General features: G+C 66.6%; 107 protein-coding genes and 1 tRNA gene (1 of these 108 running past the window's edge). 71 read left to right on the forward strand and 37 right to left on the reverse strand.

Annotated features, from left to right (window positions below; translation table 11 throughout):
- Together AC57B8_RS09510 and AC57B8_RS09515 are read right to left on the reverse strand one after the other, a co-directional pair.
- On the reverse strand, positions 1-226 hold a 226-nt coding region (locus tag AC57B8_RS09510; protein ID WP_496479491.1), incomplete at its 3' end, for a hypothetical protein.
- 25 nt (positions 227-251) lie between these two features.
- Entirely contained in the window at positions 252-1,079 is an 828-nt protein-coding gene (locus tag AC57B8_RS09515; protein ID WP_496479492.1) for a hypothetical protein, read from the reverse strand.
- Positions 1,080-1,239: 160 nt separating this feature from the next.
- On the opposite strand from AC57B8_RS09515, the gene AC57B8_RS09520 reads away from it, so the two are divergent.
- The 6 genes from AC57B8_RS09520 to AC57B8_RS09545 all read left to right on the forward strand — a co-directional run bounded on the left by AC57B8_RS09520 (position 1,240) and on the right by AC57B8_RS09545 (position 9,732).
- Positions 1,240-2,082 (forward strand): M15 family metallopeptidase, encoded by an 843-nt coding sequence (locus AC57B8_RS09520; protein ID WP_370681903.1) that lies wholly within the window; start codon positions 1,240-1,242, stop codon positions 2,080-2,082.
- Between the two features lie 60 nt (positions 2,083-2,142).
- Positions 2,143-2,436 (forward strand): PAAR domain-containing protein, encoded by a 294-nt coding sequence (locus tag AC57B8_RS09525; RefSeq protein WP_489061284.1) that lies wholly within the window; start codon positions 2,143-2,145, stop codon positions 2,434-2,436.
- Positions 2,437-2,538: 102 nt separating this feature from the next.
- The gene (locus AC57B8_RS09530; RefSeq protein ID WP_496479493.1) at positions 2,539-4,011 is read left to right on the forward strand and encodes a hypothetical protein; all 1,473 of its coding nucleotides are present in this window, start codon (positions 2,539-2,541) and stop codon (positions 4,009-4,011) included.
- Positions 4,012-4,035: 24 nt separating this feature from the next.
- Complete coding sequence (gene tssM, locus AC57B8_RS09535) at positions 4,036-7,902, forward strand: type VI secretion system membrane subunit TssM (RefSeq protein ID WP_496479494.1); 3,867 nt, start codon at positions 4,036-4,038, stop codon at positions 7,900-7,902.
- The gene (tagF, locus tag AC57B8_RS09540; RefSeq protein WP_095950376.1) at positions 7,899-8,882 is read left to right on the forward strand and encodes a type VI secretion system-associated protein TagF; all 984 of its coding nucleotides are present in this window, start codon (positions 7,899-7,901) and stop codon (positions 8,880-8,882) included. The genes tssM and tagF overlap by 4 nt, the downstream gene beginning before the upstream one ends.
- A gap of 7 nt (positions 8,883-8,889) precedes the next feature.
- Positions 8,890-9,732: an OmpA family protein gene (locus AC57B8_RS09545; RefSeq protein ID WP_496479495.1), complete on the forward strand. Its 843-nt coding sequence runs from the start codon at positions 8,890-8,892 to the stop codon at positions 9,730-9,732.
- Positions 9,733-9,788: 56 nt separating this feature from the next.
- On the opposite strand, the gene tssA is transcribed toward AC57B8_RS09545, so the two are convergent.
- The 4 genes from tssA to tssJ form a co-directional block, all read right to left on the reverse strand.
- Positions 9,789-10,949: a type VI secretion system protein TssA gene (gene tssA, locus AC57B8_RS09550; RefSeq protein ID WP_496479496.1), complete on the reverse strand. Its 1,161-nt coding sequence runs from the start codon at positions 10,947-10,949 to the stop codon at positions 9,789-9,791.
- On the reverse strand, positions 10,946-11,743 hold the full coding sequence (icmH, locus tag AC57B8_RS09555) for a type IVB secretion system protein IcmH/DotU (protein WP_496479497.1): 798 nt from the start codon (positions 11,741-11,743) through the stop codon (positions 10,946-10,948). The genes tssA and icmH overlap by 4 nt, the downstream gene beginning before the upstream one ends.
- Positions 11,744-11,759: 16 nt before the next feature.
- Complete coding sequence (tssK, locus tag AC57B8_RS09560; protein WP_496479498.1) at positions 11,760-13,106, reverse strand: type VI secretion system baseplate subunit TssK; 1,347 nt, start codon at positions 13,104-13,106, stop codon at positions 11,760-11,762.
- A 79-nt stretch (positions 13,107-13,185) separates the two neighbouring features.
- Positions 13,186-13,806, reverse strand: a complete 621-nt coding sequence (gene tssJ / locus AC57B8_RS09565; protein WP_062481131.1) for a type VI secretion system lipoprotein TssJ — start codon at positions 13,804-13,806, stop codon at positions 13,186-13,188.
- 217 nt (positions 13,807-14,023) lie between these two features.
- On the opposite strand from tssJ, the gene AC57B8_RS09570 reads away from it, so the two are divergent.
- From AC57B8_RS09570 to ubiA, 21 genes are all read left to right on the forward strand, one after another.
- Complete coding sequence (locus tag AC57B8_RS09570; RefSeq protein WP_496479499.1) at positions 14,024-14,692, forward strand: tetratricopeptide repeat protein; 669 nt, start codon at positions 14,024-14,026, stop codon at positions 14,690-14,692.
- A 120-nt stretch (positions 14,693-14,812) separates the two neighbouring features.
- On the forward strand, positions 14,813-15,328 hold the full coding sequence (tssB, locus tag AC57B8_RS09575; RefSeq protein WP_070062960.1) for a type VI secretion system contractile sheath small subunit: 516 nt from the start codon (positions 14,813-14,815) through the stop codon (positions 15,326-15,328).
- A 2-nt stretch (positions 15,329-15,330) separates the two neighbouring features.
- The gene (gene tssC / locus AC57B8_RS09580) at positions 15,331-16,821 is read left to right on the forward strand and encodes a type VI secretion system contractile sheath large subunit (protein ID WP_496479500.1); all 1,491 of its coding nucleotides are present in this window, start codon (positions 15,331-15,333) and stop codon (positions 16,819-16,821) included.
- An 84-nt stretch (positions 16,822-16,905) separates the two neighbouring features.
- On the forward strand, positions 16,906-17,418 hold the full coding sequence (locus tag AC57B8_RS09585; protein ID WP_062474768.1) for an Hcp family type VI secretion system effector: 513 nt from the start codon (positions 16,906-16,908) through the stop codon (positions 17,416-17,418).
- Positions 17,419-17,527: 109 nt separating this feature from the next.
- On the forward strand, positions 17,528-18,019 hold the full coding sequence (gene tssE, locus AC57B8_RS09590) for a type VI secretion system baseplate subunit TssE (RefSeq protein ID WP_062474770.1): 492 nt from the start codon (positions 17,528-17,530) through the stop codon (positions 18,017-18,019).
- A gap of 26 nt (positions 18,020-18,045) precedes the next feature.
- Positions 18,046-19,896, forward strand: coding sequence for a type VI secretion system baseplate subunit TssF (gene tssF, locus AC57B8_RS09595; protein WP_070062961.1), 1,851 nt, complete (start codon positions 18,046-18,048; stop codon positions 19,894-19,896).
- Positions 19,860-20,981 carry a type VI secretion system baseplate subunit TssG gene (gene tssG, locus AC57B8_RS09600; protein ID WP_159279609.1) on the forward strand — a complete coding sequence of 374 codons (1,122 nt, stop codon included), beginning with the start codon at positions 19,860-19,862 and terminating at the stop codon, positions 20,979-20,981. The genes tssF and tssG overlap by 37 nt, the downstream gene beginning before the upstream one ends.
- 41 nt (positions 20,982-21,022) lie before the next feature.
- A complete protein-coding gene (gene tssH / locus AC57B8_RS09605) occupies positions 21,023-23,746 on the forward strand; it encodes a type VI secretion system ATPase TssH (protein ID WP_496479501.1) in 2,724 nt (907 codons plus the stop codon).
- 38 nt (positions 23,747-23,784) lie between these two features.
- Complete coding sequence (locus AC57B8_RS09610; protein ID WP_496479502.1) at positions 23,785-26,610, forward strand: type VI secretion system Vgr family protein; 2,826 nt, start codon at positions 23,785-23,787, stop codon at positions 26,608-26,610.
- 11 nt (positions 26,611-26,621) lie between these two features.
- Complete coding sequence (locus AC57B8_RS09615; protein WP_496479503.1) at positions 26,622-27,566, forward strand: DUF4123 domain-containing protein; 945 nt, start codon at positions 26,622-26,624, stop codon at positions 27,564-27,566.
- Positions 27,567-27,570: 4 nt separating this feature from the next.
- On the forward strand, positions 27,571-30,879 hold the full coding sequence (locus AC57B8_RS09620; protein WP_496479504.1) for a T6SS effector BTH_I2691 family protein: 3,309 nt from the start codon (positions 27,571-27,573) through the stop codon (positions 30,877-30,879).
- A gap of 6 nt (positions 30,880-30,885) precedes the next feature.
- Positions 30,886-31,803 (forward strand): DUF6708 domain-containing protein, encoded by a 918-nt coding sequence (locus tag AC57B8_RS09625; protein WP_496479505.1) that lies wholly within the window; start codon positions 30,886-30,888, stop codon positions 31,801-31,803.
- A gap of 186 nt (positions 31,804-31,989) precedes the next feature.
- Positions 31,990-32,430: a hypothetical protein gene (locus AC57B8_RS09630; RefSeq protein WP_496479506.1), complete on the forward strand. Its 441-nt coding sequence runs from the start codon at positions 31,990-31,992 to the stop codon at positions 32,428-32,430.
- Positions 32,431-32,583: 153 nt separating this feature from the next.
- Positions 32,584-35,457: a type VI secretion system Vgr family protein gene (locus AC57B8_RS09635; protein ID WP_496479507.1), complete on the forward strand. Its 2,874-nt coding sequence runs from the start codon at positions 32,584-32,586 to the stop codon at positions 35,455-35,457.
- Positions 35,454-37,031, forward strand: coding sequence for a hypothetical protein (locus AC57B8_RS09640; protein WP_496479508.1), 1,578 nt, complete (start codon positions 35,454-35,456; stop codon positions 37,029-37,031). Before AC57B8_RS09635 ends, AC57B8_RS09640 begins: the two co-directional genes overlap by 4 nt.
- Before the next feature lie 3 nt (positions 37,032-37,034).
- The gene (locus tag AC57B8_RS09645; RefSeq protein WP_496479509.1) at positions 37,035-38,039 is read left to right on the forward strand and encodes a PoNe immunity protein domain-containing protein; all 1,005 of its coding nucleotides are present in this window, start codon (positions 37,035-37,037) and stop codon (positions 38,037-38,039) included.
- Positions 38,040-38,075: 36 nt separating this feature from the next.
- Positions 38,076-38,948, forward strand: a complete 873-nt coding sequence (locus AC57B8_RS09650) for a PoNe immunity protein domain-containing protein (RefSeq protein ID WP_496479510.1) — start codon at positions 38,076-38,078, stop codon at positions 38,946-38,948.
- Positions 38,949-38,970: 22 nt separating this feature from the next.
- Positions 38,971-39,714: a hypothetical protein gene (locus tag AC57B8_RS09655; protein ID WP_496479511.1), complete on the forward strand. Its 744-nt coding sequence runs from the start codon at positions 38,971-38,973 to the stop codon at positions 39,712-39,714.
- Between the two features lie 73 nt (positions 39,715-39,787).
- Positions 39,788-40,753, forward strand: coding sequence for a LysR substrate-binding domain-containing protein (locus tag AC57B8_RS09660; protein ID WP_062474802.1), 966 nt, complete (start codon positions 39,788-39,790; stop codon positions 40,751-40,753).
- 136 nt (positions 40,754-40,889) lie between these two features.
- Complete coding sequence (locus tag AC57B8_RS09665; protein WP_139700624.1) at positions 40,890-41,474, forward strand: Dps family protein; 585 nt, start codon at positions 40,890-40,892, stop codon at positions 41,472-41,474.
- An 88-nt stretch (positions 41,475-41,562) separates the two neighbouring features.
- Complete coding sequence (gene ubiA / locus AC57B8_RS09670) at positions 41,563-42,426, forward strand: 4-hydroxybenzoate octaprenyltransferase (protein WP_496479512.1); 864 nt, start codon at positions 41,563-41,565, stop codon at positions 42,424-42,426.
- A 14-nt stretch (positions 42,427-42,440) separates the two neighbouring features.
- Here the strand turns inward: ubiA and proC are convergent, their stop codons facing one another.
- Entirely contained in the window at positions 42,441-43,298 is an 858-nt protein-coding gene (proC, locus tag AC57B8_RS09675) for a pyrroline-5-carboxylate reductase (RefSeq protein ID WP_496479513.1), read from the reverse strand.
- On the reverse strand, positions 43,295-44,431 hold the full coding sequence (locus AC57B8_RS09680; RefSeq protein WP_496479856.1) for an esterase-like activity of phytase family protein: 1,137 nt from the start codon (positions 44,429-44,431) through the stop codon (positions 43,295-43,297). The genes proC and AC57B8_RS09680 overlap by 4 nt, the downstream gene beginning before the upstream one ends.
- A 257-nt stretch (positions 44,432-44,688) precedes the next feature.
- On the opposite strand from AC57B8_RS09680, the gene rplN reads away from it, so the two are divergent.
- The 18 genes from rplN (at position 44,689) to AC57B8_RS09770 (ending at position 53,621) form a co-directional block, all read left to right on the forward strand.
- Positions 44,689-45,057, forward strand: coding sequence for a 50S ribosomal protein L14 (gene rplN, locus AC57B8_RS09685; RefSeq protein WP_009124801.1), 369 nt, complete (start codon positions 44,689-44,691; stop codon positions 45,055-45,057).
- Between the two features lie 12 nt (positions 45,058-45,069).
- Positions 45,070-45,402, forward strand: coding sequence for a 50S ribosomal protein L24 (rplX, locus tag AC57B8_RS09690; protein ID WP_062474813.1), 333 nt, complete (start codon positions 45,070-45,072; stop codon positions 45,400-45,402).
- Positions 45,403-45,413: 11 nt separating this feature from the next.
- Entirely contained in the window at positions 45,414-45,953 is a 540-nt protein-coding gene (gene rplE, locus AC57B8_RS09695) for a 50S ribosomal protein L5 (RefSeq protein ID WP_056576993.1), read from the forward strand.
- 8 nt (positions 45,954-45,961) lie between these two features.
- On the forward strand, positions 45,962-46,267 hold the full coding sequence (gene rpsN / locus AC57B8_RS09700; protein ID WP_056576989.1) for a 30S ribosomal protein S14: 306 nt from the start codon (positions 45,962-45,964) through the stop codon (positions 46,265-46,267).
- A gap of 20 nt (positions 46,268-46,287) precedes the next feature.
- A complete protein-coding gene (rpsH, locus tag AC57B8_RS09705; RefSeq protein ID WP_062474816.1) occupies positions 46,288-46,683 on the forward strand; it encodes a 30S ribosomal protein S8 in 396 nt (131 codons plus the stop codon).
- Positions 46,684-46,707: 24 nt separating this feature from the next.
- Positions 46,708-47,241 (forward strand): 50S ribosomal protein L6, encoded by a 534-nt coding sequence (rplF, locus tag AC57B8_RS09710; protein ID WP_062474819.1) that lies wholly within the window; start codon positions 46,708-46,710, stop codon positions 47,239-47,241.
- Positions 47,242-47,255: 14 nt separating this feature from the next.
- Positions 47,256-47,621: a 50S ribosomal protein L18 gene (rplR, locus tag AC57B8_RS09715; RefSeq protein ID WP_056577252.1), complete on the forward strand. Its 366-nt coding sequence runs from the start codon at positions 47,256-47,258 to the stop codon at positions 47,619-47,621.
- 18 nt (positions 47,622-47,639) lie between these two features.
- Positions 47,640-48,158, forward strand: a complete 519-nt coding sequence (rpsE, locus tag AC57B8_RS09720) for a 30S ribosomal protein S5 (protein WP_056576983.1) — start codon at positions 47,640-47,642, stop codon at positions 48,156-48,158.
- A 35-nt stretch (positions 48,159-48,193) separates the two neighbouring features.
- Entirely contained in the window at positions 48,194-48,376 is a 183-nt protein-coding gene (gene rpmD, locus AC57B8_RS09725) for a 50S ribosomal protein L30 (RefSeq protein ID WP_019653974.1), read from the forward strand.
- 11 nt (positions 48,377-48,387) lie between these two features.
- Complete coding sequence (rplO, locus tag AC57B8_RS09730; protein WP_056576982.1) at positions 48,388-48,819, forward strand: 50S ribosomal protein L15; 432 nt, start codon at positions 48,388-48,390, stop codon at positions 48,817-48,819.
- A 27-nt stretch (positions 48,820-48,846) separates the two neighbouring features.
- Positions 48,847-50,160 carry a preprotein translocase subunit SecY gene (secY, locus tag AC57B8_RS09735; RefSeq protein WP_056576979.1) on the forward strand — a complete coding sequence of 438 codons (1,314 nt, stop codon included), beginning with the start codon at positions 48,847-48,849 and terminating at the stop codon, positions 50,158-50,160.
- A 66-nt stretch (positions 50,161-50,226) separates the two neighbouring features.
- Complete coding sequence (gene rpmJ / locus AC57B8_RS09740; RefSeq protein WP_013544106.1) at positions 50,227-50,340, forward strand: 50S ribosomal protein L36; 114 nt, start codon at positions 50,227-50,229, stop codon at positions 50,338-50,340.
- Positions 50,341-50,363: 23 nt separating this feature from the next.
- Positions 50,364-50,729: a 30S ribosomal protein S13 gene (gene rpsM, locus AC57B8_RS09745; RefSeq protein WP_013544105.1), complete on the forward strand. Its 366-nt coding sequence runs from the start codon at positions 50,364-50,366 to the stop codon at positions 50,727-50,729.
- Positions 50,730-50,741: 12 nt separating this feature from the next.
- Positions 50,742-51,146 (forward strand): 30S ribosomal protein S11, encoded by a 405-nt coding sequence (rpsK, locus tag AC57B8_RS09750; protein ID WP_009124825.1) that lies wholly within the window; start codon positions 50,742-50,744, stop codon positions 51,144-51,146.
- A 130-nt stretch (positions 51,147-51,276) separates the two neighbouring features.
- Positions 51,277-51,900 (forward strand): 30S ribosomal protein S4, encoded by a 624-nt coding sequence (rpsD, locus tag AC57B8_RS09755; protein WP_056576976.1) that lies wholly within the window; start codon positions 51,277-51,279, stop codon positions 51,898-51,900.
- A gap of 142 nt (positions 51,901-52,042) precedes the next feature.
- Positions 52,043-53,032, forward strand: coding sequence for a DNA-directed RNA polymerase subunit alpha (locus tag AC57B8_RS09760; protein ID WP_056576973.1), 990 nt, complete (start codon positions 52,043-52,045; stop codon positions 53,030-53,032).
- Positions 53,033-53,127: 95 nt separating this feature from the next.
- Entirely contained in the window at positions 53,128-53,526 is a 399-nt protein-coding gene (gene rplQ / locus AC57B8_RS09765; protein WP_056576970.1) for a 50S ribosomal protein L17, read from the forward strand.
- 18 nt (positions 53,527-53,544) lie between these two features.
- A tRNA-Met gene (locus tag AC57B8_RS09770) sits at positions 53,545-53,621 on the forward strand.
- A gap of 205 nt (positions 53,622-53,826) precedes the next feature.
- Here AC57B8_RS09770 and AC57B8_RS09775 read toward each other — a convergent pair.
- Genes AC57B8_RS09775 through AC57B8_RS09800 form a run of 6 tightly spaced genes read right to left on the reverse strand, consistent with a single transcriptional unit; the run spans position 53,827 to position 60,770 of the window.
- Positions 53,827-54,225: a RidA family protein gene (locus tag AC57B8_RS09775; RefSeq protein WP_056576966.1), complete on the reverse strand. Its 399-nt coding sequence runs from the start codon at positions 54,223-54,225 to the stop codon at positions 53,827-53,829.
- Complete coding sequence (locus AC57B8_RS09780; protein WP_496479514.1) at positions 54,222-55,850, reverse strand: AMP-binding protein; 1,629 nt, start codon at positions 55,848-55,850, stop codon at positions 54,222-54,224. The genes AC57B8_RS09775 and AC57B8_RS09780 overlap by 4 nt, the downstream gene beginning before the upstream one ends.
- 4 nt (positions 55,851-55,854) lie before the next feature.
- Complete coding sequence (locus AC57B8_RS09785) at positions 55,855-57,048, reverse strand: acyl-CoA dehydrogenase family protein (protein ID WP_307582028.1); 1,194 nt, start codon at positions 57,046-57,048, stop codon at positions 55,855-55,857.
- Positions 57,049-57,053: 5 nt separating this feature from the next.
- On the reverse strand, positions 57,054-57,908 hold the full coding sequence (locus AC57B8_RS09790) for an enoyl-CoA hydratase family protein (protein WP_496479515.1): 855 nt from the start codon (positions 57,906-57,908) through the stop codon (positions 57,054-57,056).
- Positions 57,905-58,384, reverse strand: coding sequence for a MarR family winged helix-turn-helix transcriptional regulator (locus AC57B8_RS09795; protein ID WP_101491458.1), 480 nt, complete (start codon positions 58,382-58,384; stop codon positions 57,905-57,907). The genes AC57B8_RS09790 and AC57B8_RS09795 overlap by 4 nt, the downstream gene beginning before the upstream one ends.
- Before the next feature lies 1 nt (position 58,385).
- Positions 58,386-60,770, reverse strand: coding sequence for a bifunctional salicylyl-CoA 5-hydroxylase/oxidoreductase (locus tag AC57B8_RS09800; protein ID WP_496479516.1), 2,385 nt, complete (start codon positions 60,768-60,770; stop codon positions 58,386-58,388).
- Between the two features lie 119 nt (positions 60,771-60,889).
- Between AC57B8_RS09800 and AC57B8_RS09805 the strand changes: the two genes are divergently transcribed.
- Together AC57B8_RS09805 and AC57B8_RS09810 are read left to right on the forward strand one after the other, a co-directional pair.
- The gene (locus tag AC57B8_RS09805; RefSeq protein WP_062474832.1) at positions 60,890-62,158 is read left to right on the forward strand and encodes a class I SAM-dependent methyltransferase; all 1,269 of its coding nucleotides are present in this window, start codon (positions 60,890-60,892) and stop codon (positions 62,156-62,158) included.
- A gap of 17 nt (positions 62,159-62,175) precedes the next feature.
- Complete coding sequence (locus AC57B8_RS09810) at positions 62,176-62,505, forward strand: DUF1840 domain-containing protein (protein ID WP_070062980.1); 330 nt, start codon at positions 62,176-62,178, stop codon at positions 62,503-62,505.
- Positions 62,506-62,630: 125 nt separating this feature from the next.
- Here the strand turns inward: AC57B8_RS09810 and AC57B8_RS09815 are convergent, their stop codons facing one another.
- Both AC57B8_RS09815 and AC57B8_RS09820 read right to left on the reverse strand, forming a co-directional pair.
- Positions 62,631-63,668, reverse strand: a complete 1,038-nt coding sequence (locus AC57B8_RS09815; RefSeq protein WP_095747153.1) for a Bug family tripartite tricarboxylate transporter substrate binding protein — start codon at positions 63,666-63,668, stop codon at positions 62,631-62,633.
- Between the two features lie 71 nt (positions 63,669-63,739).
- Entirely contained in the window at positions 63,740-64,669 is a 930-nt protein-coding gene (locus AC57B8_RS09820) for a LysR family transcriptional regulator (RefSeq protein ID WP_139700604.1), read from the reverse strand.
- A 123-nt stretch (positions 64,670-64,792) separates the two neighbouring features.
- On the opposite strand from AC57B8_RS09820, the gene AC57B8_RS09825 reads away from it, so the two are divergent.
- Positions 64,793-65,572: an SDR family oxidoreductase gene (locus tag AC57B8_RS09825; protein ID WP_496479517.1), complete on the forward strand. Its 780-nt coding sequence runs from the start codon at positions 64,793-64,795 to the stop codon at positions 65,570-65,572.
- Here the strand turns inward: AC57B8_RS09825 and AC57B8_RS09830 are convergent.
- The 11 genes from AC57B8_RS09830 to AC57B8_RS09880 all read right to left on the reverse strand — a co-directional run bounded on the left by AC57B8_RS09830 (position 65,560) and on the right by AC57B8_RS09880 (position 71,407).
- The gene (locus AC57B8_RS09830) at positions 65,560-66,009 is read right to left on the reverse strand and encodes a MarR family winged helix-turn-helix transcriptional regulator (RefSeq protein WP_496479518.1); all 450 of its coding nucleotides are present in this window, start codon (positions 66,007-66,009) and stop codon (positions 65,560-65,562) included. The two genes, AC57B8_RS09825 and AC57B8_RS09830, sit on opposite strands and share 13 nt — an antisense overlap.
- A gap of 21 nt (positions 66,010-66,030) precedes the next feature.
- Positions 66,031-66,993: an alpha-ketoacid dehydrogenase subunit beta gene (locus tag AC57B8_RS09835; protein ID WP_496479519.1), complete on the reverse strand. Its 963-nt coding sequence runs from the start codon at positions 66,991-66,993 to the stop codon at positions 66,031-66,033.
- Complete coding sequence (locus AC57B8_RS09840) at positions 66,984-68,006, reverse strand: thiamine pyrophosphate-dependent dehydrogenase E1 component subunit alpha (RefSeq protein WP_496479520.1); 1,023 nt, start codon at positions 68,004-68,006, stop codon at positions 66,984-66,986. Before AC57B8_RS09840 ends, AC57B8_RS09835 begins: the two co-directional genes overlap by 10 nt.
- A 386-nt stretch (positions 68,007-68,392) precedes the next feature.
- A complete protein-coding gene (locus AC57B8_RS09845) occupies positions 68,393-68,833 on the reverse strand; it encodes a Mor transcription activator family protein (protein ID WP_492741839.1) in 441 nt (146 codons plus the stop codon).
- Between the two features lie 16 nt (positions 68,834-68,849).
- A complete protein-coding gene (locus tag AC57B8_RS09850; protein WP_492741838.1) occupies positions 68,850-69,029 on the reverse strand; it encodes a hypothetical protein in 180 nt (59 codons plus the stop codon).
- Positions 69,026-69,646 (reverse strand): DUF3164 family protein, encoded by a 621-nt coding sequence (locus AC57B8_RS09855; protein ID WP_095950404.1) that lies wholly within the window; start codon positions 69,644-69,646, stop codon positions 69,026-69,028. The genes AC57B8_RS09850 and AC57B8_RS09855 overlap by 4 nt, the downstream gene beginning before the upstream one ends.
- A gap of 11 nt (positions 69,647-69,657) precedes the next feature.
- Positions 69,658-70,044, reverse strand: coding sequence for a hypothetical protein (locus AC57B8_RS09860; protein ID WP_139700595.1), 387 nt, complete (start codon positions 70,042-70,044; stop codon positions 69,658-69,660).
- Positions 70,041-70,466: a hypothetical protein gene (locus tag AC57B8_RS09865; protein ID WP_496479521.1), complete on the reverse strand. Its 426-nt coding sequence runs from the start codon at positions 70,464-70,466 to the stop codon at positions 70,041-70,043. The genes AC57B8_RS09860 and AC57B8_RS09865 overlap by 4 nt, the downstream gene beginning before the upstream one ends.
- Positions 70,463-70,879, reverse strand: coding sequence for a hypothetical protein (locus tag AC57B8_RS09870; protein ID WP_495261446.1), 417 nt, complete (start codon positions 70,877-70,879; stop codon positions 70,463-70,465). The genes AC57B8_RS09865 and AC57B8_RS09870 overlap by 4 nt, the downstream gene beginning before the upstream one ends.
- Positions 70,879-71,031: a hypothetical protein gene (locus tag AC57B8_RS09875; protein WP_185993763.1), complete on the reverse strand. Its 153-nt coding sequence runs from the start codon at positions 71,029-71,031 to the stop codon at positions 70,879-70,881. The genes AC57B8_RS09870 and AC57B8_RS09875 overlap by 1 nt, the downstream gene beginning before the upstream one ends.
- A 112-nt stretch (positions 71,032-71,143) precedes the next feature.
- Positions 71,144-71,407, reverse strand: a complete 264-nt coding sequence (locus AC57B8_RS09880) for a helix-turn-helix domain-containing protein (protein WP_159274832.1) — start codon at positions 71,405-71,407, stop codon at positions 71,144-71,146.
- A gap of 167 nt (positions 71,408-71,574) precedes the next feature.
- On the opposite strand from AC57B8_RS09880, the gene AC57B8_RS09885 reads away from it, so the two are divergent.
- From AC57B8_RS09885 to AC57B8_RS09975, 19 genes are all read left to right on the forward strand, one after another.
- On the forward strand, positions 71,575-72,297 hold the full coding sequence (locus tag AC57B8_RS09885; RefSeq protein ID WP_221937729.1) for an XRE family transcriptional regulator: 723 nt from the start codon (positions 71,575-71,577) through the stop codon (positions 72,295-72,297).
- A gap of 114 nt (positions 72,298-72,411) precedes the next feature.
- The gene (locus tag AC57B8_RS09890) at positions 72,412-72,987 is read left to right on the forward strand and encodes a lysozyme (RefSeq protein ID WP_095950431.1); all 576 of its coding nucleotides are present in this window, start codon (positions 72,412-72,414) and stop codon (positions 72,985-72,987) included.
- Positions 72,984-73,634: a hypothetical protein gene (locus AC57B8_RS09895; protein ID WP_496479522.1), complete on the forward strand. Its 651-nt coding sequence runs from the start codon at positions 72,984-72,986 to the stop codon at positions 73,632-73,634. Before AC57B8_RS09890 ends, AC57B8_RS09895 begins: the two co-directional genes overlap by 4 nt.
- A complete protein-coding gene (locus AC57B8_RS09900) occupies positions 73,631-73,903 on the forward strand; it encodes a hypothetical protein (RefSeq protein ID WP_235944287.1) in 273 nt (90 codons plus the stop codon). Before AC57B8_RS09895 ends, AC57B8_RS09900 begins: the two co-directional genes overlap by 4 nt.
- A gap of 174 nt (positions 73,904-74,077) precedes the next feature.
- Positions 74,078-74,557: a hypothetical protein gene (locus AC57B8_RS09905; protein WP_496479523.1), complete on the forward strand. Its 480-nt coding sequence runs from the start codon at positions 74,078-74,080 to the stop codon at positions 74,555-74,557.
- Positions 74,558-74,625: 68 nt separating this feature from the next.
- Entirely contained in the window at positions 74,626-75,555 is a 930-nt protein-coding gene (locus tag AC57B8_RS09910; protein ID WP_496479524.1) for a phage tail tube protein, read from the forward strand.
- Positions 75,556-75,626: 71 nt separating this feature from the next.
- The gene (locus AC57B8_RS09915) at positions 75,627-75,977 is read left to right on the forward strand and encodes a hypothetical protein (RefSeq protein ID WP_095950412.1); all 351 of its coding nucleotides are present in this window, start codon (positions 75,627-75,629) and stop codon (positions 75,975-75,977) included.
- 17 nt (positions 75,978-75,994) lie between these two features.
- Positions 75,995-76,345, forward strand: coding sequence for a DUF1799 domain-containing protein (locus AC57B8_RS09920; protein WP_143599196.1), 351 nt, complete (start codon positions 75,995-75,997; stop codon positions 76,343-76,345).
- Positions 76,346-76,434: 89 nt separating this feature from the next.
- Positions 76,435-78,645: a phage tail length tape measure family protein gene (locus AC57B8_RS09925; RefSeq protein ID WP_496479525.1), complete on the forward strand. Its 2,211-nt coding sequence runs from the start codon at positions 76,435-76,437 to the stop codon at positions 78,643-78,645.
- Positions 78,646-78,656: 11 nt separating this feature from the next.
- A complete protein-coding gene (locus AC57B8_RS09930) occupies positions 78,657-79,265 on the forward strand; it encodes a hypothetical protein (protein ID WP_496479526.1) in 609 nt (202 codons plus the stop codon).
- Positions 79,262-79,885, forward strand: a complete 624-nt coding sequence (locus tag AC57B8_RS09935) for a hypothetical protein (RefSeq protein WP_095950416.1) — start codon at positions 79,262-79,264, stop codon at positions 79,883-79,885. The genes AC57B8_RS09930 and AC57B8_RS09935 overlap by 4 nt, the downstream gene beginning before the upstream one ends.
- Positions 79,882-80,298, forward strand: coding sequence for a DUF6950 family protein (locus AC57B8_RS09940; protein WP_095950417.1), 417 nt, complete (start codon positions 79,882-79,884; stop codon positions 80,296-80,298). The genes AC57B8_RS09935 and AC57B8_RS09940 overlap by 4 nt, the downstream gene beginning before the upstream one ends.
- A gap of 50 nt (positions 80,299-80,348) precedes the next feature.
- Positions 80,349-87,026 carry a hypothetical protein gene (locus AC57B8_RS09945; protein ID WP_496479527.1) on the forward strand — a complete coding sequence of 2,226 codons (6,678 nt, stop codon included), beginning with the start codon at positions 80,349-80,351 and terminating at the stop codon, positions 87,024-87,026.
- Between the two features lie 4 nt (positions 87,027-87,030).
- Entirely contained in the window at positions 87,031-87,654 is a 624-nt protein-coding gene (locus tag AC57B8_RS09950) for a DUF4376 domain-containing protein (protein ID WP_496479528.1), read from the forward strand.
- Positions 87,651-90,206 (forward strand): phage head spike fiber domain-containing protein, encoded by a 2,556-nt coding sequence (locus tag AC57B8_RS09955; RefSeq protein ID WP_496479529.1) that lies wholly within the window; start codon positions 87,651-87,653, stop codon positions 90,204-90,206. Before AC57B8_RS09950 ends, AC57B8_RS09955 begins: the two co-directional genes overlap by 4 nt.
- A 263-nt stretch (positions 90,207-90,469) precedes the next feature.
- Positions 90,470-91,492 carry a D-xylose ABC transporter substrate-binding protein gene (gene xylF / locus AC57B8_RS09960; RefSeq protein ID WP_496479857.1) on the forward strand — a complete coding sequence of 341 codons (1,023 nt, stop codon included), beginning with the start codon at positions 90,470-90,472 and terminating at the stop codon, positions 91,490-91,492.
- A gap of 137 nt (positions 91,493-91,629) precedes the next feature.
- Complete coding sequence (locus AC57B8_RS09965; protein WP_095747146.1) at positions 91,630-92,820, forward strand: sugar ABC transporter permease; 1,191 nt, start codon at positions 91,630-91,632, stop codon at positions 92,818-92,820.
- A 144-nt stretch (positions 92,821-92,964) separates the two neighbouring features.
- Complete coding sequence (locus AC57B8_RS09970; protein WP_159279581.1) at positions 92,965-93,771, forward strand: ATP-binding cassette domain-containing protein; 807 nt, start codon at positions 92,965-92,967, stop codon at positions 93,769-93,771.
- A gap of 1 nt (position 93,772) precedes the next feature.
- Positions 93,773-94,927: an ROK family transcriptional regulator gene (locus AC57B8_RS09975; RefSeq protein ID WP_496479530.1), complete on the forward strand. Its 1,155-nt coding sequence runs from the start codon at positions 93,773-93,775 to the stop codon at positions 94,925-94,927.
- 14 nt (positions 94,928-94,941) lie between these two features.
- Here AC57B8_RS09975 and AC57B8_RS09980 read toward each other — a convergent pair whose 3' ends face one another.
- The gene (locus AC57B8_RS09980; protein WP_496479531.1) at positions 94,942-96,204 is read right to left on the reverse strand and encodes a helix-turn-helix domain-containing protein; all 1,263 of its coding nucleotides are present in this window, start codon (positions 96,202-96,204) and stop codon (positions 94,942-94,944) included.
- A gap of 143 nt (positions 96,205-96,347) precedes the next feature.
- Here AC57B8_RS09980 and AC57B8_RS09985 point away from each other — a divergent pair, with 143 nt between their 5' ends.
- Positions 96,348-98,480: a PQQ-dependent dehydrogenase, methanol/ethanol family gene (locus AC57B8_RS09985; protein ID WP_496479532.1), complete on the forward strand. Its 2,133-nt coding sequence runs from the start codon at positions 96,348-96,350 to the stop codon at positions 98,478-98,480.
- Positions 98,481-98,544: 64 nt separating this feature from the next.
- Here the strand turns inward: AC57B8_RS09985 and AC57B8_RS09990 are convergent, their stop codons facing one another.
- Complete coding sequence (locus AC57B8_RS09990) at positions 98,545-99,528, reverse strand: helix-turn-helix transcriptional regulator (RefSeq protein WP_062473909.1); 984 nt, start codon at positions 99,526-99,528, stop codon at positions 98,545-98,547.
- Positions 99,529-99,709: 181 nt separating this feature from the next.
- Here AC57B8_RS09990 and AC57B8_RS09995 point away from each other — a divergent pair, with 181 nt between their 5' ends.
- Positions 99,710-101,836 carry a carboxypeptidase regulatory-like domain-containing protein gene (locus AC57B8_RS09995; RefSeq protein WP_496479533.1) on the forward strand — a complete coding sequence of 709 codons (2,127 nt, stop codon included), beginning with the start codon at positions 99,710-99,712 and terminating at the stop codon, positions 101,834-101,836.
- 79 nt (positions 101,837-101,915) lie between these two features.
- Here AC57B8_RS09995 and AC57B8_RS10000 read toward each other — a convergent pair whose 3' ends face one another.
- Positions 101,916-102,890 carry a tripartite tricarboxylate transporter substrate-binding protein gene (locus AC57B8_RS10000; protein ID WP_070062994.1) on the reverse strand — a complete coding sequence of 325 codons (975 nt, stop codon included), beginning with the start codon at positions 102,888-102,890 and terminating at the stop codon, positions 101,916-101,918.
- Between the two features lie 204 nt (positions 102,891-103,094).
- On the opposite strand from AC57B8_RS10000, the gene AC57B8_RS10005 reads away from it, so the two are divergent.
- Both AC57B8_RS10005 and AC57B8_RS10010 read left to right on the forward strand, forming a co-directional pair.
- Entirely contained in the window at positions 103,095-104,279 is a 1,185-nt protein-coding gene (locus AC57B8_RS10005) for a M48 family metalloprotease (RefSeq protein ID WP_070062995.1), read from the forward strand.
- A gap of 16 nt (positions 104,280-104,295) precedes the next feature.
- Complete coding sequence (locus tag AC57B8_RS10010) at positions 104,296-105,249, forward strand: hypothetical protein (RefSeq protein WP_496479534.1); 954 nt, start codon at positions 104,296-104,298, stop codon at positions 105,247-105,249.
- Here AC57B8_RS10010 and AC57B8_RS10015 read toward each other — a convergent pair.
- From AC57B8_RS10015 to AC57B8_RS10045, 7 genes are all read right to left on the reverse strand, one after another.
- On the reverse strand, positions 105,240-106,487 hold the full coding sequence (locus AC57B8_RS10015; RefSeq protein ID WP_496479535.1) for a phenylacetate--CoA ligase family protein: 1,248 nt from the start codon (positions 106,485-106,487) through the stop codon (positions 105,240-105,242). The two genes, AC57B8_RS10010 and AC57B8_RS10015, sit on opposite strands and share 10 nt — an antisense overlap.
- Before the next feature lie 46 nt (positions 106,488-106,533).
- Positions 106,534-107,346 (reverse strand): ABC transporter ATP-binding protein, encoded by an 813-nt coding sequence (locus AC57B8_RS10020; RefSeq protein ID WP_062473897.1) that lies wholly within the window; start codon positions 107,344-107,346, stop codon positions 106,534-106,536.
- A 169-nt stretch (positions 107,347-107,515) separates the two neighbouring features.
- Entirely contained in the window at positions 107,516-108,847 is a 1,332-nt protein-coding gene (locus AC57B8_RS10025) for an ABC transporter substrate-binding protein (protein WP_062473894.1), read from the reverse strand.
- Between the two features lie 70 nt (positions 108,848-108,917).
- Entirely contained in the window at positions 108,918-109,982 is a 1,065-nt protein-coding gene (locus AC57B8_RS10030; protein ID WP_062473892.1) for a branched-chain amino acid ABC transporter permease, read from the reverse strand.
- Positions 109,983-110,076: 94 nt separating this feature from the next.
- Complete coding sequence (locus AC57B8_RS10035) at positions 110,077-111,006, reverse strand: branched-chain amino acid ABC transporter permease (protein ID WP_070062998.1); 930 nt, start codon at positions 111,004-111,006, stop codon at positions 110,077-110,079.
- A 2-nt stretch (positions 111,007-111,008) separates the two neighbouring features.
- On the reverse strand, positions 111,009-111,794 hold the full coding sequence (locus tag AC57B8_RS10040) for an ABC transporter ATP-binding protein (RefSeq protein WP_062473888.1): 786 nt from the start codon (positions 111,792-111,794) through the stop codon (positions 111,009-111,011).
- A protein-coding gene (locus AC57B8_RS10045) for an AMP-dependent synthetase/ligase (RefSeq protein ID WP_369645525.1) crosses the window boundary here: on the reverse strand, positions 111,791-113,438 show its 3' portion. 317 nt of this gene lie beyond the right edge of the window; the window shows 1,648 of its 1,965 coding nt (coding positions 318-1,965); its start codon lies off the right edge, out of view; it ends in the stop codon at positions 111,791-111,793. Before AC57B8_RS10045 ends, AC57B8_RS10040 begins: the two co-directional genes overlap by 4 nt.

Genomic DNA, 113,438 nt, shown 5'->3' on the forward strand with positions numbered 1-113,438 from the left:
TCAGCGATGAAAGCGCCAGGTCCGCACGCAGGCTCAGGCACACGATGCGCAGCTCGAACAGCTGCGACACCGCCTCGCGCTGCACCCAGCCCTCCACGCGCAGGGCGTCGATGCTCTCGCGCGCGGCACTGTTGGAGGACGACGAAGCACTCGGCGCTTCGAGGCGGTACAGCCGCGCCGTCTGGCTCAGCTCGGCCCACAGGGCGCTGCGGTCAGCGGATGGCATCGGGAATTCGCTCAGGTTCGGATGCTCAAGGTTTGCAAGGTGCGCCCGGCTTGCAGTCCGCCGTTGCGGCAGTGGCCTGCGCCGACGGTGCGGGGTCGGAGGTCTTGCTGCGCTTGAGCAGCGCGGTCAGCAGGTCGGTGTCGGGATCGGGCCCCTTCGGCCGTGCCGCCGTTTGCGTGAGGTCGGAACGCGCGGCGGGCTTCGTTGCCTTGCTGGTGTTGGCAGCGGTCTTGACGGGCTTGCCGTTCGCGGCCGTGCGCACGGGCTTCTTCGAGCCCGACGCGATGCGCTCCGGTTTCTTTGCAGCAACGGCGCTGGCCTTGCTGTCGGCGCCTGCCTTCTTTGCGGGGGAGGCCGCCGCAACGCGCGCAGGCTTCGCGGCCGGCGGCACGGCCATGGGCTGCGCACCGATGGCTGCGAACGGCGTGGAGGCCTGTTGTTGTTGCTGTTGCTGCTGTGGTGCCGGCGGCGGCGTGCTGTCGCCTTCGATGATGCGTGCGGGCGTGGGCTCCGGTGCCGCGGCGGCGACGGGCGCGTCGGGCTTCGGTGGTTCCTTGGCGACAGGCGCTGCAACCGGCGCAGGCGCTATTGCCGCCACGGTCGTCGCTGCCGCATCCGCGCGCTTCGATTGCAGGTGGTAGGTCGTCGCACCCGCCACACCGAGCAGCACCGCGAGCGAAGCCCACACGCCGGGTCGTGCGAAGAAGGAGCGCGCGCCGCTCTCGCGGCCACCGAACTGTGCGAGCACCCGCGTGGATTCGCCGCCGGGTGCGGCGGTCGATGTGGCCGCGGTGGGTGCGTTCGAACCGAGCAGGCTCGGTCGGTCCTTGTGGGCGTCTGGCGCGCCCATCATGGATGGGTGGTCCGGCTGGCTGCGGGCATGTGATTTCTCCCCTCGGCTTTATGTGGCGTGATCAACGCGATATCGCAATTGGGATGCAACAAGGTGCTGCGTGCGATGGGTTCAAATTTTCAAGCGACTCATACAATTGAGTGGCTCTCATTGAACACCGTTGATCTTCTTCACTCTCTTTTGTTATTTTGCCTTGATGGTGGCAGCACTTGCCATCTTCTTGTTCCCTTCTTTTCGTGACCGTGTGTTGCGAGCGACGGTCTCCATTTCTACTGCTATTGCATTCTTTTTTATTGGAATAGGACGCCGTCTCGGCTTTGTGTCCGAAGCAAGTTTTCAGTTGATGCGCGACAGCGGATCGGGAGTGCGTACTTTTGCCGTAAGACATCGCTACCTGCTGCTGTCGGGCATGGGTCTGCTTATCGTGCCGGTGTTGTTAAGTGTGACTTTCGGAAGTGGCCGGGTTCTGTTCTTCGACGACTGGGCCGCCACAAGCGATCCGAAGATCGAGGCCTTGCTCAAGGGCGAGCAGCTGGTGCCGCCACAGCCGTTGCCGCCCGAGGTGTTTGCCACCGCAGAGGTCGAGCAGATTCGTCCGCTCACGAAAGAAGGCAGTCGGGACTGGGCTGTTCTCGATGTGGACTTTCGTAATCGTTTGCTGCTCGTCTACAAGATCATGAAAGAAAAGCACGGCTACGACCTCGCATTGCTCGAGGGTTATCGCAGCCCCGAACGACAAGCCAAACTCGCTGCATTGGGCAATACAGTGACCATGGCGAAGGCCAATCAAAGCTATCATCAGTATGGACTTGCGGCAGACAACGCGTTCTATCGCAATGGCAAGCTGGTGATCTCTGAAAAAGATCCATGGGCCATGGAAGGCTATCGCCTCTATGGCGAAGCGGCCGAGTCCGTGGGCTTGGTGTGGGGTGGTCGATGGTCCTTCAGGGACTACGGTCACGTGGAGTACCGCAAGCCGGGATTTAAATTGTCACGCAACTGAATGCCGAGACGACATCTGTCGCACCGGCACACCACGAGGCAATCAAGGGGGAGAGTTCAAATGGGTGAGGATCAACCCGAGGCGGACAACGACCGCCCGTGGATCGTTCTGCATGACAAGACCGACCACGGTGGCTTCGTGATCACCGCATCCGAAAACACGCACATCGATGAACGGCGCGTGGCGCGCATCGGCGACATGGTGTCGTGCCCACGGCCCGGCCATGGCATCAACCCCATCGTGACGGGCAGCGAATGCGTGTCGATCGATGGCCGTCGCGTGGCGCGCCACGGCGACCGGGCGGCCTGCGGTTGCAGGCTGTTGTCGAGCCAGATCGCTTCCGCGTCCGAATGACGGCGGTGCGCCCTTCTCCGGCTGCAGGCATGGCATGCGGTCACGCGACCGCGTGGGCTATTGCCATCGCCCTCGCGTGACCCAGACGTTCGAAAACTCCGGATGCTGTCGCGACTGATCAAGCCCGTTCTTTTGGCCTGCGCCGTGTTCATCACGGTGTGGGTGCTCGTGATCGTCTACTGGCAGTACACGGCGCGCATGCCGAGCACGAGCGACATCGCGCTCTACCTCGTGGTGCTGCCGCTGGCGTTGATGCTCTTCTATGTGGTGCTGCGCCGCATCTTCACGGCCGCACCCGCTGCTGCATTGCCCGCAGCTGGGACAACAGTGGCCGCAGGCGCCGCCGCCTCATCGAATGCCGTAGCAACCGAGGCCTCGCAGGATCGCCTGCAGATGGCCGTGCTCGCCTTCGCCCTTCGCACACCACGCGGCAGCGATGCCGACACGGTGGCCACCGCGATCGGCCAGGCGCAGACGCCAGAGATCGTTCCCGAACTGCGTGACGGCGAAGGCTTTCCCGTCATCGCGGGCCGCGTCGACGGCATCGACGAGAACGAGCTGCGCGAGCACCTGCGCGAAAGCCTGCAACCCGGCAGCGAAGCTTTCGATGTCGATGCGCTGCCCGACGACCGGCTGCGCGCCATCCACCTCATGTCCGACGTGCTGCAGGAGCTGCTGGCGTCCGCGGCCGAGGCGATCGCCAACGCGGGTGATGCGCTCGCGGTGCGCGCGCCCGGGCGCTTCGTGTCCAGCGGCGGCGTCATCCCGGGGCCGGCGGCGGCGCCGCAGCTGAACCTCTCGCTGCTGTTGCCGGGTGCATGGAGCGAGAGCGAACGCGCGATCGCCACGCAGTGGGTGCAGCAGCGCGTGCGCGAAGGCGATGCCTCGCAGCGCTGGCTCGTCGACTGCTTCAAGAGCGAAGACGGCGTGTCCGGCATGGCGCTGCTCGACCGCATCAGCCTGTCGCTGCATCGCGAGCAAAGGCCCGCGCTGTGGATCGCGCTGGCGGCCGACTCCTCGGTGTCTGAAGCCAGCATCGCGCGCTGGGAGGCCGACGGCCTGCTGTACACCGCCACGCGCCGCAAGGGCCGCGTGCCGGGCGAAGCCGCCGCGGGCCTGCTGCTCGTGCGCGCCGGCGATGCACTGCTGGCACCGGCCGAGGCCGTGCGCCTGTCGCGCAGCGCAAGCGGCCAGCGCGAGGCCTCGGCCGACACCGCGCGCACGCCCGATGCCAGCCTGCTCGATCGCTTCGCCCAGCACCTGCTCGCCACCTTGACGCTCGAGACCGCCCAGGTCGACTGGGTCGTGAGCGATGCCGACCACCGCACCAGCCGCGTCACCGAAGTGGCCAAGCTCGTGCAGGAGCGGCTGCCGCACGTGCCCTTCGAAAACAACCTGTCCGTCTGCGCCACCCTGGGTCACCTGGGGGCCGCGGCCGACATGAGTGCCGTCGTGCTCGCGTGCCACCTGGCCGCGCGCGATGCACGGCATGTGCTCGCCATTTCCGTGCAGGACGCGCTCGCGCGGACGGCCCTCCTGGCCGGCCCGGCGAGCCCCGCGTCACCCGCTACTTAAACAGGACCGATTCCAGAAACTTCTATGCGGCGATTCTTCAGTTTCCTGGCCGATCCGCGCACCTTGTCGGTGATCGGCGCCATCGCGCTCGGCGCGTTCCTGCTGCTCGGGGCGCAGACGCTCGAAGTCGGCGCGATCTGGGCCGTCGGCATCTTCGTGGTGCTGCTGCTGTTGTGGCTGCTGGTGTGGTTCGTGCGGCGCATGCGCACGCGCGCGGCCAACCGCAAGCTCGGCGACATGCTCGAGGACCAGGCCGACGCCGCCGTGCGCGACAGCGACCCCGAGCGCAAGGCCGAGATCGACGAGCTGCGCGGGCGCATGGTCGAGGCCGTGAAGACCATCAAGACCTCGAAGATCGGGCAGATGTCGGGCAGCGAGGCGCTGTACGAGCTGCCCTGGTACATGGTCATCGGCAACCCGGCGGCGGGCAAGAGCAGCGCCATCCTGAACTCGGGCCTGCAGTTCCCGTTCGCCGACAAGGGCAACGCGGTGATCCAGGGCATCGGCGGCACGCGCAACTGCGACTGGTTCTTCACCACCGAAGGCATCGTGCTCGACACGGCGGGCCGCTATTCCATCCACCAGGAAGACCGCAAGGAGTGGTTCGGCTTCCTCGACCTGCTCAAGAAGTACCGGCCGAAGGCGCCCATCAACGGCATCATCATCACGGCCAGCATTCCCGAGCTGATCGGCAGCCGGCCCGACTTCGCGATCCAGCTCGCCAAGAACCTGCGCCAGCGCATGCAGGAACTCACCGAGCGGCTCGAGGTGTTCGCGCCGGTCTACGTGATGTTCACCAAGGCCGACCTGATCACCGGCTTTGCGGAATTCTTCGGCGACAGCGACAAGATGGAGCGCGACCGCGTGTGGGGCGCCTCGCTGCCCTACGACGGCGATGAGAAGCAGGACGCCGTGGCGCTGTTCGACAAGCGCTTCGACGAGCTCTACATGGGCCTGAAGGAAATCAGCGTCTCGCACTTCGCGAACCACCGCAGCAGCGACCCGTCGCCCGAGCTGTTGATCTTCCCGCTCGAGTTCGCGGCCATCAAGCCCGCGCTGCGCGCCTTCCTGGCCACGCTGTTCGAGAGCAACCCGTTCCAGCACAAGCCGGTGTTCCGCGGCTTCTACTTCACCAGCGCCTTGCAAGAGGGCACGATGCGCAGCCTGTCGACCGAGCGCATCGCCAAGCGCTTCGGGCTCACGCTGAGCAACGCGGCCACCAAGTCGAAGGAAATCTATTCGCAGAACGGGTTCTTCCTGCGCGACCTGTTCTCCAAGGTGATCTTTGCCGACAAGAAGACGGTGCGGCAGTTCTCCAGCCCCGTGAAGGCGCGCGTGCGCTACGTGAGCTTCTTCGCCTTCGTCGCCGTGCTGGGCCTGCTGCTGGGCGGCTGGACCTGGTCGTACCTCGGCAACCGGCAGCTGGTGGAGAACGTGCAGGCCGACCTGGACAAGGTGGTCAAGCTGCAGGCCAGCGACAACGGGCTGCGCACGCGCTTCGAGGCACTGGGCATCCTGCAGGACCGCATCGAGCAGCTCGAGAAATTCCGCAACGACCGGCCGCTGTCGCTGTCGCTGGGCCTGTACCAGGGCAACCAGCTCGAGGACAAGCTGGTGGCCGAGTACTACGGCGGCGTGAAGCAGCTGATGCTCGCGCCGGTGTCCGACAACCTGCAGGCCTTCCTGCGCGAGGTGAACGCGCACCCCGACCGCCTGAAGCGCGCCGACGCGGTGGCCGCACTGACGGGCGGCACGGCGCCCGCGCCGTTGCCGGTCGCAGGTGCTGCGACCACCACGGCACCCGCCGCAGTGCCGGAAGGCGGCGGCCTGTATGCCGGCTCCTCGCCGGCCGATGTGCAGGACGCCTACAACGCGCTCAAGACCTACCTCATGCTGTCCGACAAGCGGCAGGTGGAAACGGCGCACCTCACCGACCAGATCTCGCGCTTCTGGCGCGGCTGGCTCGAGAGCAACCGCGGCGACATGCCGCGCGCAGCGGTCATCCGCGATGCCGAGCGCATGATCACCTTCTACCTGCGCCGCGTGGGCGACGACAACTGGCCCGCGCTGGCCGACACCAACCTCGCGCTGGTCGAGCAGACACGCGACAACCTGCGCCGCGTGGTGCGCGGCATGCCGGCGCGCGAACGCGTGTACGCCGAGATCAAGGCACGCGCTTCCACGCGCTTCGCGCCGATGACCGTGGCACGCATCCTCGGGGCCACGGCCAGCAGCGCCGAAGCCGAAGGCACCCTCGCCGGCAGCGTCGCGATCTCGGGCGCGTTCACGCGCGAGGCCTGGCAGCAGTACGTGGACGACGCGATCCGCGACGCCGCCAACAAGGAAACCTCGAGCAAGGACTGGGTGCTCAACGTCGCCGGCAACGACGACCTGACGCTCGAAGGCAGCCCGGAGCAGATCCGCAAGACGCTGGCCACCATGTACAAGCTGGAGTACGCCAAGGAGTGGCAGCGCTTCCTGCAGGGCATCGCGGTGAAGGACATGGGCAGCTTCGAGCAGGCCGTGGTGGCGATGAACCAGCTGGGCGATCCGCAGAACTCGCCGATCCGCAAGGTCTTCGACACGGTGTACGACCAGACCTCGTGGGACAACCCCTCGCTGGTCAACGCCGGCCTGCAGCAGGCGCGCACCGGCGCCTTCAACTGGTTCAAGCGCCTCTTCAGCCGCGCCACGCCGTCGCAGGTCAACGTGAACGTCGACCTCAACGGCGGCGCCACGGAAATCCCGATGGGCCCGATCGGGCGCGAGTTCGCGGGCGTGGCACGCCTGGTGGTCGAGCGCGACAACACCTCGCTGCTGCGCGGCTACCTGGGCACGCTGTCCAAGCTGCGCGGGCGCTTCAACCAGATCAAGAACCAGGGCGATCCCGGTCCGGGCGCGCGCCAGCTCATGCAGCAGACGCTGGAAGGCAACGGCTCCGAGCTGGCCGATGCGCTCAAGTACGTCGACGAGCAGATGCTCACCGGCATGGACGCCGCGCAGCGCCAGGCGCTGCGCCCGCTGCTGGTGCGGCCGCTGCTGCAGGCGTATGCGGTGACGGTGCAGCCGACGGCGGTGGAGGTCAACAAGATCTGGAGCGCGCAGGTGCACCAGCCCTTCCAGCAGTCGCTGGCCACCAAGTACCCGTTCTCGGCGAGCGCGAAGATCGAGGCCTCGCCGGCGGAAATCGCGCAGTTCTTCGGACCTGAAGGCGCCATCGGCAAGTTCGTGACGACCACGCTGGGCTCGCTGGTGATCCGCCGTGGGGACCTGCTGTCGCCGCGCGCCTGGGGCGACCAGGGCCTCACGCTGAGCCCCGACTTCGTGAACGGCTTCGCACAGTGGGTGGCGCCGCTGTCGGGCGGTGCCGCGGCCGGGGCCGGCGGCAGCGCGCAGCCGCAGACGCTGTTCCAGATCCTGCCGCAGCCCGTGTCGGGCCTGACGGAATACATGGTCGAGATCGACGGCCAGCAGCTGCGCTACCGCAACACGCCGCCGCAGTGGTCCAACTTCGTCTGGCCCAACGCACAGGGCACGCCGGGCGCGAAGATCACCGCCGTCACCTTCGACGGGCGCACGGTCGAGCTGATCAACGAGCCGGGCAACTTCGGCCTGGAGCGCCTGCTGAGCACGGCGCAGCGCACGAAGTTGCCCGACGGCAGCTTCGAGCTCACGTGGGCGCGCGACAACGCGAGCGTGACCGTCAAGCTGCGCGTGATCCAGAACACGCAGTCGGCCGGTTCGGGTGGCGATTCGCCGCAGGGCAAGGGCCTGCGCGGCACGGTGCTGCCGTCGACGGTCGCGGAGATCGGTGTGCCGCGCGCAGCAGCACCCGCAGCGGTTCAGGCACCGGCCCAGGCGCCGGTGCAGGCAGGGGGGGCAGGCAAATGAGCGCGCCACAACAGCTGTGCTACTTCGGCAAGTTGCCCGGACGCGGCGACTTCGTGAAGGGCCTGTACAACCCGCAGCTCATCAAGGTGTTCGACCACTGGCTGTCGCAGACCATGGAGATGCTGTCGGAAGACCCGCGCTGGAAGCTGATCTACGACAACGCGGCGCCGATGCACTTCGTGTGCCTGGGCTCGCGCAGCCGCGTGGCCATTGCGGGGCACGTGCGCCCCAGCCGCGACGAGTCGTCGCGCCGCTACCCGTTCCTGGCGGCCACTTCGGTGGACGTGGACGAGGCGCTCGACTTCATGCGCGGCGCGCCGATGCTCATCGGCCCCTACTGGGACCGCATGGCGGTGCAGGTGCAGTCGCTGGCGGCCGGCACCGACCTGGACAACGAGCTGAAGAAGTTCGAGGCCATCGACCCGGCCATCGAGACCGGCTTCAAGAAGTCGGCCTCGCGCGCCACCTATGCCGCCTTCACGCGCGACACCAGCCTGCTGCGCATCGAGCAGATGCTCAACTTCGACGGCCACAAGGTGTCGCTGCGCCGCGCCATCCTGGCGCTGGGCCTGCTGCTGCAGCCGGTGATGGCCAGCGCCGTGTCGCACCTGGAAAAGGGGCTCACGCTGCCGCTGCCGCGCGACCCGGTCGACCGCTCGCTGATCGCCACCTTCTGGCTCGAGATGGTGTCGCAGTTCCTGGCCAAGGCCGACTTCGAGCTGGTGCTGCTGGTCACCGAGATCGACGGCCGCTCGCGGCTGGTGATCGGCTTCAACGGCCTGTCGCCGCGCAGCCTGCAGAGCGTGCTGCATCCGCAGGTCTACACCGAGCACAACATCGACATCGACAACCCGGAGTGGGTCGAGGACACCATCCACAGCAACTACGCGATGTTCAAGCTGGTGAGCTACCTCGACCAGCCGCAGCTGCCGCTGGACATCGTGCTCACCGCCTTTCGCGAAGTCTTCATCGGGGAATGACACGGTCATGAATTGTTCTTTGCGCGTTCTCGTGCTGTCCATGGCCTGCGGGCTCGCGCTCGTGCCGGCCGTGCAGGCCCAGCAACCACCACAACAACCGGCGGCGGGCGCCACCGCCGCCCGCGTCGAGACCACGCCCGCGGCCGTCGGCAAGGGCGAGCCGGTCGTGGCCGGCGGGCAGGTGCCCGACGAAGCCACGCGCATCGCCGTCATCGAGGCGCTGCGCCGCGTCTACGGGCCCAGCGGCGTGATCGACAAGATCGAGGTGGTGAACACCGTCAGCATGCCGGCCAACTGGAGCGTCAACGTGCAGCGGCTGATCACGCCCTCGCTCAAGGACATCCACCGCGGCCAGCTCCAGATCGAGGGCACGCAGATGGCGCTCAGCGGCGAGGTCGGCAACGAGGCGCTGCGCCAGAAGATCGTGAGCGACATGGCGAATTCGCTCAACCCGACCTACACCATCAAGAACAGCCTGCGCGTGCCCGTGTCGGAGCAGATCGCGGTCGACCAGGTGCTGGGCAACCGCACCATCGAGTTCGAGCTGGGCAGCGCCACGCTCACGGGCAAGGGCCGCGCCATCCTCGACGAGATGGCGCCGATCCTGCAGAAGCTCACCAACAAGTCGGTGGCGGTGGTGGGCCACACCGACAACGCCGGCAACCGCACGTCGAACCTGGCGCTGAGCCAGTCGCGCGCCGAATCGGTCAAGGGCTACCTGGTGGGCAAGGGCATCGATCCGATGACGCTCACGACCTCGGGCGTGGGCCCGGACCAGCCGGTGGCGAGCAACGCGACCGACGAGGGGCGTTCGCGCAACCGGCGCATCGAGTTCCGGGTCGGACGCTAAAGAAAAAGGCCCGCAACGCGGGCCTTTCTTCTTTCACTCAGCGCGAAGGCGCAAAGTCAGCGCGACTCGTCGTCGCCCTTGGGCAGATCGAGCAGGTCCACCAGCTGGGCCAGCTCCTGCTCGTTCTTGATCACGTTGCGCAGCCAGGCATGCAGCGGCATGTCGGCCCAGCGCGCGGCCTTGTTCGCCATGTAGGCGGCCGGGCTCGAGGGCTCGGTCTGCTCGAAATACGCCGCCACTTCCTTGAGCTGCGCGATGGCCTGCGCGCGGCTGTGGATGCCGGGTGGGAGCGCGGCGGGCACATGCACCGCCGCGTGGTAGGTGGGAGATGAATGGGGCATGGCGGCGTCGAAGACGGGTTCGATGCGGGTCGGGGCAGCCGGTGCGCTGGCGGCCGGTGCAGCGGCGGTGGCTTGCGGCGCCGCGCCGTTGTCGATCGGCACGCCGGCCTCGCGCGCGAAGCGCTCGACGGCCTGGCGGATGGCCGTGGCCGCGTCCTTCGCGGCGCGAAAGCTCGGGCCGTTCGAGGCGGTGCGTTCGTCGAACACGGCCTCGAACTCGGCCAGCGCCTGCTCGCAGGCCTGCACGTCGCGGTGCGTCTTCTGCAAGAACTTCGCGGGCGTGGCGCGGCGCAGGCGGTCGAACTGCTCGAGCGTCACCTTGTTGCGCTGCAGCTCGTCGGCCTGCGCCGGCGTGCGGCGGATGGCCTGGTCGAGCGCCAGCGCGGTCTCCCAGACCAGCGCGCTGTGGCCGGTGTGGCCGTCGCTCACGATGGGCGCGCGCTGCAGTAGTTCGACCGAGCGCGAGATCAGCCAGGTGACGGTGCCGATGCGCATCTCGATGTCGCCGCCCTCGGGCTGCGGATGCAGCTCGTCCCAGTACTGGCGGCACAGGCCGCTGAGCAGGCGGTAGCCGTCGGCGAGCCCCTCGAAGCCGCGCTGGCTGGCCAGCGCGTCGGTGAGCCACACGCCCAGGCGCAGGTCCTTGGTGGAGGCGCGCAGCAGCTTCTCGCACTCGGCAATCACGAAGGGCCAGTTGGCCTCCTTCAGTTCGATGACCCATTCGCCCTGTTCGAGCGAGGGGTCGTCGTGCTTGCGCGCTTCTTGAATCGCGTCGAACTCGCGCGAGAACAGCATGTCCTCGCCGCAGGGCTTGGCCTCCGAGATCGGGGCCAGCAGGGCCGCGAGGTCGAGGCGGTTCGTCGCGGCCGTGGTCATGGCAGCGAGATCGTCAGGTTGGCCTGGCGCGGGCCGAGCTTCACGATGTCCTGGTAGCTCGCGAGCGCGCCCTGCGTGGTGCTGCCCAGGTGCGCCGACAGGCCGATGAAGCCCAGCAGCCCGATGAGCGCGAACAGCGCGGCCACCACCCACTGCGGCGCCTCGCGCTTGAGCGAGTGCGAGATCAGGTCGGGCAGCGGCCAGTGCGGCGCGAAGGGCGTGCGCTTGCCGCGCGCGTTGGCGATCTCGTCGCCCACGCGCGCCGTGAGGTAGGCCAGCTTCTCGGTGCCGTCGATGGCGTACTTGCCCTGGAAGCCCAGCAGCAGGCACATGTAGAACACCTCGAGCGTCTGGATGCGCGCGGCGCCGTGCGCGCGCTCGACCTCGAGCATGTTGAAGAAGTTCTCGCCCGCCAGCTGGTCGCCGAACAGCGTGAGCTGCAGCGGCCGGCGCTCCCACTCGGAGCGGATGGCGAACTCGGGCGCCGAGAGCACGAACTCGTCGACCGTGGCGCAGAAGGCGTACTTGGCCGCGTGGATCTGCTCGGCCGTGGCGTCGAGCTTGCGCGCGTTGCGCTCGAACTCGCCCAGGTAGTTGCGGATGCCCGTGAGGAACTGCTCGGTGGTGGCCGGCTGCTGCTTCTTCTTGAGCAGGAACAGCATCACGAAGCCGTCGTACAGCAGGTCGAGCAGGCTGGAGTCGGCGTCGGGCGCCACGCCGGCCGGCGTGAACGAAGCTGGCGGCGCGTCGGCGCCCAGCAGGGAAGGGGCCTTGTTGAGGGGGGTGGTGTTCATACGATCGGGCGGGTGATCAGCCGGTCACGGCGATCAGTTCGAGTTGCATGTCGGGGATGCCGGCCGGCGCGTAGATGGTGACGCTCTGCGCCTGCAGCATGCGGTCGTACAGCTGGCTCTTGCTGTCGATGGAGAAGTAGCAGGCGCCCGCGCGGATCGGAATGGCCGGCGGCACCTGCGGCGCGTAGACGATGCGCACGCCCGGCATGGCCGAGAGCACCAGCTTGTCGACGTCTTCGGGCGCGCCGATCTTGAAGCGCTGCGGCACCACCTCGGCCAGCTCGGCGGCCGGCATGCTGGCGGTGACCGACATGTAGAACACGGTCTTCTCGTCGATCTTTCCGGAGTCCAGGCGCCCCAGGTAGAAGGCGTTGCGCGTCTCGGTGAGCGCAATGGCGAAGTAGCGCGTGGAGATGACGGTGTCGAGCAGGTCGCGCACGATGCGGTCGAGCTCGGCGAAGGCCGGGCCGGGCTTCTCGTGGTCGTACACCGGCAGGTCGTTCAGCGAGTAGGTCTTGGCGAAGGTCATCAGCGCGCCGGCCAGGCTCAGCAGCTCCTGGAACAGCCGCTCCGGGTGCAGCGACGGGTGATGGAACAGGTGCGAGAGCGACGCGAACGCCGAGTTGGCCGTGTGCAGCAGCCAGAACGAGGCGATGTCGCCCGAGCGGAACTCGATGATGTTCTTGCTCGGTTCGCGGTGAATGCCGTACAGCGAATTGACCTTGGCCTGCAGCACGTCGAGCAGCCGGCGCAGCTGCTGGAACACGGTGGGCGAGGCGTCGATGCTGGTGCACGGCGGCACGAAGCTGCGGTCGATCTCGAAGCCGCCCGCGGCGGTGCGGCGGATGCGGATCACGGGGATCGACACGAACTGCTCGCGCGGCTCGGTGTCGGCTAGGAGCTTCACGCTCTTGCGCAGGAACACCACCTCGGCGCTCACGGCGTTGGTGTACAGGTCGAGCGATTGCGTCGCGTCGCTGGTGTAGCGCGCGGCAAAGCCTTCTTCGTTGGGGTCGGTGTAGTTCTTGCCGAGCTCCTTCACCGGGTGCAGCACGAGGTAGAAGATGATCTCGTTCTGGCCCGGGCTCAGCGTGTCCAGCGAGATGGGCGGGGGCAGCGCGTCGGCCTGCGGCGCCGCGTAGGGTTCGCCGTCGGGGAACACCAGCGACAGCTGCGAGGCGCGCAGCATGCCGCTGGCCAGCGCATCGAGGTCGAAGCTGATGGAGCGCACGCCCCAGAAGTACGGATGCAGCGTCTGCGCCGTGGCGCGCAGGCGCGCCTCGTGGTACGCGTCTTGGCGCTGGAAATGCTGGGGGCGTAGAAACAAGCCCTCTCCCCAGAGGACCTTGGCTGCATAGCTCACGTCGGATCAACTCCCCACAATTTTTTTTGAATGTATCGCATCGTCGTGTCGACTTGAACGGCCCCGCCGTCGCTAAAGATCAGGCGGGCGAGGGCCGGCAAGTCACCGGCCCCAACAGGTTGAGCGCGCCCGTGGGGGCCGCGCCTTGTGCGTTCTGCTGGCCCACCACCGCGCCTGTCGTGACGGTGAGCGCGCAGGCATGCGCGCCCATCACGATGCCGGTTTTTTCGGCGTCCGCGGCGTTGAAGGCGAAGCGCCAGCGCTGGGCATCGGGCGAGTGGAACAGCACCACCACGGCCACCGCGTTGGCGCTGCGCGGAACCATCTCGGTCCAGGTGTATTGCTGGTCGGGAATGAGCGTGATCTCGCGGCTCTCGACGAGGTCGTCGCCCAGCTGCGTCTTGTCGCGACCCGGCGTGACGAAGGCATCGAAGGACGACTGGTAGAAGCCCGTCGTTTCCTTCAGCTTGTAGATGCGCATCACCACGGACAGCGGGCGGTTGCGGCCGTCGGCGTTGAGGTTCTTGCCCGCGGCGATCGACATCGTCACCTTGCGCGGGGGCTTTTGCGACTCGGGCAGCTCGGGCTTCTTCAGTCCGCTCGCCTCGAGCGCGATGTTGGCGATCGTGAGCGCCGGCGAGCTGCACCCGCCGAGCATCAACGCGGCCAGCAGCGCGCCAGATGTAATTAATATTTTCATTAAAAGCGAGCCGTAACAATATTTCGATGGACCAAATAGGATTAACCGATTTCGAAAATGACTTTCGATTAGGAAATTAGCATTAATCCGCCCCCGTCATTTGCCATCCACGCGGCTGTAGTATCGTGTATTGTTATTGTCAACGGTCGCAATTTAATGAATGATTGCGGCCTGCTAAAAAGTCAGATCAGGGGGGAATGTGTCGATTCGAAAAATCATGTCGCGCACGATGATTGCCGGTGCCATTGCGAGCACCGTCTTTTTGTCGGCCTGTACCACCACGCCGGACGCGGCCGTTGCCCAGGCGACCGCCGCCTACAACAAGAGCCTGGCCGAGGTCGATGCCGCCGCGGCAGCCGCCACCGGCGACAAGGCGCCTGTCATCCGCCAGTACCAGCAGCTCGCCACCGAGAACCCGACCCGCGGTGAGCCGTGGTCGCGCATCGCGCAGATCTACTTCAACGAAGGCCGCTACAGCCTGGCCATCTCGGCCGCCGAGGAGTCGCTGCGCCGCGACCCCTCCAGCCGGCAGGCCAAGAGCATCACCGCCGTGGGCGGCCTGCGCCTGGCGGCCCGTTCCATCGAGGACCTGGGCAAGGACAGCAGCCTGAGCGGCGACGCCAACGCCGACGCCTACCGCCTGGCCGCGCTGCTGCGCGAAACCCTGGGCCTGTCGGTCCTGGTGCCCGCCGGCCCCGAAGCCAAGCCGGCACCCACGCGCCGCGCCGCGGCCCCCAGCCCGGCACCCGCGCCCTCGTCGTCATCGTCCGCCGCACCGACCCCGGTCGCCGCCGCACGGCCCGCCCCGGTCGCCGCGCCGCGCCCGGCACCTGCCGCGCCCGCCCCGCGCGCGGGTGGCGGCAATCCATTTGACGCGCTCAAGTAATTGTCCGGTTTTTGAATTGGTTTTCAAACCAATGTATTAACGAATGGGCGTGCGATCTGGAAATGGGTCGTACAACTTTTTAATTCGTTTCTCAGTCCTATTGCGAAGGTATTGAAGCTTATGGCGACCAAAAGACAGAGCGTGCAGAAGCGTCTCCAAAAAGTGCGCCCGCCGCGCGTGCAACTCACGTACGACGTGGAACTCGGTGACGCCATCGAGAAAAAGGAATTGCCTTTCGTCGTCGGCGTGATCGCCGACCTGGCGGGCCAGTCCGAGGTCGAGCAGCCCAAGCTCAAGGACCGCAAGTTCGTCAACATCGACCGCGACAACATGGACGACGTCATGAAGGGCGTGGCCCCGCGTGCCGCCTTCCAGGTGCCGAACAAGCTGGACGGACGCGGCGGCAGCTTCGGTGTCGACCTCACCTTCAACTCGATGGACGCCTTCTCGCCCGAAGCCGTCGTCGAGCAGATCGAGCCGCTCAAGCGCCTGCTCGACGCGCGCACCAAGCTGGCCGACCTGCGCAACAAGATGGCCGGCAACAGCAAGCTCGAAGACCTGCTGGCCGACGTGCTGAACAACACCGAGCAACTCCAGCGCCTGGGACAGAGCGCCGGCAAGAAGGACGAAAGCTGAACATGACTGCGCAAGCACTATCGGCATCGGGCGGTGCCGCTTCATCGGAAGCCACGGTCGACCTGCTCGACCAGATCGTCGAGAAGAGCAAGGTCGCCAAGTCCGACGTGGAACACACGCGCACCAAGGACCTCATCGGCGAACTCGTCAGCCAGGTCCTCGAAGGCTCGGTGATCGTCTCCGACAACGTGTCGGCCATGATCGACGCGCGCGTGGCCGACCTCGACGCGCTCATCTCCGCCCAGCTCAGCGCCGTGATGCACGCGCCCGAGTTCCAGAAGCTGGAGAGCACCTGGCGCGGCCTGGAGTACCTGGTCAAGGAAACGCCGACCGGCACCATGCTCAAGATCAAGGTCATCAACGCCACCAAGCGCGACCTGATCCGCGACTTCAAGGCCGCCGTCGAGTTCGACCAGAGCGCGATGTTCAAGAAGGTCTACGAAGAAGAATTCGGCACCTTCGGCGGTGCGCCGTTCGGCGCGCTGGTGGGCGACTTCGACGTCACGCGCCAGCCCGAAGACATGTACTTCCTGGACCAGATGGCGCACGTGGCGGCTGCCGCGCACGCGCCCTTCATCGGCGCGGCCTCGCCCGAGCTGCTGGGCCTGGAAAGCTTTGCCGACCTGGGCAAGCCGCGCGACATGGCCAAGGTGTTCGACACCGTCGAGTACGCCAAGTGGAAGTCGTTCCGCGATTCGGAAGACTCGCGCTACGTCGGCCTCACGCTGCCGCGCTTCCTCGGGCGCCTGCCCTACCACCCGCGCGAAGGCACGGTGGTCGACAGCTTCAACTTCGTCGAAGACGTCGACGGCACCGACCACGCCAAGTACCTCTGGTGCAACGCTGCCTGGGCCTTCGCCACGCGCCTGACGGCCGCGTTCGACGACTTCGGCTGGTGCGCGGCCATCCGCGGTGTCGAAGGCGGCGGCCTGGTCGAAGACCTGCCCACGCACACCTTCAAGACCGACGAAGGCGAGATCGCCCTGAAGTGCCCGACCGAGATTGCCATCACCGACCGGCGCGAAAAGGAACTGAGCGACCTGGGCTTCATTCCGCTCGTGCACTGCAAGAACTCCGACTACGCGGCGTTCTTCGGCGCACAGTCGCTGCAGAAGGCCAAGAAGTACAACACCGACAGCGCCAACGCCAACGCGGTGCTCTCGGCGCAGCTGCAGTACATCTTCTCGGTGTCCCGCATCGCGCACTACCTCAAGGCCATGATGCGCGACAAGATCGGCAGCTTTGCCTCGGCGCACAACGTCGAACAGTTCCTGAACCGCTGGATCGCGCAGTACGTGCTGCTCGACGACAACGCGACGCAGGAACAGAAGGCCCAGTTCCCGCTGCGCGAAGCCGCCATCCAGGTCGGCGAAGTGCCCGGGCGGCCCGGCGTGTACCGCGCGGTCGCGTTCCTGCGCCCGCACTTCCAGCTGGATGAACTGTCTATTTCACTGCGCTTGGTCGCCGATCTGCCGAAGTCAGTGAATAAGTAAGGAGGCAGATCGGGTGCGCGGCCGAGGGGCCGTGCTGCAACACGTTAACTGTCAGTAATCAATCAATCAAGAAGGGGAAGAAACATGAAAGATATCTACGTCAAGTTCGGCAGCCCGGCCATCAACGGCGAGTCGCAGGACAAGGACCACAAGGACTGGATCGAAGTCAGCTCGTGGCAGCACAGCATCGTGCAACCGCGCTCGGCCACCGCGTCGACCGCCGGCGGCCACACCGCCGAGCGCTGCGAGCACGGCGAGATGATCTTCACGAAGGACATGGACGTCGTGAGCCCGCTGCTGTACCAGCACGCGTCGGGCGGCACCACCTTCGACGAAGTCACGGTGCAGTTCTACCGTGCCGACGGCGAAGGCAAGCGCGTGCAGTACATGGAGATCAAGCTCAAGTACGTGCTGATCGCCAGCGTGAACCCGAAGGTCGTGAGCACCGACGTGGCCAGCGTGCCGAGCGAGACCTTCTCGCTGAAGTACGCCGCCGTGCAGTGGAAGTACACGCAGCAGAAGATCGGCGGCAACCAGGGCGGCAACTCGCAAGGCGCCTGGAGCCTCACGAAGAACGACAAGACCTACTCGGTCTGACGCCAGTCGGGCAATGACGACCGCGGCGCAGGCCGCGGTTTCTTTTTGGCGCCGCGCCCCTCGCGCGGCGCCGTGCCCGTTGTCCGACGCGAGAGACAGGGAGTGACCCATGACAGGATTCGAACCGGGCCTGCTCGACAAGCTGTTCGATGACGACTGGCGCGGGCCGGCTTCGCCGGTGCTGCGGCATTTGTCGCTTGACGAGGTCAAGAACGTGGTCGCACGCGACCTCGAATCCCTGCTCAACACGCGCATGGTCTTCGACGACGCCAAGCTCCAGGCCTACCCCGAGTGCCGGCGCTCCGTCATGACCTACGGCCTGAGCGATTTCTCGGGCCTGAGCCTGGCCAGCCACTACGACCGTTCGTTCATCTGCCGCTCGCTGGAGCAGGCCATTGCGCGCCACGAGTCGCGCCTGCGCGATGTCTCGGTGTCGCTCGAGGTCGACGGCCAGGCCAGCACCCACATGCTCTATTTCGGAATCACCGCCCTGCTCGTGCTGCCCGAGCTGGCCGAGCCGGTGAACTTCGACGCCATGCTGCAGCCCACGACGCTGCAGTACTCCATCACCCGCGGCACCGGCAAGAGCCGGTACGCCTAGCGCCACGCCGGACCCCGACGCCCACCATGGACGAGTTGCTGCCCTTCTACGAACGCGAGCTGGCCTTCCTGCGCGGCTACTCGCAGGAGTTCGCCAAGGGCTACCCGAAGATCGCCGCGCGCCTGGCCATCTCGGCCGACGCCAGCGAAGACCCGCACGTCGAACGCATGATCCAGTCGTTCGCGTTGCTCACGGCCCGCATCAGCAAGAAGCTCGACGACGACTACCCCGAGCTCACCGAAGCGCTGCTCGAGGTGATGTACCCGCACTACCTGCGGCCCTTTCCGTCGTGCTCCATCGCGCAGTTCGACGCCGGCGGCGCGGCGCTCGCCAAGCTCAGCAAGCCCGTCACCATCGCGCGCGGCACCGAGCTCACCTCGCAGCCGGTGCGCGGCGGCGCCTGCCGCTTTCGCAGCGTGTACGACGTCACGCTGGCGGCGGTGCAGGTGTCGAACGTGGTCTACCACTCGGTGGTGAATGCGCCCGCGCAGGCCTCGCTGCCGCGCAACGCGACGGGCTGCCTGTCGGTCACGCTCGAGGCCACCGGCGAGCAGAAGTCGCTCGGCACCCTGGCGCTCACGCTGGCGCGCCTGCGCACCTTCATCGACGCCGAGCCCTCGCTGGCCACGGCGCTGGCCGACGCCATCTTCCTGAAGACGGCCGCCGTCTTCGTGGAGCCCGAGCGCAGCGGCAAGTGGACGCTGGTGCAGGGCGAAGCGCTGCACCCGGTCGGCTTCGAGGAGGCCGATGCGCTCATCGAGCTGCCGGCGCGCTCGCACCCGGCCTACCGCCTGCTCAGCGAGTACTTCGCGTTCCCCGAGAAGTTCAACTTCGTCGACATCGACCTGGCGAACGCGCTGCGCCACATCGGCTCGTGCCGCTCGATCACGCTGCACCTGGTGATGACCGGCGTGCGCGCCGACTCGCCCACGGCGCGGCTGCTCGAGGGCGTGTCCAGCCGCAACCTGCGCCTGGGCTGCACGCCCGTCATCAACCTCTTCAAGCAGCGCAGCGACCCGATCCGCGTCACGCACGCCGCCGCCGCCTACCCGGTGGTGGCCGATGCGCGCCGCGCCTTCGGCTTCGAGGTCTACAGCATCGACTCGGTCAAGCTCGTGAAGCAGACCGCCGAGGGCGATGCGTACATCGAGTTCCGGCCCTTCTATTCGCTGCACCACGGCGAGCACCCGAAGGAGGCCGAGCACTACTGGTTCGCGCGGCGCAACGAGCTCGTGGCGCAGCGCAGCCCGGGCTACGAGACCGAACTCTCGATCGTCGACATCGACTTCCAGCCCTCGCTGCCGCAGACCGAAACGCTGAGCATCGACCTCACCTGCACCAACCGCGACCTGCCGCATTCGCTGGCCTTCGGCCTGCCCGGCGGCGACCTGTTCATCGAGGGCAACTCGGTGGCGCGTTCGATCCGCATGCTGCGCCGCCCGACGCAGACGCTGCGCATGCCGCGCGGCAAGGGCGTGCAGTGGCGGTTGGTGTCGCACCTGTCGCTGAACCACCTGTCGCTGGCCACCAGCGGGCTGCCGGCGTTGAAGGAAATGCTGCGGCTGTACGACCTGGGCCGTTCGGCCGTGTCGGCGCGGCAGATCGAGGCCATCACCGCGATCGAGCAGCAGGCCACCACCCAGTGGTTGCCGGGCAAGCCCTTCGCGACCTTCGTGCGCGGCATCGAGCTCAAGCTCACGGTCGACGAGACCGGCTTCGTGGGCAGCAGCCTGCAGGCTTTTGCCCGCGTGATGGACCATTTCTTCGGTCTCTATGTGCACCTGAACAGCTTCACCCAGCTGGTGATCGTTTCGGCGCGCGACAAGGAGGAGCTGGTGCGATGCAAGCCCCGCAGCGGCGAATCGATCCTCCTGTAGCCGAAAGGCTGCTGCGCGAACCCTACCGCTTCGAATTCTTCCAGGCGGTGCGGCTGATCGAGCTCATGCTGCTCAAGCGGCAGGAGCGCGACGTGCACCAGCGCCTGGTGCCCGGCGAGCGCATGGTGCCGCGCTGGGTGCGCTTTCGCAGCTCCACCAGCCTGAACTTCCCGCCCAGCGAGATCGAGGCGCTGGCGGTGCGCGACGCCGTGGGCGAGCTGATGTCGGGCGCGCAGCTGTGCGAGCCGCCGCTGCCGCATGAGGACGAGCACGGCCTGAGCCGCATCGAGCTCACGCCCGCGTCGTTCGGCATGCTGGGCGTGTCGGGCGCCTTGCCCATCGTCTACACCGAGATGCTGATGCGCCGCGAGCAGCATCTGCGCGACAGCTCGGCGCGCGCCTTTCTGGACGTGTTCAGCAACCGCGCCGCCGCGCTCTTCTATGCGGCCTGGCGCAAGTACCGCCTGCCGCTGCACTACGAGCACGAGCGCAGCCGCGCCTACCTGCCGGTGCTGCTGTCGATGGCCGGGCTGGAGCACACGGCCCAGCGCGACCCGCTGACCGACGGCACGGGCACCGTGTTCGACGAGACGGTGGCCGGCTACGCCGCCGCGGTGCGTCACCGGCCGATGTCGGCGGCGTACCTGCAGCGCGTGCTGTCCGATTACTTCCGCAGCCACATCCGCATCGAGCAGTTCCTGGGCAAGTGGTACGACATGCCCGTGCAGCAGCGCTCCAGGCTGGGCGAGGGCAATGTGAGCCTGGGCCAGAACGCGATGGCGGGTGAACGCATCTGGCAGCGCGACCTGCGCATCCGCCTGTGGATCGGCCCGCTCAAGCGCAGCGCGCTGCGTGAGTTTTTTCCGGGCCGCGCGCATGCGAAGGCGCTCGAAAAAATGCTGGCGCTGCTCGCCGGCGTGACCTGCGAATACGAGGTGCGCCTGATCCTGGCGCGCGAAGAAGTGGCCGCCGTGCAGCTCAGCGACAGCGGCGGCAGCCACCTCGGCTGGGACAGCTTCATCACCACCCGCGAGGCCGAGGGCGACCGCAGCGACACGCAGTACGAGCTTCAGCCCCTGCAGTGACCCTTTCAACGAACACGACCGACAGAAGAACACCACCGCTCATGAGCACCTCGCTGAAGACACTGATCACCAAGCTCAACGCCAGCGCCCGCATGGCCACGCAGCGCGCCGCCAACCTGTGCCTGGCCCACGGCCACTACGAGGTCGACCTGGAGCACCTGTTCCTGGCGCTGCTGGAGCAGACCGACAACGACCTCGCCCGCGTGCTGCGCGCCAACCGCATCAGCGCCACCGCGATCCAGTCGGACCTGGAGCGCGAGATCCAGACCTTCAAGAACGGCAACACGCGCACGCCGGTGTTCTCGCAGCACCTGCAGCAGCTGTTCCAGCAGGCATGGCTCTTGGCCTCGCTCGACGCGCACGCGGCGCAGATCCGCTCGGGCCACCTGCTGCTCGCGCTGCTCACGCAGCCCGACCTCGCGCAGCTCGCGCAGCGCGGCTCGCCGCTGTTCGCGAAGATCCGCCTCGAAGACCTGAAGCACGATTTCGACAAGCTCACCGACGGCTCGAGCGAAGCGGCCGAGGCCGGCGCTTCGGGCGCGGCCACCGAAGGCGACGCGCAGCAAGCGCCGGCCGACCCGCTGGCCGCGGGCGTGCCGGGCAAGACGCCCGCGCTCGACCAGTTCACCACCAACCTCACGCAGCGCGCGAAAGACGGCGCGCTCGACCCCGTCATCGGCCGCGACACCGAGATCCGCCAGGTCATCGACATCCTGATGCGCCGTCGCCAGAACAACCCCATCCTCACGGGCGAGGCCGGCGTCGGCAAGACGGCCGTGGTCGAAGGGCTGGCACTGCGCATCGCCGCGCAGGACGTGCCCGAGTCGCTGCGCGCCGTGGCGCTGCACACGCTGGACATGGGCCTGCTGCAAGCCGGCGCGAGCGTGAAGGGCGAGTTCGAGAACCGCCTGAAGAACGTGATCGCCGAAGTGAAGAAGAGCCCGCACCCGATCGTGCTTTTCATCGACGAGGCCCACACCATGATCGGCGCGGGCGGCCAGGCAGGGCAGAGCGACGCGGCCAACCTGCTCAAGCCGGCGCTGGCGCGCGGCGAGCTGCGCACCATCGCCGCCACCACCTGGGGCGAGTACAAGAAATACTTCGAGAAGGACGCGGCGCTCGCGCGGCGCTTCCAGGTCGTGAAGGTCGAGGAGCCCAGCGAGACGCTGGCCGCCGCCATGCTACGCGGCATGGTGCCGCTGATGGAGAAGCACTTCAACATCCGCGTGCTCGACGAAGCCATCACCGAGGCCGTGCGCCTGTCGCACCGCTACATCAGCGGGCGGCAACTGCCCGACAAGGCCGTGAGCGTGCTCGACACCGCGTGCGCGAAAGTGGCGCTCGGCCAGAGTGCAACGCCGGCGTTGATCGAGGAAGCGAACCGCGGCCTCGAACGCATCGAGGCCGAGAGCGCCGCGCTGGTGCGCGACACCGCGGCCGGCGGGCGCCATGAAGCGCGCCTGGCCGAACTCGCGGAAAAGAAAAGCGCGCTGCAGGCCGAGCTGGCCGCGAGCCAGCAGCGCCTGGCCGAAGAGAACGCGCTGGTCGAACGCATCCGCGCGCTGCGTGCGCAACGCGACGAATCGGCTGCGCAGCCCGAGGCTGCACCCGCCGTTGCAGAGAAGGCGCCGGCCCGCGCCGCCAGCCGCAAGAAAGCTGCTGCCACTGCAGACCCCGCGCGCGACCAGCTCGATGCCCTGCTCGCCGAACTGCGCGCACTGCAAGGCACCACGCCGATGGTGCCGCTGCAGGTCGACGGCCACGTCATCGCCGAGATCGTCTCGGCCTGGACCGGCGTGCCGCTGGGCCGCATGGTCAAGGACGAGATCAAGACCGTGCGCGCCCTCGACACCCTGCTGGCCGAGCGCGTCATCGGCCAGGACCACGCGCTCGCCGCCGTGGCCCAGCGCGTGCGCACCGCGAGCGCGCGCCTGGAAGACCCCAACAAGCCGCGCGGCGTGTTCATGTTCGTCGGCCCCTCGGGCGTGGGCAAGACCGAGACCGCACTCGCGCTGGCCGACATCCTGTACGGCGGCGAGAAGAAGCTCATCACCATCAACATGAGCGAGTACCAGGAGGCGCACAGCGTGTCGGGCCTGAAGGGCTCGCCGCCCGGCTACGTGGGCTACGGCGAAGGCGGCGTGCTCACCGAGGCCGTGCGCCGCCAGCCCTACAGCGTGGTGCTGCTCGACGAGGTCGAGAAGGCCCACCCCGACGTGCTCGAGATGTTCTTCCAGGTGTTCGACAAGGGCATGATGGACGACGCCGAGGGCCGCGAGATCGACTTCCGCAACACGCTGATCATCCTCACCTCGAACATCGGTTCGTCGCAGATCATGCAGGCGTGCCTCAACAAGGCCGACGAGGAGCGCCCCGCGCCCGACGCGCTGGCCGACGCCCTGCGCCCGGTGCTCATGAAGGCCTTCAAGCCGGCCTTCCTGGGCCGCATGAAGGTGGCGCCGTTCTATCCGATCACCGACGCGGTGCTCGAGCAGATCATCGCGCTCAAGCTCGGCCGCATCCGCGACCGCATCGCGACGAATCACAAGGCCGTGTTCGAGTGGGACGACGCGCTGGTCGAGGCCGTGCTCGCACGCTGCACCGAGGTCGACTCGGGCGCGCGCAACGTCGACCACATCCTCAACGGCACCTTGCTGCCCGAGATCGCCGAGGCCGTGCTCACGCGCATGGCCGACGAGACGCCGCTGGCCAAGATCAAGGCCAGCTGCGGCAAGGGCGGCGAGTTCCGCTACCGGATCACCTAGGCGCAGCAGCCGCGCGTGCCCACGGGAGAACAAAAACAATGACGACGACCTTCACATCGGCCTCGCTCGGCGGGCTCATGCGCGCGGGCACCACGCAGCGCGATCGCCTGCTGGTGCTGCACACGCCGCTGGGCGAGAACAAGCTGCTGGCCGAGCGCCTGGACGGCGTGGAGTGCATCGACGGCGGCGGCTTTCGCTTCGAACTCACCGCGCTGAGCGACGACGCGCACATCGAACTCAAGAGCCTCATCGGCCAGGGTGTGCGCCTGGACCTGCAGACCGCGCAAAGCCGCACCGAGCTGCGCCCCTTCCACGGCCATGTGAGCGAGGCCGAGTGCGTGTCGAGCAACGGCGGCATGGCGCGCTACCGGCTCGTCATCGAACCCTGGATGGCCTTCCTGCGGTATCGCCAGGACAGCTGCCTGTTCCAGCACCAGAACGTGTTCGACATCGTCGACGCCGTGTTCGGTCGCTACCAGAGCCAGGGCCAGCTCGCGCCGCAATGGCGCTGGGAGATCGCCCAGCGCGACATCTACCCCGTGCGCGGCATCACCACGCAGTACCAGGACAGCGACTTCGACTTCGTCGCGCGGCTGCTGGCGGAAGAGGGCCTGTGCTACTGGTTCGAACACGCCACGGGCAAGGACGGTGCGCTGGGCAGCCACACCCTCGTCATCGCCGACCACAACGGCGCCTTTCGCGCCAATGCCCAGCCCACCATTCGTTTCCACCGCGCCGATGCCAGCGAGCGCGAAGACACCATCCAGCAGTGGCGCGGCCATCGCCAGCTGCAGACCAACAGCCTCGCGCAGCAAAGCTGGGACTACAAGAGCGTGAACGCACGCCCCGTGCAACAGCAAAGTCGCGCCGCGGGCCAGCGCACCCTGCACTGGAGCGACGACCCCGGCGCCTACGACTGGGAGACCTCCGCGCAGGGCGAGCGCCTGCTCGCCAACGCCCTGCAGGCGCTGGAGCTGCGCAACAAGCGCTTCGAAGGCCGCAGCGCCGTGCGTACCCTGGCGCCCGCCACGACGTTCACGCTGAGCGGACACGAGCAGCACGACAAGGACAGCGAGCAGGACCGCCGCTTCGCCGTGCTGGCCGTGCGCCACATCGCACGCAACAACTTCGACGAAGACCTGAAGACCGGCATCGGCGAGCGACTGGGTTTGCCCGACATCGCCACCGAGCTCGACAGCGGCAATGCCGACGCAAAGGCAGACGCCGTCACCCACTACCGCAACGAATTCACCACCGTGCGCGCGGCCATCCCCTACCGGCCGCTGAGCCTGGACGGCCACGGCCAGCGCATCCATCCCAAGCCCAGCGTGCACGGCAGCCAGAGCGCCATCGTCATCGGCGTGGGCGGCGCCGATGCGCCCGTGCACACCGACCGCGACCACCGCATCAAGGTGCAGTTCCACTGGCAGCGCGGCAGTGCGTCGAGCGCACGCCAGTCGCGCACCGACGGCCAGGACAACGCGCCCGCCGCCGACCGCCTGGGCGCCTGGGTGCGCGTGGCCGCCAGCGCCGCCGGCGACAACTGGGGCCAGATGAGTTTGCCGCGCGTGGGCCAGGAAGTGCTGGTGGAGTTCCACCACGGCGACATCGACCGCCCCGTGGTCGTCGCCGCGCTGTACAACGGCGCCGGCCAGGTCGACGCCCAGCACAACCAGAAACCCGCGGGCGCCGCCCAGTCCACCGGCAACGCGCCCGCGTGGTTCGCCGGCGAAGGTAAGGGCGCGAAGGAGCATGCGCACAACGCCGTCTTCAGCGGCATCAAGACCCAGGAACTGAGCGCCAGCCAGAGCGGCGACGGGGGCTACAACCAGCTCGTCTTCGACGACACCCCCGGCCAGGGCAGCACCAGCCTGGCCACCACGCAAGCCAGCAGCCGCCTGCACCTGGGCCACCACAAGCAGCAGGACGACAACGCGCGCGGCAAGGGCCGCGGCCACGGCGCCGAACTGGCCACCACCGCGCAAGGCGCCATCCGCGCGGGCGCAGGCCTGCTCGTGAGCGCCTATGCCCAGCCGAACGCCAAGGGCGCGTTCATGGCGAGTCGCGAAGCGCAGCAGCAGACGAAACAGGCTGAAGAGCTCGCCACTTCACTCGCCCAGAGTGCGCAGACGCAGAAGGCGCAGATCAAGGGCGAAGGTGCTCCGGGCGAGCTGCCGGCCATCGCCGCGCTGAAGCATGTGGCTGAAGTGCTGGAGGCGAAGCAGGAGGGCGGTGCTGCGGCATCAAGCAACGGATCGGGCGGCGGCGAGATCAAGGCCACCGAAGGCGGCCACGGCAGCGTCACCGCCTACAGCGAGCCGCACCTGCAGTTCAGCGCGCCCATGGGCATCGGCTTCGTCACGCCCAAGGAAGTGATCGCCGTGAGCGGACAGCACACCGCGATCGTCGCGAGCCAGGATGTCGACCTGCCCGCGCAAGGGCAGATCGCGGTGAGCGTGGCCAAGGGGGTGAGCCTGTACACGGTGGGCGCGAAGGCCGGAGAAGGCGGCGAGCCGAACCAGGAGCGCGGCATCGCGCTGCATGCGGCCAGCGGCAAGGTGAGCCTGCAGAGCCAGGCGGGCGCCACGAAGATCGCGGCGGACAAGAAGGTGACGATCGCCAGCACGGCGAAGGACGTGGCCGTGGAGGCGCCCAAGCACGTGCTGCTGACGAGTGCGGGGGCGTACATCAGGCTGGAGGGATCGAGCATCAAGATCCATGCGCCGGGGAAGGTGACGTTCAGGGGGATGCATAACTTCGTGGGGCCGCAAGGGGACAGCAGCAGCAACTCGCTCTCCGGCAGTGACCTGCAACCGTGCCCCAAACAAGACGACGCCGCGGCCAGCGGCGCCGTCGCCTTGTGAGGCAGCCACCCATGTTTGAACGCCTTGCCAGGCAACTGGGTGAATCATTGCAGGAGGACGAGACGCTCTCGGCCTACGTGCTGATCGACCCGATGCTGCGCGAGCCCTTTCCCGCCGAGTGGCTGGAAGCGGAGTCGCGCCAGACATGGCCTGTCCCCGTTCACCATCCGCTGCTCAAGGAAAGGCAACTCCCCCGCCTGATCCACCTGCATCCGCATGACACGCGGCTGCTCGAAGCCAGCTTGGCACAGGCAGCAGATGAACAGGCCGATCCAGACTCCGAGCGCACGCAGGGGTTCGCGCTCGGCGGATGGCTGTTGACTGCCGCGCCGGTGGACGCGCTGGTTCGCCACCTTGCACGCGTCATGCAAGGTGGGTTCTGGGGGCAACGCAGTTCGCAGCTCATCCGCTGGGCCGATCGCAGGGTCATGCAGTGGATGTGGCCTGTACTCACGTCGGCACAGCAGGCGAGCCTTCTCGGCCCGGTGCAACGCTGGTACAGCCTCGACAGGTGCACGCAGCTGGTGCTTTTCCAGTCCGATGCCAGTCCAGACCCGGCGTCGGCCCGGTTCAGCACGGCGCAATGGAACCATGCGCTCAAGAGCGAAACGGTGCACGACCTCCTGCGGGGCTGGCAGCGCTTTGCCGGCGTGCTGCCGGCCGACCACCTGCAGCAGGCGTCGCGGGCCGCAGATGCGGTCATTGCCGCAGGCGTGGTCAATCGACAGGACCGGGTCCTGCTGGGCGCCTACGTCCTGCAGATCCACCCCGAGCTGACGACGCACCCGATCGTGCGCACGGCCATCGCGCGTGCCATCGGAGGCGATGCATCGCTCGCCGAGGCGCTCGACGACATCCCCGACCCTCAAGGCTGGGACGCCATCCGGGCCGAGCTCGACCCGGCGTTCGCTCGGGCCTCCATCCAACAGACTGCACAGGGAGAACACCTTGGCTAGCACCATGGCCCTCAATTCCTACTCGGCGGCGGCGAACAAGGCGGCCGCCAACACGCCCGCCTGCGCGACAGGAGGTTGCCCGGCCTGCGAGAAAGCCGGCCTCCCGGTGCTTCTGGTGCGTCCTGGTGTGGCCGACAAGGCGTATGCCGAGAACGCGGCGCGCAGCGGAACGACCCGGGTGCTGATGGATTCCAAGATCCCGGTGCCGCAACTGCCAACGTCGGGGCATGTCGCCAGAACGCTGCGCCCCGGTTATGTCATTGCCTACTACGAGAAGTCGCACACCCCGACCCTGAAGAGCCAACGCGGCTGGGAAGCCTTCAAGGTGCATGAAGGTGGCTACCTCACCCCGCACCCTCTCGAAGGCTCGGCCTCGGGCAAGGACGAAGAGGCCTTTTCCTGCAGTCGCACCGCCGCGTACGCCAGCGCGATGCTGTTCGTGATCCAGGACGCCAAGAACGCCGGCAAGGTCTGGGTGGCCTACAGCGACCATCTCTGGAGCCCGGAGGTTCGGCATCTGTACGGGAACGACAAGACGCTGCGTCGCAAGCGAATGACCAAGATCGATGCGCCCGACGCATCGTGCAGTCAATCCCTGCCGTTGACCGACAAGCTGGTGCAGACTGCGGTGGCCGACTACGACCCCGGTCGCCCTGCGTCGGCGCTTCGCGGCAACCCGTTTGCACCGCTGCCCGGTTCTGGAAAGCCGGGCGTGCCCCACACGCGCCCGGAAACGGCAGGCACCCTGCATACGGAGGCCCAGCGAATCCTGGCCGCCGGCAACCAGGCCAGCAAGAAAAAGCCCTACTCGCCCAACGACGTCATGATCGTCGGCCTGATCGACCCGATCGGCGCGACCGCGGAAACCGCCCAGCGCCGCATCACCCTGTGCAACGATGCCGCCGAATGGGTCATCACGCAGACGTCCGGCTACCAGAAGCTGCAAACGGCGCTGACCATCGAAGGGCTTCTCAAGCGGGCCGACGAGCAGGCGCAGGCGCGCAAGGCGCCATTGACCGATCCGCAGTACGCCGGCCTGAATGGCAAGGAGGTCGGCGAAAAGGAGTTCAAGGACATGAAGGCGGCAGGAAAGCTCCCGCCCGAAGCCACCCTGGAGCCCAAGTACGAATACAACCCCTACGACATCAATGGCGATGGCCGCACCCGCGTGTATGGGCGCGGCATCATCAGCTTCCCCAGCGCCTCGCAGATCGACCGGCAGGCCACCAGCCTGAAAGAAGACATTCTGGACGGGGTCACGGGGGGCAAGCGCAAACCCGCCCACCGCACCTTCCTGGGCAGCTACCAGACCAAGATCAAGGAAGACCGCCAACGCCTCGAACGTCTGGAGCTGGACTACCAGGTCTGGCTGCAGTCCGAGCAACGCAAGCTGATCACCGGCTTCGACTTTGACGAGGCGACACCCAGTGACGGCATCTTCTACGCCGCCGCGGTGGGCATGTGCACCCATGGCGGGCCGATCACCGACAAGGGCACCGAGTGGTTCAAGGACTTCCTGCTCAAGGACCCCAACGACAAGGAGGCATTGCTGGTGCGGTCGTTGCTGGGCAACCAGAAGTCGGCTTTCGAGAGTTTCCAGGAGGCCTTCAAACCCACCAAGGTCCACAAGGAAATCAAGAACCTCTTCAAGCTGATCGAGGAAATCGAGAAAGCGGTCGCCGCCGGCACGCCCTTGCCGGCCGGCGACAAGGCGTTGCTGCGTGCCGTGCCTGAGATACGCTGGCTCGCCCAGCAATTGCCGCTGCTGAAGAACCTGGCGTCCACCTATGGCCATCTGACCCTGACCGTCGTGGGCGCCACCTCGATGGCGCTGGACAAACTCCAGCAGCTGCCGGCGCCCCTGCGCGACAAGTTGCAGGCACTGACCGAATCGATCACCAACACGCTGGGCAAGGCCGCGGGCGTGACCGTGCACAAATTCAGCATCTCGCTGGACAAGGCGGCCGCCTACTGGCGCCAGCAGATGGGGCTGGTGCGGGGCCTGGCGCAGCGCGCTGCCGATGCGGCAGACAGCAAGCAGGTCAAGAGCCTGGTCCTGGGCGGCGCCATGTGGTTCAACGTCGGCGGCAGGCCGGGCACGGCCAACGCGCTGATCGACGTCTACGTCGCCGTGCGCCAGGGTGCCGCCGCCGCGCCGGGGGCGGTGGATGCGGCCACTGCGGCCGGGGCCAAGGCCGGCTCGGACGCGCGGGCAGCGGCCGGTGCGTCGGCCGACGCCGTGGCCGATTTCGCTCGCCGGGTCGGGAAGACGGGCTCGGACGTCATGCGCGAGAGCATGGCCGTATTCAAGCAGGGCAGTGCGACGTTTTCCGCGGCCGGCGCGCTGCTGCAGGTGCTGTCCATCAGCAAGACCTGGCACACGCTCGAGACGGGTACGCAGGAAGAGCGCACTTACGCCAGCATCACCTTGCTGACGACGGGGCTGGGCGTGACCGGCGCGCTGCTGGAAATCAGCGAGGCGTACGCGAAGCAACTCGGCAAGACGGCGTCGGCGTTGGGATTGAAATTGGTGGCGGGGAGTGCGTCGGCGATATCGCTTCTATTCGACGCTGTGAGTGCCTTCTTGCGGCACAGAAATGAAAAAGAAAAAGGAGATTCCGATGCATCGGCCCTGTACCTTGCCCAAAGCCTGTTCTTTGTCGGTGCAGCCATCGCCGGTGGAATGTACGTGGCCGGAACTGCAGGTTGGATCACGGGAACCGTGGCGGCCGGCTGGGGCTTGTCCTGGACGGGGTGGGGATTGCTGCTTCTCGGGCTGGGCTTGATTGCGGGTTTCATCGCCATGTTGCTGAACGATGCGCCCACTGTCGAATGGGTGAAGCGAAGCATCTGGGGCGAAGCCAGTGACAAATGGGGAAATCTGCAGAGGGAACAGAATGAACTCAACAAGGTCTTGCTGGGTGTTCGCGTCGATTTCTATGCGGGAATCAAGACGACTTTGCAAGGACGCTCGGTTGGCATGGCCCCGATCCTGGTGAACGTTCCCACGGACACATACGAAGCATGGACGCGCCTGTTCATCCCGGTTCAGTTGCGTGAGCTGGTGAAATACGAACTCGGGTTTGAAGTGACTGGCACGCCGGATCAGCGCAAGCAGTGGAAATTGAACGCGCAGGACAAGATCGTCGAAGGGCCGAAGACCAAGATATTTCCGCTGGAAATCAACGATGAATCGATCACTCGACGGGTGGAAATGAGCCGCGACGCGATGAGCGGCATCAAGGGCAATGTGAGGATCTGGGATGCACCTGAAGGAGGCGAGCTCATTGTCGATGAGTCACTCGCCAAGTGACAGATCATGAGCCGTGAAAACAATCCGGACTACGACATTCGGCTGCCGCAATGGAATGCGCCCGACCCGCAGTTTGAGTTCGTCGAGAAAGTCCAGAAGAAGAGCCTGCTGGGAGGAAAGTCTCCCTGGCGCATCGCCTCGCGTGAAAAGCGCGAGCCCGTGCATGGGAAGGCGAGTTCGTGCGATTCCTTGTTGGGCATTCATCCGAACGCCATCGTTGTGGGCGCACCGGCAGGAACGACCGAAATCACATTCATGATGGGGCTGTACGCAGTCCTCGTCGGATTCGCTGCCTGCATGTTCGGATGGGGCGCGTTCGAATCCATCATGGATCTGGATTCAAGCAGGTCGGACTACGTTCTGAACTTGTTGATGTCCATGGTTTCGACGATGGCCGCGCTCTTCTTTCTGGTCGCGGCCATCTTTTTCTTCAGAGTCGGATTCCTGACGCCCCGCGATTTGCCGGTTCTCTTCAATCGCAAGACCAGGGAGGTTTCGTTCTTCACCGTCATTCCGATGAAGTTCTGGAAGGTCTGGCAGCGCGCAGGCGTTGGCGAAGTCAAGACCTGCCGCTGGGACGACGCCTATGCGCGGAGCTACCAACTCACCGAGATCACGGGCGAAGCGGCGCGCTCTTCCTATCTGCTGGCGCTGCTGTGGGGCGACCCCAGGCAACCCAGGCAATGCCAGGAGATCGTGACCATTGGCTACAAGGGCTGGTGGGAGGATGAATTGCTCTGGCGCCTGTATGAGCACATTCGACGCTACATGGAAGAAGGCGGCCCGCCGATCCAGGCGGGCGAGAGCCTGCGGCGCTCGGGGACGGGCAAGTTGCCGCAATTCCCGCCAGAGGTCATCGCCGCCGCTGGCGGGTTGGCCTTGAGCGAAGAAGAGGTGCGTCGTTTGGCAGGCATTCGCGAATGACGGACGCCTGCCATTCGAGACAGTCCTTTCATATCCCAGATCAGTGGAGGCAACGACAGCCATGACATCCGCCGACCGTATTCCCGCGCCGTGCGGCGCCCGCGACCTGTGACGAGATTTGCGCTGCTTGCTGCGGGTGCTGTGGCACTCCTCGTCGCATCGGCGGTGGCCTATCGCGGCTATAGGGTGAACACGAGCACCTCCGACACATCCACCGCGGTATCGAGCGATGAGAGCCGGGCCCAGGGAAGGCTGTTGGCAAAGCTGCGTTTCGATGCGCCGTCTTTTGGCGATTGCTCGGTCCATGACGCGTGGCTGGAAAAGTCCTCCACGTTCGTGACGCGCAGCTGGTTCGGAATCCGTCTTGGAAATGAAACCATTCCGACGGCCGCCATTCATGTGGTCCTCGACATGCCCAAAGATCCGTTCCTGTCTGCGCAAAGCCTGAGCTTCGATGAGACGAACCCGACCGCGTCCAGCCTGGGACTGACCGGCTCGTTCACCCAGACCGTCACGATCAATGCAAAGCGCTACCGGCTGTTCGGATCGAACACCGTGTTTCCGCCGCCTGCGGTCATGACATTCAGCTGTGGCACAGCAAACGCACATGCAACGTTGGCGAACTAGGATTTTTCCGGTCCACGCGATGTCGATCGGCCAGCCCCTGAACCGACAGGGCGGGAAGATTGCGCGCGGCCATGCATCGAACGAAGACCGGCACGACCGGCACTGACACCAGGGAGGTGGATATCCATGTCATCAGACACATCAAGCAGCTTCATGCCGACGCCATGGAAGCTCGAAGGCCTGAACGTCGCACGGCTCTCGGAGCAGGCGCGGCTCATCAAGCTGCAGCTGCCCGCGTCGGCGCCGCAGAACGCCGTCGTCGTCGAGCGCTTCACTGGCACCGAAGGCCTCAACGAACTCTTCGACTTCACCATCGACACCCTCGCCACCTCGAGCGAGTTCGACCCGTTCGCGCTGATCGGCGAAGAGTTGAGCCTGCGCCTGCTGTTGGCCAACGGCAGCTTTCGCACCTGGCACGGTTACCTCACGGCCGTCGATGCGCTGGGCGGTGACGGCGGCCTGGCGCGCTACCGGCTGCACCTGCAACCCTGGCTCGCCGCGCTCGGCCTGCGCCGCGACAGCTTCGTGTACGCCGCCAAGCACGTGCAGGACATCGTCAGTGAAGTGTTCGCCGACCACACGACCGCCAGCTTCAGCTTCGAAGTCGCGCAGGAGATGCCCGTGCGGCCCACCTGCGTGCAGTACCGCGAATCGGACCTGGCCTTCGTGCTGCGCCTGCTGGCGGAAGAGGGCCTGAGCTTTCGCTTCGAGCATGAGCAGCAACAGTCGACGGGCAGTGGAAGCGGAAACACCACGCCCTCGCACCACCGCCTGGTGATCTTCGACCGCGCGGCAACCCCGCCCGACTGCGCCTTGTCGCAGATCCGCTTCCACCGCGTCGACGCCACCGAAGCGACCGACGCCATCACCGCCTGGAGCAGCCGGCGCCAGGTCACTACCAACGCCGTCATGCGCAACGCCTGGGACGCCAGCGTGCTGCAGGCCCCCACCGGCGCGGTGCAGAGCGCGCTGGCCATGGGCGAGGTGCCCGTGCTGGAGCACTACGACGGCGCCGGCGCGCAGCGCTATGCCGACAGCGCCACCGCCGCCCGCCGCGCCGAGCAGCAGCTGGTGGCCTTCGAATCGCGCATCAAGCGCTACGGCGCCGCGGGCAGCGTGCGACAGCTCGGTGCCGGCGAGCGCTTCACGCTCACGCAACACGACCGCTACGAGGGCCGCAAATTCCTCGCACTGCGCGTGCGCCACGAGGCCGCCAACAACCTCGGCGCACAAGCCGCGCAGGTGCTCGAGGCCGGCGAGCTCGAGAAGGGCAGCTACCGCAACAGCTTCGAGGCCCAGCCGGCCGAGGCGCAGGTCGTGCCGCTGTGGCGGCCCAAACCCACGGCCCCCGAGGCCATGGTCGCGCTGGTGGTCGGCGGCGATGACGACGAGGCACCGACGGCGGTCCACACCCAGCGCGATCATCGTGTGCAGGTGCGCTTCCATTGGCAGGCCCAGCGTGCGGGCCAGCAGCAATCGACGGGCAGCGGACAAGGCAGCCTCGTCGCCGCCGGTCGTCACGCCAGCAACCGCCAGTCCGTCTGGCTGCGCGTGGCTGCGCCCGTTGCCGGCCCGAACTGGGGCGCACATCACCTGCCGCGCGTGGGTTCTGAAGTGCTCGTGTCCTTCATCGAAGGCGACATCGACCGACCGGTAGTCGCCCAGCAGCTCTACAACGGACAGGACCTGCCGCCCTGGTCCGCCGGCACCGATTCATCGGCCAACCACGCCGGCGTGCTCTCGGGCTGGCACAGCCGCGCGCTCGACGGCAGCGGCTACAACCAGTGGATCGCCGACGATGCGCCCGGACAGGTGCGCACCCGCCTGGCCAGCTCGCACGCCGCGAGCCAGCTGAACCTGGGCCACCTCAACGCCCAGTCACCCGACGAGAGCAGTCGCGGCGCCTGGCGCGGCAGCGGCGCCGAGCTGCGCTCCGACGCCTGGGTCGCCACGCGCGCCGGCGAGGGCTTGCTGATCTCCACGCTGGCCCAGGAGCGTGCGGCGGGCAGCGTGCAGGACACCACCAGCGTGCGCGGCCAGCTTGCGGGCGCGCTGCGCGAGGCGCAGAAGCTGTCCGATGCGGCCGGCGGCGCCAAGGCGCTGGCGCTGAGCGCCACGGCGCTGCTGCAGCCGCTGATCGACGACATCGATCCGCAGAAGAATGGGCACTATCCCGGCAGCGTCAACGGACAGGACGCGCGCGAGCCCAAGGGTGGAGAGGGCGCAGGCGCACGCGAAGGGCAAGACCCCGTGCCCGCCTTCGCCCGGCCGCTCATGGTGCTCGATGCGGCCATGAGCCTGAACATGGCCACGCCTGCGAGCGCGACCGTGTACGCAGGCGAGGCCATCCACTGGACTGCGCAGGCGCAAGCTCACGTGGCTGCGGGCAAGACCGTGAGCTTTGCGGCTGGTAAATCCGTGGGGCTCTACAGCCACAAGGGCGGCATCCAGGTCATCGCGCAGGACGGACCGGTGAGTGTGCAGGCGCACACCGACGAGCTCGAATGGCTGGCCAAGGAAGGCTTCACGGTCACCAGCAGCAATGACGAGATCCACGTGCTGGCGCAGAAGAAGATCACGCTCAAGGGCGGGCAGACGAGCATCGAGCTGGATGGGGCGAACATCACCTTGAAGATGCCGGGGCTGCTGGATATCAAGGGGACGAGCAAGAGCTTTGTGGGGCCGGGGCGGGGTTCGGTGGAGTTGCCGCAACTACCGTCCGACGCGATGGACCTCAAGAACTGGATCGCACTCACTTATCACTATGCCGATCTGGACCCCGTCGCAGGCGCCAAGTACACCGCGACCTTTTCAGATGGTTCTGTTCGCAGCGGCAACTTGGACGCACAGGGGCATGCTCGAATGGAGAACGTGCCACCGGGTCCGGTCAAGGTGAAATACGAGGAGGTGAAGACGATCGACCCCTCCGTGCATTCCAAAGACAAGGCACAAGCGGACGTCTCGGCATGGCGCAGCGCGTTCACGGCGGCGTTCGCGGATCAAGTTGAACAGGGAGTCAAAAAATGAGCGGCGACAGAGGTGAATTGGTCAGTCTCGAAGACGCGCATGCGCACACCTACCTGAGCGACGCGTTCGATTGGGTGCGGGACCTGGCGGCCAAGGGCGCGCGCAGCGCTGCGGACACCGTGGACGACTGGACGATCGAACTCGACAAGCTGAACTTCAATGGCTCCGACGCATTGAAAAGCTACCTGCGCGAACAAGGCAACTGGGTCTCCGACCTGTTCGCTGAAATACTCAGCCTTGTCGAACTGATCAATCCGCTGACCATCGGCAAGCAGATCGCCATCTGGATTCTGGAGGACTTCCGCGACGTGTTGCGCGCCTTGGCGTTGCTGGTCGACTCCAAGGACGACACGGCAGAGGAAACCAAGGGTGCCCTGGTGGAGCTGGGCATGGCCGCTGCCGCCTTGTGCATCCCCTACGTGGGACGGGCCGGCAAGGTGATCTACCGGATGCTGCCGAAGTTCGCCAACATGCGTTTTGCGGTTGCCGCGCTGGAGACGGGTGAAGGCGCGGCGATGCTGCGGTTCCTGGGTACCGGCGACACCCTGGGATACCTCAAGGGACTGAACTTTCCGTCCTACGCGGGCAAGATCAATTCGCTGCTGCGCCAGATATTCGACAAGATCGGGGCTGCGGTGGGGCGCTATCTGCCCAAGATGTCCAAGGTGATCAGCGAGTGGTACGCCAAGATCAGTGGTTGGGTGACGAGCGCTCTCAAGCAGGTCCAGATCTGGGTGGCTGCAGCCGTTGCCAAGCTCCAGCATGTGGTCTACAACGCCGCGACCAACATCACGAACCCCAAGGTGCTGGACAAGATTCCGGACAAATTGCTCGACTGGATGTACGCGCAGATCAACGGCAACTTGTGCGAGAGCTGCGTGGACAATTACTTCATCAACTTCATGGGCTACTCGCGTCTTTTCCCAGCGCCAAACACATCCAAGCGCGACACCAGCGCGTTCTTCGGCTCGGACCAGGGTATCGATGGCCTCTTCGAAAAAGAGCCCAGTGTGGTGACCGGTGGAACCTTGCTGCCACCGCACTACAACGGCATCCCCAACAGCCTGGGCTGGATATTGGACGAACTCGATGTGGAGATACCTGGGGAGCAGATTGCGAAGGCGGCCGTCAGCCGCAGCATCAAGCCCTTCGGCGATATCGATTCAGACTTCAACCCGGTGACGGGCAAGCCTGCCACGTTCCCGCGCTTTGTGGTGATGGAGGCCAAGTTCGGCTATCACGTCAAGTCGGGCAACAAGCTTCAGGACATTGAATGGAAGAACAAGCTGGGGACGACGACGACGGGGGTGAAGCAGATGAGTCGAACGTGGATCGATCAACGTCTGCGAACTACCGTTTTTCCGCCGGATCCGACCACTGGGAGAGTGCCGCAAAAGCTCAGCGATATCCAGAAAATTGGCTACCTTCGCTGGCTTTATGGATGCCAACCCGCCAATGCCAAAAACAGCAAGAAGGCGAGAGCGCGCGGCGGAAGGCGGATGCAGGGATTGGCATTTTTTCCGCCTTATTCATTGCGTGGGTACGACATCGACAAAATGAAATGGAACGTCTAGAAAATGGCTGACTTCTATTCGAATCGGCGCGAGCGCTTCTTAAACGAGGAGCCTTATCTACTCCTTGTGAACGCAACCCGAGAAAACGTCGCCGAGCTTGAGGGCTATCTAAAAAATGATCTGGCCTCCGCGGATGAGAATGCATGGTCCCGTTGGCATAGCTTCATGGCAGGCGCCAAGTTTTCGTTGCTCATTGGTCAGTACTCGGCCGGACGCCCCGTCACGGAGGTCGCAACGGCGTACCCTCCCATGCTCCGAACCATCGAAGCTCAGTGTCTTCCGAATTCGACCTATCAGACTGAACCGCTCTATCTCGAGGAACTCGACGGCTACCACTACGCCATGACCTTGCTGTCGTTGGCCAAGCTGCTGCGCCACGACGACCTCGTTCCACGCGTGGCCGCACTGTTCGATGTGGCCCGGTCCGAAAATAGAGGAAAGGATGCTTTGTACGAAACGCTGCTTGGAAAGCTCGGCTTGCCGACAGTTCCTGCGAAGGGCATGTTGCGTTTTCTCAAAGCCCATCCACTTCTGTTGAAGGCCATTGAGGCGCCCCCCCAAAAACGCCCTCTATTCATCGCGGAGTTCCTAAGGAAGTGGTACTCCGCAATGAAGGGAACCTACTGGCATGGCCTGCACGACAAGGTACCGCAGAGCTTCTTTGGCTACTGGGCCTTCGAGGCCGGGCTGGTGACCTACCTCTGGGATATCGACGACAGCAGCTACCGAGACCTGCCGTTCTATCCCAAGGACCTGGTTGACTATGCGCGCACGCATGGCGCGGTCGCATCGCCTGACACCAGCGCTTCCCTTTCAGCACAAGACGGCCCTCCGATCTCCACACGAGGTGGAGAGCCTTGCCCACTGGCCGGCTGGTGGTTCACGCCAGCCAAGGCGGGCAGCCGACGCTACTTCAAGGCGGACGAGGTCATGCCCGTCATCGAGGGCAGCAGCTACGGCGCAACCTTCTGGCAATGGAGTGCGGATCAAACGGCGCCCAAGCTCTGAGACTCAAGTCAAATGCGCGGTTTGGACTGGTGAGCCATGAGTAGTTTCTCCTCGAAGTGTCGCGAAAAATTTCTGAATGAAGAGCCCAGTTCGGTCCGCCGGCTGGGTCTGCACGAAGACATTGCCGATGCTCAGCTGCTGCTCGACACAAGTCTCGGAAAAGAGGGCTTTCGCGAAGATGGCTGGTTTGCTTGGAATTGGGCCATCGCCAGCGCCAAGAGACGTCTCTTGGTTCACTCCTATTCGGACGGCAGCCCGATGGAGCACCTCGCTGCGGACTTTCCCGGCGTGCTTGCTGCGCAAGAGCCATCAAGCCTCCCGCATCCATTGCACGAAACCGAGCCGTTCTTCCTCGAGGAACTCGACAGCTACCACTACGCCATGACGTTCCTGTCCTTGGCCAAGCTGTTGCGTCGTGACGACTTGGTTCCACGCGTTGTGGCCTTGTTCGATGTCGTCTACACCGACAACCGCGGCAAAGACGCGCTCTACGAGGCGCTTCTCGGAAAGCTGGGGCTGCCGACGGTGCCAGCCAAGGGCATGCTGCGCTTTCTCAAAGCCCATCCACTGTTGTTAAAGGCCATTGAAGCCGAGCCGAGAAAGCGCCCCTTGTTCGTGGCTGAACTCCTCGAGAAGTGGTATCCGGCTATGAAGGGAACTGCGTGGCATGGGTTGCACGACAAGATCCCGCAAAGCTTCGATGGCTACTGGGCTTTCGAGACAGGGCTGGTGACCTACCTCTGGGACATCGACGACAGCAGCTACCGAGACCTGCCGTTCTATCCCAAGGACCTCGTTGACTATGCGCGCACGCATGGCGCGGTCGCATCGCCTGACATCAATGCGACCCTTGCGACAAAAGACGGTCCCGCCACCTCCACCCGAAGTGGAGAGGCTTGCCCGAAATAGGGATGATGGTTTAACCAGTCCCATGTGGCTCTACCTGCATCACACCGCCTCCGACCTCATCGACCTGACCCCCACAACCGGCCATTGGCGCCCAGTCGACGACGCCGAGAAACCGCCAGGCGCCTCGTTCCTTGCCGACCTCCCCGTCAAAGGCGGCTACACGATCGAGAACGACAAGCGCTACTACAGCTACTGGACGTCCGACGAGAAGTTTGTCTTTCGCACCGACGACGGTGCCGTGTTCGAGATCTGCCAGAAGCGCGACGACGGCTCCGTGGTGATGCTCTCGCCCGTCCTGCGCAGCGAGATCGCGCCTTCGCGGTGCGGCGATGGGCGCTTGCGGCAAGGCTTCAGCCAGTTCCGGCTGGTGGAGGCCGCGACAGGCCAGGTCGTCTTCGCGCTGGACTACAACGCCGAGCGCTACCAGCGCCTGTACCAGGCCGACTTCACCGCCGCGGCGGCGGAGCAGGATCTGTCCGACTGGGATTTCTTCATCGCCCTGCAAGGCGCCATCGAGATCTTCGAAGAGCGTGCCGCGTCCGGCCGCGTCGCGTTCTCCGTGCAGGACGATGGCTCGGCGCAGATCCAGGGGCACCGCATGCGCCGCGACGAGCTGCTGTTTGCGGACACGGGCCAGACCTGCCCCCGCTCGGGCATCTGGGCCTGCCTGACCGATCTGCGCGTGAGCGTGGCGGTCACGCAGGGCGAGCCGATGCCCTCGAACGGCGGGCAGCCGGTGCAATGGGTCTGGAGCCGCGCCGGCTGAGCGCAGCGCAGCCCGCGGCTTTTAACCCCGCCCCAGCCGGGTCACAGGCCCTTGCGCATAATTGACGCAAGCTATGACTCTCACCGAACTCAAATACATCGTCGCAGTCGCCCGCGAGCGGCACTTCGGCAAGGCGGCCGAGGCCTGTTATGTGTCCCAGCCGACGCTTTCGGTGGCCATCAAGAAACTCGAGGACGAACTCGAGGTCAAGCTCTTCGAGCGCAGCGCCGGTGAAGTGACCGTGACGCCGCTCGGCGAGCAGATCGTCCAGCAGGCGCAGAGCGTGCTCGATCAGGCCGCCAGCATCAAGGAGATCGCCAAGCGCGGCAAGGACCCGCTGGCCGGCCCGCTGAACCTGGGCGTGATCTACACGATCGGCCCGTACCTGCTGCCCGACCTGGTGCGCCAGGTGATCGCACGCACGCCGCAGATGCCGCTGGTGCTGCAGGAGAACTTCACGGTCAAGCTGCTCGAGATGCTGCGCGCCGGCGAGATCGACTGCGCGATCATGGCCGAACCCTTTCCCGACACGGGCCTGGCGATGGCGCCGCTGTACGACGAGCCCTTCATGGCGGCGCTGCCCGTGAAGCACAAGCTGGCCGACCGCGAGTCGATCACCTCGGAAGAACTGCAGAGCGAGACGATGCTGCTGCTGGGCACAGGCCACTGCTTTCGCGACCACGTGCTCGAGGTGTGCCCCGAGTTCGCGCGCTTCTCGAGCAACGCCGAGGGCATCCGCAAGAGCTTCGAGGGCTCGTCGCTGGAGACGATCAAGCACATGGTGGCCTCGGGCATGGGCGTGACGCTGGTGCCGCGCCTGTCGGTGCCGGCCGAGGCGCTCAAGCCGAAGGTCAAGGGGCGCAAGGAGCCCGAGCAGATGGTGCGCTACCTGCCCGTGCGCGACGCGCAGGACCGCGACCCGCCGATGCGCCGCGTGGTGCTGGCCTGGCGCCGCACCTTCACACGCTACGAGGCGATTGCAGCGCTGCGCAACGCGATCTACGCGTGCGAGCTGCCGGGTGTCAAACGACTCTCCTAGCGATTCGGGGCCTTCGCCTACGCGCGGGCTGTTTGGGATCGCTGATCGCTGGGATAGAGTGAAGCTGTTGCGAAGCCGCCTGCCGGCTTTCAGAATTTCGGTGTTGTCACCCAACTTCAAGAAAGACCCCTCCGCCATGGCCAAACCCCCGAAAAAGACCAAGTCCCCGTCGCCTGCCTCCTCTGCCGGCAAGGTGCCCAAGAAGGGCGGCGCCGTCGTCGCGCAGGAGTCGGGCAGTCGCAACGCGCCGATCATCAACATCGGCATCGAACGCCAGGACCGCGCGGCCATCGCCGAGGGCCTGAGCCGCGTGCTGGCCGACACCTACACGCTGTACCTCACGACCCACAACTTCCACTGGAACGTGACGGGGCCGCACTTCAACTCGCTGCATGCGATGTTCATGACGCAGTACACTGAGCTGTGGGGCTCGACGGACGTGCTCGCCGAGCGCATCCGCGCGCTGGGCCACTACGCGCCGGGCTCGTACGCCGAGTTCAGCAAGATCGCCACCGTGCCCGACGTGCCGCAGACCCCGCCCAAGGCGATGGAGATGGTGCGCATCCTCGTGAAGGGCCACGAAACGGTGTCGCGCATCGCGCGCGAGTTCATCCCGGTGGCCGAAGAGGCCGGCGACGATCCGACCGCCGACATGCTGACCGCCCGCTGCACGGTGCACGACCAGACGGCCTGGATGCTGCGCTCGCTGCTCGAGGACTGATGACGTCCTGATCTTCCGGTACGCCGGGAGCCCCCTCAGAGAGCGGCACAATGGCCGCTCTTTTGACGTCTGCCTTGCCGCTTTTCGCATGCCTCTCGCCCGCCGTTTCGCGCTCTACCTCGATCTGATCCGCTGGAACCGGCCGGCCGGCTGGCTGTTGTTGCTGTGGCCCACGTTGGGCGCGCTCTGGTTCGCGGCCGATGGCTGGCCCGGCTGGCATCTCGTCGTGGTGTTCACGCTCGGCACCTTCCTGATGCGCAGCGCGGGCTGCTGCGTCAACGACGTGGCCGACCGCGATTTCGACCGCCACGTGAAGCGTACGGCCCAGCGGCCCGTCACGAGCGGCGCGATGTCGGTCAAGGAGGCGTTGGGGCTGGGCGCGGTGTTGGCGCTGCTGTCCTTCGGGCTGGTGCTCACCACCAACCGTACGACCGTGCTGTGGTCGTTCGCGGCCCTGGCGATCACGCTGATCTACCCGTTCGCCAAGCGCTTCGTGTCGATTCCGCAGGCCGTGCTGGGCATTGCCTTCAGTTTCGGCATCCCGATGGCCTTTGCCGCGGTGCAGTCGACGGTGCCGGCCTTCGCCTGGTGGCTGCTGGCGGGCAACCTGTTCTGGGTGCTGGCCTACGACACCGAGTACGCGATGGTCGACCGCGACGACGACCTGAAGATCGGCATGAAGACCTCGGCGATCACGTTCGGTCGCTTCGACGTGGCGGCGGTGATGGCCAGCTACGCGATCTTCCTGGCGGTCTGGATCTGGGCCGGTGCCAGCCGGTCGCTGGGGGTGCTGTTCTATCTGGGCATCGCCGCGGCGGTGGCGCAGGCGCTCTGGCACTGGCGCCTGATCCATGACCGCACGCGCGAGGGCTGCTTCAAGGCCTTCCGCGAAAACCACTGGCTGGGTTTCGCGGTGTTTGTCGGCATCGTGGCGGGCTACACCGTCCGGTAGCCCACCTGCTGGTTTCAGCCGCGCCCGAATTCCTCGCCCAGCTCGGCCGCGCGCTTCTGCGCCGCGCGGATGGCGGTCTTGAACTGGCCCTTCACATCCGAGGCTTCAAGCGCGCTCAGGGCCGCGTAGGTCGTGCCGCCCTTGGAGGTCACGCGCTCGCGCAGCACCGACGGTGGCTCGGTCGCACTGTGCGCCAGTGCCGAGGCGCCGGTGAAGGTGCCGATGGCCAGCCGCTGGGCCTGGTCGGGCGTGAGGCCCATCTCGACGCCGGCCTCGGTCATCGCCTCGATGAAATAGAACACGTAGGCCGGGCCGGAGCCCGACATGGCGGTCACCGCGTCGAGCGCGGGCTCGGCGTCGACCCAGATCAGCTCGCCGGTCGGTGCCAGCAGCTGGCCGACGCGTGCGCGGTCGGCGCTTTCGACGCCCGCCCGCGCGAAGAGGCCGGTCATGCCCTTGCCGACCAGGGCGGGCGTGTTGGGCATGGCGCGCACCACGCGCTCGGTGCCGAGCCAGCGGGCGATGCTGTCGGACGGGATGCCCGCCGCCACGCTCAGGTGCAGGGCGTCGTCGGCAAAGGCGCGCACCGGACGGGCGGCTTCGGCAAAGGTCTGGGGCTTGACTGCCCACACCACCACGGCGCAGCGCGAGAGGGCCTCGCTGGCCTCGGCCCTGGCGACGATGCCGTAGGTCTGGGCCAGCCTGGTGCGGGCTTCCTCGAAAGGCTCGACCACTTCGAAGTTGTCGGCCGCGACGCCTTGCTGGATCAGGCCGCCGATGATGGCGCTGGCCATGTTGCCGCCGCCGATGAAGGCGATGGGGGGCAGGGGGCCCGGCGCGGTGCGGGGCAGGAAGGTCACGGCGATGGTCATGGTCGGTCGGTGTAGGCGAAGGCGGCGAACTGCGTCACTTGCAGCGGGTTGAAATTGTCGTCGCTCACGACCACCAGCAGGCGGCGGCCGTCGGGCAGCGGTGGGCCCCAGCACATGCCCTCGGTGTTGTCGAGGCGCGAGAGGCCCAGGGTGGCGAAGTCGGCCACGAGCGTCTTGGCGGCCGGCCGGTGGTTGCCGGGGGCGAGGGCGTCGATGGCAAGCACGTCGTCGGTGGCCCGGGTGTCTATTTCATACAGGCGCAGCGAATTGCCGGCGCCGGTGGCGTAGGCCCGCTCCAGCACCAGCATGCGGTGGGTGTCGAGCATCAGCACCTCGCTCACGCCGTTGTCGGCGTAGGTGCCCGGCACCAACGGGCGCAGCGGGATGGCGTCAGGCACATAGGCGATCTGGCGCATGGCGCGGCCGGTCGCGAGGTCGACCTGGGTGAAGCGGCAGGGGCCGCCGGGGGCGGTGGTGGTCGGGACGGGACCGTCCTGGACCAGGGCGTTTTCCATCGCGAGCCAGGCCGACCGGTCGTCGGGTGTGAGGGCCAGGCCCTCGAGTGTCTGGTTGTCGCGCGGGCCGCGGCGCTGGGTCGGGTCGGGGGCGAACATCGCCGGCAGGGCGAATTCGCGCAGGAAGCGTCCGTCGCGCGCCGATTCATACATAGCGGGGCCGAAGCCGCGGGCCAGGTCGCCTTCGCTGGTCCAGAGCAGGGTGCCGGCCATGGGGCGCAGGCGCAGGGCTTCAGGGTCGGGAACGGGCAGGCCGTCGACCGCGTGGCGCCGGCCGGGCCAGGGGCCGCCGCCGGGGCGTTGCAGCTGGACAGCGCCGGTGGGCTCGGGAGCGGCGTCGGCCGGTTGGGGCCAGCGGGCGGTGTAGCAGCGCACGGGAGCCAGGTCTGACCGGTCATCGCTGAGAAGCAGGTACTCACCTTTGGCGGGGTCGTAGTCGATGCCCGACAGGCCGCCCGCCGTGGTGTTCTCTATAGAGCGTCGGTGCGCCCAGCGGGCTTCCCCCAGGCGCTGCAGCCGGCCGGTGTCCGGCGCCGGTGCTGCGCTGCGGCAACCCGCAAGCCCCAGCGATCCCAGGCCCAGCAGGCCCGCGCCGCCCGCCAGCAGGCGTCGGCGCAGCACGGAAGGCGGCGAAATGAGGGGGTAGTTGGGGGCGCGCACGCCACAAAGTCTAGCGGCTGTCGAAGTTCGCGTGATGAGGCAGTTGACATCGCCCGGCATGGGTGCCACAATCGCGGGCTTCGCTTTCAAAAGGCGAAGCTTTCAGCCCAAAGCGGAAGCGTCTCGAGTGGTTCGAGGCGTGGACGACGGGCCCAAGACTGACCGCGGTGTCTCCCTCCTGGAGGCTCATCGGTACAAGTTGGGAATATCAAGAAATGATCCAAACTGAATCCCGGCTCGAAGTGGCCGACAACACGGGCGCGAAATCCGTCCTGTGTATCAAGGTGCTCGGTGGCTCCAAGCGGCGTTACGCCAGCGTGGGCGACGTCATCAAGGTCAGCATCAAGGAAGCCGCTCCGCGTGGTCGCGTCAAGAAGGGCGAGATCTACAGCGCAGTGGTGGTCCGCACCGCCAAGGGCATCCGTCGTGCTGACGGTTCGCTCGTCAAGTTCGACGGCAATGCCGCCGTGCTGCTCAACGCCAAGCTGGAGCCCATCGGCACCCGCATCTTCGGACCGGTCACGCGCGAACTGCGCACCGAGAAGTTCATGAAGATCGTGTCGCTGGCACCCGAAGTTCTCTAAGGACACAACGCCATGAACAAGATTCGCAAAGGCGACCAGGTCATCGTGTTGGCCGGTCGTGACAAGGGCAAGCGCGGCGTCGTGTCGCTGCGCGCAGACGATTCGCATGTGATCGTCGACGGCATCAACCTCGTCAAGAAGCACACCAAGCCGAACCCCCTCAAGGGTACGACCGGTGGCATCGTCGAGAAGACCATGCCGATCCACCAATCCAACGTGGCGATCTTCAATGCTGCGACCGGCAAGGCCGATCGCGTGGGCATCAAGGTCACCCAAGGTGCCGACGGCAAGCGCGTGGCTGTTCGCGTCTTCAAGTCGAGCGGCGACGAAATCAAGTTCGCCTAAGAGGTACTCACATGGCACGTCTCCAACAACACTATCGCGAAAAGATCGCGAAAGACCTGACGGAAAAGTTCGGCTACAAGTCGCCGATGCAAGTTCCGCGTCTCACCAAGATCACCCTGAACATGGGTGTGGGTGAGGCAGTCGCCGACAAGAAGGTCCTCGACAACGCCGTCGCCGACCTGACCAAGATCGCTGGCCAGAAGCCCGTGGTTACCAAGTCGAAGAAGGCCATTGCCGGCTTCAAGATCCGCGAAAACCAGCCGATCGGCTGCATGGTCACGCTGCGTGGCGTGCACATGTACGAGTTCCTGGACCGTTTCGTCACCGTGGCCCTGCCCCGCGTGCGTGACTTCCGCGGTATCTCGGGTCGCGCATTCGACGGCCGTGGCAACTACAACATCGGCGTCAAAGAGCAGATCATTTTCCCTGAGATCGAGTACGACAAGGTCGACGCCCTGCGCGGTCTCAATATCAGCATCACGACGACGGCCAAGACCGACGAAGAAGCCAAGGCGCTTCTCGCTGGCTTCCGTTTCCCGTTCAAGAACTGAGGTGATCTGTGGCTAAAGCATCTTTGATTCAGCGCGAACTCAAGCGCGACAAGCTGGTTGCCAAGTTCGCTGCGAAGCACGCAGAACTGAAGGCAACTTCCAACGACGCGAAGAAGAGCGACGAAGAGCGCGCAGCGGCCCGCCTGGCCCTGCAGAAGCTCCCGCGCAACGCGAACCCCACGCGCCAGCGCAACCGTTGCGAAATCACCGGTCGCCCCCGTGGCACCTTCCGTCAATTCGGTCTGGCCCGCGCCAAGATCCGCGAACTGGCTTTCAACGGCGACATCCCCGGTGTCACCAAGGCCAGCTGGTAAGCCAGGCAGGAGCAAACAACATGAGCATGAGTGATCCCATTGCCGACCTGCTGACGCGTATCCGTAACGCGCAGATGGTGGCGAAGCCCACCGTGTCGGTCCCGTCTTCCAAGGTGAAGATCGCGATCGCACAAGTCCTGAAGGACGAGGGCTACATCGACGGCTTCCAGGTCAAGACCGAAGCCGGCAAGAGCGAACTTGAAATCTCGCTGAAGTACTACGCTGGCCGTCCGGTCATCGAGCGCATTGAGCGCGTGAGCCGCCCCGGCCTGCGCGTCTACAAGGCCAGCACTTCCATTCCGCAAGTCCAGAACGGCCTCGGCGTTGCGATCGTCACGACCCCCAAGGGCGTGATGACCGACCGCAAGGCGCGCGCCACCGGTGTCGGCGGCGAAGTTCTGTGCTACGTCGCCTAACCGAGACATCGAGGAGTTACTGAAATGTCCCGAGTAGGAAAAATGCCGGTCGCCATCCCCGCAGGCGTGGATGTGTCGATCAAGGAAGACCAGATCAGCGTCAAGGGCACGGGCGGCACGCTCAGCCTGGCTCGCAACGCGCTGGTGAATGTCGTCAACAAGGACGGCAAGCTGAGCTTCGAGCCCGCCAACGATTCGCGTGAAGCGAATGCGATGAGCGGCACGATTCGCCAGCTGGTGAACAACATGGTGGTTGGCGTGACCAAGGGCTTCGAAAAGAAGCTCAACCTGGTCGGCGTCGGCTACAAGGCTGCAGCGTCCGGCGCCAAGCTGAACCTGCAAGTCGGTTACTCGCACCCGGTCAACATCGACATGCCGCAAGGCATCACGGTGACCACCGCGACCCCGACCGAAGTGGTGATCAAGGGCGCTGACCGTCAACGCGTCGGCCAGATCGCCGCTGAGATCCGCGCTGTTCGTCCGCCAGAGCCCTACAAGGGCAAGGGCATCCGCTATGCGGACGAGAAGATCGTGATCAAAGAGACCAAGAAGAAGTAAGGGGCAGCAAAATGATGTTGACCAAAAAAGCACAGCGTCTTCGCCGCTCGCGCCAGACCCGCATCCGCATTGCGACGCAGGGCGTGGCTCGCCTCACGGTGAACCGCACCAACCTGCACATCTATGCCACCGTCATTTCCGACGACGGCACCAAGGTGATCGCAACCGCATCGACCGCCGAAGCCGAAGTGCGCGCAGCACTCGGCGCCTCGGGCAAGGGTGGCAATGCCGCCGCTGCCACCGCCATCGGCAAGCGCATCGCTGAAAAGGCGAAGGCTGCCGGCGTCGAGAAGGTCGCTTTCGATCGCGCAGGTTTCGCCTACCACGGCCGCGTCAAGGCGCTGGCCGAGGCAGCCCGCGAAGCCGGTCTGCAGTTCTAATCGGACACGAGATTCAAAATGGCAAAGATTCAAGCAAGAACGCAGAACGAAGGTCCTGAGGACGGTCTGCGCGAGAAGATGATCGCGATCAACCGCGTCACCAAGGTGGTGAAGGGTGGTCGTATCCTCGGTTTCGCAGCGCTGACCGTGGTCGGTGACGGCGATGGCCGCGTCGGCATGGGCAAGGGCAAGTCCAAGGAAGTGCCTGCTGCCGTGCAGAAGGCAATGGAAGAAGCCCGTCGCAACCTGTTCAAGGCTCCGATCAAGAACGGTACGCTGCACCACCAGGTGCAAGGTCACCACGGTGCTGCCACCGTCGTGATGTACCCGGCTCCCAAGGGTACCGGCATCATCGCCGGCGGCCCGATGCGCGCCGTGTTCGAAGTCATGGGCATCACCGACATCGTGGCCAAGAGCCATGGTTCGTCGAACCCCTACAACATGGTTCGCGCCACGCTCGACGGGTTGAAGAACTCGACGACGGCCGGCCAAGTGGCTGCCAAGCGCGGTCTCACCGTCGAAGAAATCTTCGCCTGAGCGCAAGCTCTCGCAAGGCTGAAGGAAGCATTCAAATGACGCAACAACAAACCCTCAAGGTGCAGCTGGTGAAGAGCCCGATCGGCACCAAGGAATCGCATCGCGCGACCGTGCGTGGCCTCGGCCTGCGCAAGCTCAACAGCGTGAGCGAGCTGCAAGACACGCCCGCAGTGCGCGGCATGATCAACAAGATCAGTTATCTGGTCAAAGTTCTGTAAGAGAGACTGATATGGAACTCAATGGCATCAAGCCGGCAGCTGGCGCCAAGCACGCCAAGCGTCGCGTTGGCCGCGGTATCGGCTCCGGCATCGGCAAGACCGCAGGTCGCGGTCACAAGGGCCAGAAGTCGCGCGCAGGCGGTTTCCACAAGGTCGGCTTCGAAGGCGGTCAAATGCCGCTGCAGCGTCGCCTGCCCAAGCGCGGCTTCAAGTCGCACCTGCTGAAGTACAACGCCGAAGTCACGCTGACTGCCCTCGAGCAGCTCGGCCTGGCCGAAGTCGATGTCCTGGCACTGAAGCAAGCCGGCCTCGTGGGCCAGCTCGCCAAGGTCGTCAAGATCATCAAGACCGGCGAACTCACCAAGGCCGTCAAGCTGACGGGCGTGGGTGCGACCGCTGGTGCCAAGGCTGCGATCGAAGCAGCCGGCGGCAGCCTCGCCTGATCACCATCGGACTGAAAGAAGTTCTTCGTGGCAACTAACGCGGCAACGATCGCAAAAACAGGCAAGTTCGGCGACCTCCGTCGTCGGCTCGTCTTTTTGCTGCTCGCGCTCGTGGTCTACCGGATTGGCGCGCACATTCCTGTGCCGGGTATCAACCCGGACCAGCTGGCAGCGTTGTTCCAGGGCCAGCAGGGCGGCATTCTGAGCCTGTTCAACATGTTCTCGGGCGGGGCGCTTTCGCGTTTCACCGTGTTCGCGTTGGGGATCATGCCGTACATCTCGGCGTCGATCATCATGCAGCTGATGACCTACGTGCTTCCGACCTTCGAGCAATTGAAGAAGGAAGGCGAGGCCGGTCGCCGCAAGATCACGCAGTACACGCGCTATGGCGCGCTCGGCCTGGCTCTGTTCCAGTCGTTCAGCATCGCAGTGGCCCTCGAATCGTCGGCTGGTCTGGTGATCGCCCCCGGTTTCGGCTTCCGCCTGACCGCCATGGTGAGCCTGACGGCAGGTTCGATGTTCCTGATGTGGCTCGGCGAGCAGATCACCGAACGCGGCCTGGGCAACGGCATCTCGATCCTGATCTTCGCAGGTATCGCGGCCGGTCTGCCCGGTGCGATCGGCGGCCTGGCTTCGCTGGTGACGACCGGTGCGATGAACCCCATCGTTGCGCTCTTCATCATCGCTGTCGTGGTGCTGGTCACCTACTTCGTGGTGTTCGTGGAACGTGGTCAGCGCAAGATCCTCGTGAACTATGCGCGGCGCCAGGTTGGCAACAAGGTCTACGGCGGTCAGTCGTCGCACCTGCCCCTGAAGCTGAACATGGCCGGTGTGATTCCTCCGATCTTCGCGTCGTCGATCATTCTGCTGCCGGCAACGGTGGTGGGCTGGTTCAGCGCTGGTGACGGTGGCTTCCGCTGGATCAAGGACATCGCCAGCGCACTGCGTCCGGGCGAGCCGATCTACGTGCTGCTGTACGCCGCTGCGATCGTTTTCTTCTGCTTCTTCTACACGGCACTCGTGTTCAACAGCAAGGAAACGGCCGACAACCTGAAGAAGAGTGGTGCGTTCATTCCTGGCATTCGCCCGGGTGACCAGACCGCTCGCTATATCGACAAGATTCTGGTTCGCCTGACGTTGGCTGGCGCGGTGTACATCACCTTCGTCTGCCTGCTGCCCGAGTTCCTGATCCTGAAGTACAACGTGCCGTTCTACTTCGGTGGTACCTCCCTGCTGATCATCGTGGTCGTCACGATGGACTTCATGGCCCAGGTGCAAAACTACATGATGTCCCAGCAGTACGAATCGCTGCTGAAGAAGGCGAACTTCAAGACATCGTAGGGCTGTGAGTTTCAGTATTGAGTCCGGGCGGTAGACCGCCACGTTAAACAGTTTTAGGAGAATGAAATGAGAGTTTCGGCTTCGGTCAAAACCATCTGCCGTAATTGCAAGGTCATCCGCCGTAAAGGTGTGGTGCGTGTGATTTGCACCGACCCGCGCCACAAGCAGCGCCAGGGTTGATTGAAGAGTATTAGAGGACGCACATGGCACGTATTGCTGGCATCAACATCCCGCCGCACAAGCACGCTGAAATCGGCCTGACCGCCATTTTCGGTATCGGTCGCACCCGCGCCCGTCAAATCTGCGAAGCGAGCGGCATCGAATATTCGAAGAAGATCAAGGATCTGACCGACGCCGATCTCGAAAAGATCCGCGACCAGATCGCTCTGTTCACGATCGAAGGCGATCTGCGTCGCGAGACGACGATGAACATCAAGCGTTTGATGGACATCGGCTGCTATCGCGGCTTCCGTCACCGTCGCGGCCTGCCGATGCGCGGCCAGCGCACGCGCACCAACGCCCGCACCCGCAAGGGTCCGCGCAAGGCTGCGCAGTCCCTGAAGAAATAAGGATAGACAAGCATGGCTAAAGCACCTGCAAACAACGCCGCACAGCGCGTTCGCAAGAAGGTTCGCAAGAACGTTGCGGACGGTATCGCCCACGTGCATGCCTCGTTCAACAACACCATCATCACGATCACCGATCGCCAGGGCAACGCCCTGTCGTGGGCTTCGTCGGGTGGCCAGGGCTTCAAGGGCTCGCGCAAGTCGACCCCGTTCGCTGCGCAGGTCGCTTCCGAAGTGGCCGGCCGTGCTGCTGTCGAACAAGGTATCAAGAACCTCGACGTCGAGATCAAGGGCCCCGGTCCTGGTCGCGAGTCGTCGGTGCGCGCACTGGCTGCGCTCGGCATCCGGATCAATTCCATTGCCGACGTGACGCCCGTTCCGCACAACGGCTGCCGTCCCCAGAAGCGTCGCCGCATCTGATCGTCAGTCCGCAAGGCGCAGCCAGCTTTCGAGCGGCTGCGCATTTGTTTTTTCACTAAGCCCACCGCCATCGGCACATCCGCCGACGGCTCCCGCAGGCAACTGCGGCAGATGACACCAAGGAAATACCGTGGCACGTTACCTCGGCCCCAAGGCCAAACTTTCCCGCCGTGAAGGCACCGACCTGTTCCTGAAGAGCGCCCGCCGTTCGATCCAGGACAAGGCCAAGTTCGACTCCAAGCCCGGCCAGCACGGCCGCACCTCGGGTCAGCGCACCTCCGACTACGGTCTGCAGCTGCGTGAGAAGCAGAAGGTCAAGCGCATGTACGGCGTGCTCGAGAAGCAGTTCCGCCGCTACTTCGAAGAAGCCGATCGCCGCCGTGGCAACACCGGCGCCAACCTGCTGTTCATCCTCGAGTCGCGCCTGGACAACGTGGTCTACCGCATGGGCTTCGGCTCGACGCGCGCCGAAGCACGCCAGCTCGTGTCGCACAAGGCGATCACCGTGAACGGCCAGTCGGTCAACATCCCGTCGTACCTGGTCAAGACCGGTGACGTGATCGCAGTGCGCGAAAAGTCCAAGAAGCAGAACCGCATTGTCGAAGCGCTGCAACTGGCCCAACAAGTCGGCATGCCGGCCTGGGTCGATGTGAACGCCGACAAGGCCGAAGGCACCTTCAAGAAGGTCCCGGATCGCGACGAATTCGCAGCCGACATCAACGAATCGCTGATCGTCGAACTGTATTCGCGTTGATTTTCTCTACCCGCCTGCGCGTCCTTGCGCCGGCGGGAGATTGATATTGTTGTTCACGTTCCTGCTCCGCACTCTGTTGCGGATCAGGCGCTTCACCAGCCTTACCGGTGTAACGAGCCGGGGGTATTGAGAGGAAGTCTGCATGCAAACCACCCTGCTGAAACCCAAGACCATCCAGGTCGAGCAACTTGCCGCCAACAAGGCCAAGGTCACGCTCGAGCCTTTCGAGCGCGGCTACGGCCACACGCTCGGCAACGCGCTGCGTCGCGTTCTGCTGTCGTCCATGGTCGGCTACTCGGCCACCGAAGTCACGATCGCTGGCGTTCTGCATGAGTACTCGTCGATCGACGGCGTGCAGGAAGATGTCGTCAACATCCTGCTGAATCTCAAGGGCGTGGTGTTCAAGCTCCACAACCGCGACGAAGTCACGCTGAGCCTGCGCAAGGACGGCGAAGGCCCGGTCCTCGCATCGGACATCCAGACCCCGCACGACGTCGAGATCATCAATCCCGACCACGTGATCGCGCACCTGTCGCAAGGCGGCAAGCTCGACATGCAGATCAAGGTCGAAAAGGGTCGCGGCTACGTGCCCGGCACGATGCGCCGCTACGCGGACGAGCCGACCAAGTCGATCGGCCGCATCGTTCTCGACGCGTCGTTCTCGCCCGTCAAGCGCGTGAGCTACACCGTCGAAAGCGCCCGTGTCGAACAGCGTACTGACCTGGACAAGCTGCTGGTCGAGATCGAGACCAACGGTGCGATCAGCGCCGAAGATGCCGTTCGCGCATCGGCTAAAATCCTGGTCGAGCAGCTCGCCGTGTTCGCGCAGCTCGAAGGCGGCGAACTCGCTGCATTCGATGCACCCGCACCGCGCAGCGCCCAGCAGTTCGATCCGATCCTGCTGCGCCCTGTCGACGAACTCGAACTGACGGTGCGTTCGGCCAACTGCCTGAAGGCCGAAAACATCTACTACATCGGTGACCTGATCCAGCGCACCGAGAACGAGCTGCTCAAGACCCCGAACCTGGGTCGCAAGTCGCTCAACGAAATCAAGGAAGTGCTCGCCTCGCGCGGTCTCACCCTTGGCATGAAGCTCGAAAGCTGGCCGCCGGCTGGTCTCGACAAGCGTTGATTTGAATTTTTGAGAAATCGGCCCCCTGAAAAGGGCCAGTGCACCGGACAGTACCTGACACGGCTGTCTGTTTTTATAAAGTAAAGGAAAGCACCATGCGTCACGGACACGGACTCCGCAAACTCAACCGCACCAGCTCGCACCGCCTCGCGATGCTGCAGAACATGATGAATTCGCTCATCGAGCACGAAGTCATCAAGACCACGGTCCCCAAGGCCAAGGAACTGCGCCGCGTCATCGAGCCGATGATCACGCTCGCCAAGAAGCCCACGCTCGCCAACAAGCGCCTGGCCTTCGACCGCCTGCGCAGCCGCGACAGCGTCGTCAAGCTCTTCGGCGAACTCGGCCCGCGTTTCGCAGCGCGTCCGGGCGGCTACACCCGCATCCTGAAGATGGGTTTCCGCGTGGGCGACAACGCCCCGATGGCGCTCGTCGAACTGGTCGACCGTGCTGAAATTAAAGATGCTGGCGCTGAGCAAAACGCCGCTGAATAAGCTATAATTTATACTTGCCGCGCGATGGAGCAGCCTGGTAGCTCGTTGGGCTCATAACCCAAAGGTCGCAAGTTCAAATCTTGCTCGCGCAACCAATTTAAAAAGGCCCTTTGAGAAATCAAAGGGCCTTTTTCTTTGGCCGAATTCTTTTGGAAATTTCCAGTCGAAATTCAACACAAAAAAAGCCCTCGCGAAGAGGGCTTTTCTGTTTCTGGACGAGCCCCACAAAGAGGCCGGTCTCGAGAACGTGCGCCGCAGCGGCGCCTGAAGACTGCGCTGACGCGCAGCCCAAGCGCAGGATCAGTCCGGAATGACCGCCGTCACCTCGATCTCCACCTTCGCGCGATGCTCCACCAGCGCCGCCACCTGCACGCAGGTCATGGCCGGGAAGTTGCGGCCCAGCGCGTCGCGGTAGACCGGGCCGAGCTCGGACAGGCGTCGGCTGTACTCGTCGCGGTCCGTCACGTACCAGGTCATGCGCACCATGTGCTCGGGGCCGGCACCGGCTTCGCGCAGCACCTCGGCGATGTTGCGCAGCGCCTGGCCGCACTGGTCGATGAAGTCGTCGGATTCGAACTGCTGCTGGGCATTCCAGCCGATCTGGCCGCCGACGAACACCTGGGTGCCGCGCGCCGCGATGCCGTTTGCATAGCCCTTCGGGGGCAACCAGCCCGGAGGCTGAATGAGTTTGTTCGTCATGATGGTGTGTTGCTGTTGAGTTGTCTCAATTTGAAGCGCTGGAGTTTGCCGGTTTCGGTGCGCGGCAGCGCCGTCACGAACTCGATCTCCCGCGGGTACTTGAAGGGGGCGATGGTGGCTTTCACGTGGTCCTGGAGGGCCTTCACCATCGCTGCGTCGCCGGTGTTGCCGGGCTTGAGCACGCAGAAGGCCTTCACGATCATGCCCCGGTCGGTGTCGGGCTTGCCGATCACACCGCACTCGGCCACGGCCGGGTGCTTGAGCAGCGCATCTTCCACCTCCGGGCCGCCGACGTTGTAGCCGGCCGTGATGATCATGTCGTCCGCACGCGCCTGATAGAAGAAGTAGCCGTCGTCATCCTGCACGAAGGAGTCGCCGGGGTAGTTCCAGCCGTTCTTCACGTAGTCGGCCTGGCGCGGATCGTCGAGGTAGCGGCAGCCGACCGGCCCTTGCAACGCCAGCTTGCCGACCGTGCCGCGCGGCACCTCGTTACCCTGGTCGTCGACCACCTTGGCCGTGAACCCCGGCACCGCCTTGCCGACGGCGCCGCGGCGCACCTCGTCGCCGGCGGCCGAGATGTAGATGTGGAACACCTCGGTGCCGCCGATGCCGTCGAGCATCTCGATGCCGGTGGTCTCCTTCCAGAGCTGGCGAGTGGCGTCGGGAAGCGCCTCGCCTGCGCTCACGCAGATGCGCAGGCTCGGCGCCCCGTGCTGCCGGACGAAGGGCGCCATCTGGCGATAGAAGGTGGGCGCGGTGTAGCAGATGGTCGCGCCGACCTCGTTGATGAGCTTCACGAGCGCTTCAGGCGAGAAGGCACCCTCGGGAAAGTACACCGACGCACCGGCCCACATCGGGAAGATCAGCAACCCGCCGAGCCCGAAGGTGAACGCCAGCGGCGGCGTGCCGACCACGATGTCGTCGCTGCGCGCGCGCAGCACGTGGCGCGGCCAGGTCTGGCACATGGCGACCACGTCGCGGTGCGTGGTGACGGGCGCCTTGGGCTTGCCCGTGGTGCCCGAGGTGAAGGCCAGCAGCGCGATGTCGTCGGCCGCCGTGGAGCAGGCGGGGAACACGCCGCTCTTGCCGGCCGCGCGCGCCGACAGCGAATCGGGTGCGTCGGGCTGGTTGAAGGCAATCACCGTCGCGAGCACCGGGTGCGCCTGCTGCGCGGCCACCAGCTCCTCGAGCAGGCGGCCTTCGCACAGCGCGGCCACGGGCTGCGATTTCTCGATGATCTCGCCCAGCTCCTTGGCGCGCAGCAGCGGCATGGTCGCCACCGCGATCAGCCCGGCCTTGACCACGGCGAGCCACGACAGCGCCATCCACACCGAGTTGCCGCCGCGCAGCAGCACGCGGTTGCCGGGCACGAGCCCGAGATCCTCGACCAGCACCTGGGCGATGCGGTTCACCTCGACGCCCGCCTGGGCGTAGGTGAGCACGCCGGCGGGCGAGCGCAGCATCGGCCGGTCGCCGAAGCCCTTGGCGACCGCCTTGTCCAGCAGCTCCTCGACCAGGTTCAGCTGGTCGGGGAACTGCAGCTCGGGCAGGTCGTAGCGAAAGACCGGCAGCTGCGCGGCAGGCGGCAGGCGGTCATGAACGAAGCGATCGACTTGGGCAGACACGGTTTCACCCCCGCAAAACGGATTTGCCGATGATCAGTTGCTGGACTTCCGTCGCGCCTTCGTAAATGCGCAGCGAGCGGATGTCCCGGTACAGGCTTTCGATCTTGGTGCCGACCTTCACGCCGAGGCCACCATGCATCTGCAGCGCCATGTCGATCACGCGGCTCGCGTTCTCTGTGGCGCACATCTTGGCCATGGCCGCAGCGGCCGACACGTCGCCGACTGCCGGCGCGCCGCGGCGCTCCGCGTCGTCGCGCATCCACGCGGCGCGGTAGGTGAGCAGCGCGGCGCTGTCGATCAGCGCGGCCATCTCGCCGAGCTTGGCCTGCGTGAGCTGGAAGTCGGCCAGCGTCTGGCCGAACATGCGGCGACCCTTGGCATGCGCGATGGCTTCGGCGAGCGCGCGGCGCCCCATGCCGAGCGCGGCCGCGGCGACCGAGGCGCGGAAGATGTCGAGCGTGCGCATCGCGAGCTTGAAGCCGCCGTTCAGCGTGCCCAGCTGCGCCGTGCGCGGCACGACGCAGTTGTCGAAGCGCAGGGTGGCCAGCGGGTGCGGCGCCATCACGTCGATGTGGGCCGAGGTGTCGAGCCCCGGCGTTGTCGCGTCGACGATGAACACCGTGATGCCGCGCGTGCCGGCCGTGGGGTCGGTCTTGGCGAACACGCAGTAGAAGTCGGCGATGCCGCCGTTGCTGATCCAGGTCTTTTCGCCGTTCAGGCGCCAGCCGTCGGCGGTGGGCTCGGCGCGCATCGCCATCGCTGCCACATCAGAGCCGGCCTCGGGTTCGCTGAGTGCGAAGGCCGCGATCTTCGCGCCCTTGCCGACCGCCGTGAGGTACTGCGACTGCTGCTCGGGCGTGCCGTCCAGCGTGATCGCGCCGCTGCCCAGGCCCTGCATCGCGAACGCGAAGTCGGCCAGTGGCGAGTGGTAGCCGAGCGTTTCGCGCAGCAGCACGAGCGCGCGCGAATCGAGGCGCTCGAGCGCGCCGCCGGCACTGCCCGGCACCGCATAGCGCAGCCAGCCGGCGTCGCCGAGGCGGCGCACCCATTCGCGGCAGGCCGCGCGGTCGTCGCGCTCATCGATCTCCTGGGCGGCGCACCAGGGCAGCAGGTCGTTGGCGAGCGCGCGGTGCGCGTCGTCGAAGAACGGCAGCGCGAGGTGCGCGGTCGACGGTGGGGCAGGAATCTTGGTCATCATGCGCGTCAGTCTCCGCCGAACGCCGGCTTGCGCTTGGCCGCGAAGGCCTCGTAGGCGCGCTTGAAGTCTTCGGTCTGCATGCAGATCGCCTGCGCCTGTGCTTCGGCCTCGATGGCCTGGTCGATGGTCATCGACCATTCCTGCGACAGCATGGTCTTGGTCATGCCGTGCGCGAAGCTCGGGCCCTCGGCCAGGTCGCGCGCGACCTTGGTGGCGGCGTCGAGCAGCGAGGCGCTGTCGTGCAGTGCGTTGAAGAAGCCCCAGGCCTGGCCTTCTTCGGCGGTCATGGCGCGGCCGGTGAACAGCAGCTCCGAGGCGCGGCCCTGGCCGATCACGCGCGGCAGCAGCGCGCAGGCGCCCATGTCGGCGCCGGCCAGACCCACGCGTGTGAAGAGGAAGGCGGTGCGCGTGGCGGGCGTGCCGTAGCGCAGGTCGCAGGCCAGCGCGATCATCGCGCCGGCGCCGGCGCACACGCCGTCGATCGCGCCGACGATCGGCTGCGGGCAGTTGCGGATGGCCTTCACGAGGTCGCCCGTCATGCGCGTGAACTCGAGCAGCTCGGGCATGCGCATGCCGGTCAGCGGGCCGATGATTTCATGCACGTCGCCGCCCGAGCAGAAGTTGCCGCCGGCGCCGGTGACGACGATCACCTTCACGTCGGTTGCGTAGGTCAGCGCGCGGAACAGGTCGCGCAGCTCGGCGTACGAGTCGAAGGTCAGCGGGTTCTTGCGCTCGGGGCGGTTCAGCGTGATGGTGCCGACACCGGCTTCGTAGCGCCAGGCAAAGTGCTCGGCTTTGTAGTCGGCCTTGGGTTCGAATTGCGCGCGCATGGGATTGCTTGCGCCGATGTAGTGCTTCATGCGGTCTCCGCCAATTGGCTGCTGTGGGAATGTTGCTTGACCTTGCCGAGCAGCTTGTGAAGCTGCGCGATCTCCTTGGGGTTGAGGCTCGAGAAAGCCTCGACGATCCAGTCTTCGTGCTGTTGCGCCATCTCGTTGAAGAGCTTGCGCCCGCGCGGCGTGAGGCGCACGCGCCAGGCGCGGCGGTCGCCCTCGACGTTGATGCGCTCCACCAGTCCTTCGGTCACGAGCTGGTCGGTGATGCCGGTGACGTTGCCGCCCGTGACCATCATGCGGCGCGAGAGCTCGTTCATCTTCAGGCCGTCGGGCGAGCGCTCGAGTTGCGACATGAGATCGAAGCGCGGCAGCGTGGTGGCGAACTGCGCACGCAGTCCGTTGCGCACCTGCTTTTCCACCAGCTGCGTGCAGGTGAGCATGCGCAGCCAGAGGCGCAGCGCCTCGGGGTGCTCGCTGTGGGCGCGTGCTTCGAGGTCCATGTCAGTGCGTCTCTTCGGCGTCGGCTGCGCGGCCTGCGGCGGCGGTGGCCGCGGCGATCTGCTGCTGCTTGGCGATCTCGCGGTACATCTGGTCGCGGCCGCTCAGGTACTGCTTGGGCCAGTCGACGTCGCGGCTTTGCAGCTTGGCGGCTTCGTGCAGCGTCCAGGCCGGGTCGGCCAGGTGCGGGCGCGCCACGGCGCACAGGTCGGCGCGGCCGGCCGCGATGATGCTGTTGGCCTGGTCGGCGTCGGTGATGGCGCCCACCGCGATGGTCGAGATGCCGACCTCGTTGCGGATGCGGTCGGCGAACGGCGTCTGGTACATGCGGCCGTACACGGGCTTGGCGGCGCGCGTGGTCTGGCCCGAGGACACGTCGATGAAGTCGGCGCCGGCCTCCTTGAAGAGGCGCGCGACCACCACGGCGTCGGCGTCGGTGTTGCCGCCAGGTGCCCAGTCGTGTGCCGAGATGCGCACGCTCATCGGCTTGTCGGCCGGCCACACGGCGCGCATCGCGCGGAACACTTCGAGCGGGTAGCGGCAGCGTGCTTCGATGTCGCCGCCGTACTCGTCGGTGCGCAGGTTGGTGAGCGGGCTGATGAAGGCCGACAGCAGGTAGCCGTGCGCGCAGTGCAGCTCGAGCCAGTCGAAGCCGCACTCGACCGTGCGGCGCGTGGAATCGACGAACTGGTCGCGCAGCGTGTCCATCTCGGCGCGCGTGATCGCGGCTGGCAGCTGGTTCTGTTCACCATAGGGCAGGGCGCTCGCGCCGAGCACGGGCCAGTTGCCGCTTTCGAGCGGCTCGTCGGTGCCTTCCCAGCCCACGCGGGTCGAGCCCTTGGGGCCGCTGTGGCCGAGCTGCATCGCGATCTTGGCGCTCGACTGCGTGTGCACGAAGTCGACGATGCGCTTGAACGCGGCCTGCTGCGTGTCGTTGTACAGGCCCGTGCAGGCCGGCGTGATGCGACCTTCGGGCGTCGGGCTCGTCATCTCGACGCACACCATCGCGGCGCCGCCGAGCGCGCGTGCGCCCAGGTGCACCAGCAGGAAGTCTTGCGGCACACCATCGACCGCGCTGTAGGTGGCCATCGGCGAGACCACGATGCGGTTCTTCAGCTCGAGGCCGCGCACCTTCAGCGGCATCAGCATCGGCGCCACGGCCTTGCCGCCCGCCAGCCACTGCTCGTAGCCGCCGAGCCATTGCGTGTCGCGCACGCGCAGGTTCTCGTGGCTGATGCGCTGCGAGCGCGTGAGCAGCGAGTAGGCGAACTGCTCGATCTCCATGCCCGTGTAGCGCGGCACGTTCTCGAACCATTCGGTGGAGTTGCGCGCGGCGTTCTGGATCTTCAGCACCTCGACGCTGCGGCGTGCTTCATAGCCTTCGAGCACATGGTCGACGGTGCCGCCCTGCGCGAATTCGTTGGCCAGGTCGATCGCGTCCTCGAGCGCGAGCTTGGTGCCCGAGCCGATCGAGAAGTGCGCCGTGTGCGCGGCGTCGCCCATGAGCACGACGGGCACCGAGCGGCCGTCGACGTCGATGCGGTGCGTCCAGCGCTCGCACACCACGCGCGGAAAGCGGATCCAGTTGGCCGAGCCGCGCAGGTGCGTGGCGTTGCTGATCAGCGAGTGTCCGCCCAGGTACTTGGCGAACAGCTTCTCGCAGAAGGCGATGGCCTCGGGCTGCTCCATCTGGTCCAGGCCGTGGGCCTTCCACACGGCCTCGGGCGTCTCGACGATGAAGGTCGAGGTCTTGTCGTCGAACTGGTAGGCATGCGCCTGGAACCAGCCGTGCTCGGTCTGTTCGAAGGCGAAGGTGAAGGCGTCGAAGGTCTGGTGCGTGCCCAGCCAGACGAAGCGGCAGTTGCGCAGGTCGATGTCGGGCTTGAACACGTCGGCATAGCGCTGGCGGATGCGGCTGTTGAGGCCGTCGCTGGCAATGACCAGGTCGGCCTTGTACTGCGCGGCAATGGCCTGGTCGTCGGTGGCGTCGGTCTCGAACACCAGCTCCACGCCGAGCTCGAGGCAGCGTTCCTGCAGGATGTTCAACAGGCGCTTGCGGCCGATGCCGCAGAAGCCGTGGCCGCCGGAGCGCACCTGGCGGTCCTTGAAGAAGACCTGGATGTCGTCCCAGTGGTGGAACTCGTTGCCGATGAGCGCGGCCGTGGGGCCGTCGGCTTCGCGCAGGTTGCCCAGCGTCTGGTCGCTGAGCACCACGCCCCAGCCGAAGGTGTCGAAGGGGCGGTTGCGTTCGACCACCGTGATCTGCAGTGCCGGGTTGCGGGCCTTCATCAGCAGGGCGAAATACAGGCCGGCTGGACCCCCACCGATGCACAGGATGCGCTGGAGGTCCGAGGCGGGCGCGAGGCGGGGGGAGGTCAAGCTGTTCATGGTTGAATAGTTTAGGCATAAACAATCTGTTGTCAACGAGGGCTTCTCTGCAGAGGCTCCCGGCCCGCGCGGCTGCGCGATGTCATGCAAATCCTTGGAAAAATCAATACCATGGACGCATGCAACACTTGATACCCAAGATCGAGTCGCAGCTGGCCTCGCTGCCCGTGCCCATCGCACTGGAGCTGCCCGACGGGCGCCGGGTCGCCCAGGCGGGTTCACGCGTGACGCTGGCTTTCAAGGAGTGGTCGGTGCTGGCCAAGCTGGCCGGCCGGCAGGTCGGGGCCATCGGCGAGGCCTACGTCGAGGGCAAGGTGCAGATCGAGGGCGCCATGCGCGACCTGATCGACGCCACCGTCGGCCTGTTGCCCGGTAATCCGGCCGAGACCGACACCACCTGGTGGAGCCGCCTGCAGCGCCGCGCCAAGTCGCGCGGCTCGCACTCGCTGCGCAAGGACGCCGCGCAGATCGAGTTCCACTACGACGTCTCCGACGATTTCTACGCGCTGTGGCTGGACCCGCGCCGCGTCTATTCATGCGCCTACTTCCGTACGCCCGAGCTCACGCTGGCGCAGGCGCAGGAGGCCAAGCTCGACCACATCTGCCGCAAGCTCATGCTGCAGCCCGGCGAGCGCTACCTGGACATCGGCTCGGGCTGGGGCGCGCTGCTGCTGTGGGCGGCCGAACACTACGGCGTGGACGCCACGGGCATCACGCTGTCGAAGAACCAGCATGCGCACGTGCAGCGGCTCATCGAGGAAAAAGGGCTGCAGGGCCGCGTGCGCGTGGAGCTGCGCGACTACCGCGAGCTGCCCGACGACCAGCCCTTCGACAAGATCTCGTCGGTGGGCATGTTCGAGCACGTGGGCGCGGCCAACATGCCGACCTATTTCCACAAGATCCACACGCTGCTCAAGCCGGGCGGGCTGGTGCTCAACCACGGCATCACCTCGGGCGAGCTGAACTACCGCCAGCTCGGCGCGGGCATGGGCGACTTCATCGAGAAGTACATCTTCCCCGGCGGCGAGCTGCTGCACGTGACGCACGTGCTGCGCGAGACCGCGGCGGCCGGGCTGGAGATGGTCGACACCGAGAGCCTGCGCCCGCACTACGCGCGCACGCTGTGGGCGTGGTCGGATGCACTCGAGGCGCAGCTCGATGCAGCGCGCGAGGTGCTGGGGCGCAGCGGCGGGCGCCAGGGCGAGAACGCCGAGCGCATCCTTCGCGCCTACCGCCTGTACCTCGCGGGCTCGGCGATGAGCTTCGAGCAGGGCTGGATCTCGCTGCACCAGATGCTGTCGACCAAGCCCGACGGCAAGGTCGAACACGGTGCCTTGCGCGGTGCGCAATCGGTGTACCCTTTTGCCCGTGACTACATCTACAAATAAGTGAGGACACCAACACCATGCTCTACCGCTTCAAATCCCGGGCCGCCCCAGACTTCGTGATGCTCGAGGTGCATGCGCGCCAGCTGCTCGACATCGTCGGCAAGCCGGCCGCCCCGCAGGGCATCATCACGGTCGAGCAGATCCCCGGCGCCATTGCCGCCCTCGAAGCCGCACTGGCGCTCGAAAGCAGCAAGCCTGCGCCGCACAACCACGACGAACACGTCGTCGAAGGCCACGACGCCGACGCCGAGAAGCAGCATGTCGGCCTGCACCAGCGCGCCGCACCGCTGCTGCACATGCTCAAGGACTCACAGGCCGAGAGCAAGGATGTGACCTGGGGAACCTGAGCCCCGACCTCAGCAAGTCACCCTGTCTTTTCGAGGAACACCGCGGAACCGGCTTTGCCGGGCCGCAGGTGTTGCCCCCTGCAAGGGGGTTGGCGTAGCGACACGAAGTGCGCGAAGACTGGGGGTCAGTCCACCTTTGCGCCGGAGTCTTTCACGACCTTCGCCCACTTCACATGCTCACTCGCAATGAGCTTCGTGAAGTCCGCCGGCGAATTGCCGCTCGGGATCGCGCCCTGGGCCAGCATCTTTTCCTTGATCGCCGGCGTGCCCAGCGACTTCGCGACTTCCTGCTGGATGCGGTTCACGATCTCCGGCGAGGTGCCGGCCGGCGCCAGCAATCCGAACCATGAGCTCGCCTCGTAGCCCTTGAGCGCGGGGCCGCCGGCTTCTGCCACCGTCGGCACGTCGGGCAGCGCGGGCGAGCGCTGGGCGCTGGTCACGGCCAGCGGCGTGAGCTTGCCGCCCTTGATCTGCGCCATCGACGAAGGCAGGTTGTCGAACATCAGGTCGGCGCTGCCGCCCACCAGGTCGAGCAGCGCCGGGCCCGAGCCCCGGTACGGGATGTGCGTCATGAAGGTGCCCGTCATGCTCTTGAACAGCTCGCCCGCCAGGTGGATCGACGTGCCGCTGCCGCTCGAGGCCATGTTGAGCTTGCCCGGGTTGGCCTTGGCGTACTTGAGGAAGTCCTGCACGTTGCGGATGTTCAGCGACTTGGCTTTCTCGGCGTTCATCTCCATCACGTTCGGCACGGCGGCCACCAGGGTGATCGGCACGAAGTCCTTGATCGGGTCGAAGGGGAGCTTGGGGTACAGCGCGCGGTTGATGCCGTGCGTGCCCACCGTGCCCATCAGCAGCGTGTAGCCGTCGTTGGGCGAGCGCGCGACGATCTCGGCGCCCACGTTGCCGCCGGCGCCCGCGCGGTTGTCCACGATGAACTGCTGGCCGAAGGCCTTCGAGAGCTCGGGCGCCACGGCGCGCGCCAGGATGTCGGTGGTGCCGCCGGCCGCGAAGGGCACGACGATGCGCACCGGCTTGGTCGGCCAGGTGGCCTGCGCGTGCGCCGCGCCGCCCAGCAGCGCGAGGGTGGCCGCCGCCGTGGCGACGAGCGCGAAGCGGCGGGTGGAGGAAGTGACGGAAGAAGAAGAGCGGGAGATGGAAGTCATGCGCGCCTTTGTACAGGGGGGCGCCAAAGGCGTCGCGAGTAAAAACCCCGGCCTTCGATGGACATCGCCGCTCAGCCCACCTGCATCCGCTGCGCGAACTGAGCCTCGCGAAAGCGCGCCAGCACGAAGTCGACGAACACCCGCGTCTTGGGCGGCAGCAGCTTCTTGCTCGGGTAGTAGATCCACACGGCGCCCGAATCCTGGTACCACCCGGGCAGCAGCCGCACCAGCGCGCCGCTGCGCAGGCCGCGTTCCACGAAAGGCATCGGCAGCATCGCCACGCCGAGCCCCAGCAGCGCCGCCTGCGCGATCGCCTCGGGGTCATTGAAGATCGCGCGCGGGCGCGCCGGCAGGTCGACCATGGTTTCCTCGCCGCTCGCATGCCGCAGCGTCCACGGCCGCAGCCGGCCCGTGGGCGAGGAGCGGCGCAGCAGCACGTCGAAGCGCGCCAGCTCGGACGGATGCGCGGGCAGCGCGCGCCCCGCCAGGTAGGCCGGCGCCGCCACCGCGACCACGTGGATGCGCGCCAGCTCGCGCGCCACCACGCCGGGCGACAGCGCGATGCCGCCGCCGATGGCCGCGTCGAAGCCCTCGCCGACCAGGTCCACCTGCTGGTTGTCGAAGTGCCAGTCGGGCACGATGCCCGGGTAGCGCGCCAGGAAGTCGCCCATGAACGGCAGCACATGCTCGCGCCCGAAGGCCTGGCCCATGCTCACCTTCAGCGTGCCCGAGGGCTGGCCGTCGTCCTGCGCGAGGCCGGCCACCGCGTCCTGCAGCGTGGCCAGCGCGCCGCCGACCTGCGCCAGGAAGCGCTCGCCGGCCTCGGTCAGCGTGAGCCGGCGCGTGCTGCGCTGGAACAGCCGCACGCCCAGCCGCGCCTCGAGCCGCGCCACGTTCTTGCTGACCGCCGCCGGCGTCAGCCCCAGGCGCCGCGCGGCCGCCGAGAAGCTGCCGCCCTCGGCGCTCTGCACGAAGGATTCGAGGTGATTGAGCGGTTCCATGCCGCCATTCTGTTGCTCATCTTCAACTTTGGGTTGAATCTGATCGGGCCGATTGACGGCTACCGCAAAGGGAATGGAATTCCGACACTGAAGGCCTTCCTCCTCCAACTGATCGGAAAAATCATGGCTTCCACCTCTGTGTCCTCCTCCTCCTCCTCCTCCCCCGTCCTGGCCGGCAAGGTCGCCTTCGTCACCGGCGGCTCGCGCGGCATCGGCGCCGCCATCGTGCGCCGGCTGGCGCGCGACGGCGCGGCCGTGGCCTTCACCTACGTCAGCGCACAGGCCGAGGCCGACAAGCTCGCCGGCGAGATCCAGGCCGCCGGCGGCCGCGCGCTGGCCATCCGTGCCGACGCCGGCGACGCCGCCGTGCTGACGGCCTCCATTGCCCAGGCCGCGCGCGCTTTCGAGCGGCTCGACATCCTGGTGAACAACGCCGGCGTGTACCTCGGTGGCGAGCTCGACACCTTCTCGCTCGAAGACTTCGACCGCACCATCGACGTCAACGTGCGCGCCACCTTCGTGGCCGTCCAAGCGGCCGCGCGCCACATGGGCGACGGCACGGGCCGCATCGTCAACATCGGCAGCATCAACGCCGAGCGTGTGCTGGACGCGGGCGCCAGCGTCTACGCGATGAGCAAGGCCGCCATCGTCGGCCTCACGCGCGGCCTGGCGCGCGACCTCGGCGCGCGCGGCATCACGGTGAACAACGTGCAGCCCGGCCCCATCGACACCGCCATGAACCCCGCCACCGGCCCGCGCGCCGCCTCGATGCACGACGTGATGGTGCTGCCGCGCCACGGCCGCGCCGAAGAAATCGCCGGCATGGTCGCCTACCTCGTGGGCCCCGACGGCGGCTTCGTCACTGGCGCCAACCTGAGCGTGGACGGCGGCTACACGGTCTGACCGGCAGTGCCTGAGTCGGGCGCGCGCTCCACCGCGCGGATCAGCGTGTCGAGCGTGTCGCTCAGGCGGGCCAGCTCGCTCGCATCGACGCCCGCGAACAGCTCGGCCTCGCGCTGCCGGCCCAGCGCGCCGACGGTGGCGTGCAGCGCCTTGCCGGCGGCCGTGAGGTACAGGCGGCTGCAGCGCTGGTCGGTCGGGTCGCTGCGGCGCTGCACGCGCTGGTGGCGCTTCAGGCCCGCCAGCCCGCGGCTCACGGCCATCTTGTCCAGGCCGGTGAGGTCGGCGACCTGCGTGGCGCTGAGCCCCGGCTGCGCGGCCAGCACGGCCATCGCGCGCCACTCGTTCAGCGTGAGCTGGTGCTCGCGCCCCACGCGCTCATGGAACGGCCGTGCCGTGAGATTGACGACCCGCACCAGCTTGAAGAAGAGCGGGTCCATGGCCGTTCGTGCCTTTGTGGTTCAGCCGGCCAGCTTCTTCGCCGCCGCCATGATCGCGTCCACGCCGACGCGCGACTGCGCCTCCAGCACCGGCGCGTAGCCGACCGGAATGCGCGGCGCGCCCAGCCGCGCGACGCGGCAGCCCGTGGCTTCGGCCGCGCTCGCGGCGATCTCGGCGCCGAAGCCCGCGGCCTGCACCGCCTCGTGCACCACCAGCAGCCGCCCCGTGCGCGCGCACGACGACAGCACCGTCTCGCGGTCCCACGGCCACAGCGTGCGCAGGTCGATCAGGTCGACCGCGATGCCCTCGGCCGCCAGCGCGTCGCAGGCCGCGGCGCAAGGCTGCATCTGCTTGCTCCAGCTCACGAGCGTGAGCGCATTGCCCTCGCGCACGCGCGCCGCCTTGCCCAGCGGAACGACCAGCGTGTCGTCCACCTCGCCGCGCAGGCCCCACAGCGTCTTGTGCTCGATGTAGACCACCGGGTCGCCGCACTGCAGCGCCGCGCGCAGCAGGCCGTGGTTGTCCTGCGGTGTCGACGGGCTCACCACCACCACGCCCGGCAGGTGCGCGAACCAGGCCTCGAGCGACTGCGAATGCTGCGCCGCCGACGCGTCCCAGATGCCGCCCGGCATGCGCGCCACCAGCGGCACGCGGCCCTGGCCGCCGAACATGAAGCGGTTTTTCGCGGCCTGGTTCACCAGCTCGTCCATGCCGCACAGCGCGAAGTCGACCACGCGCATCTCGACCACGGGGCGCAGCCCCGCGAGCGCCATGCCCACGCCGGCGCCCATGATCGCGGCCTCGCTGATCGGCGTGTCGATCACGCGCTCGGCGCCGTACTGCTGCTGCAGCCCCTTGTACTGCCCGAAGATGCCGCCGCGGCCCACGTCCTCGCCGAGCACGACCACGCGCGGGTCGGCGTCCATCTCCTGCTGCAGCGCGCGCACGGCGGCTTCGGAATAACTCAGCGTCGTCACAGCCATTGGCCTGCTCCCGTGGTCTGCACGTCGGTGAAGGCGGCGCTCGCCTCGGGCCAGGGCGCCGCGTCGGCCACGGCCAGGGCCGTGTCCACCTCGTCGCGCGCGGCGTTCTCGATGGCGTCCAGCGTCGCGGCGGCCACGCCGGTGTCCAGCAGGTGGCCGCGGGCGCGCGCGATCGGGTCGGTTTCCAGCGCGGCGGCCAGTTCGGCCGGGTCGCGGTAGGCCGCGAGGTCGACCGACACATGGCCCTTCACGCGGTAGGTGAGCGCGTGCAGCAGGCGCGGTCCCGTGCCGCTGCGCACCTCGGCCACCAGCCGTGCGGCAGCGGCATGCACCGCGAACACGTCGTTGCCGTCGACCTGCGTGGCCGCGATGTCCATCGACGCGGCGCGCGCCGAGGCGCCGTCGCCGGCCGTCATCGGGCCGCTCGCGGTGGTCGCGCTCCAGCGGTTGTCCTCGCAGACGAAGAGCACGGGCAGGTCGTACACGCGGGCCCAGTTCAGCGCTTCGAGGAACGGGCCGCGGTTGATCGCGCCGTCGCCGAAGAAGCAGACCGTGATGTCGTCGCTGCGCTTCAAGAGCTTTTGCGCATGCGCCGCGCCCACCGCGATCGGCAAGCCCGCCGCGACCACGCCGTTGGCGCCCAGCATGCCCACCGAGAAATCCGCGATGTGCATCGAGCCGCCCTTGCCGCCGTTGAAGCCCGTGGCCTTGCCGAACAGCTCGCACATCATCCGCGTGAGGTCCGCGCCCTTGGCCAGCGTGTGGCCGTGGCCGCGGTGCGTGGAGGTGAGGTAGTCGCTCGCGCGCAGGTGGGCGCACACGCCCGCCGGCACCGCTTCCTGCCCGGTCGACAGGTGCAGCGGCCCGCGCACCTTGGCGGCGCCGCCCGCCTGCTGGCCATAGGCGCTGACCCCGCCCTGGCTGGCGGTCTCGGCAGCGTTCTCGAAGGCGCGGATGCGCACCATGACGCGGTACAGCGCCTCGCCGGCGCCTGGGGGGTTGCTCGGGTCCATCTTGTCTCCAACGCCCTGGGGATCGGCGTTTTGAGAAAAATCGTATCAACCGAGACGGATTCGACCTACCGGGCTAACCCTTCGACCCCTCGCCCGGCCTCCTTTTCGGGCGCGGGCTTCCTGTTCTCTTCTCTATTTATTCTTCTTATTTAAGTTAGTAGTAGTAGATAAGGGTAAACCCGCCCTGTGGACAGGGCACTTTTTCCCTTGCCTGACAACAACTTGTCACACCCCGGACACTGTGTGCTCCTGTGCTTTCGCGGTGCTATCAAAACAGGAACAACTTGGGCGCGGGCGCTCTCGCTGTGGATAACAGGGGGCTTGTTCGGAAACTGTCCCCAGAGTTTTCCTGTGAGGAGGCCGGGCCCTGCCGCCCGGCCTCCGGGTCAGAGCGAAATGTCCGCGACGATGCGTGAGACCTGGCGTTCCACGAGGCTGTGTTCCGCGGCCAGCGCGCGGATGGACTTGCCCGTGCTGTAGTCCGTGCGGATCTGTTCGTTGCGGATGGCGTCGAGGGCCCGTTGGGCCTTGGGCAGCACGAAGCGAAGCCCCGTGCCGTCGACGGCGTACTCGGCGCTGAGGGCGCGCAGGTTGTCGAAGCCGATCAGCGCGGCGAACGGATGGTCGGGGGCCGGGTTCGCCGGAATGTAGATCCGCAGGCCGCCGTAGCGCGCGACGAAGGACATGGTGGCCGACAACCCGATCAGGCGGGCGAACTCCCGCAACCGGGGCGGCAGCAGGTCGCGCGCCGGCGCGGCCCTGCGCGGCCACGGCGCGATCGTGTGCGTTGGAAACGGCACGGTGCTGACGAACTCGGGAGGGCTCATGGGATGGGGCTCCGTTTCAGATGTCGGTGGGACCGATCTGCACCTTGGCGGGCGGGCGCTCCCGCATCGCCGAAGGCTCGATCAGGCCCGCGGCTTCGAGCTGCGGCCGGCACGCGTCGCAGGCGATCTCGTGCAGGCTGGCGCCGGGCGCCATGCACCAGGCGCAGAAAGAGGGCTCGGTGATGCGCATGCTCATACGGCGGCCACGTCCAGGTTGATCGGCGTGTACTCGCCGGTGACGTCGTTGCGCTCGTAGAAGCGGATGTAGGGCTTGGTGCTGGCGATGCGCATGCTGTCGCCGATCGCCCTCATCGCCTGCTGCCACTTCGCGTCGGCGATGTCGTGCCGGCGCAGGCCGAGTACGCGGGCGGTGCTGATCTTGCCCTGCTGGTCGACGTGGAATGCATCGTTCACCAGCACCTTGATGTTGGCGTTGCTGCCCTTGCTCCAGCTCTGGATGCACTCGTCGATGAGCGCCTTGGCCGCCTGCAGCCGTTCGTCGAAGACGACGGTGTCCTGCATCCGGCGTTCCACCTTGTGCTTGCCGTCGAAGCTCACGAGCGTGACGTTGCCCTTGCGGCCGCCCTGCTTCACGTCGTAGGCCGCCAGGCTGCGCTCGATGAAGGCGTGCACCGCGTTCATGGCGGCCACCTTGAAACCGATCAGCGCCGCGCTCTGCTGGCGGGCCTGCTCGCAGAGTTCGCTGACGACGGCATGGCGGTCCTTGTCGATGGGCTTGATCTTCGACACCGGGATCAGCGCGTCGTTGGCGTCTTTCCAGTAACCCGGGTGGTGTGCGATGGCTTCTTGCATGGAATGTCCTCTCAGGAGTTGGCGTTGTTCTTTGGGGTGTCGTTGTCGGAAAGGGCGAGCTGCCCGAGCAGGGCCGCCAGCGACACCTGGCGCAGCCGGCTTTCGATGCGCAGGCCGGAGACGGCACGGCTGCGCAGGTAGCGGCAGGTCTCGTCGAGCTCGGCCGCCGTGGCGGCCATGAAGTAGCCGGTGTCGGGCTTGCCGCAGATGTGCTCGCCCTGCAGCCGCAGCGCGGCGACGTGTTCGCGCGCGCGGCGTTCCTGGGCGGGCGCCGGTGTCGAGCGGCCGGTGATGCGGGCGACGAGATCGCGCACGTGCAGGCCGTGCGCGCGCCCGACGCAGGTCCGCAGTTCGGCCAGCACCTGGGCGGCGGTGAGGGTCGGGTCGGCGCTGCTCATTGCGCGGCCCCCCAGAAGCCGAACCGCGTGCCGAGCAGCAGGCTCGGCACCCGCGTGAAGTCGAGCGCGCCCGGCCGCACCACGGGGCTGTGCATGGGCATGTAGACGCTGGTGTCGAGCCGCGTCACGCGGCGCGCCGAGGCCATGCGCTCGGCCACGGGCCCGGGGCCGCATCGCCAGCGTCGCCGCCCGCCGACCGTCACGGCGTGGACGTGGCCGCCGTCCGCCAGCCGCGCCAGTTGCCGGCGAAGCGCCGGGCTGCCTGGCTCGGGCCGGTAGCCCGCGAGATGGTGCGCCAGCATGCGGTCGAGTTCCCCGGCCGATGCCGTGCCGTGCGCTTCGAGGTGCGCGGCAACGGCCCGTGCGAGTCGCTGCTCCCATGCGCGATCCGTGCGATCTGCCTGATCCGTGGTGTCGTTCATGCGGGGTGTCCTTCCCTGGCCGTGCGTTGCGGCGGCGTGGCGCCCACGTCGCGCTGAAGCACGTAGCGTTTCAACCCGTCGACGCGGCGCGCGCCGATGCGCACGTCCTTCGGACGCTGCCGCGACCACGACAACATCAGTGCGCCGGCCTGGCGCCGGGCCTCGGCCACGTCGTCGTCCGCATCGGCCAGCAGGCTCGCGGCTTCGTCGGCGGTCAGTGCGCGGCGGATGCGCAGCAGGCGCCACAGGCGTTCGGCGAAAGGGGCGCCGTCGCCCGCCATCGGCTCGGCCGTGTCGTCGGGCGGCGGTGGTGGCGCGGCCGCTTCGGCCTGCGCGTTCGCGATGCGCTGCTCGGCGAGTGCCAGCAAGGCCTTGGCGACGAACCATTCGGAGGAAGAGGCGGTGTCCTGCATCACGCACCTCCTGCCAGTCGTTCGAAGCGCATCGCGCCGTCGAACGCGGTCTTTTTCTCGGTCTTGACGAAGCCTTTTCTCACAGTACATTTCTCCTCGCTCGTGGCACTGCTCAGTTCACTGGCACGCCCGGTGAAGGCTGCAACCTTCATCGGGCACTCTTGAAATCACGCGTTTCTTCTTCCTCCTCCGCACACGCCAGACCCTGGCGAGCCAAGCCGGGCAACCCGGCCAGGTCCCGTGCGGTGCGCCCGCTGGCCAGGCTCAGTCCGGCCCTTCGCCGGGAGGCGCCAGCGCATGCGGATTGCGCGTCATCGCAATGCCGCGGTGGCGCGGACGCCGGTAACGGCTGGGCCAGATCGCTTCGGGTTCCAGCGCCAGCGCGCGGGCCACGATGCGCTCCGCCGCAACCCAGGGGCGGTACAGAACTTCATTGATGTGCGCGTATTTGTGTTCTTTGGCCAACTTCGACAGGTTGGTTCCGACCATTGCAAGTGCAGCTTTAACCTGAGCCGGGTGCCAGTCCATCGAAAAATCTCGTTTTGTGTTGATAGTCTCGATTATGCACACAAAACAGGTTTTGACAATCTAAAAAAACACGCAAGGCGATATTTCTTGTCGGCGAAACACTTTTTGGGTTGAGAAAGTACCTTTGTGTGTTTAATATGTGCGCCTTCGCACAAAGCAGAGTGATCGTGACGTCGCCCACCCCTACCCCTTTCGACGACACCCAGGTGACCGCCCGCGTCAACGAGCTGGCCCTTGCACAGGGCGCGCGGTTGCGGGATCTGCGCAAGCGCAAGGGCCTCACCATCGACGACCTCGCGCAGCGCAGCGGTCTGCACTTCAATACGGTGGGGCGCATCGAGCGGGGCGTCAGCGACGCCAGCCTCGCGCAGCTGTATGTGATGGCCCTGGCGCTGGGCGTCGATCCGGCGGAGCTGAATCCTTTTCAGTCCGCCCAGCCGGCCAGCCCGCTGTCGAACGGGCTCGACGACGAGACCTTCGTGCTGGTGGAACTGCTCGACGTGCGCGTGAGCGCCGGCGGGGGCTCGTACAACGGCTCGCAGGAAGACATGGGCCGCTTCGCGTTCAACCGGGCCTGGATGGCGCGCAAGGGCGTGAAGCCGGCCTATGCCCGCATCGTCCATGCGCGCGGCGACTCGATGGCCGACAAGATCAACAACGGCGACATCCTGCTGGTCGACACCGCCACCAAGTCGCTCGACCAGGACGGCGTGTACGTGATCCAGCTCGACGGCCACGACTACGTGAAGGTGCTGCAGCGCGACTTCTCGACCGGCGGCCTGCAGATCATCAGCTACAACCCCGCCTACAAGCCGCAGGTGCTCAGCGCCGAGCAGGCGGCCGAACTGCACATCAGCGGCCGCGTCGTCTGGCACGGCGGCGAGATCTGACCCGCGCGTTCCCGCGATCGGCGGGCAGGCCAGTGTAGGCAGCGCCCCGCGCGGAAAAGGAGGTTGGCGGATGTCGACCTCAGCCGATCGGCCCCCGCGCCCGACCATCAGGGCATGGGCAATGACATCTTTCGAAGGTTCCGGCGGCGACCTGCGTCCGCCGAAAAAGGGGGCGCGTCCCCGCGCCAACTGCTGACCGTCCTCGCGCTCAGCGCGGCCGGGCTGGTGGGCATCGTCGCGCGCGAGGGCTACAGCGACAAGGCCTACCCCGATCCCGTGCACGGCACCGCGGTGCCGACCATCGGCTTTGGCACCACCGGCGGCGTGCGCATGGGCGACACCACGGCGCCCGTGCCCGCGCTGCAGCGCGCGTTGCGCGATGTGCAGACGTATGAAAGCGCGCTCAAGCAGTGCGTGCAGGTGCCGCTGCACCAACACGAGTACGACGCCTACGTGAGCCTGGCCTACAACATCGGCGCCTTCAACTTCTGCACGGGTGGCCGCGCGGGCCACACCTCGGTGCTGGTGCAGCGGCTCAACCGCGGGGACTACGCAGGCGCATGCGACGCCATCCTTGGCTGGAAGTACGCGGGCAAGACCGATTGCTCCGCGCCCGGCAACAAGACCTGCGGCGGACTCTGGCAAGACCGTCTGCGCCTGCATGCGCAATGCCAGGGGAATGCGCCATGACCTTCGGCACACGACTTTCCGTGATCGCCGTGGCCGTCGGTGCGGGCGCATTGCTGCTCGCCGTCGGCGGATGGGCGGTGCACGACGCAGGCCGCACCAAGGAGCGTGTCCTCTGGCAGGACAAGGAAGCGCTGCGCGCCGCGCAATTCGCGAAAGACCTCGAAGCCGAGTACGCGCGCGGGCGCGCCGCATCGACCCGCTACCAGCTCGGCGCCAGCGCCCTGCAGGCCCGCTACTTCACCCTCGAAGGCCCGTCCCATGATCTACGCCGGCGCGTTTCTCTTGTCGTTCCTCCTGCTGTTCCTGATCGCCGCGCTGAGCGGCCTGGCGATCCTGCGCGACCTGTCGCGCCGCGAGCGGACCCGGATGCTGTCGCGCCTGGCGATGCACAGCGCGACCCTGTCGACCGCGGTCATCGCCTCAGCCTTGCTGCTGTCTGGCTGTGGAACAGCGCCCTCGCGGGCACGGACGTTCCCGCCGGTGCCTGCGGACTTGCTGACACCTCCGTCGAAGCCTGTGCTGCTGACGCCGGTCTCACCGTCGACGACGCCTGGGACAACCACCACCTCAACGCGAAATCCTGCGCCGCCGATCGCCTCCGGCATCGCGCGCTGATCGAGTTCATCACAGAAAGGCCCGCCCCATGAGCGACTCCCACGCCCGCGCACAGGAACTGCTGTTGCTCGGCCAGATCCACGGCCTCGTGCAAGCCCTGAAGGAGGGGCAGGACCAGCAGAACCGGCGCATGGACAGCTTCGATGCGCGCTTCGATGCACTCGACGGAAGGCTGCGTGCCGTCGAGCAGCGCGCGGCCGTGTTCGGCGCCGCCTCAGGCGGCGCGATGGCCATCGGCACCGCGCTGCTCATCGAGGCCATCAAGCAGTGGTTTCGCGGTGGGGGTCCCGGTGCGAACTGAACGCATGAACGAAGGCGCGTACCGCCGTCTTTTCGCACCAGGGGCCGACAGATGTCGGCCTTTTGCATTTCGGGCCCGGCCGCGACAGTTGATTCACCAACCAACGCAGCAAACGATGCACACCACTTCCATCCACACGATCTTCACGCCGCAGCATTCGGCCGGAGCCGCGGCATGAGCGGCCTCGACACCTTGCGCGCGGCCATTGTCCAGACGCTGAACGGCGTGCCGCAGATCGGCCGCGTTCACGACCGCGAGCGTTTCGCGAGCGACGAGGCCGCGCTGCGCGCGCTCTACCTTCACACGCTGCCCGGCGGCGCACAGCAGCTGCGCGGCTGGTGGCTGCGCCGTGACGCCACCGAGGAGCGCAGCCTCAATGTCGGGCGCACCCTCAGCGTCGACACCTGGACCTTGCACGGCTACATGGCCGTCGATGACGCCGCCGCATCGGAGCTCGCCTTCGACGCGTTGATCGAGGCCGTGCGCGACGCCGTGCGCGCCGACCCGAGCTTCGGCGGCGCATGCGCCCTCAGCCCGATCAAGGACGAGAAAGCCACCGACGGCATGCAGGTCGGCGGCACCGGCGCGGTCAGTTTTTGCGGCGTGCAGTGCCACGGCGCCTCCCTGCAGTTGCGGACCTGGCGCTACCTCTGAGCCAGGCCCTCTGTTCATCAGTCCCTTCCTTCCATCAACCAACCAACCAATCAACGGAGAACGCCGACATGGCAAAACTCATGCGCAAGATGGCCATCCTGGCCAAGGCTGAAACGGTACGCGGTACCGACGCCCTTCCGACCGGTGCGGCCAACGCCATCCTGGTCAGCGAAGTCACCCTGACCCCCATCGAAGGCGATGTGGTCCAGCGCGACAACGTGCGACCCTACTTCGGCTCGCGCGGCTCCGTGCTGGTGACCCAGTACAGCAAGATCGCCTTCTCGGTCGAGATCGCGGGCGTCGCCGCTGCCGGCGACGTGCCGGCCTATGCCGCGCTCATGCGCGGCTGCGCCATCGCCGTCACCACGGCCGCCGGCGTCAGCACCACCTTCGCACCGGCCACCGACAGCCTCGAGTCGCTCACCATCTACGGCAACGTCGACGGCACCGTCTACAAGATGACCGACGCGCACGGCAACGTGAAGGCCACCATCGACGCCAAGGGCATCCCGAAGTGGCAGTTCGAGTTCACGGGCCTGTTCGTGCCTGCCGCCGACGCACCGCTGCCCACGGCCGACTACACCAAGTTCATGGACCCGCTGGGCGTGAACAAGGCGAACACCACCCTCATGCTCGACGGCCTGGGCGTGGCGGCCAGCGCCTTCAGCTTCGATGCCGGCAACACCGTCGTGAAGCGCGACCTCATGACCGTCGACTCGGTCGAGATCACCGCGCGCGTCTCCACCGGCTCGGTCACCTTCGAGAACACCTCGGTGGCCACCAAGGACTGGATCGGCATGGCGCGCTCGAGCAAGCGCGTGCCCCTGGCCCTCAAGCACGGCCAGGGCGCGACCAACGTGGTCGAGTTCCTCTCGCCGCGCGCGCAGATCGGCAAGCCCACCTACAGCGACGTCGACGGCGTGCAGATGGTCACCGTGCCGCTCGAGTTCGTGCCCAGCGGCTCGGGCAACGACGAGTGGTCGATCGTCGTGCGCTGAGCGCGGCGTTCTTCGTCATTCGCTGACCCGGTCATTCACTCATTCATTCAAGACTCAAGGAAGAGAACCCGATGCCCCAGAAGCTCAAGATCGCTGTGAAGCCCACCTTCATCGCCCCCGTGGTGATGCGTGTGCCCGGTGACGGCCAGGTCGAGGAGGTGCGTTTCGACGCCGTCTTCAAGCGCCTGTCCAAGACCGACAACGAAACGCTGCAGGCGCGGCTGGACGCGCGCAGCCTCACCGACCGCGAACTGCTCGACATGGTGCTGGCCGACTGGAAGGGCCTGGAGGGCGAAGACAACGCGCCTTTCATCTGCACGCCCGACAACCGCGCCGCAGCGGCCGAGGACTGGCCGACCTTCGAGGCGGCCATTGCCTACAGCTACTTCGAGCACGCGTACCCGGCCGCCGTAAAAAACTGAGGGGCGCCGCGCGCTTCGTGCTCGGAGTCGCGCATCGCGTCCATGACGAGCTGGACGACGATCTCCGCAGCCAGTGCGCGTCGCTCGGGCTCGACCCGAGAAAGCTCGTCTCCTCGATGGCGAACGGGGACGGCCCGCCGCCATTCGAGCTGTGGCCGGAACACCAGGAAGCCTTCGAGGTGTTCCACGCCTGCCGCACGCAATGGCGAGTGGTCGCCGGTGCAGCAGGCGCGTGGTTCCAGGGGCTCGACTTCGGTGCGGTCGACGTGGCGATGCGGCGCCTGGGCATTCCGCGTGTGCGCCAGCGTGAAGTGTTCCTGCAGTTGCAGGTGATGGAAGACGAAGGCATTGCGGTGCTGAACGTCTAGCAACAGCGTGGGCCGACGGCCATCGAAGGAGCTTGGGGCCGGCAGATGTCGGCCTTATTTTTTCTTTCTCTCAAACGGACCATACAGACATGGCTGACGATCAAAAAAACGTATCTCCCCCGACGCTGGAGCTCTCGGCGGTGGTCAAGGGCATGCCCAAGGCGGCCGAAGGAGTGAAGCAAGTGAAGGATCTGATAGAGGGGCTCGCCTCTTTCTCGGGAGCTGCAGAGGGTGGCGGCACCAAGAAGCTGAATGCAGCCAAGGTGGCTCTCGAGGCGCTTGCCTATTTCGGTGACGCCACCCTCAAAGGCAAGAGAGAAACTGTCGCATTCGATAACGCCAGGCTCGTGTCCGGCAACCCGGCGGGTTTCACGAACGATCAACTCCGGGAGATCTCGCTTCAGATCAAAGGCCAGGACGGAACACTGGCGCAAGCGTCGAAAGTCACGGCAGCGTTGGTGGCGACAGGCAAGGTTCAGCGCAATGCGATAGTCGATGTGGGAACGGCCACTGCGGAGCTGAATCGGTTGCAAGGTGTTCCCATCGAGGAAAGCGTTGCGAAATTCGTCGAATTGGGCAAGGAGCCCACAAAAAAGTCGATTGAGTACAACAGAAGCGGCAGCCGTCGCTATATGGCCGGGGAGATGCTCCAGAAGATCAGCGGGCTCGAGGCGAAAGGCGATCTCGAGGCGGCAGGATCGTTGGCGCAGAAGGCCTTTGCCCTCGACCAGACCCAACTCGTCCGGCAGCAAGATCGAAGCAGAATCTTCCCGGACCGCGCGGTCTCGTTCGTCGAGAACGCCGTCATCCGCCTTGATGATTCCGTACGCAGCCTCGGGCGAGATCAGACCCTCCAGCAGAAAATCGATTGGGCTGATGAGCTCTACGAAAGGCAACGGCAGCAGGAAGCCAGAAGAGGCAATAAATCTTCGAACAGGCCCTTCACTAGCGGTCCCAGAGTGTCGCTGGAGGAGCGCGATCAAAAGCGTAAGGCACTGAGAGAGCTTCAGCGCGAGGATCGGAGGGCGGTAGATATCCAGGCAGATAACGCCGCCAGAAATGCCGCATCGTTCGACGCCGCTGCAGAAGCGTGGGAAGGTGCCGATGGGGCAAAAAAAGCGGGAGTATCTGCCGCGAGAGCAGCGGGTAGCGTCGTCGCGAAGCGCTCGACCGCAAGAGGCGTCACACGCTCGGCGACGCCCATTGCTACGGGTATCCAACGCGCAGAGGGCGATGGCCTTCGGCCGTGCATCGAAGTCTTGTGCGGCTGCAAGACAGGCGTAATGGACCAAACAAGGCAAGGCGTGCAAAAGGCCGCGCCAAGCGAAGCCTCAGAACTCGCATCCGTCGACCCGGAAAAAGCGCGACAAGCCGCCCTGCTCGAAAGCATGCGCAAGGCCACCTCCGGCGTTCTCGACCAGACGACCGCACTGGACGCGCAGAACACTGCGCACGGAAAAACCAAGTCGGCGCTGAAGGAACTGAACATCGCTCAACTGGAGCGTCAGTACCAGGACTTGGACAACACCGAGCAAGTCATTCCTGGCTACCTGGAGGCACTCGGTGCGCGCATCGAAGCCGAGAAAGAGCTGTTGAAGATTACCCGCAACAGTGAAGGCATCGAGGCTGCCGACAAGGAAAAGAGCAAGCGGGATGCGAAGGCCACCAAGATGTCCGACGACATTGGCGGTGCGTTTCGAGAAGGTTTCGTGAATCTGCTGGAGGGCAAGGAGAACGCGCTCGACAAGATGGGCGAGTCGCTCAAGAAGAAGATCGTTTCGTCGATCGCGGACGCGCTCTACGACACATCGCTGAAGCCAGCCGTCGAGGCATTTTCCGGATGGTTCTCGGGCCTGTTCAAGGGCGGATCTTCGGGTGGTGGGGCTCTTGGAGGCGAAAGCTCCGGCAGCAACTGGTTGGGCAGCCTCGTGAACGGCGTGATGAAGTTCTTCGTCACGAGCGCCAACGGCAACGTCTTCGCCTCGCCCGGCCTGCACACCTACGCCAACAGCGTGGTCGGCAAGCCCACCTTCTTCCCCTTCGCCAACGGCATCGGCCTCATGGGCGAGGCGGGGCCCGAAGCCATCATGCCCTTGCGCCGTGGTTCCGACGGCCGCCTTGGCGTGAGCGCTCAAGGTGCGAGTGGCGGCGGCGCGCTGCACTACGCACCCTCCACTGTCTTCCACATCGATTCGAGGTCCGATCGCGGCGCCGTGATGGCTGATCTGGACCGTGCACTTCAAGCAAACAACCAAGGCCAAATGGAACAACTCAAGCGTATGCGGGTGGTGCCCCAATGAGCATCATCACCTTGCCCCCCACCCTGCCTGTCAAGCGGCAGGACTTCGGCATCCAGACCTTCGACCTGAGCTTCAGCAGTGGCGACACCGGCTCGTCGCAGGTCGCCGTGCTGGCACCGCCGCGCCGTACCTGTGCGCTCGTGAGCGAAGAGCGCATCCCGCTGATGAACGAGGCCGCGATGTGGCGCAGCCTGGTGCATGCGCTGCGCGGCCAGGTCAACGTGCTCGCGGTCAGCGACATGTTGCAGCCGGCCCCGCGCGGTAGCGCGCGGGGCACATGGACGGCGCTGGCTGCTGCGGCGGGCGCGTCGTCGCTGTCGATCCAGATGGGTGCGGCCCAGGCCGGAAAGACCCTGCTGCAGGGCGATTGGATCGGCGTCAACCAGGGGTCGATCCAGCGACAGCTGCTGCACGTGCAGGCCGATGCCGTGGCGAACGCGTCGGGGCTGATCGTGGTGTCCGTCGAGCCGGTGTTGCGCGTGGCCGTGGCCGCCGGCAGCGCCGTGGTCTGGGATCGCCCGACCTGCCTCATGCGCAAGGTCGATACCAAGAACAACTGGTCGTCGGAGTCGCGCACGCAGGGCGGCTTCAGCCTCGATCTCATGGAGTCCTGGGAATGACAGTCACCACCAACAGCGGCTTTCAGGCCACCGCCAGCGCCGGCGCCTATGGCGAACTCGCACTGGTCGAACTGCAGCTGCGCTCGGGCACGGCGCGCTTCACGAACTGGCCGCTCAGCGTCCAGGTCATGGGCGAGACCTGGCAGGGCGTGGGCAACCTCGGCTCCATCGGCGAACTGCACGAGAGCGAAGACGGTGCAGCCGAAAAGCTCACGCTGACGCTCTCGCCGGTGGACATCGGCACGCGTGCCTTGGCGCTCGGCGATCCCGCGGACTACCAGGACCGTCGCGTGCGGGTCTGGATCGCCATGCTCGACGCCAACACGCTGCAGATCACCGGCGCGCCCGTGCTGCGCTTCGTCGGCGTGATGGACCAGATGAAGATCGCTCGCGATGGCAACAACGCCTCGATCAGCATGGACTGCCGCACCGCCAGCTACGACGTGCGCAGCAATCCCGCCGCGCTGCGCATGAACAACGCGCAGCACCAGGCACGGCATCCGGGTGAGCTGGGTTTCGTCTATCTCACCAGCTTGATCGGCAACCCGGCCGTCTGGGTCGGCAAGTGGCTGCAAGCCAATCTTCAATATCGACAGAACCTGGGTGTGCACAGCAAATGAGCATTGATCTCGACACTTTCATCGACGCGCGGCGCCACATCGGCTTCGCCTACTTCGAGCACGACTGCGCGACCATTGCAGCGGATTGGGTGCGCGAGCAACGCGGGACCGACCCGCTCGAGCCGCTGCGCGCGCAAGGCGGCGCGTTGGCGCCCAAAAGGCTGCTGACGGCGCTCAGGCACGTGCGTGCGGTCGGCGGCTTTCAAGCCGCTGCATCCACCCTTCTCGGGCCGGCGCTGCCCGGCCTGCGGGCTCAGCGCGGAGACGTGGTGCTGGCGCGAAGCGGCGCCCGTGTGGGCCGTGTATCGGGCCACAGTTTCGGCATCTGCACCGGCTCGAACATCGTGGCGCCTGGCAAGGATCGCCTCCAATTTTTGCCTTTGACGGCGGGGGTGGCAGCATGGCGCGTCTGATTCGTTTTTTCCTGGCCCTTGGTGCCCTTCTAGGCGTCTGTACTGCCGCAATGGCAGAGCCTGTCACGGGGATCCTCACGGCAATTGGCACGGCTGTTGGCGCGGGCGCATCGGCGGCCGCGGTCGGCGGGATGATCGTCAGCACCGCGCTCTCCATCATCAGTAACGCCTACGCGTCTTCGCAGGCCAAGAAGAAGGCGCGACAAGCCGCTGCCCGCAAGTTCGCGGAAGACGTGGCCAACCTGCGTGACCGTACGGCCACGCTGGTCAGTTCGGAAGCGCCTTGGGCCACGGTCTACGGCGCGCCCGCTCGTGTCGGCGGATCCATCGTTGCGGTGCTCGACAGCGGGCCGATGGCTCAGTTCAAGCACATCGTGATGGTCTTCGCATCGCACGAATGCGAGGCGATCGACGAGATCTTCATCGACGGCACATCGGTGGGGCGGCCCAATGAGTTCGGTTGGACCGACGGCTCCGAGTTCCAGATGCCACCGCTGTTCACGGGCTGGCCTTCGGAAGGCCCGGCAGTGAACGTGCAGTTCCACACGTCGCCTGGCGGCGTGGACACAGCCGATGCGTTCCTTCGCTGGAATGTCGACCAGACCCTTCCGGGTGCCAATCTCTGGACGGAGCAGCACAAGCTGAGCGGCTGCACCTATGCCGTGGTGACGCTCAACATGCTGTTCGAGCGTTTCCAGGGCGGCCTTCCCGAGATCACGGCCAGGCTGCGCGGCAAGAAGGTCTACGACCCCCGCACCGGCCAGACCGCCTACTCGCGCAACCCGGCGCTGTGCCTGGCAGACTTCCTTCGCTCGGAGACCGGCTACCTCGCGGCCGCCGACCAGATCGACGAAAACGCGCTGATTGCAGCGGCCAATGCCTGCGACCAGGAGGTCTACAGCGCCGTCGATGCCGTCAACCACGGTGGCTCCAAGGCACGGTATGTCTGCGACGGCATGTTCCGTTCGGACCAGGACCGTGAGTCGACACGGCAACAGCTCGAGGATTCGATGGCGGGCTTCAGCCTCGAGTCGGGTGGTGTCTGGCGCATCCAGGCCGGTGCCTGGTCGACGCCGGTGCTCAACCTCACCGACGAGGACATGCTGGCGCCCACGGCCGTGATGCAAACCGCCAACCCTGGCGCGAGTCGCTTCAACGGCATGCGCGGCACCTATGTCAACGCGGCGCGCAACGGGGTGAGCGAAGACTTCACGCCCTACCAGAACCAGGCCTTCCGTGCGCTCGACGCCAAGGACAAGTTCACCGACATGGCGCTGGCGTTCACGACCTCGCATGTGCGCTGCCACCAGATCGCCCGCGTGGTGGTCGAGCAGAGCCGCGGCGGCTTCGTGTTACGCATCCATCCGAAGATGCTGGCCTGGCATCTGCAGCCCGGCGACCGCATCGTGCTCTCGAGCGCGCTGTACGGCTTCACCAACAAGACCTTCCGCGTCACCGACTGGACCTACGCGCGCAACGCACCGCTGTCGCTGCTCGTGATCGAGGACGTGCCGGCCTACTACGACCTGGCCGACGAGGTGCTGGCCGACGCGGCGCCGAACACCAACCTGCCGAGCCCGTTCCTGCAACCGCAGGCACCGTTCGACTTCAAGGTGGAAAGCGGTCCGTCGCAGATGTCGCTGCAGGACGGCGGCATGGTGGCGCGCGCCCGCGTCTCGTGGGCGAAATCGAATGAGCTCAACATCCTGAAGAGCGGCGCGGTCGAGGTGCAATGGCGCTCGCTGGCGCCGGTGAGCGACTGGCACTCGTCGCAACTGCCGGGCGATGCCACCGAGACCTTCCTGCTAGGACTGTCGGTGCGCAGCCTCTACCAGGTGCGTGCGCGCTTCCGAACGCCCTACGCATCGAGCCCGTGGGCCACGGCCGAGCACACGCTGGTCGGCAAGGGCGGCGTGCCTGGCGACGTGGCGGGGCTCGCACTCGACGTGACCGACGCCGGCATCGTCGCCACCTGGGGCCAGCCGATCGGGCTCGACCTGCTCGACTGGAGCACGACCCGCGTGCGCATCGGCGCGAGCTGGGAGCTGGCCGACGAGGTGTTCTCCGCCAAGGGCGTGGCGGCCAACCTCGGATGGCTGCGCGCCGGCACCCAGCGTGTCTGGGCTTCGCACGGCAGCACGGCCAACCAATGGTCGGTGCCGGTCTCCGCGTCCATCGACATCGCGGCGCCCGCGCAGCCGCTCGTGAACGGCACCGTCTGGCGCAACGAGATCGACCTGGCCTGGCAGGACTGCAAGACCATGCAGCCGATCGCGTACTACGAGCTGCGCCGGGGCGCCACGCTCGAGACTTCTGAAGAGATCGGACGCACGGCTGAGCGGACCTTCGTTCGCACCGAAGCCACGGGCAGCTGGCGCTACTGGGTGCGCGCCGTCGATGCCGGCGGCAACGGCAGTGCGGCCGCGTATGTGCAACTCACGGTGCTGCCCGGCATCGACGAAGCGCTGGAAGAACTCGAAAAGGGCCTGAACGAGGCCGTCGACGAACTCAAGGCCGTCGACCAGGCGCAGAGCCAGGCGCTGACGAAGGAGACGCAGGATCGCGCGCAGGCCCTGAGCGCCGAAGCGGCTGCGCGAGCGGCTGCCCTTGCGGCAGAAACGGCCGCGCGCTCGGCGGCGTTGGTGTCCGAGGCCCAGCAGCGAGCGCAGCAGGTCACGCAGGTGACGAATGCGCTCACCGCCGAAGCCACCACCCGCGCTGCGGCCGACCAGGCCGAGATCACGGCACGTGTGGCGGCCGTCTCGCAGGAGGTGGCCGACCGGAAGGCCGCGGTGACGGCCGAGGCCAGCACCCGCGCCACGGCGATCACCGCTGAACAGAGCGCGCGGGCGGCGGCGCTGCTTGCCGAAACCAATGCCCGCAGCGCCGCGATCGCGGACGAAGCCACGGCGCGGCAGACCGCTGACGAGTCGCTGTCGTCACGCATCACGACGTTGAACGCATCGTTGAGCACCGCGCAGGCGGCACTGCAGACCGAGGCCACGACGCGCGCCAGCGCCGATGCGGCGGAAGCATCCGCACGCCAGCAATTGGCCACGCAGCTGCAGGCCGCGGACGCGTCACTGACTGCCGCCATCGGCAATGAGGCCTCGGCGCGCAGTGCCGCGGACGCGGCCGAGGCCCGCAGCCGCGAGTCGCTCACGGTCGCGCTGGTGGGTGCGACGGACCTCGCCGCCACCTTGGCCTACGTGGATGGCGCGTCGCTGGACATCGGGTTTGCCGAGCAGAGCTACGGTGTGTGGCAGGCGCCGGCGCTGGGGCAGGTGGGCAGCGGCCTGATCGCCGAAGAACGCCAGGCCCGGGTGGCGGCTGACGCCGCCGAAGTCAGCGCGCGCGAGACGCTGCAGGCACAGCTCACCGGCGGCTACGGTGGGTCGGACCTGTCGCAGGTGGTCAGCGGCCTGATCTACCAGGAGCGCAGTGCGCGCGCCACGAGCGATGAGGCCCTGGCACAGCAGATCACGTTGATCTCGGCAGGCGTGGGCGAGCAGTTCGACTACGCAAAGATCTGGTACTTCGATTCCGGCCTGGAGGCCTGGACGGGCAACGGCACGCCCTCCGTGGCGGCAGGATGGATCCGCCCAGCCAACCATGCGACCGATCCTTTCGTCGTGTCGCCTGTGGGGATTGCCGCGAACGGTTCGACCTACGGCCAGATCCGCATGCGTGTGCGCAAGGTCGGTGCGCCCGCATGGGACGGTGCGTTGTCGTGGCGCGCGGCGAGCGACAGCGGCTTCGATGCGTCGCGGCGTGTGACGATGACGGAGCCGACCTACGACGGCGCAGGCATCGGCATGGTCACGGTCAGCCCCGGCTGGGATGTGGCCATCGACCAGCTCCGGATCGAGCTGTCGGCGGCGCAGACTGCCACGGCGTACTTCGAGATCGACTGGGTCGCCATCGGACGTCCGTCACCGGGCGCCTCGAACGCCGCGCTGCAGACCGAGATCGCTGCGCGTGCGAGTGCGGATGCCGCCGAGGTCTCGGCGCGCGAGAACCTCGCGACGCAACTGCGCGGCGCTTACAGCGGCAACGACATCGGCGCACTGAGCTCGGGCCTCCTGGCATCGGAGCGCGATGCACGGGTGAGCGCGGACAGCGCCGAGGTCACGGCCCGGCAGCAGCTGGCAGCCACCGTGGCCAGCAACAAGACGAGCGCGGATGCCGCGCTCGTGGCGGAGCAGACGGCGCGCGCCAATGCCGATGCCGCCGAGGTCACGGCCCGCCAGGCACTGGCCGCGACCGTGGCCGGGAACCTGGCCACCGTCAATGCCGCGATCAACGCCGAACAGAGCGCGCGGGCCACGGCGGACACGGCGGAAGTCACGGCGCGCGAATCGCTGGCCACGCAGGTGCGCGGTGCCTACACCGGCACGGACGTGGGTGCTGTCAGCTCGGGCCTGGTCTACAGCGAGCGCCAGGCACGGATCGCCGCCGACAACGCGGAGATCACGGCCCGCACGGCGCTGGCGGCCACCGTGGCGAGCAACAAGACCAGCGCCGATGCCGCGCTGGTAACCGAGCAGAGCGTGCGCGCCACCGCCGACACGGCCAATGTCAATGCGATCACCGCATTGCAGGCGACCGTCACCGGCAACGCGACGGCCGGCTCCGCAGCGCTGCAGGCCGAGGCGGTGGCACGGGCGCAGGCGGACAGCGCAGAGGCGATCCAGCGGCAGGGCTTGTCCGTGGCGCTCACGGGCGTTCCCGATACCTCGGGCAGCCTGGACACGGTGATCGGTGCGTCGCTGGTCAACGACTTCGTGGGCAATGCCTTCGAAGTCTGGGAGAAGCCGACGGGCCCCACGCTCGCCAGCGGCTTGATCTACGAGGAGCGCCAGGCGCGCATCACGGCGGATGCGGCCGAGGTGTCTGCACGGCAAGCGCTCGAAGCGGTCGTCAACACGAACAAGGCGGATGCCGCTGCGGCCGTGACGGCGGAGCAGAGTGCCCGCGTCACCGCGGACACGGCGAACGCCAACGCGATCACGGCGCTGTCGGCCACCGTCAACCACACGACGAACGGCCTGCCGAGCAAGGCCAGCAACACGGCCCTGACCGCATTGACGACGCGCGTCACGAATGCGGAGGGCCTGATCACGTCGCAGGGCGATGCGATCACCAGCATCAACAGCGGGCTGGAGTTGGGACGTGCCGACTCGCAGGCCAGCCTGACGGCGGACGAGAGCCTGGCCAACGCAGCGGCCTGGCGCAGTCACTACGGCGTCAACCTGGCGACGTACTTCGTCACGACCACGACCGGCAAGGTCGCCACGACGGTGTGTCGTTCGCCCGTGGGCGGCGCGAACTTCTGGAACTATTCGAAGAGCAAGGTGGTGATCGACCCGGCGCGGACCTACCGCCTCACGGCATGGTTCCGGCGCGTGGATGCCAACGGCCCGCACTACTGGACCTGGTGGCGCAACACGTTGGGCAACTATGGCAACAGCGGTATCGCACTCGGCAGCCTGCCCAACAACGTCTGGACCCGGATCTCGCTGGACCTGCTCGGCAGCGCCTTCGGCGACACCTCGGTCAGCCCGGGTTTTGCCCTGAACCATACGGGTGGCACGACGGGGTACACGGAGATCCAGGGGTTCCGCTTCGAGGATGTCACGGACAGCCTGCGGATCACCAAGGCGGAGACCACGAAGGCGGATGCCAGCGCGGTCAATGCGCTGACCACGCGAGTCACCAGCGCCGAAGGCTCGATCACGGCCCAGGCCAACTCGATGACTTCGTTGACTGCGACGGTGAACGGCCATACCTCCTCGATCTCGACCAACGCCTCTGCCATCGCAACACTGGATGGCACCGTCAAGTCGCAATGGCGCCTGAACGTCAACGCGGACAAGAAGGTCGCGGGCATGATCCTCAACAACGACGGCACGAAGTCCGAGCTGGTCGTGCTGGTCGACAAGTTCGCCATCGCGCAGGACGGCCCGGGCGGCGTGCCGACGTTCCCTTTTGTTGTCGGCAGCATCGGCGGCACACCTTCGGTGGGGATCAACGGCAACATGTTCGTCGACGGGTCGATCAAGGCTCGCTCGCTGGATGTGGAGCAGTTGACGGCTTCGATTTCCAAGTTGGGCTACATCACTTCCGGCCAGGTCACGATCAACGGGGACATCACGGGAACAGGTTGGGGCTACATCCGCAGCCCTGGCAAGTGGCGCGACAGTTCCTGGGGCTGGATCCTGGCGCAACACCCCACGGGCGACATGTTCGTCGACTTCAGTCTCGGCGGCTGCGGGCTCGTGATGCACTACATCCCTGCGAGCTCATACGCCGGCTTCCGTCTCTGGGGGCCTGGTTTCAATCTGGACCAGGGTGGATTGACGATCAATCAGGTCAATGTGATCGACACGCTCAGCATCCGGGGCGGGGCCGTCACGCTGCCCAATGCGAAGCAAGCTGAAAACGGTGGCAGTGGAACCACGATGTGGTTCACCGTGCCAGACAACCAAGGTGAATGGGTGCAGACCTATATCACGGCGACAACTTTCGTGAACCCCTTCGGATTCGGTGTCGGAACACTGGCCATTCGTGTGGATGGCAACCCTGAATGGATGGGCGTCGGCTTGGAGGGAACAACGATCACCGGCGCGGTCGTCCGGTACCTGAGGCCCGGCGGGCACAGCATCGAAGTTGCAGGGACGCCCAACTGCTCGGGAACTTCCGTATTTTCTTTGGGATGTAGGAGATAAAGAGATGCCTGTTTACACGGTCTACGACAACACATCGGGTCGCGTGCTTGCGAGCGGATCCGCGCCCACAAACGAGGATTGTTTGATGCAAGCCCGGGAGACGCACGAAAGCGTCTTGCTGGGGCAGACGGTGCCGCAGGGGCACTACCTTCATGTGGCCACGCTGAAGCCCATTCCGATGGGCGACAAGCCTAGCCAGCATCATGTGTTCGACTGGACGCAATACGGCTGGGTCGATCCTCGATCGACCGAAAAGCGGCGCCAGGATCTGCGTGCACTTGTGACGGCGCGTCGATGGGAAATCGAAACCGGCGGCATCACGTTGCAGAACGGCGTGCGCGTTCTCACGGGCAAGCCCGACCAGGACCGCATCACGGCGGTGATCGTCAACGCCGACATCGCAGGCATCGACGCCGTCGACTTCAAGGCCGACAGCGGATGGGCTCGCCTGACCCTCGACGAACTTCGCGGTGTGGCCCGTGCGATCGGCCTGCATGTCCAGGCGTGCTTCAGTGCCGAGCGCACGCACCACGCCGCCATCGACCAACTCCGGACAGAGGCCGAGACCGAGGCCTACGACATCTCCGCGGGATGGCCCCTCACCCACAACAGCATTGAAACGCAATGACCACCACGCTCACCGACAAGAATTTCACGGAGCTGTTCACCTACTCTGGTGGCACCAACGGCACCTGCGTCAACTCGCAGGGTTTCATTCAGCCCAGCCCCACGCCGCGCTTCGATTTCGATCCGATCACGAAAGCTTCGAAGGGGTTGTTGATCGAAAGCCCGCGGCAGAACCTGTTGTTGTTCTCGTCTCGTTTCGATAGATATCCAACGTGGACAAGGTCGAATGCCACGCCCGTACCGGAAGCTGCCATTGCGCCCAATGGGCGGTGGGATGCATGCAAGCTAATCTTGAACAGTGGCGCCGCTGCAGGCCTCGGGCACATCGTTCAGACCGTTGCTAAGGCTACGACAGCGACTACCTACGCCTATTCTTTCTACGCGAAGGCGGCAGGATCCTCAAGTGGCTGGATCTATGCACGGGGCGCCTCTTCTGCTGACAGCATCAGCATTCCCTTCAACCTGACAACGATGACTGCTGCCGGTGTTGCGACTGGTGGGTTCGTCGAGGTGTCGAAAAAGGTCGTTGATGCGGGCAACGGTTGGCGCCGTGTCGAATTGGTTTTCACGAGCGATGCGTCTGCCGCGCTCCTGGCGGCCATCTACCCCGGATCTTCTGCTGGCATCAGTGGATCGGGTGATGGTGTAGCCGGCATCTATATCTGGGGCGCGCAGCTTGAGACTGGCGCGTTCGCAAGCTCCTACATTCCCAGCGTCGATGCCGTCACGGCGCGCACCTCCATCGGCAGCTACTACGACGCGAACGGCGTCCTGCGCTATGCGGCGGCGGGTGTTGCGCGCAACAGCCGCGAGCCATCGAACCTGACCTTGCCCCCAGTGCTGATGGTCGAGGAGCAGCGCACCAACATTCTGCAAAAGAGCAGCGACATGCACCTGACGCCGTGGGCAACGAGCGGCCTCTTTCGAGCGTCGGGAAAGTTGGCTCCAGATGGAAGTCTTCGGGCTGTTGAGGTGTCGGGCGCGCCGACCGGGCCGTTCGCTCAAACGGGGCCGGCGGCGACTTCCACTGTCTTGACCTATTCCGTCTACGTTCGAAATGTCTCCCGAACGGCCCCCATCTCACTCCTGCTGCGCAACAGTACGACGTCCACAAACTTCACCTTTGGCCTGTGCACGTTGTCGGGTGCCGCCCCCTCCATCTCAGGGGCTGGGTGGGAAATGCGGTCCGTAGGGAATGGGTGGTTTCGTTGCACCTACACACAGGCAACTGGCATCGGTGTCGGTGATGCGATGGCCTGCTATGCCGGATTCACCGATGCAGGTCCCGATAGCGGCGCTTTTCAGATCTGGGGCGCCCAGCTCGAAGCCGGTGCCTATGCGACCAGCTACATCCCGAGCACCGAGACCTTCACCGGTCGCGCGTCCATCGGCACCTACTTCGATGCCACGGGCGTGCTGAAGGTGGCTGCAGCCGGGGTCGCGCGCATGACGTACAACCCCGCCGACCTGACCATCGCTCCCTGGCTCATGCAAGAGGTGTCCAGTACAAATCTGCTGACCGAGAGCGAGTTTCGCAACGGGCTTGCGGATGCGTCCGTCAGGATCGGATGCGCGGCGGCGTCCTGGAGCGAACTGGGGTTCACGACAGGCATCGCATTCCCTGCGCCGCCGCCGGCCGGCACGTTCGCGTTCTATGCCGCCAAGTCGCCTGTTCTTGCGCCGTCGACCACCTACGTAATTTCCTGTTTCGTGAAGATGGATGACGGCGGAGCGCCCAGCATGCCCGCGTCTGGCGGCGCGGCGGACTTCGCGCTCGTCATCGCGAACGCGCCGATTTCTCCCGCCGCCTGCACCATGACGCATGTCGGCGGCGGCGTGTACCGCCTCACAGGCACGCGGACCACCGATGCATCCGTTCCCAGCACTGTGTCGGGTATCTGGAAGTACGGCACCAATAGCGCCCGCACTTTCAAGTTCACGGGCTTGCAGCTGGAACAGGCGTTGTCCGCGTCGAGCTACATCCCGACAACGACGGCGACAGTGACGCGTCTTGGGGACATCGCTTCATCGGCGGCCACCACGCGCCAAGCGGACACGGCAACTTCGGTGGCAACGACCCGCGCCCTGGACAGCGTCCGCATCGACACCACGAAGGGCTGGTTCAACGCTGCCGAGGGCACGGTGTTCATGGAGCTGGAAGTGCCCCGGATGAGCGACACCGGGACCAAGACGGTCCTGGAGTTCGGCGGGGTGGGCGGGCGCATGGGCGTTTCGTATTCTGCCGGGAATGTCACGAACGGCGTGGCCTACGGGTATACGGTGATCGACGGCACGACCCTGGCCACACCGCCGAAGGTGCTGCCAGGACCGATCGCCAAGATCGCGATGAGCTACGGGACCGAGGGCGTGCGCTTTGCCTACAACAACCAGCCGATCCAGAAGGTGGCTACGCCGATTGCGGGACCGGGCACCACCTACCTCGGTCTGGGCAGCACCTATGGCGGAGGGAACTGCCCCTTCTTCCGCATCCGCGCGGCGCGCTACCAGCCGCAGAAGCTCACGGATGCGGAAGTGGTGGCGCTGACGGCGTAAGGAAGTAACCCTGGCCACAGGCCCAGCGCGAAAAGCGCAATCACACACCAGGCCCCTTCGGGGGCCTTTTTCATGCCTGCTCAACGAGTTCACGGCATCCCCAGGCAATCCTTCTTCGTACTGCCAACCCCTCACCCATCCGTGCCCTCGCTCACGTCTCGGGGAATTCCCGGGTGCCCGGAACCCCCCGCCGATGGGATAGTTAGTTCGCCACTCAAACTAACTACCCCGGCACACCGTTCTGAGGAGAGACACCGATGCAACTGACAACGAAACACACCCTGGCCGCCCTGGCGTTCGGTCTCACGGCCGTGGGCGCGATGGCGCAGACCGTGGTCGGCGTGAGCTGGTCCAACTTCCAGGAAGAACGCTGGAAGACCGACGAGGCCGCGATCAAGGCACAGCTGGAAAAACTCGGCGCGAAGTACATCAGCGCCGACGCGGGCGGCTCGCCCGAGAAGCAGCTGGGCGACATCGAGGGGCTGATGTCCAAGGGCGCGAAGGCGCTGATCGTGCTGGCGATGGACAAGGACGCGATCCTGCCCGCCGTCACGAAGGCCACGCGGCAGAAGGTGCCGGTGGTGGCGTACGACCGGCTGATCGAGGCGCCGGGCGTGTTCTACATCACCTTCGACAACGTCGAGGTCGGCCGCATGGAGGCGCGCGAAGTCCTCAAGGTCAAGCCCAAGGGCAACTACGTGATCATCAAGGGCTCGCCGAGCGACCCGAACGCCGACTTCCTGCGCGCGGGCCAGCAAGAGGTGCTCGAGCCCTCCATCAAGAAGGGCGACATCAAGATCGTCGGCGACGAGTACACCGAAGGCTGGAAGCCCGAAGTCGCGCAGAAGAACATGGAGCAGATCCTCACCAAGAACGGCAACAAGGTCGACGCGGTGGTGGCGGCCAACGACGGCACCGCCGGCGGCGCGGTCGCTGCGCTCACGGCCAAGGGCCTGCGCGGCATTCCGGTGTCGGGCCAGGACGCCGACTTCGCCGCACTGAACCGCGTGGCGCTGGGCACGCAGACCGCGACCATCTGGAAGGACTCGCGCGAGCTCGGCCGCGAAGCCGCCACGGCGGCGGTCTCGCTGGCGGCCGGCAAGCCGGTCGACAAGGCCGCGCCCTGGGCCGGCGGCGCCAAGAAGATTTCGCTGTCCTCGCGCCTGCTGACGCCGGTGCCGATCACGCGCGACAACCTCGACGTGATCGTCAAGGCCGGCTGGATCAAGAAGGACGAGCTGTGCAAGGGCGTCTCGGGCGCGAACGCGCCCGCGGCCTGCAAGTAACGCCGCAACCACCGGCGCGTCAGCTTCCCGCTGAACGCGCCCTCCATCTCTTCGCAACATGGCTTCCGGCCGACCCGCAAGGGCCCGCCGGTGGGTGGTTGCGCACCTGTAGTCCGTCCTGAGGGGGCTTGAAACAAATGAGCGATCCAACACCCGGCTGGTGGCGCCGCACCGGCATCGACCTGCGCCTGCTCCTGATGTGCGTGCTGCTGGCCGTGATGGCGGTGGCGTTCAGCATCATGTCGGGCGGCGTGTTCCTCTCGCCCGAGAACCTCTACAACGTCGCGCAGCAGACGGCGGTGGTCGGCATCGTCTCCACGGTGATGGTGCTGATCATCGTGGCGCGCCACATCGACCTGTCGGTGGGCTCGGTGATGGGCTTCGTCGGCGTGCTCATCGCCTACCTGCAGTACACCTCGGGCTGGTCGTGGCCCACGGCCTGCCTGGCGGGGCTCGCGGTGGCGCTCTTGGTGTCGATCTACCAGGGCTGGCTCACGGCGGTGCTGGGCGTGCCGTCGTTCGTGGTCACGCTGGGCGGGCTGATGTCGTTTCGCGGCGCGGCCTTCCTGGTGGCCGACGGCAAGACGCAGCCGGTGAACGACGAGTTCTTCCAGCGCCTGGGCGGCGGCTACGACGGCGGCATCGGCGTCACGGCCAGCTGGGTGCTCGCGGGGCTGGTGGCGCTGGTGCTGTTCGGGCGCATGGTGCAAAAGCGCCGCGCGCGCCAGCGCTACGACATGCCGACCGAGGCGCTGTGGCTCGACGTGCTGCTCACGGCGGTGCCGGTGGCGGTGGTGGTCGGCTTCGCCTGGGTGATGAACAGCTACCAGATCTCGTCCAAGAGCGAGCCGCAGGGCATTCCGATCCCGGTGCTGATCTGGGCGGCGGTGGCGATCGTGCTGTCGTTCATCGTGCACCGCACGCGCTTCGGGCGCTATGTGTTCGCGATGGGCGGCAACCCCGACGCGGCGGCGCTGGTGGGCATTCCGGTGCAGCGCGTCACGCTGATGCTGTTCGCGCTGCTGGCGGTGCTGGTGACGGTGGCGGCCATCGTGTCGATCGCGCGGCTCAACGCGGGCACCAACTCGCTGGGCACGGGCATGGAGCTGTACGTGATCGCGGCGGCCGTCATCGGCGGCACGGCGCTGGCGGGCGGCAGCGGCTCGATCTTCGGCTCGGTGCTGGGCGCGCTGATCATGCAGTCGCTGGACAGCGGCATGCTGCTGCTCGACGTGCCCATCGGCAAGCGCATGGTGATCATCGGCCAGGTGCTGATCGTGGCCGTGGTGTTCGACGTGCTCTACCGCCGCAAGTTCGGGGAGAACTGAAGTGAAGCCCACCCCCGTTTCTTGCTCACTTCGTGTAGCCGCATCCCCCCTCAAGGGGGCGCACCCGGCGGCCCGGCAAAGCCGGTTCCGCGGGTGCCCCCGAACAGGCCTCGCTGCGCGGGCCAACCGCAGGAAGGAGTCGCAATGAGCACGCTCCCGGATATGACGAAGCCACTCGTCGAGCTGCGCGAGATCCGCAAGGCCTTCGGCGGCGTGAAGGCCGTGGACGGCGTGAGCATCAACCTCTACCCCGGCGAAGTGGTGGCGCTCCTGGGCCACAACGGCGCGGGCAAGTCCACGCTGATGAAGATGCTCGCGGGCGCCTACCCGATCGATTCGGGCGACACGCTCATCGCGGGCGAGAAGGTCCACATCCGCACGCCCGCCGAGGCGCAGGCCCAAGGCATCGAGACCATCTACCAGACGCTCGCGCTGGCCGACAACCTGGACTCGGTGGCGAACCTTTTCCTTGGCCGCGAGAAGATGACGGCGTGGAACACGCTGGACGACCACTTCATGGAAGTGCAGGCGCGCAAGGTGTTCCAGCGCCTGAACAAGAACTTCACCAACATCCGCATCCCGGTGCGTCGCCTGTCGGGCGGACAGCGGCAGGTGGTGGCGATCTCGCGCGCGCTGTACTTCAACGCGCGCATCCTCATCATGGACGAGCCCTGCGCCGCGCTCGGCCCCGAAGAGACGGCGATGGTCGGGCGCCTGGTCAAGCAGCTGAAGGACGACGGCGTTGGCATCTTCCTGATCACGCACGACATGCCCGACGTGTTCTCGCTGAGCGATCGGCTCGCGGTGATGAAGAACGGCAAGCTCGTGGGCACCTACCGCACCGCCGACGTGACCGAGGACGAAGTGCTCGGGATGATCATCGCCGGCAAGCGGCCCGAGGGGCGCGAGCAGGCGCACCACGCAGCAACCGCGGCCACCGCAGCGGCATGACATGAAGACCATCGGCGACCAGCAGCTGCTCAAGCGCCTGAACCGCAGCGTGCTGCTGCGGTTGCTGCGCGCGCAGCCGGGCTTGTCGCGTGCGCGGCTCGCGAGCGAAAGCGGACTCACCAAGTCGACCGTGAGCCTGCTGGTGCGCGAGCTGCTCGACGAAGGCTGGCTCAGCGAATCGGGCGCCGCCGTGGCCGATGGGCTCGGGCGGCCGTCCACGCCGCTGCGGATCAACGTCGGCGTGCGCGCGCTGATGGGCGTGGAGATCGCCGTCGAAACGCTGCGCCTCGTGTGCGTCTCGCTGCAGGGCGAGGTGCTGCACGCGCAGGCCGAGCCGCTGGACGACGGTGAGCCGGCCCGCGTGTGCGCGCAGCTTGCGCGCATGGCGGCGGCGGCGCACGCGCAGCTCGACCAGCGCGGCCTGCGCCTGTCGAGCATCGGCGTGTGCGTGCCGGGCGCGGTGGACGACTGCACGGGCGTGGTCCGCTTCGCGCCCAACCTTGGCTGGCGCAACGTGAACCTGCTGCCCGCGCTCGAAAAGGCGCTGGCCGCAGCGGGCCTGCCGGGCGTCACCGTGCAGCTGCAGAACGACGCCGACGCCGCCGCGCTCGGCGAGTACGAGTTCGCGGCGGGCGAGGGCGAAGACCCGCTGATCTTCGTCAACAGCGACGTCGGCGTGGGCGCGGGCGTGGTGCTGAACGACCGCCTCTTCACCGGCGCGCAAGGCATGGCCGGCGAGATCGGCCACACCATCCTGCAGCTGGACGGACCGCTGTGCTCGTGCGGCCGGCGCGGCTGCGCCGAGGCCTTCTTCGGTTCGCGCGTGCTGGCGCGCGAGGGCGCGGACATGGCGCGCGCCGCTGCGTTCTTCGGCGTGCTGCTGCAGAACCTGTGGGTCACCTTCAACCCGCGCGCGATCGTGCTCGGGGGCAAGGTCTGCGCCGAGCATCCGGAGTTCGCGCAGGCGGCGTTCGAAGGCGTGAAGGGGCACGCGGAGCGCGCCGGCATGCCTGCGCCGGAACTGCGCACGGCGCGCTACGAAGCCCTCGCGCCCGCGGTGGGGGCGGCGGCGTTGGCGCTGCACGACTACCTGCGGCCGTTGCAGCCCGATGCGAAGGCGCGCCGCGCGCGTGCACTGGCGCGCGCCGGCGCCTGAACCTGCGCTGTCCGTCAGTCCGCTGCTGCGCCGCTGTCGTCGTCGCGCCAGCCGCGCAACCGCCGGTACAGCGTGCCGCGCGACACGCGCAGCTGCCGCGCCGCCTGCGACACGTTGCCGCCGTGCGCCGCGAGCGTGTCCTCGATCAGCTTGCGGCTGTGCTCGCGCAGGGTTTCGGTGGGCGGCACCGGCTCGATGTCGCTGGCGGGTGCAAGCGCCACGGGCGGCTCCGCCTGCACGTCGATCGCCACGGGCGCATCGACCGGTGCGCTCGCCATCTCCGGCATCGCCACCGCGTGCCGGAAGTCCGCGCCGTCCGCGCCCTTGAGCTGCGCCTGCATCCACACGCCGAGCCCGCTGGCCAGCCGCAGCGGCTGCGCGGCCTCGCGCCGGCCCAGCCGCAGCAGGCTCGCAAGGTCGTGGCCCAGCAGGCATTCCACGTCGCGGTCGTCGGGGGCTTCGGGCAGCCGCCCCAGCAGCCGTGCGCCGGCGTTGTTGAGCCACGCGATGGTGCCGTCGGGCGCGATGCCCGCGAGCGCCTCGAGCGGCGTGCCCAGCAGCGTGGGGCTGGCCTGGAAGCGCAGGATGAGGTGGTCGCGCGACTGCGCCTGCAGCAGCCGGTTCTCGATGATGGTGGCGTGCAGCGCCACCATCGAGGCCGCGTCGAAGCCGAAGCGCCGCGCCTCCACCGTGAGGTCGAGCACGCCCGCGAGCCGGCCGCTCACGTCGCGGATCGGCGCCGCGGCGCACTGCATGTGGCACAGCACGTCGTAGTAGTGCTCGGCACCGTCCACGGTGCAGGCCTGCCCGGTGCTGGCCACGATGCCCGGCGCCGTGGTGCCCACCACGCGCTCGGAGATGTTCACGCCCAGCCGTGCGGTCTGGCGCAGCACGGGCTGGTGCGTGCCGGCGGGCTGGCTCGTGACGTGCACCACCACGCCGTCGCGGTCGGTGAGGATCACGCGGCAGTCGGTGCCCGCGAGCATGTGCTCCATCTGCGCGAGCTCCTGCCGCGCCACGTCCAGCAGCTCGCGGTTGCGCGCGAGCGTGGTGTGCAGCCGGCTGGGCGTGACCGCGTCGAAGGCCACCACGCGCTGCCGGTCGGCGTGGGTGCGGCTGCAGCGCATCCACGACTGGATGACCGCCTCGCCGACCAGCCCCGAGGGGCGCACGCCTTCTTCGAAAAACTGCTGCCGCGCCAGCGCCACGCGCTGCGCCGGCGTGCTGGCAAAGAGTTGGCGCGGCGCATCCGCCGTGCCGAGCCTGTCGAGCGCCATGGGTTCGCCGCCTCTTCCGGGTTCAGGGACCCTTTCGAATGTGTTCCGCAATGGAACAAGGCTTGATTGGGGAAATCCCGGGGGTGAAGGCCGATGCCGTGCGAACGATCCTTGGGGCAGAACGAAGAAGGAGACAGACCCCGATGAAGACGACAACGACACAGCCTCTTTCCGGGCGGCGCCTGCTTGCGGGCGCCTTGCTGTGCCTGGGCCTGGCGGCCCCGGCGCTGGCCCAGACGGCCGCCAGCCCGCAGGACCGCGCCGGCGCGGCCGCCAAGCGCGTCGACGGCAACTTCGTGCGCGCCAACGCGGCGAAGAAGACGCCCGACTGGCCCAGCTACGGGCTCGACTACGCCGAGTCGCGCTTCAGCAAGCTCGACCAGGTGAACGCCGGCAACGTGAAGCAGCTCGGGCTGGTCTGGTCGTACAACCTCGAATCGACGCGCGGGGTGGAAGCCACGCCGCTGGTGGTCGACGGCATCATGTACGTCACCGCCTCGTGGAGCATCGTGCATGCGATCGACACGCGCACCGGGCAGAAGATCTGGACCTTCGATCCGCAGGTCGACCGCACGAAAGGCTTCAGGGGCTGCTGCGACGTGGTCAACCGCGGCGTGGCGCTGTACGAAGGCCGCGTCTATGTGGCCGCCTACGACGGCCGCCTGATCGCGCTGGACGCCGCCACCGGCCAGAAGGTGTGGGAGAAGAACACCATCGAGGGCCAGAAGGGCAGCTACACCATCACCGGCGCGCCGCGCGTGTTCAAGGGCAAGGTCATCATCGGCAACGGCGGCGCCGAGTACGGCGTGCGCGGCTACGTCACCGCCTACGACGCGAAGACCGGCGAACAGAAGTGGCGCTGGTTCGTGGTGCCCGGCGACCCGAGCAAGCCCTTCGAAGACGAGTCGATGGCGCGCGCCGCCAAGACCTGGGACCCGAGCGGCAAGTACTGGGAAGCCGGCGGCGGCGGCACGGCGTGGGACAGCTTCGCCTTCGACCCCGAGCTCAACCTGATGTACGTGGGCACCGGCAACGGCTCACCCTGGGCGGCCAAGGCGCGCAGCCCCAAGGGCGGCGACAACCTCTACCTGGGCTCGGTGGTCGCGCTCGACCCCGACACCGGCAAGTACAAGTGGCACTACCAAGAGACGCCTGGCGACAACTGGGACTACACCTCCACGCAGTCGATGATCCTGGCCGACGTCAAGCTGAACGGCAAGGCGCGCAAGGTGCTGCTGCATGCGCCCAAGAACGGCTTCTTCTTCGTCATCGACCGCACCAACGGCAAGTTCATCTCGGCGAAGAACTTCGTCGCGGTCAACTGGGCCACGGGCTACGACAAGAACGGCCGGCCGATCGAGGTCCCCGCCGCGCGGCAGAACGAGAAGCCGGGCGACAGCATCCCGGGCCCGTTCGGCGCGCACAACTGGCACCCGATGTCCTACAACCCGCAGACCGGCCTGGCCTACCTGCCGGCCCAGCACGTGCCGATCAACCTGATGGACGACAAGGCCTGGAAGTTCGACGAGAACGCGCCCGGCCGGCCGCACGCGGCGCTGGGCTGGAACCTGGGCAAGTTCGCCAACGTCGAGCCGCCCACGAGCAAGCCCTTCGGCCGCCTCGTGGCCTGGGACCCCATCAAGCAGAAGGAAGCCTGGGGCGTGGACTACGCCTCGCCGTGGAACGGCGGCACGCTGACCACCGCCGGCGACCTGGTGTTCCAGGGCACGGCCGACGGGCGCCTGGTGGCCTACCACGCGAAGACCGGCGAGAAGCTGTGGGAAACGCCCACCGGCACCGGCGTGGTGGCGGCGCCCGCGACCTACATGGTGGACGGCAAGCAGTACGTGTCGGTGGCCGTGGGCTGGGGCGGCGTGTACGGCCTGGCGCAGCGCGCCACCGAGCGCCAGGGCCCGGGCACGGTCTACACCTTCGCGGTCGGCGGCACGGCCAAGATGCCCGCGTTCGTCGAGTACCGCATGGCCAAGCTGGTGCAGGGCGTGAAGTACGACCCCGCCAAGGTCCAGGCCGGCACCATGCTGTACGTGAGCAACTGCGTGTTCTGCCACGGCGTGCCGGGCGTGGACCGCGGCGGCAACATCCCGAACCTGGGCTACCTCGACCCGGCCTACATCGAGAACCTCGACAAGTTCGTGCTCAAGGGCCCGGCCATGTCGCGCGGCATGCCCGACTTCACGGGCAAGCTCTCGGGCGACGACATCGAGAGCATCAAGGCCTTCATCCAGGGCACGGCGGACGCGATCCGGCCGAAGTAGGCGCATCGCGCAACCAAACAGAAAAGGCGCCGACGGCGCCTTTTCTTTTGGGGCAGGGCGCTGGTCAGCCCGCCAGCCGCAGCTCGTGGATCAACCCCGCCACGTTGCCCACCTGCAGCTTGTCGTAGATCGACTGGATGTGGTTGCGCACCGTGGCCGGCGAGCGGTTCAGGATGGCGGCCACTTCCTTGTGGGTGTCGCCGCGCGCCAGCAGCTCGGCGATGGTGTGCTCGCGCGGCGTGAGGCTGTCGGCGCGGCAGCGGTGGCGGCACTTGAGGAACAGCAGGCGCTGCTCGACGCGGTGCGTGACCACGATCTCGCGCCCGTTGAAGCGCGCGTGGCCCTGCAGGAAGTGCTGCAGCAGCGCATCGGGCAGCGTGCGGCCGTGCCAGGCCGGCCACTCGGCCTTCAGCATGGCCTCGAACAGCCGGTCGGCGTGGTACAGCACGCCGCGCAGGTCGCCGATGGCCGAGCCGCCGGGCGACGCGCTGCCCGCCTCGAGGCGGTCCAGGTGCATCACGCGGTTCAGCGCCAGCGCCTGCATCACGTGCGGCGCGAGGCTGGCGAGCAGTTGCCGCTCTTCCTCCGTGCCGTGGGCTTCCGGGTCGGCGCGGAACAGACTGAGCCAGTGGACGAAGCTCGTCTGCGGGTTCGAATCCGAGGTGATGAAGAAGTTGGCCTGCTCGAAGCGGCGGCCGTAGTCGCGCAGCTCGGCCTGGTCGTCGCGGCAGAACCACGCCTGCGCATTGAAGGCGAGCGTGGCGTTCGACTGCTTGGCCACTTCGCCGGCGGCCGTGTCCATGTGCTTGACCTGCTCGTAGGCCGTGACCATCTCGAGCGGCTGGTTGTGCAGGTGGATCGTGTGGATGTCGATGCCGTGGTCGGTGCGGGTGGCGGTGCCCCACATCGACGAGTCGAAGGGCAGCACCGGCTTGAGGAGGTCGAGCGCGGCGTCCTGGAAGGCGTCGATGGGCAGCTCGTGCGAGAGGCGGTACAGCCGCAACAGGAGGTCGCTGAAGTCGCGCGGGACACCGGCCGTGAAGGTCATGCGGGGAGTCTTCCAGCCCGGGCGCCGCATGCCCATCCCATGTTCCGGTGACGCGCGCGGGGCTCGGCCGCGCGGTTTCAAGAATGGTGCATTTGCATCATTTGATTTCCAAAAGCGAAAGCTATTGTTTGCAGCGCCCTCGGTTGCTGACCAGGCCCTTTCCCTTTTCGAGAGACCCACGATGCCCCACCCCACCTCCAGAATCCCCCACGCCCTGTCCCTTGCCACCCTGTTGATCCTCGGCGCCTGCGGCGGCGGTGGGGGTGGCGGAGGCGGTGGTGGCTTTGCATTCCCCGTCGGTACGGGCGGCAACGGCGGCACCCCGCCCGCCGCCGAGTCGCCCGGCACGCTGAGCGGCACCGTGGCCACCGGCGCGGCCTTTGCCGGCGCCGCGCTCACCGTGTTCGACCAGACCGGCGCCAAGGTCTGCGAAGTGACCGTGCCGGCCGAAGGCACCTACAGCTGCGTGCTGCCCGCGGGCACCAAGGCGCCGCTGGTGATCCAGGCCGTGCGCGACGACCTCACGCTCTACAGCACCACCGCCAGCACCGCTACCGGCACCACCAACGTCACGCCGCTGACCACCGTGGTGGTGGCGCAGCTGTCGCCCAACGGCGACCCCGCCAAGCTCGCCGCCGCGGTGCAGGCCGACGCCGGCGCCGTCACACCGGGCGCCATCAGTGACCAGGTGGCCAAGCTCGTGGCCGCGCTCAAGCCGCTGCTGGACGCGCTCAACACCAGCATCGACCCGATGAGCGGCACCTTCCAGGCCAACGGCACGGGCCAGGACCGCGTGCTCGACACGCTGAACGTGTCGGTGCGCCCCGACGGCACGGCCGCCAACATCGAGATCACCGTCAAGGCACAGCCCGCGAGCGAAGAGAGCGCGCCGGTGTCCATCGTCTTCCGCACCGGCGAGAGCACCATCGCGCCGCTGCCCGCGGTCGATGCCGCGGCCCTCGTGCAGCCGCCCACGCCGGCGATGGTCAAGGACCTGCTGGACCGCCTCAACGCCTGCTACGCGCTGCCGCTGAACGAGCGCGTGGACAGCACCATCGGCTCCGACGGCAACGCCTTCGGCGAGGCCGCCGACGTGGTCGCGCCGGCCTGCCGCACGCTGTTCGTGGGCGACGACCCGGCCAGCTTCGTCGCGGCCGGCCTGCACATCGGCCGCGCGTCGAGCGGCCCGCGCCGGCCCTTCGAAAGCCTGTTCCGCTTCGGCCCCACGAACCTGAAGCACGACCGCGGCAACTTCGAATACTTCCACCCGGGCGGCGACATCGCGCTCACCTACCGCTGGACCGACAGCGTGGGCAACACCGACAACGACGTGTTCAACGCCAGGATCGTGAATGGCGCGCTCAAGCTCACCGGCAACAGCAACGCCTACCGCGCCGCCGTGCGCCCGCAGCAGGAGCTGAAGGACTTCCTCAAGCACGCGAACCTGAAGTACCACGCCGCGGGCTACAACGTGTCGGTGGACAACGTGCTCGACGGCAACGGCGACTCGATCTTCACGAAGGTGGTGGCCACCTCGACCGCGTTGCCCGGCCGCGAGCTGGTCCTCGTGCCCCGGGCCGGGCTGACCACCCTGGTGCTCACCACCGACGGCACCGCCAACGGCGCGCTGAACTCCTCGCTGTGGCGCATGGCCGCGCGCTACGTGGACCCGGCGCAAGGCGGCAACCCGAGCAGCGTCGAGTCCGGCAATCTCTTCGCAGCGCCGCAGTTCGACGACGCGCAGCTGAGCGCCATTCCCGACCAGGCGGTCTGGAAGCTCGAGTTCTTCCTGGCGGCCGGCGGGCCCAACCCGGTGCAGTACGTGCGCACCTTCTCGCGCGCGCCGACCCTCGCCGAGGCCGTGCAACTGCCGACCGTGGAAATGACGCCCGCCCTGCGCGCCGAGCTGATGCAGGAAATCGACGGTGTCCCGCGCGGCATCGTGTTCGGCGCGCCGGTGCCGTCCGACCCCAGTGCCAACAACATCGACTTCAGCGCCGAGGGCAACCTCGACGGCTGGGCCGTGCCCAGCGGCGCCTACGCCCCGACCACCTTCCTGGTGGCCGGCCGTGGCCCGAACAACAACCGCTTCACCGACTCGATCACCGTGCGCACCTCGGCGCGCAAGGCCGTCATCTACTGCCAGCCGGTGAACTCGCCGAGCGACAACCACTGCGTGAGCGTCGGCAACAACGCCTACCAATACGCGCAGGGCTCGTCGGTCAGCAGCTTCATCTTCACGGCACGCACCGCGCGCCAGGTCGATGTGCGCAAGAACTTCGAGGCGTGGACCTACTCGCCTCCCTGATTCTTTTCCTGCTGTCACCGCATGAAAAAAGCCGCCGGCCCGAAAGGGCCGGCGGCTTTTTCTTGAGAGGCCGAAAGGATCAGTCCGCGTACACGCCGGCGGCCTTGATGATCGGACCCCACTTGGCGATTTCAGCCGAGACGAACTTCTTGTGCTCGGCCGGCTCGACGCGCTTGTCGGTGGTGATCACGGCGCCCAGGCCTTCCTGGCGCTTGATGAAGGCCGGGTCCTTCATGGCGGCCTTGATGGCCTCGTTGACCTTCTTGAGCACCGGTGCGGGCGTGCCCTTGGGGGCGTACACGCCGTGCCAGATCGACACTTCGAAGCCCTTCAGGCCCGACTCGTCGAGCGTGGGCAGGTCTTTCAGCGCGGGCGTGCTCAGGCGCTTGCTGGTGGTCACGGCGTAGGCCTTGACCTTCTTGGCCTCGATCTGCGACGTGGTGTTGGTGGTCTGGTCGCACAGCAGGTCGATCTGGCCGCCCAGCAGGTCGGCGATGGCCGGCGCGGTGCCCTTGTACGGCACGGGCGTCATCTCGATCTTCAGCGCGCTCTGGAACAGCAGGCCGCACAGGTGCGAGGCGGCGCCCAGGCCGGCGTTGCCCAGGTTGATCTTGCCCTTGTTGGCATTGATCCAGGTCGTCAGTTCCTTGTAGTTGTTGGCGGGCAGGCCGGGCTTGCCGATGAGCGTCATCGGCACTTCATTGACCATGCCGAGGTATTCGAAGTCGTTCTCGACGTTGAACGGCAGCTTGCGGTACAGCGCCGGCATCGTCGACATGCCGATGTGGTTCAGCAGCAGCGTGTAGCCGTCGGGGTTGGCGCGCGCCACCTTGGCGGTGCCGATCGAGCTGCCGGCGCCGGCGGTGTTGTCCACGATGATCGTCGTGCCCAGCGTCTTCTGCAGCGATTCGGCCAGGTCGCGGGCCACGCGGTCGGTCGGGCCGCCGGCAGAGAAAGGCACCACCAGCGTCACGGGCTTGCCTGCGGGGAAATCCTGGGCGTGTGCGCCGACGGCGGCCGCGGCAATCGCCGCGAGGGCAAACAGTTTCTTCATGATGTCTCCGACGGAGTTTTTAAATGGAAAGGGTCGCGATCTTATCGGCTGACCGGGGGCTGACCCATACCGAATAGCCCTTAGGAATGTCACCGTTTTCGCCCCATGCTGGGGCATGATCACGCCCGTCCCGCGCACCCGCGCCGGGGTGACCACAACCACAAACAGGCCAGCCCGACGGGCGGCATCGAGGAGAAGAAACCAATGGATCCCTGGGTCTATCCGCGCGAGCGTTGGCTCGGCAAACTCACGCTCGTTCTGGGCCTGCTGGCCTGGACGCTGATCGTCGTCGGCACGCTGGGCATCGCGCTGCTGTACGTGCTGCTGGGCTTCATCGGCTACGTGTTCGCGCAGTCGGCCGTCATCGCCTGGATCAAGGGCACGGGCGTGAAGCTGTCGCCCCAGCAGCTGCCCGAGCTGCACGCGCGTTTTGTCGACTGCTGCACCCGCCTGGGCATCGCGCAGCCGCCCGAGGCCTACCTGCTGCACGGCGACGGCATGTTCAACGCCTTCGCCACGCGCTTCTTCGGGCGCAACTTCGTGGTGCTGCTGTCCGACGTGGTCGACGCCATGGAGGCGCAGCCCGACGGCATCCACTTCTACATGGGCCACGAGCTGGGCCACATCCGCCGCGGCCACCTCACGGGCCACATCTGGCGCGCGCCCGTGCTCTGGCTGCCGCTCCTGGGCGCGGCCTATGCGCGCGCCAAGGAATACACCTGCGACCTGCACGGCGCCGCCTGCTGCCGCGAGGTCGACTCCGCACCGCGCGCGCTGGTCGCGCTGGCCGCCGGCGCGCAGCAGTGGCGCAACGTGAACCTGCAGCGCTACGCCGCCCAGTCGGCCGGCAACCGCGGCTTCTGGGGCTCGTTCCACGAACTCATCGGCGGCTACCCCTGGCTCACCAAGCGCGTCGCGCGCGCCATCGACCCGGGCGCCAAGCTGCCCGAGCGCAATCCGGTGGCCTACCTGCTCGCGCTCTTCGTGCCGTATGCCGGCCGGGCCGGCGGCGGCGCGGCGGGGGTGCTGATCGTGGTGGCTGTCATCGGCGTCATGGCGGCTGCAGCCATCCCCGCCTACCAGGAGTACCAGACCCGCGCCGTCGTCGCGCAGGCCTGGTCCGAGGGCGCGCCGGTGCGCAACGCGCTCACGCGCCACTATGAAGAAAAGGCCGAGATCCCCGACACCCTGGCCGCCGTCGGCCTGCCGGAGAACCTGCCCAACGGCGCGACCCTCACGCTCGACCCCGACAGCATGGTGGTGGAGGTGGCCACGACCAAGGGCACGCTGCGCATGGAGCCGTCGTCGACCGACCGGGGCATTGCGTGGCATTGCAGCGCGGGGGAGGGGTTGAAGGACAAGGCGTTGCCGGCGAGCTGCAAGAAGTAGCCGGGCATTGGCCTTGATGACGTCTTCCGCTTCCATCGCACACGCGTGGCGCCTGCCGCGCGACTTCGCGCTCATCACCGTGGCGGTCGAAGCGGCCATTGTGTGGGTCCACTTCGGCAGGCAGCTGTGGCCTGGCTCGGGGCATGAAGGCTATGACCTGGACGTGTGGGCAGGCATGGCGGCCAACCTCGCGATGGCCTGGGTGCTGGCAGCGTCGCTGGCCTGGAGCCATGCCCGCCAGGCACTGGAGGTGCGCGGCGGCGCGCGCCTGGCGCAGCTGCGCGCCCCGCGTGTGCGCCACGCCGGCGCTTATCTCATCGTGCGGGTGCTGGACTACTTCGTGCTGAGCCCGTGGCTCTACGGGCTGGAGCTGCTCTACATGCCCGGCGGCCGGCTGGTGCAACTGGCGATGCTGGTGCTGGGTGTGTGGCTGGCGACCTGGGTCGCGCTGAGGCAGGGCACTCAGGCATCGGCCGCGTCGTTCGATGCGGGCGATGCCGACGCCGTGGCGCCCGCGAGCGCATCGCCGGGTCGCGCCACGGTAGCGCTGTTGATCGCCGCCGTGTCCGCGTCGATCCAGATTTGGTGCGCGATGGTCACGGACCCGTGGCACGAGGCCATGAGGACCATGGACCGCGTGGCGCCCTTCCTGAGCTGGGTCGCGCCGCCGTTGTTGGTCTTTGCTCTGGCGTTCTGGGGCGCGTGGCTCGGCATCGGCCGTGGCCCGCTCCCCACACGGGTCCGGCCCTTCCGGGCCGTGGCCGCGTCGGTGCTGGCCTTTGTGCTGGTGCTGGCGGGCTGCGCTGCTGTCATCCTCGCGGGACTGGGGTTGCTGGAGCCGTCCCAGACCAGCATGGCCGGTGTCGGCGACCTGGTCATCCTGCTGGCTGCGCTCGTACCGCTCTACCCCTTACTGACCGTGCTGCTCACGCGCTTCATCACGCGTCGCCTGTACCGCCCCTACTTGTAGCTGCGCGCGTCCTCGATCACCTTGCCGTCGTTCGGCAGGGTGCCCGGCGCCACCAGCTCGATGGTGCCGCGCAGCTTGGTCACTTCGCGCACCGCATCGGCAATGCGCGCGTCGAGCCCGGCCGGGGCGCCGGCGCATTCGAGCTTGAAGGTCATCTGGTCGTCGCCCATCTCGCCCGACACCACGAGCCGCGCGCGCACGATCTCGGGAAAGCGCCGCACGACCTCGGCGACCTGCGAGGGGTGCACGAACATGCCGCGCACCTTGGTGGTCTGGTCGGCGCGGCCGAGCCAGCCCTTGATGCGCTTGTTGGTGCGGCCCGTGGGGCAGGTGCCCGCGAGCACGGCCGAGAGGTCGCCGGTGCCGAAGCGCACCAGCGGGTAGTCGGGGTTGAAGGTGGTGACGACGATCTCGCCCACCTCGCCGTCGGGCACGGGGTCGCCGGTGCCGGGGCGCACGATCTCGACCAGCACGCCCTCGTCGATCACCAGGCCCTGGCGCGCGCTGGTTTCATAAGCGATGAGGCCCAGGTCGGCGGTCGCGTAGCACTGGATGCCCTGCACGCCGTGCGCAGCGATCCAGTCGTGCAGGCTGGGCGGAAAGGCCTCGCCGGACACCAGCGCCTTGGTGAACCACGGCAGCTTCTGGCCCTTTTCTTCGGCCTTCTCCAGCAGGATCTTCAGGAAGCTCGGCGTGCCCGCGTAGCCGTCGGGCTTGAGGTCGACGATGGTTTCGAGCTGCTGCTCGGTCTGGCCCGTGCCCCCCGCGAAGATGGTGCAGCCCATGGCATGCGCGCCGCTTTCCATGATGGAGCCGGCCGGCGTCATGTGGTAGCTGAAGCTGTTGTGGATCAGCTCGCCGCTGCGAAAGCCCGCCGCGTGCAGCGCCCGCGCGGTGCGCCAGTAGTCGCGCGCTTCGCCCTCGGGTTCGTAGATGGTGCCGGGGCTCGCGAAGATGCGCGGCATGCGCGGCCCGCGCACGATCGACGCAAAGCCGCCGAAGGGGTCGTCGGCGCGGCGCGCCTTCTGCAGCTCGAGCAGTTCCGACTTGCGCGTGACGGGCAGCTTGGCGAGGGCTTCACGCGAGGTGACGTCGGCAGGCTTCACGCCGTCGAGGATCTTCGTGAAAGCGGGGGAGGCGGTCTGGGCCTGGGCGATCTGCTTGGGCAGCGCGGCCAGCAGGTCACGTTCGCGTTCGGCGGGGTCGCGGATTTCCAGTTGGTCGTAGTGGTCGTTCATGTCCGTACCCTTCGTCTATCGATTCGGTCGCTCTGGGGTGGGTACTTCAGGCCAGCCAACGCTTGCGGCGTTTGTAGCTCTTCACGTCACGGAAGCTCTTGCGGTCCGCGCCGCCCACGCCGAGGTAGAACTCCTTCACGTCCTCGTTCTCGCGCAGGCTCTTGGCCTCGCCGTCCATCACGATGCGGCCGTTCTCCAGGATGTAGCCGTAGTCGGCGTAGCGCAGCGCCATGTTGGTGTTCTGCTCGGCCAGCAGGAAGGTCACTTTTTCCTTGGTGTTCAGGTCTTTCACGATCTCGAACACCTCTTCCACGATCTGCGGCGCCAGGCCCATCGAGGGCTCGTCCAGCAGCACCATGGTCGGGTTGGCCATCAGCGCGCGGCCGATGGCGCACATCTGCTGCTCGCCGCCCGAGGTGTAGGCCGCCTGCGAGGTGCGGCGCGTCTTCAGGCGCGGGAAATACGCGTAGACCTTCTCCAGCGTCTCCTGCACCGAGGCCTTGCCGTCGGTGCGCGTGTAGGCGCCGGTCATCAGGTTCTCTTCGATCGTCAGGTGGGCGAAGCAGTGGCGGCCTTCCATCACCTGGATCAGCCCGCGCTTGACCAGTTCGGCCGGCGACAGCGCCTCGATGCGCTCGCCGCGCAGCTCGATGGTGCCCTTGGTCACGGCGCCGCGTTCGCCCGCGAGCAGGTTGCTCACGGCGCGCAGCGTGGTCGTCTTGCCGGCGCCGTTGCCGCCGAGCAGCGCCACGATGCCGCTTTCGGGCACGGTCAGCGACACGCCCTTGAGCACGAGGATCACGTGGTTGTAGATGACCTCGATGCCGTTGACGTTGAGAAGGATCTTGGGTTCGCTCATGGTGTGGTCCGAAGCATTCGAAAGAACAACGACGCTGTTCTTTCAGATACCCGCTTGACCCACCGCCCTTCGGGGAACACCGCGGAACCGGCTTTGCCGGGCCGCTGGTGTTGCCCCCTGCAAGGGGGTGGGAGAAGCGACACGAAGTGCGCGCAGCCTGGGGGTTAGCTCAAGACTGGCAATCCGCGGCTTCGCGGCGGGTGAGCTTCTTCTCGCCCGCGTACTTGTCGGCGGCCGCCTTCACCATCGGCTTGATGATCTGGCTGTCGGCCTCGTACCAGTCGGACATGCCGCCCCACTTGGCGCCGTCCCAGGTGTGCACGCGCGCCCAGGTCGAGCCCATGTGGTCCTGGCACGAGGTGCTCACCGGACGCATCACGCCCGAGAAGCCCAATGCGTCCAGCTTCTTCTGGTCGAGCGCGAGGTTTTCCATGCCCCAGCGCACCTGCTCGCCGGTCATGACCTTGCCCTTGCCGAAGCGCTCCTGCGCACGACGCACGGCCTCGATGGTCAGCATCTGGATGATCACGCCGCGCGTGTAGAGCACCGAGCCCACTTCGTCCTTCGGACCCGTGCCCTGGCCCTTGTCGTGCACCTGCTTGAGGATGTCCTGGATCACCTTGGGCTGCGTGCCCGAGGTGTTCAGCGCCAGCGCGTTGTAGCCCTTGGCGTTGGCGCCCACGTCCTTCACGTCGGGTTCGGCACCGGCCCACCACACGCCGTACATCTTCTCGCGCGGGTAGCCCGTGGCCACGGCTTCCTTCAGGGCGGTGGAGTTCATCACGCCCCAGCCCCACAGCAGCACGAAGTCAGGACGCGACTGGCGCACCTGCAGCCAGGCCGACTTCTGTTCCACGCCCGGTGCGGTCACGGGAATGAGCGACAACTCGAAGCCGTTCTGCTTGGCGCGCTCCTGCAGCAGCGGGATCGGCTCCTTGCCGAACGGCGAGTCGTGGTACACGAGGGCGATCTTCTTGCCCTTGAGCTTGTCCATGCCGCCTTCTTTTTTGCCGATGTGCTGGATCAGGATGTCGGCCGCGGTCCAGTAGGAGCCCATGAGCGGGAAGTTCCACTTGAACACGCCGCCGTCCTGCGAGGCCGACAGGCCGTAGCCCAGCGTGATGAGCGGGATCTTGTCGGTGGGCACCTTGTCGGTCAGCGCGAAGGTGATGCCGGTGGCCTGCGGGTCGAACAGCGTCACGCCCGGGCGGCCCTTCAGGCGCTCGTAGCATTCCACGCCCTTGTCGGTGGCGTAGCCGGTTTCGCATTCCTCGTACGTGATCTTCACGCCGTTGATGCCGCCGGTGGCGTTGATGTACTTGATGTAGTCCTGCTTGCCGTTGGCCCAGGGCGTGCCGTTGGGCGCGTAAGGGCCGGTGCGGTACACCAGCAGCGGGAAGAACTGTTCCTTGGCCTGGGCCTGCGCGAGCGAAGGCGCGAAGGCCGCGCCGAGGGTGCTGGCCACCAGGGCGGCGGTCAGAGCGAGCGATTTCAGTGTCATGCCTGTCTCCTTTTGTGGGCACCTCGGTGCCGGGTTTTTACGAACGAACAACAACAAGAACGGGAACCTGTCAGTGCGGGAAGGGCCACAGCCGCAGCTTTTCCTTGGCCGTGGACCACAGCCGCGCCAGGCCGTGGGGCTCGACGATCAGGAAGAACACGATCAGCGCGCCGAAGATCATGGTCTCCAGGTGCGAGGCCAGTGCGGTCGAGATCGAGAAGCCCAGCCACCCCGGCAGCTGGTTCAGAAAGAGCGGCAGCAGCACGATGAAGGCGGCGCCGAAGAAGCTGCCCATGATCGAGCCCAGCCCGCCGATGATCACCATGAACAGCAGCTGGAACGAGCGGTCGATGCTGAACGCCGCCGGCTCCCACGCACCGAGGTGAATGAAGCCCCACAGCGCGCCGGCCACGCCGACGATGAAGCTGCTCACCGCGAAGGCCGTGAGCTTGGCGTACACCGGGCGGATGCCGATCACCGCGGCGGCCACGTCCATGTCGCGCATCGCCATCCACTCGCGGCCGATGGCGCTGCGCACCAGGTTCTTGGCGAGCAGTGCGAACACCACCACGAAGATCAGGCAGAACAGGTACTTCTGCACCGGCGACTCGATCGGCACGCCGAACACGTTCAGCCCCGCCACGCTCACCGAGCCCGACGACGAGTTGTTGGTGAACCACTGGATGCGCAGGAACGCCCAGTCGGTGAAGAACTGCGCGGCCAGCGTGGCCACCGCCAGGTACAGGCCCTTGATGCGCAGGCTCGGAATGCCGAACAGCACGCCGATCACCGTGGCGCACAGACCGCCCAGCAGCAGCGAGGCGATGAGCGGCATGCCGTCGATGCGCACCTGGAAGTTGTAGGCCGCATACGCGCCCACCGCCATGAAGGCGCCGGTGCCCAGCGAGATCTGGCCGCAGTAGCCAACCAGGATGTTGAGGCCCAGCGCCGCCAGCGACAGGATCAGGAAGGGCGTGAGGATGGCGCGCATCCAGTAGTCGGACACGCCCATCGGCACCACGACGAACGCCACGAGCAGCAGCACCAGGATCGCCAGGCGGTCCTGTGCGATCGGGAAGATCTGTTGGTCGGCGCGGTAGCTCGACTTGAACTGGCCGTTTTCTCTGTAGAACATTCTCAGACCCGATCGATGATTTTTTGGCTACGGCCCGCTTCGCTTAACTTGCTGCGCAAGTTAGCCTCCACCGAAAAATTGTTGATCTCGTATTTCATACGCGATCAATAATTTTTTCGCCGAACAGACCCTGCGGACGAACCAGCAGGAAGACCAGCGCGAGGACATAGGCAAACCAGATCTCGATGCCGCCACCGAGCATGGGGCCGAGATAGATTTCAGACAGCTTCTCGCCGACACCGATCAACAGGCCGCCGATGATGGCGCCGGGGATCGAGGTCAGCCCGCCCAGGATCACCACCGGCAGCGCCTTCAGCGCCACCAGCGAGAGCGAGAACTGCACGCCGAGCTTGGAGCCCCAGATGATCCCGGCCACCAGCGCCGAGAAACCGGCCACCGACCACACGATCACCCAGATGCGCGACAGCGGAATGCCGATCGATTGCGCGGCCTGGTGGTCGTCGGCCACCGCGCGCAGCGCACGGCCCGTGGCCGTCTTCTGGAAGAAGATCGCCAGCACCACCACCAGCGCGGCGGACACCAGCGCGGCGATCAGGTCTTCCTGGCTCAGCAGCAGGCCGCCCTGGAAGGTGCCTTCGAGCACCATCAGCGGTTCCTTGGGCATGCCCACGTCGATCTTGTAGATGTCGTTGCCGAAGATCGTCTGGCCCACGCCGTCCAGGAAGTAGGCGATGCCCAGCGTGGCCATCAGCAGCGTGATGCCTTCCTGGTTCACCAGCTTGCTCAGCGCCAGCCGTTCGATGAGCCAGGCCACCACGATCATCACGGCCATGGCCGCGATGAAGGCCAGGATGTTCGCGAGGATCTGGCTCTGGAAGCCGAACCACTGCGGGAACCATTCGGCGAAGCGCGCCATGGCCAGCGCCGCGAACAGCACCATCGCGCCCTGCGCGAAGTTGAAGACGCCCGAGGCCTTGTAGATCAGCACGAAGCCGATCGCGATCAGCGAATACAGCATGCCGACCATGAGGCCGCCGAAAAGGGTTTCGAGGAAAAATCCCATGGTCAATGCTCCACGCCGAGGTACGCCCGGATCACGTCTTCGTTGTTCCGAACTTCATCCGGCGTGCCGTCGCCGATCTTCTTGCCGTAGTCCAGCACCACCACGCGGTCGGAGATGTCCATCACCACGCCCATGTCGTGCTCGATGAGCACGATGGTCGCGCCGAACTCGTCGTTCACGTCGAGGATGAAGCGGCTCATGTCCTGCTTCTCTTCGACGTTCATGCCGGCCATGGGTTCGTCCAGCAGCAGCACCTGCGGCTCCATCGCGAGCGCGCGGCCGAGGTCGACGCGCTTTTGCAGGCCGTAGGGCAGGCGGCCCACCGGCGTCTTGCGGTGCGCCTGGATTTCCAGGAAGTCGATGATGTGCTCGACGAACTCGCGGTGCTGCAGCTCTTCGCGTTCGGCCGGGCCCCAGCGCAGCGCCTGCGCGAACAGGCCGCTCTTCATCTTGAGATTGCGCCCGGTCATGATGTTGTCGAGCACGCTCATGCCCTTGAACAGCGCCAGGTTCTGGAAGGTGCGCGCCACGCCCATCTCGGCCACCTGGCGCGAATTCATGTGCTTGAAGGTCTGGCCGCGAAAGGTGATGGAGCCCTGCTGCGGCCAGTACACGCCGTTGATGCAGTTCAGCATCGAGCTCTTGCCCGCGCCGTTGGGGCCGATGATGGCCCGCACTTCGTGCTCGCGCACATTGAAGCTGATGTCGGTCAGCGCCTTCACGCCGCCGAAGCTCAGGCTGATGTTCTGGACGTCGAGGATGACGTCGCCAATTTTCCGATTGCTCATGCGGCGGCCTTCACGATGGGGAAGGTCTTGGCGTCGTTGATCTTCAGCGTGGCGCTGACAACCCCCGTGCGTCCGTCCTCGAACTTGACCTGGGTCTCGATGTACTGGGCGGTCTTGCCGCCATAGAGCGCATCGACCAGCACGGCGTATTTCTCGGCGATGAAGCCGCGGCGCACCTTGCGCGTGCGGGTCAGTTCGTCGTCGTCGGGGTCGAGCTCCTTGTGCAGCACGAGGAAGCGCGCGATCTGCGTCTCGCCCATGCCGTCCTCGGCCGCGAGGTCGGCATTGACCTTGGCGATGCACTCGGCCACCAGCGTCAGCACCTCGGGCTTGCCGGCCAGGTCCACATAGCCGCCGTAGGCCAGGCCGCGGCGCTCGGCCCAGTTGCCGACCGCCTCGAAGTCGATGTTGATGAAGGCGCAGACCTCGTCGCGGCCGTTGCCGAAGCACACGGCCTCCTTGATCTGCGGGAAGAACTTGAGCTTGTTCTCGATGTAGTTGGGCGCAAAGATCGCGCCGCCCACGAGCCGGCCCACGTCCTTCGCCCGGTCGATGATGCGCAGGTGCCCTTCGCTGTCGAGCACGCCGGCGTCGCCGGTGTGGAAGTAGCCGTTGGCGTCGAGCACCTCGGCGGTGGCGTCGGGGCGCTTGTAGTACTCCTTGAGCACCGACACGCCGCGCACCAGCACCTCGCCGTCGTCGGCGATCTTCAGCTCGATGCCCGGCGCCGCCGTGCCCACGGTCTGCAGCTTGACCTTGCCGTCCTGCTGCAGGCACACATAGGCGCAGGTCTCGGTCTGGCCGTAGAACTGCTTGAGGTTCACGCCGATCGAGCGGTAGAAGCGGAACAGGTCGGGGCCGATGGCCGCACCGGCCGTGTAGGCCACGCGGATGCGGCTCATGCCCAGCACGTTGCGCAGCGGGCCGTAGATGAGCAGGTTGCCCAGGCTGTACATGACGCGGTCGCCGGTGCTCACGGGCGCGCCGTTCAGGATGTCGGCGCCCACGCGCTGCGCCAGCGCCATGAACTTCGCATACAGCCAGCGCTTGGGCGCGGCCGCGTCTTCCATGCGGATCGACACGGCCGTGAGCAGGCCTTCGAAGGTGCGCGGCGGGCCGAAGTAGTAGCTCGGGCCGATCTCGCGCATGTCGTTCATCACCGTCTCGGCCGACTCGGGGCAGTTGAGCGTGAAGCCGCCCACCAGCCATTGCGCCACCGAGAACAGGTGGTCGCCCACCCACGCCATCGGCAGGTAGCTCATGATGTTGTCGCCGGGGCCGAGCTTGTCGGTCTCGACGCCGCCGCGCCCCGCTGCGATGAAGCTGGCGTGCGTCTGGCACACGCCCTTGGGGCGGCCGGTGGTGCCCGAGGTGTAGAGGATCACGCCGACGTCGGACGCCTCGCCGCTGGCCACGGCGCGGTCGTAGTAGCCGGCGTTGGCCTTGTCGAAGGCCCGGCCCAGCTCGCGCAGCTGCTCGTAGCTCATGAGCCCCGGCTGCTCGTAGTGGCGCAGGCCCTTGGGGTCGTCGTAGATGATGTGGCGGATGCCCTGCTGCTGGCCCTCCTGGCCTTGCTGCAGCTCGCGGCATTCGAGCAGCTTGTCGACCTGCTCCTGGTCTTCGACGATCACGAACTCGATGCTC

The sequence above is a fragment of the Variovorax sp. BGA-UO-ETr-C22 genome, from assembly GCF_059567965.1.

Bases quoted from the DNA above. Each gene is read 5' to 3' on its own strand.
- AC57B8_RS09515 (WP_496479492.1), bottom strand. From the start codon at position 1,079: ATGATGGGCGCGCCAGACGCCCACAAGGACCGACCGAGCCTGCTCGGT.
- AC57B8_RS09525 (WP_489061284.1), top strand. From the start codon at position 2,143: ATGGGTGAGGATCAACCCGAGGCGGACAACGACCGCCCGTGGATCGTT.
- AC57B8_RS09530 (WP_496479493.1), top strand. From the start codon at position 2,539: ATGCTGTCGCGACTGATCAAGCCCGTTCTTTTGGCCTGCGCCGTGTTC.
- tssM (WP_496479494.1), top strand. From the start codon at position 4,036: ATGCGGCGATTCTTCAGTTTCCTGGCCGATCCGCGCACCTTGTCGGTG.
- tagF (WP_095950376.1), top strand. From the start codon at position 7,899: ATGAGCGCGCCACAACAGCTGTGCTACTTCGGCAAGTTGCCCGGACGC.
- AC57B8_RS09545 (WP_496479495.1), top strand. From the start codon at position 8,890: ATGAATTGTTCTTTGCGCGTTCTCGTGCTGTCCATGGCCTGCGGGCTC.
- tssA (WP_496479496.1), bottom strand. From the start codon at position 10,949: ATGACCACGGCCGCGACGAACCGCCTCGACCTCGCGGCCCTGCTGGCC.
- icmH (WP_496479497.1), bottom strand. From the start codon at position 11,743: ATGAACACCACCCCCCTCAACAAGGCCCCTTCCCTGCTGGGCGCCGAC.
- tssJ (WP_062481131.1), bottom strand. From the start codon at position 13,806: ATGAAAATATTAATTACATCTGGCGCGCTGCTGGCCGCGTTGATGCTC.
- AC57B8_RS09570 (WP_496479499.1), top strand. From the start codon at position 14,024: ATGTCGCGCACGATGATTGCCGGTGCCATTGCGAGCACCGTCTTTTTG.
- tssB (WP_070062960.1), top strand. From the start codon at position 14,813: ATGGCGACCAAAAGACAGAGCGTGCAGAAGCGTCTCCAAAAAGTGCGC.
- tssC (WP_496479500.1), top strand. From the start codon at position 15,331: ATGACTGCGCAAGCACTATCGGCATCGGGCGGTGCCGCTTCATCGGAA.
- AC57B8_RS09585 (WP_062474768.1), top strand. From the start codon at position 16,906: ATGAAAGATATCTACGTCAAGTTCGGCAGCCCGGCCATCAACGGCGAG.
- tssE (WP_062474770.1), top strand. From the start codon at position 17,528: ATGACAGGATTCGAACCGGGCCTGCTCGACAAGCTGTTCGATGACGAC.
- tssF (WP_070062961.1), top strand. From the start codon at position 18,046: ATGGACGAGTTGCTGCCCTTCTACGAACGCGAGCTGGCCTTCCTGCGC.
- tssG (WP_159279609.1), top strand. From the start codon at position 19,860: ATGCAAGCCCCGCAGCGGCGAATCGATCCTCCTGTAGCCGAAAGGCTG.
- tssH (WP_496479501.1), top strand. From the start codon at position 21,023: ATGAGCACCTCGCTGAAGACACTGATCACCAAGCTCAACGCCAGCGCC.
- AC57B8_RS09610 (WP_496479502.1), top strand. From the start codon at position 23,785: ATGACGACGACCTTCACATCGGCCTCGCTCGGCGGGCTCATGCGCGCG.
- AC57B8_RS09615 (WP_496479503.1), top strand. From the start codon at position 26,622: ATGTTTGAACGCCTTGCCAGGCAACTGGGTGAATCATTGCAGGAGGAC.
- AC57B8_RS09620 (WP_496479504.1), top strand. From the start codon at position 27,571: ATGGCCCTCAATTCCTACTCGGCGGCGGCGAACAAGGCGGCCGCCAAC.
- AC57B8_RS09625 (WP_496479505.1), top strand. From the start codon at position 30,886: ATGAGCCGTGAAAACAATCCGGACTACGACATTCGGCTGCCGCAATGG.
- AC57B8_RS09635 (WP_496479507.1), top strand. From the start codon at position 32,584: ATGCCGACGCCATGGAAGCTCGAAGGCCTGAACGTCGCACGGCTCTCG.
- AC57B8_RS09640 (WP_496479508.1), top strand. From the start codon at position 35,454: ATGAGCGGCGACAGAGGTGAATTGGTCAGTCTCGAAGACGCGCATGCG.
- AC57B8_RS09645 (WP_496479509.1), top strand. From the start codon at position 37,035: ATGGCTGACTTCTATTCGAATCGGCGCGAGCGCTTCTTAAACGAGGAG.
- AC57B8_RS09650 (WP_496479510.1), top strand. From the start codon at position 38,076: ATGAGTAGTTTCTCCTCGAAGTGTCGCGAAAAATTTCTGAATGAAGAG.
- AC57B8_RS09655 (WP_496479511.1), top strand. From the start codon at position 38,971: ATGTGGCTCTACCTGCATCACACCGCCTCCGACCTCATCGACCTGACC.
- AC57B8_RS09660 (WP_062474802.1), top strand. From the start codon at position 39,788: ATGACTCTCACCGAACTCAAATACATCGTCGCAGTCGCCCGCGAGCGG.
- AC57B8_RS09665 (WP_139700624.1), top strand. From the start codon at position 40,890: ATGGCCAAACCCCCGAAAAAGACCAAGTCCCCGTCGCCTGCCTCCTCT.
- ubiA (WP_496479512.1), top strand. From the start codon at position 41,563: ATGCCTCTCGCCCGCCGTTTCGCGCTCTACCTCGATCTGATCCGCTGG.
- proC (WP_496479513.1), bottom strand. From the start codon at position 43,298: ATGACCATCGCCGTGACCTTCCTGCCCCGCACCGCGCCGGGCCCCCTG.
- rplN (WP_009124801.1), top strand. From the start codon at position 44,689: ATGATCCAAACTGAATCCCGGCTCGAAGTGGCCGACAACACGGGCGCG.
- rplX (WP_062474813.1), top strand. From the start codon at position 45,070: ATGAACAAGATTCGCAAAGGCGACCAGGTCATCGTGTTGGCCGGTCGT.
- rplE (WP_056576993.1), top strand. From the start codon at position 45,414: ATGGCACGTCTCCAACAACACTATCGCGAAAAGATCGCGAAAGACCTG.
- rpsH (WP_062474816.1), top strand. From the start codon at position 46,288: ATGAGCATGAGTGATCCCATTGCCGACCTGCTGACGCGTATCCGTAAC.
- rplF (WP_062474819.1), top strand. From the start codon at position 46,708: ATGTCCCGAGTAGGAAAAATGCCGGTCGCCATCCCCGCAGGCGTGGAT.
- rplR (WP_056577252.1), top strand. From the start codon at position 47,256: ATGTTGACCAAAAAAGCACAGCGTCTTCGCCGCTCGCGCCAGACCCGC.
- rpsE (WP_056576983.1), top strand. From the start codon at position 47,640: ATGGCAAAGATTCAAGCAAGAACGCAGAACGAAGGTCCTGAGGACGGT.
- rpmD (WP_019653974.1), top strand. From the start codon at position 48,194: ATGACGCAACAACAAACCCTCAAGGTGCAGCTGGTGAAGAGCCCGATC.
- rplO (WP_056576982.1), top strand. From the start codon at position 48,388: ATGGAACTCAATGGCATCAAGCCGGCAGCTGGCGCCAAGCACGCCAAG.
- rpmJ (WP_013544106.1), top strand. From the start codon at position 50,227: ATGAGAGTTTCGGCTTCGGTCAAAACCATCTGCCGTAATTGCAAGGTC.
- rpsM (WP_013544105.1), top strand. From the start codon at position 50,364: ATGGCACGTATTGCTGGCATCAACATCCCGCCGCACAAGCACGCTGAA.
- rpsK (WP_009124825.1), top strand. From the start codon at position 50,742: ATGGCTAAAGCACCTGCAAACAACGCCGCACAGCGCGTTCGCAAGAAG.
- AC57B8_RS09760 (WP_056576973.1), top strand. From the start codon at position 52,043: ATGCAAACCACCCTGCTGAAACCCAAGACCATCCAGGTCGAGCAACTT.
- rplQ (WP_056576970.1), top strand. From the start codon at position 53,128: ATGCGTCACGGACACGGACTCCGCAAACTCAACCGCACCAGCTCGCAC.
- AC57B8_RS09775 (WP_056576966.1), bottom strand. From the start codon at position 54,225: ATGACGAACAAACTCATTCAGCCTCCGGGCTGGTTGCCCCCGAAGGGC.
- AC57B8_RS09785 (WP_307582028.1), bottom strand. From the start codon at position 57,048: ATGATGACCAAGATTCCTGCCCCACCGTCGACCGCGCACCTCGCGCTG.
- AC57B8_RS09790 (WP_496479515.1), bottom strand. From the start codon at position 57,908: ATGAAGCACTACATCGGCGCAAGCAATCCCATGCGCGCGCAATTCGAA.
- AC57B8_RS09795 (WP_101491458.1), bottom strand. From the start codon at position 58,384: ATGGACCTCGAAGCACGCGCCCACAGCGAGCACCCCGAGGCGCTGCGC.
- AC57B8_RS09800 (WP_496479516.1), bottom strand. From the start codon at position 60,770: ATGAACAGCTTGACCTCCCCCCGCCTCGCGCCCGCCTCGGACCTCCAG.
- AC57B8_RS09805 (WP_062474832.1), top strand. From the start codon at position 60,890: ATGCAACACTTGATACCCAAGATCGAGTCGCAGCTGGCCTCGCTGCCC.
- AC57B8_RS09810 (WP_070062980.1), top strand. From the start codon at position 62,176: ATGCTCTACCGCTTCAAATCCCGGGCCGCCCCAGACTTCGTGATGCTC.
- AC57B8_RS09815 (WP_095747153.1), bottom strand. From the start codon at position 63,668: ATGACTTCCATCTCCCGCTCTTCTTCTTCCGTCACTTCCTCCACCCGC.
- AC57B8_RS09820 (WP_139700604.1), bottom strand. From the start codon at position 64,669: ATGGAACCGCTCAATCACCTCGAATCCTTCGTGCAGAGCGCCGAGGGC.
- AC57B8_RS09825 (WP_496479517.1), top strand. From the start codon at position 64,793: ATGGCTTCCACCTCTGTGTCCTCCTCCTCCTCCTCCTCCCCCGTCCTG.
- AC57B8_RS09830 (WP_496479518.1), bottom strand. From the start codon at position 66,009: ATGGACCCGCTCTTCTTCAAGCTGGTGCGGGTCGTCAATCTCACGGCA.
- AC57B8_RS09835 (WP_496479519.1), bottom strand. From the start codon at position 66,993: ATGGCTGTGACGACGCTGAGTTATTCCGAAGCCGCCGTGCGCGCGCTG.
- AC57B8_RS09840 (WP_496479520.1), bottom strand. From the start codon at position 68,006: ATGGACCCGAGCAACCCCCCAGGCGCCGGCGAGGCGCTGTACCGCGTC.
- AC57B8_RS09845 (WP_492741839.1), bottom strand. From the start codon at position 68,833: ATGAGCCCTCCCGAGTTCGTCAGCACCGTGCCGTTTCCAACGCACACG.
- AC57B8_RS09850 (WP_492741838.1), bottom strand. From the start codon at position 69,029: ATGAGCATGCGCATCACCGAGCCCTCTTTCTGCGCCTGGTGCATGGCG.
- AC57B8_RS09855 (WP_095950404.1), bottom strand. From the start codon at position 69,646: ATGCAAGAAGCCATCGCACACCACCCGGGTTACTGGAAAGACGCCAAC.
- AC57B8_RS09860 (WP_139700595.1), bottom strand. From the start codon at position 70,044: ATGAGCAGCGCCGACCCGACCCTCACCGCCGCCCAGGTGCTGGCCGAA.
- AC57B8_RS09865 (WP_496479521.1), bottom strand. From the start codon at position 70,466: ATGAACGACACCACGGATCAGGCAGATCGCACGGATCGCGCATGGGAG.
- AC57B8_RS09870 (WP_495261446.1), bottom strand. From the start codon at position 70,879: ATGCAGGACACCGCCTCTTCCTCCGAATGGTTCGTCGCCAAGGCCTTG.
- AC57B8_RS09875 (WP_185993763.1), bottom strand. From the start codon at position 71,031: ATGAAGGTTGCAGCCTTCACCGGGCGTGCCAGTGAACTGAGCAGTGCC.
- AC57B8_RS09880 (WP_159274832.1), bottom strand. From the start codon at position 71,407: ATGGACTGGCACCCGGCTCAGGTTAAAGCTGCACTTGCAATGGTCGGA.
- AC57B8_RS09890 (WP_095950431.1), top strand. From the start codon at position 72,412: ATGGGCAATGACATCTTTCGAAGGTTCCGGCGGCGACCTGCGTCCGCC.
- AC57B8_RS09895 (WP_496479522.1), top strand. From the start codon at position 72,984: ATGACCTTCGGCACACGACTTTCCGTGATCGCCGTGGCCGTCGGTGCG.
- AC57B8_RS09900 (WP_235944287.1), top strand. From the start codon at position 73,631: ATGAGCGACTCCCACGCCCGCGCACAGGAACTGCTGTTGCTCGGCCAG.
- AC57B8_RS09905 (WP_496479523.1), top strand. From the start codon at position 74,078: ATGAGCGGCCTCGACACCTTGCGCGCGGCCATTGTCCAGACGCTGAAC.
- AC57B8_RS09910 (WP_496479524.1), top strand. From the start codon at position 74,626: ATGGCAAAACTCATGCGCAAGATGGCCATCCTGGCCAAGGCTGAAACG.
- AC57B8_RS09915 (WP_095950412.1), top strand. From the start codon at position 75,627: ATGCCCCAGAAGCTCAAGATCGCTGTGAAGCCCACCTTCATCGCCCCC.
- AC57B8_RS09925 (WP_496479525.1), top strand. From the start codon at position 76,435: ATGGCTGACGATCAAAAAAACGTATCTCCCCCGACGCTGGAGCTCTCG.
- AC57B8_RS09935 (WP_095950416.1), top strand. From the start codon at position 79,262: ATGACAGTCACCACCAACAGCGGCTTTCAGGCCACCGCCAGCGCCGGC.
- AC57B8_RS09940 (WP_095950417.1), top strand. From the start codon at position 79,882: ATGAGCATTGATCTCGACACTTTCATCGACGCGCGGCGCCACATCGGC.
- AC57B8_RS09945 (WP_496479527.1), top strand. From the start codon at position 80,349: ATGGCAGAGCCTGTCACGGGGATCCTCACGGCAATTGGCACGGCTGTT.
- AC57B8_RS09950 (WP_496479528.1), top strand. From the start codon at position 87,031: ATGCCTGTTTACACGGTCTACGACAACACATCGGGTCGCGTGCTTGCG.
- AC57B8_RS09955 (WP_496479529.1), top strand. From the start codon at position 87,651: ATGACCACCACGCTCACCGACAAGAATTTCACGGAGCTGTTCACCTAC.
- AC57B8_RS09965 (WP_095747146.1), top strand. From the start codon at position 91,630: ATGAGCGATCCAACACCCGGCTGGTGGCGCCGCACCGGCATCGACCTG.
- AC57B8_RS09970 (WP_159279581.1), top strand. From the start codon at position 92,965: ATGAGCACGCTCCCGGATATGACGAAGCCACTCGTCGAGCTGCGCGAG.
- AC57B8_RS09975 (WP_496479530.1), top strand. From the start codon at position 93,773: ATGAAGACCATCGGCGACCAGCAGCTGCTCAAGCGCCTGAACCGCAGC.
- AC57B8_RS09980 (WP_496479531.1), bottom strand. From the start codon at position 96,204: ATGGCGCTCGACAGGCTCGGCACGGCGGATGCGCCGCGCCAACTCTTT.
- AC57B8_RS09985 (WP_496479532.1), top strand. From the start codon at position 96,348: ATGAAGACGACAACGACACAGCCTCTTTCCGGGCGGCGCCTGCTTGCG.
- AC57B8_RS09990 (WP_062473909.1), bottom strand. From the start codon at position 99,528: ATGACCTTCACGGCCGGTGTCCCGCGCGACTTCAGCGACCTCCTGTTG.
- AC57B8_RS09995 (WP_496479533.1), top strand. From the start codon at position 99,710: ATGCCCCACCCCACCTCCAGAATCCCCCACGCCCTGTCCCTTGCCACC.
- AC57B8_RS10000 (WP_070062994.1), bottom strand. From the start codon at position 102,890: ATGAAGAAACTGTTTGCCCTCGCGGCGATTGCCGCGGCCGCCGTCGGC.
- AC57B8_RS10005 (WP_070062995.1), top strand. From the start codon at position 103,095: ATGGATCCCTGGGTCTATCCGCGCGAGCGTTGGCTCGGCAAACTCACG.
- AC57B8_RS10010 (WP_496479534.1), top strand. From the start codon at position 104,296: ATGACGTCTTCCGCTTCCATCGCACACGCGTGGCGCCTGCCGCGCGAC.
- AC57B8_RS10015 (WP_496479535.1), bottom strand. From the start codon at position 106,487: ATGAACGACCACTACGACCAACTGGAAATCCGCGACCCCGCCGAACGC.
- AC57B8_RS10020 (WP_062473897.1), bottom strand. From the start codon at position 107,346: ATGAGCGAACCCAAGATCCTTCTCAACGTCAACGGCATCGAGGTCATC.
- AC57B8_RS10025 (WP_062473894.1), bottom strand. From the start codon at position 108,847: ATGACACTGAAATCGCTCGCTCTGACCGCCGCCCTGGTGGCCAGCACC.
- AC57B8_RS10030 (WP_062473892.1), bottom strand. From the start codon at position 109,982: ATGTTCTACAGAGAAAACGGCCAGTTCAAGTCGAGCTACCGCGCCGAC.
- AC57B8_RS10035 (WP_070062998.1), bottom strand. From the start codon at position 111,006: ATGGGATTTTTCCTCGAAACCCTTTTCGGCGGCCTCATGGTCGGCATG.
- AC57B8_RS10040 (WP_062473888.1), bottom strand. From the start codon at position 111,794: ATGAGCAATCGGAAAATTGGCGACGTCATCCTCGACGTCCAGAACATC.